The sequence below is a fragment of the [Borrelia] turdi genome (genome assembly GCF_008828755.2).
GTDB classification, from domain to species: domain Bacteria; phylum Spirochaetota; class Spirochaetia; order Borreliales; family Borreliaceae; genus Borreliella; species Borreliella turdi.
Window position 1 is genome coordinate 634,387 of the sequence record NZ_QBLM01000001.1, and the last position, 88,953, is coordinate 723,339.

The following is an 88,953-nucleotide window of genomic DNA, read 5'->3' on the forward strand; positions in this document are numbered from 1 at the left end:
GCTTCCTAATGTTAATTTAGTTGAAGAAATGGTAGATATGATTTCAGCTTCTCGTGCTTATGAGGCAAATTCTACTGTTATCAATAGCAGTAAGTCTATGTTTAGAAGTGCGTTGGCTATACTTCAAAGCTAAAGGAGAGATCATTTGGTGAGAATAGATGCTTTTTTTACAGAGAATAATATTAATTTGGTTAAAAAAAATCCTTTGCATTTTGATGTAAATCTTTCTAGTTCTAAAGGCAGTACTAAAAACAATAATATTAAAACATTTAAGGATGTTTTAATAAATACGATTACTGATGTCAACAAAAGCCAATTAAATGTTTCTAAAGTCATAGAACAGGCTATTCTTAGGCCAGATAGCATTGATGTTCATGATCTTGTAATAGCGATGTCTAAGGCTAATATGAATTTAAGCATTTTAAAGGCCGTTGTTGAGAGAGGTGTGAAGGCTTATCAAGATATAATCAATATTCGTTAAGGAGCTATAAGATTTTGAGCAAATTTTTTACTAATTTTTTTGTTTCAGCAAAAGGAATCTTCAAAAAAGCTAGTACGGTTCAGAAAATAGCCTTGGGATTGATTATTTTTTTTGTGATTCTCGCGCTTGTTTTTTTGGTAGGGTTTTCTACTAAAAGTCAAAGTATTGCTCTTTTTGGAGTTGAAATCAAAGATCAATATCTCTTAGATAGAATATCTCAAAGACTTGATAGAGAAAATGTTAAATATTTTTTGAGTTTTGATGGAAGAATTTATTTAGATGATGAAAAGCTTGCAAAAAAAATGAGAGCAATTCTTGTCAGAGAAGAACTTGTGCCTGTCCATATGGATCCATGGGCTTTGTTTGATATTGATAGATGGACTATTACTGATTTTGAAAGAAGCATTAATCTTAGAAGGTCTATTACAAGAGCGGTTGAACAGCATATTGTAGCTTTAGATGATGTTGATGCTGTTAGTGTAAATCTTGTTATGCCAGAGAAAGCTCTTTTTAAAGAAGCACAAGAGCCTGTTAAGGCATCTGTTAGGATTACTCCAAGGCCAGGTTCTGATATTATTACAAATAGAAAAAAAGTTGAAGGACTTGTTAAGCTTATTCAGTATGCCATTGAAGGTCTTGAATCTGATAATATTGCTATTGTTGATAATAGCGGAACGATTTTAAATGATTTTTCTAATTTAGATGGAATAGATAGAATCGACTTAGCAGAAAAAGAGCGCAAATTAAAGCTTAAGTATGAAGCTATGCTTAGAGGAGAAATCGACTCTGCATTAAGTAAGGTTTTATCTGTTGATAGATTTATGATAGCAAGAATAAATGTCAAACTTGACACTTCAAAAGAAACTACAGAATCTAAAGAGTATGCTCCTATTGAGCTTCAATCTCAAGACCCAAAAGCTTCTTATAACACTAGAAAAGTAAGTGATTCAACTATTATATCTTCTCAAACTCAAAAAAAAGAATATCAGGGTCAAGGATATAGTCCATGGGGACCTCCTGGACAAGAAGGCAACACTCCTCCTGAATACCAGGATTTAAGCGATATTACTGGTAAATATAATGAGTCTCAAGAGATCAAAAATGTTGCTTTAAATGAAAAAAAATCTACAAGCGAAAAGGAGCCTGCTAGGATCGTAGGTGTTTCTCTTGGTATTTTCGTAGATGGTATTTGGAATTTTGTGTATGATGAGAAGGGAGATTTCGTAATAGAAAATGGAATGAGAAAAAGAGAATATAAGCCTATGGCATTAGAAGAAATAAAAAATATTGAAGATGTTTTGCAAAGTTCTTTTGAATATAAGCCAGAAAGAGGCGATTCAATAACGGTTAGAAATATATCTTTTGATCGTATGAATGAATTTAGAGAAATAGATGAAAATTATTTCTCAAGCGAAAGGTTTAAATATTTTTTATTTATTGCAAGTATAATATTTTCACTATTAATTATAGCATTTACAATATTTTTTGCTATTTCTAGAGAACTTGAAAGACGAAGGCGTCTTAGAGAAGAGGAATTGGCAAAGCAAGCACATTTAAGACGTCAACAAGCCTTAATGGATGGTGGCGACGACATTGGCGTTGATGATGTTGTTGGTGGGATTAGAGAAGGTGATGAGCTTCAAAATAATGCTGAGCTTTTAGCCAGAGAAAAGCCAGAAGATGTTGCTAAGCTTATAAGAACATGGCTTTTGAAAAACGCGTAGAAGGTAGTAATTGATATGGAAGAAAAAAAAGAAAAGGAGATTCTTGATGTTTCTGCTTTAACGGGTAAGCAAAAGGCTGCTATTTTATTGGTTTCAATAGGTTCTGAAATCTCTTCTAAAGTGTTTAAGTATCTTTCTCAAGAAGAGATAGAGTCTTTGACATTTGAGATAGCAAAGCTTGAGACAATTACTTCTGAGCTTAAAGACAATGTTCTTTTAGAGTTTAAAGAATTAATGATGGCTCAAGAATTTATTCAAAAGGGTGGAATTGATTATGCAAGAGAGCTTCTTGAGAAATCTCTTGGGACTCAAAAAGCAGTTGACATTATTAATAATTTGGGGTCCGCCTTACAGTCTAGGCCTTTTGAATTTGTAAGAAGAGCAGATCCTGCAAATATTTTAAACTTTATTCAACAAGAACATCCCCAGACTATTGCTTTAATTCTTTCATATCTTGATCCCCAAAAGGCTTCTTTTATTCTTTCTAGCTTACCTACAGAAGTGCAGACCAATGTTGCAAGGAGAATCGCATTAATGGATAGAACTTCTCCTGAGGTTGTAAGAGAGGTTGAGAGGGTTCTTGAGAAAAAGTTAGCTTCTCTTTCTTCAGAAGATTATACATCAGCAGGAGGAGTTGACAATGTCGTTGAGATAATTAATATGGCCGATAGAAAGACCGAGAAGTTTATTATTGAATCTCTTGAAGAAGAAGATCCAGAGCTTGCAGAAGAGATTAAGAAGAAAATGTTTGTATTTGAGGATATAGTTTTGCTTGATGACAGATCTATACAAAGGGTTTTAAGAGAGATAGATGGTCAAGAGTTAGCAAAAGCTTTAAAATCCGTAGACATTCCTGTCCAAGAAAAAATTTTCAAAAATATGTCAAAAAGAGCAGCTTCAATGCTTAAGGAGGATATGGAATTTTTGGGACCTACTAGGCGAAAAGATGTTGAGGAATCCCAGCAAAAAATTGTTTCTCTTATTAGAAAATTAGAAGAACAAGGAGAAATAGTTATTTCAAGAGGTGGTGAAGAAGATGTGCTTGTCTGATAAAGGAGTTTTGTTTGCCTAAGGTTTTATATAAATCATCAGAAGTTGATAATTCAGTAAAGTTTGAATTTGTTGAGATAGCAAAGCCTGTTTTTGAATCTTTGGAAATTAAGGAAAAGGAAGGCAAGGTTTACGACATAGAAAGTAAAATTGCCGATCTTAAAGAAGAATTGCAATTTTTAAGAGATGAAAAATTACGACTTGAAGAGGAGCTTGCTAAAAGGCAAGAACTTGCTAAAGAAGAGATCCAAATTGAATCTAAAAGGCTTATTGAAGAGGCTAAGGTAAAAGCCAATGAAGTATTAGAGGCAGCCAAGCAGGAGGCAGATCTTTTACAAAGAGAAGCCATTTATAAGAAGGAGTCTATTGAGGCTGAATCTAATGCTGAGATTGAAAGGTTGGCAAGAGAGTATGAAGGAAAATTAAAAACGGATCTTGAGATAGCAACAGCTAAAGGCAGAGAAGAAGGATATAGTAAGGGCTATGAAAGTGGTTTTGAGGATTTTGACAAAGTTATGAGAAAGTTGAATAGCATAGTAGCATCTTTGATAGTCGAGAGGAAAAGTATTCTTGAATCCTCGGGCGGTCAAATAGTAAGTCTTGTTATGCAAATTGCAATTAAGGTTATTAAGAGAATTACGGATTCTCAAAAAGATATTGTCTTAGAAAATGTTAATGAGGTGTTAAAAAGGGTAAAAGATAAAACACAGATTACTATTCGTGTAAATCTTGATGATTTAGATATTGTTAGACATAAAAAAAGCGATTTTATTTCTAGATTTGATGTTATAGAAAATTTAGAAATAATAGAAGATCCCAACATAGGTAAAGGTGGCTGTATAATTGAAACTAATTTTGGAGAAATTGATGCGCGCATTTCTTCTCAACTTGATAAAATAGAAGAAAAGTTTAAAAATTTTTCTTTATTAAGTTAAGTATCTAAAGGAATTTTAGTGAGCAATTTTTTTGAAAATTATTTAAGACAACTAGATGATATTGAAGCTGTTTCTTTTGTTGGTAGGGTGCAAAAAATAAAGGGTCTTTTAGTTGAAAGTTTGGGACCTCAGTGTGCTGTTGGAGATTTGTGTTTAATTGATCAAAGAAATAATAAAAAGGTATGTGCTGAGGTTTTAGGCTTTAATGGTCCTTATGTTAGTCTTATGGCTTATGAAGGATTTAGTGGGATTGAAGTTGGAAATAAAGTCTATTCTTTAAATAAAGGGCTAGAAATAAATCTTAGTGATGAGCTTTTAGGAAGAGTTATTGATTCTCTTGGTAGGCCTATTGATAATAAAGGGGCATTTTTAAACAATAGATATAAAGAGTTAATTTTTGAAAAAATTAACCCAATCAATAGAAGTATTTTTGAAGAGCAAATATTAACAGGAGTTAAAGTTCTTGATGGATTTTTGCCAGTTGCAAAAGGACAAAGAGTTGGTATTTTTTCTGGGGCTGGCGTTGGCAAATCTACTTTGCTTGGTATGATTGCAAAAAATTCAAATGCAGATGTAAATGTTATTGCTTTTATCGGAGAGAGAGGTCGAGAGCTTAATGAGTTTATTGAACATGAACTTGGTGAAGAGCGTTTAAAAAAAAGTGTTTTAGTTGTTTCAACTTCTGATGAATCGCCCATATCAAGGTATAAGGGAGCTTATGTTGCTACCATGATAGCAGAATACTTTAGGGAGCAAGGTAAAGATGTGGTTTTGCTTTTTGATTCTATTACTAGGTTTGCAAATGCTAAAAGGGAGATGTCTCTTTCTTTAGGAGAGCCCCCAGTGGCTAAAGGTTATCCGCCTTCTGTTTTTGTTGAAATTCCAATTTTACTTGAGAGATCAGGTTTTAATGGTAATGGAGGAAGCGTTACTGGATTTTATACTGTTCTTGTTGAGGGAGATGATTTTGCAGAACCCGTGGCTGATAATATTAAAGCTGTTTTGGATGGTCATATTATATTAGACAGAGATTTGTTTGATAGAGGAATTTATCCTTCAATAAATATTCTTAGTTCAACTTCAAGATCTATTCATAGAATAATAAGTTTAGAAAAACAAAAATTAATAATGAAAGCTAGAAATTTATTATCTGTTTATAAAGATTATGAAGATCTTGTTAGAACAGGAATTTATCTCAAAGGATCTAATAAGGATGTTGATTTTGCAATTTCTAGGTATCCCAAGATTATTGATTTTATTTCTCAAGGAATAAATGAAACATTTGATTTTGAAAATTTAGAAGATGAAATAAGGGAAATATTATCTTGAATGATTTAAACTTTAGAAAACAAAAGCTTAATAAAATATTGACCATTAGAATTTATTATCGAAAGTTAAGTGAGAGAGACTTAATGAATGTAAATAAGGAAATTTCAAAAATAAATCAATTTTCAGATGGGATTCCGAATCTTTTAAAAAGTTTGAATAGCTTTGATAATCTTTCCATAAGAGGTTATATAGACTGTTTGAATTATAAAAAAAAACAAAATTTTAAAATTCTTGAAAAACTTAAAAAGTATCATAATGAGTGTTATGATGTTTATGTGGATAAATATAGGGATGAAAAAAAGATTAAGATATTAATAAAAACCTTAAATGATTCTATAATTAAAGATAGAGAAAAGAAGGAAAGCTTACTGCTAGATGAGCATATAAATTATAAAGTTTGTCAAAATCTGAGGATTGAAAGTGAATAATTTTTTATCGTTCTTTTTTAGGGCATTTTTTTTGTTATTTTTAATTGTTATTTTATTTTTCTTTATATTATTCTTTGTTGATTTTCTTGGGATGTATAATACTAAGAGATATTTCCCTGACTTTGTAAGAACTAAGTTTTTAGGAGAAACTTCTCTAGCTTTTAATCATAATTCTAATATAATTCTTGATGAAGCTAGACTTATTAAGGAAAGAGAGGCTATTGATATTAAGAATCAGCAAATTGAAAAGCTAAGAGAAGATCTAAAGTTAAAAGAAGACAGTTTAAATAAGCTTGAATTTGAGCTTAAGCAAAAGCAGAAAGATTTGGATTTGAAACAAAAGGTAATAGATGACATTATAAATAAATATAATGACGAGGAAGCAAATATTTTACAAACAGCTGTATATTTAATGAATATGCCGCCAGAAGATGCTGTTAAGCGACTTGAGGATTTAAATCCTGAGCTTGCTATATCTTATATGCGGAAAATTGAAGAGGTTTCTAAAAAAGAAGGTCGGCTATCAATTGTTCCTTATTGGCTGTCTCTTATGGATTCTAAAAAAGCTGCTATATTGATTAGAAAAATGTCTGTTAGTTCATTGGAGTAGTGCTTATATGAGTAATTTATTAAATTTAAGTAAAGCTTATAACAATAAATTTAATCTTTTGAATACAGTTAAAGGGTTAAGTTTAAATGTATCTAAAATAGAATCTAGAGGGAATGCAAATTCTTTTTTAAATATTATTTCTTCTGAATCTAAAAAATTATCAAAGCTAAAATTAATGATATTTGATTTTTTAAATTTTTTTAAAGATAATGGGCTTATTTCTAAAAATTTAAAAAAATCGACCTTAAACAAATCCTTTTTTTTAAAAAAACTTGAAAATGAGGCTTTTGTTTCTGACCTGGAATCCTTGATTTCTAAAATGAATGTTTTTTTAGATTTTGAAGGGTTAAATAGCATTAAAGAAAATCTATCATTCAATTTTGATAATTTTGATTTTTTAAATAAAGAAAAATTTTTTGAAAAAATTGAAAGACTTTGTTTGGCGTTTGATGATTTAAGTTCTTTTTTGGGTTTTAATTTTTCAACTTCCTTGATTAATGATTATTATAATCAGATAAGCTTGAATGATAAAAAGGAAGAAAAAAATGTTATTAACATTGATGTGAAAAATTTTAAGAAGAATAATAGTGATCATAATGATTTTGTTTTTTTAAAGTTTAGTTTAAATTCAATTGATAGTCAAAATTTTGTTGGCAAGTATAAGGTTAAAGAAATATCGGACGACTCTTTAAAAGGTTTTGTTGAAGAATTTGTCAATTATAACATAAAAAACTCTAAAGAGGTTGATAATTTTGATTTTGTTAGCAGTTTAAAGCCAGAGTGGAACCTTAAGATTAATAAAAATATTGTGGATAAAGCTAAAGTTGTGTTAAAATCGAATAATACAGGAGAGATCAAGTTGGTTTTAAAGCCCAAAGAGCTTGGTAGCATACGAATTAATTTAAACCTTGATTCTAATAATAATTTATTGGGAAAGATTGTGGTGGACAATCAAAATGTTAAAATGCTTTTTGACCAAAATATGCATTCATTAAATAAAATGCTTGGTGAGAGTGGTTTTAATGCTAGCTTGAATCTTTTTCTTGCAGGTGAGAATTTAAATTCTTTTTCTAAAAATTTTAAAGATGACCCTAAAGATCAAAATTTCCATTTTGGTTATAATAAATTTTTTCAAATTGAAGAAGAAGTTGAATTTTCTTTCGATTTGGATAAAAATGTTAATTTAATTGTTTAGAGGATGGAGCTAAATGAGTAAAATGAATAGCGTTGAAAATGTTTCTAATTTGACTATTAGTAGTAAAATTAAAAAAGAATCAGATTTTAAGGTTAACAATGTAGCCAATAAAGTTAATCTTGGCAAGGATGATTTTTTAAAGTTACTCGTTACTCAACTTAGGTATCAAGATCCTACAAATCCAATGAAGGATAAAGAGTTTATTGCTCAAATGGCGCAATTTTCGGCTCTTGAGCAAATGACCAATATGAGCAAATCATTTGAAAAATTGTCTTCTTCTTTAGAAGGAAGAAGAGATTTGGATTTATTGGGTAAAGTAATTAAATTTCAGCGTGTTGATGGGGGGGGGATCGTTGAAGGTCGTGTCACAAGCATTAAGACCGGAGCAATACCCCAAGTTATGGTTAATGGTAATTATTATGTATATAAAAATATATTGTCGGTAGGTTTGGAGGACTAATTATATGATGAGATCTTTATATTCTGGTGTTTCTGGTCTCCAGAATCATCAAACAAGAATGGATGTTGTTGGAAATAACATCGCTAATGTAAATACAATTGGATTTAAAAAGGGAAGAGTAAATTTTCAGGATATGATATCTCAGTCTATTTCTGGAGCTTCTCGTCCTACTGATTCTCGTGGTGGGACTAATCCTAAGCAAGTTGGATTAGGTATGAATGTTGCCTCAATTGACACTATTCACACTCAAGGAGCTTTTCAAAGTACCCAAAAAGCATCTGATCTTGGGGTTAGTGGTAATGGATTTTTTATTTTAAAAGACGGTGAGAATTGGTTTTATACAAGAGCTGGTGCTTTTGATGTAGATTCTGATCGACATCTTGTAAATCCTGCAAATGGAATGCGAATTCAAGGTTGGATGGCAAGAGATTTAGAAGGTGAAAAGGTTATCAATACAGCTTCTGATGTTGAAGATCTAATTATTCCTATTGGAGATAAAGAGGGGGCAAAATCTACCAAAAACATTACTTTTGCCTGCAATCTTGATAAGAGATTACCTGTAATTCAAGAAGGTGCAAGTTCAGCGGATATTGCACGTGGAACTTGGGTTGTCAATAAGTCATTGTATGATAGCTTTGGAAATGTTAGTGTTCTTGAACTTAGAATTGTAAAAGATCTAAATACTCCTAATTTATGGAATGCAACAGTGTTAATAAATGGTGAGCAAAATTCAAATTTTACACTTGGGTTTGATAATGAAGGAGCATTGGCATCTTTAAATGGGCAACCAAGTCAAAAAGGAGATATTCTCCAAATCCCCATAACATTTAATGTTTTAGGCGCAAATGTAGGAGAAGTTGGCGAGCAGCAAACTGTAAATTTGAAATTAGGAACAGTTGGAAGTTACACCGATTCAATCACTCAGTTTGCTGATTCTAGTACTACAAAGGCTATTATTCAAGATGGATATGGCATGGGATATATGGAAAATTACGAAATTGATCAAAATGGTGTTATAGTTGGTGTTTATTCAAATGGTATAAGGCGAGATCTTGGCAAGATTGCTCTTGCTTCTTTTATGAATCCCGGAGGACTTGCAAAATCAGGCGATACTAATTTTGTAGAAACAAGTAATTCAGGTCAGGTTAGAATAGGTGAAACTGGACTTGCTGGGCTTGGCGATATTAGATCTGGTGTTTTAGAAATGGCTAATGTTGATCTTGCAGAACAGTTTACAGATATGATAGTGACTCAAAGGGGGTTTCAGGCAAATGCCAAAACTATTACTACTTCTGATCAATTATTGCAAGAACTTGTAAGATTAAAAAATTAAGCTAAGATTATTTTTTAATATATGATTTTTGTAACTAAGCTTAATGGTTATGGATATTATTTAAATCCTTGTCATATTGAAAGTATTGAGGCTAATCCTGATACTACAATTCTTCTTATGAATGGTAAGAAGTTAATTGTAAAAGAAAAAGTTGAAGAGGTGGTCAATAGAATTAAGCTATATAGGAAAGAGGTTGCTTCTTTTGAAAAAATCGTAGGAGAAGGAAATGGGGGAGTTGAATTATGAATTTAGCTAGTATAATTGGGTGGGGAGTTGGATTTGGAGCTATTTTAATTTCCATGGCATTTACTCCTACAGGACTTGGTGTTTTTTGGGATTTAAGTTCTGTTTTTATTACTGTTGTTGGATCTTTTTCTGCTCTTATGGCTTCTTCAGAAGTTATTGCTGTAAAAAAAATTCCAACGTATTTGGGATTTTTCTTTAGAAGGAATTCTTATGCTAAGATTTCTATTATAAAAATATTAGTAGAACTTTCAGAAAAGGCTAGAAAAGAAGGTCTTTTATCTCTTGATGATGAGCTTGAACAAATTAATGATCCATTTTTTAAGTCAGGAATGAGGCTTGTTGTTGATGGTGCAGATCCTGAGGTAATTAGGACTATGCTTTATTTAGAGCTTGATCAAATGCAAGAAAGGCATAAAGTTGGTTCAGAACTTTTTAAGACTTGGGCAAAGCTTGCCCCGGCTTTTGGTATGACGGGGACTCTTATTGGACTTGTAGCTCTTCTTGGTAATTTAGAGGACAAGTCTGCGCTTGGTTCTTCTATGGCTGTTGCTCTTATTACAACTCTTTATGGAACTATAATGGCAAATTTAATGTTTATTCCTGTTCAACTTAAGTTGGAGAAAATTGATTCTGAGGAAGCTGCAGTAAAGACAATGATAATTGAGGGGGTTTTGTCAATTCAGTCCGGAGATAATCCTAGGATTTTAGAGCAAAAATTAATGACTTTTTTAACTCCCAAAGATCGTAGTCATCTTGGCAGTAGCATTGGGGGTGAATAATGGCCTTGCGAACTAAAAAGCCTTTAAAATGTGATGAAGGATCACCAGATTATATGTTGACCTATGGAGATATGGTTACTTTGCTACTTGTATTTTTTGTTACAATGTTTTCATTAAATGATATTATTTTTCAAGAAAATGTAATAAGGATAATGTCTGCTTCTTTCACTGGTGCAGGATTTTTTAAAGGCGGTAAAACTTTAGATTTTAATAAATTATCTTATCTGAGCAATAGTTTTATGTCTTTACCTTCTACTGTACGCAATAAGCAAGCATCTCAGACTGCTAAAAATAAATCTATGATTGAATTTATTGAAAAAATCCAGTCTAAAAATATTATGGTTAGACAGGAAGAGAGAGGCATTGTGATATCTCTTGCAGCAGACGCATTTTTTGATTCTGCTAGTGCAGATGTTAAGCTTGAAGACAATAGAGATTCTATTCAAAAAATAGCATCTTTTATTGGGGTTTTAAGCTCTAGAGGATATAATTTTAAAATAGAAGGGCATACAGATAATATTAATACTGATGTAAATGGGCCTTGGAAAAGCAATTGGGATCTTTCGGTTGCAAGATCTGTTAATATGCTAGAACATATTTTGAACTATTTAGATGAATCTAATGTTAAAAGCATTGAAAATAAATTTGAAGTGTCTGGTTTTGGCGGAAGCAGACCTATTGCAACAGATGATACTCCTGAGGGCAGAGCTTATAATAGAAGAATTGATATATTGATTACTACGGATGCATCTTTAAGTTTTCCTAAGGAGATTAAGCAGTAATAATTCTTTTTAACTATAAATAAGAAATTAATAGGAGGGATTTTATTATGCCGAATAAGGATGATGAAAATTTAGACATAGGGGATTCTAATGTTAGTAGAAAAGGCGGTTTATTGCCTGATATTATAATAAAAATTTTACAGATACTTGCGATAGGAATATTTACTGTTGCGATAATGATAATTGTTTCTTACTTTGTATCTAAAATGGTTGTAAGCCAAAGTGGAGCTCCTAGCGATTTTCCGGTTTTTTCTAATGAATACTTGGGAAAGCCGCCTATGCTTATATGGTATGAAAGTATAGACGAGATTAGAGGTAATACTTTAGATGTTCCTCCAAAAACTTTTGTTGTAAAGCTTGCTTTAGGATATGCAGAAAATAATGTTAATATTCTCAATGAGCTTGGAAGACAAAAAGTGCGCTTGAAAGATATTATTAGAGAATATTTTAGCCAAAGAACTGGTCAAGAAATAAAAAATGAAAGTCAAATAAAAGCAGAAATTAAGGCAAGAATTAATAGTATTCTTAGAAATGGAGAAATAAAAGAAATAGCATTAACTCAAATTGATATTTTTGATATGTAATAAATTTAAAGGAATTTTAAATGGCAAACAATCCAGGAGCTTTATCTCAAGATGATATAGATAGTCTTTTAGAGTCTATTAACTCATCTGAGAGTTTATCGTTAGACGAATCCCTTTCTAATGTTATATCTAGCCCTACAGGCAAAAAGCAAAAAGTTAAAATTTATGACTTTAAAAGGCCAGATAAATTTTCAAAAGAGCAGGTCAGAACGGTTTCGAGTTTTCATGAAGCATTTGCTAGGTACACTACTACCTCACTTTCTGCTCTTTTGAGAAAAATGGTTCATGTTCATGTGGCTTCAGTTGATCAATTAACCTATGAAGAGTTTATTAGGTCAATACCCAATCCTACAACTTTAGCAATAATAAATATGGATCCCCTTAAAGGATCTGCTATTTTCGAGGTTGATCCAACCATAGCATTTGCTATAGTAGATAGGCTTTTTGGGGGAGATGGAGATACGATTAAAGATAAAAGTAGAGATTTAACAGAAATTGAGCAGTCTGTCATGGAAAGCGTTATTATTCGTATACTTGCTAATATGAGAGAGGCTTGGTCTCAAGTAGTTGATCTAAGGCCAAGATTTGGGCATATTGAGGTCAATCCACAGTTTGCTCAAATAGTCCCCCCTACAGAAATGATTATTTTAGTAACTCTTGAGGTTAAAATAGGAAAAGTGGAAGGGCTTATGAATTTTTGTTTGCCTTATATTACTATAGAACCTATTGTTTCAAAATTGTCAACAAGATATTGGCATTCTTTGATTGGGGTTGGCACTACTAGTGAGAATCTTGATGCTTTGCGCGAAAAGCTGGAAAATACAGCTATGCCTTTGATAGCAGAAATAGGAGAAGTTAAACTTAAAGTAAGAGAAATTTTATCGCTTGACAAAGGGGATGTTTTAAATCTTGAATCTTCTCTAATAAATAAAGATTTAACTTTAAAAGTTGGAACTAAAGAAAAGTTTAAATGCAGAATGGGTTTAATGGGAAATAAAGTTTCAGTACAAATTACAGAAAAAATTGGAGATATAAAAGGTTTTGATTTGTTAAAAGAGCTTACAGAAGAGGTTGAGTGATAGTTATTTTTTTTATTATAGTTTAAATTATTAAGAGGTTAAATTATGAGTGTAGATGAAAAAAGTGATAGTGTAGAAAAGCCAGAAATAAAAGGGGTTAAACTTCCCGATTTAATTGATACTTTGCCAGAAGGAGTTGATCCTAGTAATTTTGGGCTTTTAATGGATGTTTCTATGCAGCTTACTGTAGAGCTTGGAAGAACAGAGCGCAAAATAAAGGATATACTTGGTATGTCTGAGGGTACGATTATTACTCTTGATAAACTTGCTGGTGAGCCTGTAGATATTTTAGTAAACGGTAAAATAGTTGCCAGGGGAGAAGTAGTTGTAATTGATGAGAATTTTGGAGTTAGAATTACTGAGATAATTAAAACTAAAAATGAATAATAAATTTTTATTTTTAGTTTTTTTAGCGTTTTCTAATTTTTTTACATATGCTAATTCACAAGAGCAAGTAAATTCAATATCTACTGATTTAGAAAATGAATCTAGCTTACCAATCTTTGAAGAGGATAAAACAAATCTTGCTAACAATAATAGAGTTCAGCCCGTTTCTCTTTTTAATGTTTTTGATTTGGTTAAGATAGTTTTATTTTTGCTTATTGCTTTTTTTATATTTTTCTTATTTAAGAAGTTGATTTTTTATTCAAAAAAAAGCAAATACGAACAAAATTCTGATTTAATTAAGGAGCTTGTTTTTTACGAGATAGATGTCAAAAATTCAATAAGAATTATAAATATATTAGACAATGTTTACATATTTTTAGTTTCTAGCAATTCTTCTATTTTGCTTAAAGAAGTTAAATCTGAAGAAGAGCTAGAAGATTTAAAATTTAGACTTAGCAAAAGTAATAATTCTATTAAGAAAGATTCTTTTAAATCAATCTTTAAGAAAATGTTGCTCAAAAAAGAAGAGATTCCTTTTTCTAGGAATGATTATGTTAAACTTGAGAAGAAAATTGAGACTTCGCTTAAGGATAAACAAGATAGATTAAAAAAATTTTAGAGGGTTTATTTTGAGAAAGTGTTTTAATTTTTTTTTATTTTTTAGTGTAACAAGTTTGTCTTTTGCCCAAACAAAATCTTTGCAAGCTACTAAAGGTCTTAGTTTCCCGTTTTTAAATTTTGAAAATATTAGCAATTCAGAGATAGCTTTTTCTTTGCAACTTTTGATTCTGTTAACCATTATTACTCTTTCTCCAGCATTTTTAGTTTTAATGACTTCGTTTTTGCGAATATCTATAGTTTTGGATTTTATTAGGCGTGCTTTATCTCTTCAACAATCTCCTCCTACTCAGATAGTAATGGGATTGGCTTTATTTTTAACTATTTTTACTATGTGGCCAACTTTTAATGTTATATATAAGCAAGCTTATTTGCCCTTTAAAGAGTCAAAAATAAATTTTGATGAATTTTATAATAAAGGAATTGCTCCTCTTAGAATTTTTATGTACAAACAGATGTCTGATGGGCGTCATGAAGAGATTAGATTATTTATGAGTATTAGCAGTTATGATCGACCAAAAAATTTTAGCGAAGTGCCAACACACGTGTTAATTGCAGCTTTTATTTTGCATGAGCTTAAAGTAGCTTTTAAGATGGGAATTTTAATATTTTTACCTTTTATAGTTTTAGACATCATTGTTGCTTCTGTTTTAATGGCTATGGGCATGATAATGTTACCCCCTGTAATGATATCTTTACCTTTTAAGTTGATTCTTTTTGTAATGGTAGATGGCTGGACTTTAATTACTAGTGGTCTTATTAAAAGTTTTATGTAAGGGGATGTAATGACTGCAGGACACATTCTTTACTTAATTAGAATTTCTATTGAAAACATTATTATTTTATCAGCTCCAATGTTGATTATAGCTCTTATAGTTGGTCTTTTGATTTCAATTTTTCAAGCCATTACTTCAATTCAAGATCAAACTTTAAGTTTTATTCCAAAAATTATTGTTATACTTTTAACTATTGTGATTTTTGGTCCTTGGATTTTGAATAAGCTTATGCAGTTTACCTATATGATTTTTAATCAATTGCAAAATGTTTAATTTATGACTTAAAATGTATTATTTGGATGAAATTTTGAATTTGAATTTTTTAGTTTTAAAATCTTTTACAATTTTACCAGTGTTGGTTAGAATTTTTATGTTTTTAAAATTTTCTCCATTTTTTTCAACAATAAAAATTGGATATTTTAATTTTTTCTTTTCCTTAATTCTTTCTATAATTGTTGTTGAAAAGATTAAAATTATTTATCCTTTAGACAATATGTTTTCTTTTTCCCTAATTTTATTAGGAGAGGCTATTTTGGGCCTTATTCAGGCATTTTTTGTTAGTATAATTTTCAATGTTTTTCATTTAGTTGGATTTTTCTTTTCTAATCAAATTGGGCTTGCTTATGCAAATATTTTTGATGTTTTCTCAGAAGAAGATAGCATGATTATTTCTCAAATTTTTGCTTATTTATTTTTGCTTTTGTTCTTATCAAGCGATTTTTTACTTCGTTTTTTTGTGATTGGTATATATGATTCTGTTTTGAATATTAGGGTTGAGCATTTGGTTAATATTAGAAATTCAGAATTTATCAAGCTTTTACTTATGTCTTTTGGATTTCTTTTTGAAAAAGCTTTATTAATTTCGTTTCCAATATTGGCGTTGCTTTTACTTTTTTATCTGGTATTAGGAATACTCTCAAAATCATCACCCCAGATTAATTTATTAATAATTAGCTTTTCAACTTCGCTATTTTTAGGGTTGTTAATTTTATATATTGGATTTTCAAGTTTAGCAATATCTTCAAAAAAAGTGATTGAACTTTCCTTAGATTCTCTTGCTGGTTTTTTAAAATTGTTTTCTAGAGTTTTAAAATAATGATAAAAGATGAGCTTTTAATTAAAAGTTGGTATATTCCCCTTGATTTTTTTTCTGCAGATGATGAGGGAAGAACCGAATTACCTACTGATCAGAAAAAACAAAAAGCAAGAGAAGAAGGACGGGTATTAAAGTCCACTGAAATTAATACTGCTGTTAGTCTTTTGTTATTATTGTCATTGTTTTTTTTTATGCTTTCTTATTTTGCTTTAGATTTAGTAGCTGTTTTTAAAGAGCAGGCTAGCAAGCTTCCTGAAGTTATGAGTATTAGTGTTTATGCTATGGGTTTTGCATATATTAGATCCATTATGGGGTATGTCGTTTTATTTTTTTTTGCATCCTTAGCTGTTAATTTTTTTGTTAATATTATTCAAGTAGGCTTTTTTATTACTTTTAAATCTTTGGAGCCAAGGTGGGATAAAATTAGTTTTAATTTTTCCAGATGGGCAAAAAATTCTTTTTTTTCCTCAGGAGCTTTTTTCAATTTGTTTAAAAGTTTGTTAAAAGTTGTTATAATATGCTTGATATATTATTTTATTATAGAAAACAATATAGGCAAAATTTCTAAGCTTTCAGAGTATACTCTCCAGTCTGGGATTTCTATTGTGTTGGTGCTTGCCTATAAGATATGTTTTTTCTCAGTAATGTTTTTGGCAATTGTTGGAGTGTTTGATTATTTGTTTCAAAGGTCTCAGTATATCGAGAGCCTGAAAATGACAAAAGAAGAGGTAAAGCAGGAAAGAAAGGAAATGGAAGGTGATCCTTTACTTCGATCTAGAATAAAAGAGAGAATGAGGGTTGTTTTAAGCACTAATTTAAGAGTAGCCATTCCTCAAGCAGATGTGGTAATTACAAATCCAGAACATTTTGCAGTTGCTATTAAGTGGGATAGCGAAACGATGCTAGCTCCAAAGGTGCTTGCAAAAGGTCAAGATGAAATAGCTCTTACAATTAAAAAAATTGCAAGAGAAAATAATATTCCTTTAATGGAAAATAAGCTGCTTGCAAGAGCGCTTTATGCTAATGTTAATGTTAACGAAGAGATTCCAAGAGAATATTGGGAGGTTGTTTCAAAAATTCTTGTGAGAGTATATTCTATTACTAAAAAGTTTAATTAGAGGTTCTATTTTTGGATGCTACAAAAAATTCTATATTAGGATATTTAGGACTTAATAATAAGTCTGATTTAATAATTTCGATTGGGTTAATATTTATTGTTGCTGGATTTATCTTACCCCTTCCGGCGGTTATTTTAGATGTTTTGATTACGATTAATTTAGTAATAAGTCTTTTAATTATTTTAATTGTTCTTTATTCTAAGAGATCTCTAGATTTTTCTGTTTTTCCCACATTATTGCTTGTGATGACTATTTTTGGGCTTGTTCTTAATATTTCTTCTACGAGATTAATTTTAACTAAAGGTATAAATTTTGATGGGCAAATGATAAGAACATTTGGTACATTTGTTGTAGGTAGTTCTGGAACTCAAGGACTTGTTGTTGGATTTATAATATTTATAATAATTATTGCTGTTCAATTTATTGTAATTACCAAAGGAGCGACAAGGGTAGCTGAAGTTGCAGCTCGATTTGCTCTTGATGCGCTTCCCGGAAAGCAAATGGCTATTGATTCTGCTTATAGTTCTGGAAATTTGACAGAAGAAGAGGCTACAAGGCAAAAAAACGATTTACAATCTGAAGTCAATTTTTATGGCGCAATGGATGGAGCTTCTAAATTTGTATCAGGAAACGTTAAGGTTGGATTTTTAATAACTCTTATAAATATTCTTGGTGGTTTATTGGTAGGAATAACTTTACAAGGTCTTAACTTTAATGAAGCTCTTAATAATTATGTTTCATTAACAGTTGGCGATGGTCTTGTGTCTCAATTGCCGGCTCTTTTAATTTCAACGGCTACAGGCTTGATTGTTACCAGGTCAATTTCAAAAAATAGTTTTGGTGGCGAGATTTTTGAGCAATTCACAAATCATTTAGGAATTTATTGGATTGTTTCTGGGTTTTTGTTTTTTTTAGCTTTTCTTCCTGGATTTCCAACCTTAATTCTTATTTTTTTAAGTTTGCTGATTGCATTTTTAGCTTATTCTCTTTCAGGAATGAGGCGTAAAGAAGAAATTGCTGAAAAAATAAAACTAGAAGAAGAGCAAGCAGCAATTTATTCAGATAAAGATGTTGCGCCTGTTGTTCCTCTTGATCCATTGGCTCTTGAGATTGGGTATAATCTTGTTCCAATAGTTGATGATACAAAAACCTCTGAACTACTTGATCGTATTGTTAAGATAAGGCGCGAGATTGCATTTGAATTTGGAATAGTTGTTCCTAAGATTAGGATAGTTGACAATATGCGACTTCAGCCTAATACTTATTCTTTTAAACTAAGAGGAGTTGAAGTTGGGCGGGGTGAGATTAAGCTTGGTAAATTTTTAGTGATAAATGTTGGAATTGATTCTGGAATAGATGGGGATCTTGTTAAAGATCCTTCATTTGGACTTCCTTCTCTTTGGGTAAATGATGATGGGCGAGAAACCGCTGAAAAATTGGGATATACTGTTGTAGATCCCCCCTCGATTATTGCTACCCATATGACAGAGCTTATTAAAAGACATTCTTACGAAATTTTGACTCGTCAAGATGTTCAAAATACTCTTGATGTTTTTAAAAAAGATTATGGAGCTATTGTTGAAGAGGTTCTTAAGAATTTTTCAGTTGGCGAGATTCAAAGGGTTTTACAGGGACTTTTAAAAGAGCAGGTTTCAATTCGAAATTTGGTTACAATTTTTGAAACAATTGCAGATTTTACAAGTATCACTAAGGATATATTTTTCTTAATTGAAAAATGTAGACAATCAGTTGGAAGGCAAATAACTAGCGGGTATTTAGACTTAAATTCTGAGCTTAATGTAATAACTTTAAACCCTAGTTTTGAACAAATAATAATTGATTCTCGTGTAGAATCTAATCACGATCTTATAAGTTCAATTGATCCTAATTTAAAAGCTAAATTTATTTATGAACTTTTCAAAATTGTAAACGAGGTTCAAGCAGAAGGATTTTATCCAGTTGTTCTCTCAAGCGAATCGTCAAGACCTATAATAAAGGTGATAACAAGCAGGGAGATTCCAGAGCTTGTTGTTATGTCTGTTTTAGAGGTTCCCCAAAATATTAAAGTTAATGTTCTTAAAACAGTAGAGGTTGAAGAGTAGGATTATGGTTCAATATTTTACAGAGAAAGGTCCAACTTATAATGAAGTTATAGAAATAATTAAGAAAAAATATGGTAAGAATGCTAGGGTTATGACCTATAAAACTATTCCTCATGGAGGGATTTTAGGTTTATTTAGCAAAGATTGGGTTGAAGTTTCAGGTTATGTTAGATATGACATTGGTAATCAACAGATTAATGTTGAAGATGAAAAGCGAAAGATCCTTCAAAGCATTAAAAGAGAAGAAAATTCTTCAATTGAAGATGTTTTAAAAGAAGTTAAATCTCTTAAAACAGAACTTGCTAATAAAAAAGAAAATATTAATCATCCAACAATTACAAAAATTGAAGATATTTTAAGAGAAAATGATTTTTCTGAAAACTATATTAAAGACATTAATGAGTTTATTAAGAGAGAATTCAGCTTGTCAGATCTTGATGATTATGAGAGAGTTAGAGAGGACGTTGTTTTATATATTGCAAAAACAATTAAATGTTCTGGATCTATTATTGATGATCTTAAAAAAAGGGTTTTTATTTTGGTTGGTCCAACAGGTGTTGGAAAAACTACCACAATTGCAAAACTTGCAGCAATTTATGGTATTAATGGAGAATCTAAGAGTTTGAATATTAAGATTATTACTATTGATAATTATCGTATTGGGGCTAAAAAACAAATTCAAACGTATGGTGATATTATGGGGATTCCAGTTAGAGCAATTGAGTCTTTTAAGGATTTAAAAGATGAAATTACCGATTCAAAGGATTTCGATCTTATACTTGTTGATACAATTGGTAAAAGTCCTAAAGATTTTATGAAGCTTGCTGAGATGAAAGAGCTTCTTAATGCTTGTGGAAGAGATGCTGAATTTCATTTGGCTGTGAGCTCTACTACAAAAACATCAGATGTTAAAGAAATATTTCATCAATTCTCTCCTTTTAATTATAAAACTGTGATTTTTACCAAAGTGGATGAAACCACTTGTGTTGGAAATTTGATAAGTTTGATTTATGAAACTAAGAAAGTAGTTTCTTATGTTACAGATGGGCAAATTGTTCCTCATAATATTAGCGTTGCAGAACCACTTACTTTTATTAGAAGAATAAATGGTTACAGAATAAGCGATGATGCAGAGTTTATTAAGAAGATAAAAAGTAAATCTTATTATTAAGGAAAGTTATAATGGAAGATCAAGCTCAAAGTTTAAGAGATATGATGAGATTAAATGGTAAATTTAATTTCTCAGTTGATGAGAAAGTTCAAAACAGTAAAACAAGATTTATTGCTGTTAGTAGCGGTAAAGGCGGTGTTGGAAAAAGCAATATTGCAATTGGACTTGCTCTTAAATATTCTGAGCTTGGCAAAAAGGTATTAATACTTGATGCTGACATTGGAATGGCCAATGTTAATATTTTACTTGGAGTTATTCCTAAGTATAGTATATATCATATGATTGCTCAAAGTCGTGACATTAGAGAAGTTATAACAAAGACAGAGTACAATATTGATCTTTTAGCTGGCGCTTCTGGTACGATGGAGCTTTTAGATCTTTCTGATGTTGATGTTAATAAATTTATAAAAGAATTATTAAAAATATATGAATATGATATAGTTGTAATAGACACTAGTGCTGGGATTTCAAGGCAAGTTATTTCATTTTTGCTTTCTAGTGATGATGTTGTTATTGTTACTACTCCAGAGCCCACTTCTATTACCGATGCTTATGGAATAATAAAGGTTTTGTCTTATAAAATGGAAAATTTAAAAAATTTAAGACTTATTGTCAATAGAGTATCCAATGTTAGCGAGGCTAAGGGGGTTGCCAAAAAGGTTATAGATATTTCAGGACAATTTTTAAATTTAAATATTGATTATTTGGGGTATATTTACGAGGATCAAAACATTAGAAGCTCTGTTTTTAAGCAAAAGCCTTTTGTTTTAGTAAACCCAAACAGTAAAGCTAGTTATTGTCTTGATTCTATTGTTGCCACTCTTGAGGAGGTTTCTCTAGATGGTAGAAAAAGAAGGGGTGTTATAGGCTTTATATTAAGATTTTTTGGTGTGGAATAGGGCGGCATTATGTTTGTAAATAGGGAATTAAAGTATATTTTATTGGCTAGTGTTTTAGCATTTTTTATTTCAGTAGTTTTGGGTTTATTTTGTAGCTTACCATTTTTTACAATCTTGGTGAGATCTTTTTTTCAGTTTGCATTTTTTTTTGTTATTGGACTTTTAATTGAGTTTATCTATAAAAAATATTTATCGAATCTTTTTTATACAGAATTGTCTAGTGATATGGAAAATAAATCTCAAGATGATAAGAGGGTTTATAATAATTTTAACGAAAATCTTGATTTTCAAAATAAAAATTCTTTTTATGAGAACTCTCAAAATAACAGTAGTAGTGTGGATTTTATAGAAGAGGTCAAAAAGTATAAATTTGAGATTGAAGACATGAGCGAGAATAGTGGTAAAAAAATGTCATTTATTGAAGATAATGATCCAAAAGTTGTTGCAGATGCTATTAAAACTTTAATGAGCAAGAAGGAATGAATATGGAGGACAGGGCTATAAATTTTTCTGAACTTTGTGATAAGATGCGATCTTATTTGGAAAGAGAAAGTTATGTTGATTTGATGGAAATAGAAGCAGATACTCTTGAAGAAGCTTTAAATAATGCTTCTTTAGAGCTTTCAGTGCCTTATAAAGAATTAGACTATGAGATTTTATTAAAAGGTAGCAATGGCATATTGGGATATGGAAGAAAAAAATGGAAAATAGTTGCCTATAGGAATTCTTCTAGCAAGCCGAAAGTCTCTTTTGATTCGAAAAATGATTTAGGAGAAGAAAAAACGATTTCATCTGATGGTGAATTTTTTATAAGAAAATCTTCTAAAGGCGTATTTCTAAAGGTTATACCATCCAAGGGACAAGGAATTCCTATTAAGTATCAAGATGTTTTTTCTAAATTAGAATTACATGGCAATATTGAAAAGTTCAATAAAGACATTGTAAAAGGTATAGTTGAGAATGCTAGTGGATATTATGAAAAAATTGCTGATTTTGAATCAGACCCTTCTGAAAATGTCACTATGATGGTTCAAATATCAGAAAATTCAATGTCAGTTACTATTGAATTTACCGCGCCTGGAATTAATGGTGCTGAAATTTTTGCACAAGATATTTTCAATATCCTTAAAAAATATGGAGTAATAGATATTGCAATACTTAAGGATAAAGTGGCAAAATTTGTGGATTATCCTGTATATGGTGAGCCTATTGAACTTGCAAGGGGGCTAGAGCCAGTAAAGGGCAGGGATTCTTATATTGATTTTATTGTTGATGAAAACAATAGATTTGGTGAATATGAAGTTTCAAGCATAGGATTTAGGAATGTTGTTGAAGGTGAGGAGTTGGCTAGAATTATCCCTTTTGGGAAAGGTATAGATGGTTATACCGTTTTTGGTAAAGTGTTAAAATCAGAGAGCGGACAGGACATTAATTTTATTTTAGGTGAAAATACTTTTAGAGATGGTTATAAAATTCGTGCAAAATGCAATGGGTATATGTCTGTTTCAGATGGTGTGATATCTGTTCATAATATTTATTTAGTAAAGGGCGATGTTGGGCCTGCTACTGGAGATATAGTAAATAATGGAATGGTTCTTGTTCAAGGTAGTGTTTTAGATGGATACAATATTATGGCCAAAAGTGGAATAGAAGTGAAAGGATTAGTAGGTCGGTGCAATTTAAAAACAGATGGATCTATTATTTTACATAGCGGTGTGAATGGTAAGGGTGATTCTAAGATTTATGCACGGGGCAATATTAGGGCTAAGTTTTTAGAAAATGTTACTTTAAATTGTGGTGGGGAAGTTGAGGTTTTAAGAGGCATTGTAAATTCTTCAGTTTTTTCTAAAAAGAGAGTTCTTTGCATCGGCAAAAAATCAAAAATAGTTGGGTCTAATGTTTATGCTAAAGAAGAGGTTAGAGCTTATTCTATAGGTTCTGATAGAAGTTGTGAAACTTGCATTGATGTTGGTTATGATCCTGAAATTAAAAATTTACTAACCAGGTTTACTAGTCATCTTGAAAAGATTGAAAAGCGATTAGAGGTTTTAACCAAAGATATTGTTGCTTTAAAAAAGAGCATTGTGCTCATTACAGATAAGTCAGAGAAATCCTTAAAGATTGATAATTACAATGAATTTGTTAATGAGAGTAAAATTCTTAGAATGGAAATAAAAATGATAGAGGCTAAGCGAATTGATTTGCAAAATGAGCTTGAAAATACTAAGATAGAGGGGAAAGTTTCTGTTGAAAATATAGCTTGCTCAGGTGTTAAGCTTTATATTAAGAATGCTTTTTATGAGCTTTCAAAAGATTACAGCAATGTTACTTTTGTAGAAGATGATAATTATATTAAAGTTATGACCTATATTCCTTTTAAGTCTAGGTGAATGGTCTTTAATATAAGGATTTGAATATGGATACATTTGAAGTTTTTAAAATGTCTGTTGTTAGTTCTTTTAAGGCTAATCAACTTTTAAGCGAAGATAAAAAGCGCAAAAGATTACAAATTAATCAAAATGCTAGATTTAAATTTTTAAGAGATTATCATACTGATTCTGAGGTTAGTAATGTATGTTCAGTTAGTAAAGTTGAGGATAATTTTTTGCTTTCATTTCCAGTTAAAAAAAACAAGAATGAAGAGCAGGTAATGCTTGGTTTATATTCTGGTAAATTTGAAGATCCTAAAATTGGTAAAAATGTTAATATTAAGAGATAAAATTTTTTAGGACTTTTATATGTTTATTGTTTTTTATCTTATTTTAATTATATTTATTTTTATATATTTTCATGTGTATATTAATTTGAAAATAAAATCTAATATCATACTTAAGAAGTTTAAAAGTGAAGTGGATAAAACAATTATTGAAATTAATCAAGCTACGGATAGAAATATAAATATTATTGAAATAAAAATTGAAAGTTTAAATAGAATTATTAAAGAGGTTGATGAGCGAATTGAAATTCTTGATCAGAGATTATTAGGGTTTAACAGCAGTTCTATTCCTGGGAGTAGTTCTTCTAATTTTGGATCTAAGAATGATGGAATTTATAAAAGCAATTTGGATTATTCTATGCCTACTATTGAAAAGAATATAATAAAAGAAAGTTATAATGTTCGCAATCAGATTATTTTGCTCCATGAACAAGGTATGTCTTTTGAAGCTATTGCTAAAAAGTTTAAGTTAGATCTAGGTGAGGTTGAGTTAATTATTTCAATACATAGGGGAGGCATTCATGAAAAAATGGATAGGTATTGATCTTGGAACCACGAATACTGTAGCATCATATTTTGATGTTAGTTCTAAGATAATATTAAATGAAAGGGGTGAGCGAATGACCCCTTCTATTGTTTCTTTCTTAGATAAGGATGTTCTTGTTGGAAGTTCTGCTAAAAATCAAATATTAGTTAATCCTCAAAAAACATTCTATAATTTTAAGACCAATATAGGTTCTAATACTTTTTATAAAGTAGACGGTGAATTTTATAGAGCAGAATATATTTCAGCACATTTGCTTTCTAGTGTTAAAAAGAATGCTGAAAAATTTTTAGATGAAGAGATTGAAAATGCTGTAATAACAGTTCCTGCATATTTTTCTGAGATTCAAAGAAGAGGTGTTGTTGAAGCTGCAAATGTTGCTGGTTTGAATTGCAAAGCTATACTTAATGAACCAACTGCAGCTGCTATTGCTTATGCTTTTGAAAGACAGATTGATGGAATTTTTCTTATTTATGATCTTGGAGGCGGGACTTTTGATGTAACTCTTATGGAAAAACAAGGCGATACTTATACTGTTCTTTCAGTTAAAGGACAAAGCCGACTTGGAGGTAATGATTTTAATAAAGTCATCGAAAGTCATATTTTAAATAGCTTTAAAAATGAATATCCTGATTTTAATTTAGAAGATATTTTTCTTCTTGAACAGCTAAGAGAACGAATTGAAGAGGGTAAAAAAAATTTATCTGTTATGGAAGAGGTTGACATTGCTTTGCTTTTCATTGATGGTAATCATTTAAATTATAAACTTAAAAGGAATGAATTTAATTTAATGATAAGAGAATATGTTGATAAAACTATTCAATTGTCTATGGAATGTATTGCTGATTCTGGAGTTGATATTAATAGTGTTTCGAAGATCATACTTTCTGGCGGTTCAACAAGAATTCCTCTGATTCAAAAAGTTTTAAAGGAATCCTTTCCTTCTGTTTCGATTTTAGATGCCTTAAATCAAGATGAAGTTGTAGCTATTGGTGCGGGTATTCATGCTTTTAGCCTTTCTAGAAATGCTTCTGTTATTAAGTTTAAAGATGTGACTCCTTATTCTCTTGGACTTGAGATAAGGGATAATGAATTTTTTACTTTAATAGAGAGAAATACTCCATTACCGATTTCTAGGAGTAAGCTATTTACAACTACCAATGATTATCAAGATGAAATTGAGATTCATATACTTCAAGGTGAATATAAAAAAGCTTCTTTGAATTACTCTATAGGTAGGTTTTCCTTTGGCAATATTCAAAAAGCTTTAAAAGGAATTCCTAAAATAGAGGTACTCTTTACTTTAAATGAAAGTGGTATTTTGAGTGTTAATGCTAAAGATTTGGAGACAAATTCTTCTAATTTTATTGAAATAAAAATTACAAGCTCATCTGACGATGTAGCAAAAGAAAGCCTTTCAAATACTTTTACAAGCATTATTGATTAAGGGTTTAAGGGGATAATTTTTTAAAAGTAATAAATTATTTTCCCCAATATGTTGTCAATTTTTATGAATCCGTAATCTCTTGAGTCTAATGAAGTCTTTTTATTTTCTCCTATAACTAAATAGTGATTATCAGGAATTTTTTCAGTATTTTTTTTTAAAATGTTTTCATCTATTTTAAAGTTTAAGGAATTTATGCATATTTTATTTTTTTCTATTTGTTTAAATTTATCTCCTGGAATTGCAAAAATTTTTTTGATAGCAATTTTGTTAGTTATGGGATCTTTAATGAGTACCATTTCATTTTTTTTAGGGTTTTTCCATAATAAAAGGTATTTTTGGTGATTTTGGATTCTAAGTCCATATGCAAATTTATGACTTACAATCCAATTTTTTTCAAATATTGTTGGGACCATTGATTCTCCTTTTACTATATAAAATGACAAGAACAACTTTACTAAGCTTATTAAAAATAAAGAAGCGGCTAAAATTGATGCTAATTCGCACTTGTAAGCTTTAAATATTCTCATAACTTTTAAACTATGCTTGCATTAAAATGCAATTTTTTATTGTATAATGAAATAGCATATTATGATTATACCAAAAAAAAAACAAAGGGTAGGAAAACGTAAAAAAAATTTTTTATTCAATAGTAAAAAAAATGTTAATTTTGAATTAAAAGATTTTGCCAATATTAGAAATATTGGCAAAAGAAAAAAAAAAGTTTTTAAACTTGAAAATTTTTTTAAAAAAGTTTCTTTCTTTTTCCATAAGCTTAAAATACAAAATATTAATCATTATGAATATAAATATTATTATCATAGCTTGAGAGGGAAAGTTTTTGACATTTTTAGCGTAAAATTTGATTATAAGCTTGCTTTTAAGCTTAATGCAATAATCTTTATTTTTATATTAATATTTTATATTAATATTTTTTCTTACTACGGTTCATATATTTTTTTAAATAGACTCACTTTTCCCAAGGATTATTTTATTGATACATTTTTATATTATGGTGATCAAGATATAGCTCAAATTAGCAGTTATTTACTTGAATCTAATGTTTCTGCAAATACTCCTGAATTTAAAAAAAATTTTGTATTAAAGGTATTTGAACATAAAATTAAGCCTGGAGAAACGCTTTCTCATGTTGCAGCTAGATATCAAATAACTAGTGAAACTTTAATTTCTTTTAATGAAATTAAAGATGTAAGAAGTATTAAGCCAAATTCAGTTATTAAAGTTCCTAATATGAAAGGAATTGTTTATGTTGTTAAAAAAAATGACTCTATTTCGTCTATAGCTAGTGCTTATAACGTTCCCAAGGTGGATATTTTAGATTCTAATAATCTTGATAATGAAGTTTTGTTTTTAGGACAAAAATTGTTTATTCCTGGAGGAAGATTGCCTAAAGATTTTTTAAAAGAGGTATTAGGAGAAACTTTTATTTATCCTGTACAAGGCGTTATTACTTCAGGGTATGGTTATCGACCAGATCCGTTTACAAGAGTTATTAGTTTTCACAATGGAATAGATATTGCAAATTTAGCCAATACTCCCATTAAAGCCTCAAGAGAAGGCATTGTAGTAACTGTTGGATTTAATGCGGGAGGGTATGGGAAATATGTTGTTATTTCTCATAGTAATGGATTCCAAACTTTATATGCGCATTTAAATTCTTTTGCTGTTAAAGTTGGGGAAAAAGTTTCAAGGGGAGCGGTAATAGGCTATATGGGAAGTACTGGCTATAGTACAGGCAATCACTTGCATTTTACCATTTTTAAAAATGGTAAAACTGAAAATCCTATGAAATATTTAAGGTAAGTTTTTCATGTGTATTTAGATATGTTAATTTTTTTAAGTATTTGAGTTAGTTTTTTGCCTTCTACTAGATCAATAAGCCTTCCTTCAATCATTTGTTTAGCTTTTAAAGAGAATTTTGATGGAGCAATGCATAGTCCTTTTATTTTATTTTCTTTTATTTTTGAAATGAAATCTTTTAAGAATAATTCACCAAAAGTATCTTGTTCAGTTCTTACAAAGCGTACTATTAAATTTTCTTCCCATTGATTGTTAGCTAAGTGAAAGTTCATATCAATAAATTGCGATGTTATTTCGTTTATTTTAGAATCTCTTATTTGAAATTTATTTAAATATAGTTTTAAAATAATTTCATTTGCTATTTTTACAAAATTTTCTTTTGAACTGCGCAAATATATTCTTAGTGCTATGTTTTCATTTAATCTTTTACTAAATTCTAATTTTTCTTTAATTTTTTTGTAATTTGGATCAATATCTTCAACCTTGGTAAAAGCTTCTGTAGCTTTTTGATAATTTTCAACAGAGATTTGGAGTTCTCCAAGATTATAAAATAATTCAAGGAAAATCTTTTTAGGCAAGTCAGGTTTTACTTTTATTATTTCTTTAATATTTTGTTCTAATTTTTCTAAGTCTTTATTTTTTGAATGAATCTCAGATGTAATTAATAAAGCCTCATAAATCATTCCGTCTTTTTGTTTTATTTTGTTTGCAATCTCTAGTGCTAGATGATCTTGATTCATTTTTGACAAAGACTTAGCATATGCTAAAAGAGCGTCAGTGTCACCTTGTATGTGTTTTTTTATATTATTAAATATTCCAATAGCTTTTCTATAGCTTTCTAGTTTAAATAAAGTTATTCCTATGTGTTTTAGGATGTCTTTATTATTTTTATTAAATTTGTATACTTTTGTAAGATAGTATAGAGCTTCTTTGTACATTTCGTTTTTTAAGAATGCTATACCAAGATAATAATTTGCATCCTCATCTGTTTTTTTAATAAGGTAAGCTTTTTTTAAAAATTCTAAGGCTTCTCTGTTAAAATTTCTTTTAAGATTATAAAACCCATAGCTTAAAAAAGCTTTAAATGTATTTATTTCTTGGCTTATTGGGTTGTCCTCTATTAATTGGCATAATTTTTTTGCATATTTTATACCATTCTCATAGTCTTCATTTTTATAGTAGTAATTATTTAAAATTTCAAGGGCACCTATTTCGTTTGGATTTGTTTTTAATAGAGAAATTGCTCTTTCTATTAATTTTCGTGTTCTCTCGCCATCTTTTTTGATTTTTCCCTTAGTTTTGTCTATTGTAAGCTTTAATGCTATTTTAAAAAATAAAAATACTAAAATAAACACTATCAATGAAGAAATTACTATAAATAGCGACAACACTCGTATTGCTCCTAAATTCAAAATATCTCATTAATTTGCATTATCATATCTACTTTTAATAAAAGTTATTTACTTAAAATAAAAGTAATTTGTAAGTTGAACATCACATTATTTATATTATATTATAGTTATAATAATAATGATAACTATAATTATTATATAAGCTTGGTTTCAATAAAATAAAGCAAAGAGGTTGTAATTTTTGAAAGGGTTTTTAGCAATAAAATTATCCAATAATGAGTATTATTCGGTTTTAAGTTTAGATGATAGTTCTGTTAAGAGAATAATATTAGGCAAGATTGCAGGCGATACTAGTATTAAGTTGAATTTTTATGTTAGTGAATATGAAGATTTTTCAGATTCTTTTTTATTAGGTTCTTTTTTCTTGGATAATTTAAAAAAAGAAAGCTTGAGTGTAAATGTTTATTTTAAAGTTATGGATGACATACTCTATGTATATAGTGAATCTGATGGGATTCAAGATAAATCGAAGTTTGATTTAAGTCTTTTAGATTTTAACCGAACAACTTTTAAAAGATCTAATGGGGGTAGTCTTTTAAATGATTTTAAAAGCGGAATTGGTAATGATTTGTCTGTTGAAAATTTGGGTTCTGAATTTGATTTGAATTTTGAAGAAAGAGATAATTTTGTCAAAAAAGATGTTTCTGATTCGAATACGCCCGCTATTAATTCTTTAGATCTTAAAATTGGAGAAGATCAAAAAATTGATTCAAACGATTTAGATGAGTCAGATTTTGAAGGTTTTGATGATAATAATGATAACTATTTTGATTCTAAAGAGCTTAGTTTAGAAAATAAAAAAGTTGAATATATTGATGAGGAGTCTTTAAATCTTGATGATAATTTTAGGTTTCAAAAATTAGAAGAATCTTCTTCAGAAGAAGATTTGCATGATTTAAGTGTTGAAGACATTATTGCAGATATTGACAAAGATTTAATAGATACTTCAGATGAAGACGTTGAGCTAGATCTTAGAGAAGATTTTGAGAATGATGTTGTGAAAAATAATTTTAAATTAAATTCAAGTGAGGGAATAGTTCATTCTCCTATGCTGTATTTGAGTCTTATTTCTCTTTTTCTTTTAATATTTTTTTCTTTGTTTTTAGTTTTTTCAAAAATTTTAAAGCCTAGAGATTTTGTCTCATATTACTTTGAATTTGGCAAAAAGAGAATTGAGAGATATGGAAAAGATCAAGATGTTTAATAGAAATTCTTTTGTATTTCAAAATTTTATTTTTCTTTTTTTATTTTTAAGTTTATTTTCTTGCTTTGTAAAAAAGGAAATTTCAGGTAGTGATTTTATTAAGATGCATTCAAAAGAGTTTGATTTAAATAATTTGAATTGGTTATGGAATTTTGATTATTCAAAAAAAAATTTTGATAAGTATTTCAATATAGATCCAAGTTCTTATATATATATTGCTTATTTGTTTAAAAAAATAGGATTTGAAGAGAAGTTTGTAGAATATATGAAAAAGGCTATAGCTAATGGGGATAATATTGCATCTCAGTTTGCTGGAATTAAACTTATTGAATATTTTAATTCAATAAAAGATTATTTTTCTTCTGAATTGATTGGAGAGAAACTTTATAAAAAATACGAAAATAATAAATTCATTATACTAGGATATTTCAAAAGTCTTTATTGGCAAAAGAAAAACGATAAGGCACTTAGTCTTTTAAATAAGCTCGATAAGATGAAATTTTCTGATTATCAGGAAAATGAAAATATTTTGTTAAAAGCAGCTCTTTATCTTAATCTTTCTAATGTAAGTGAGTCAAAAATTTATTTTAATAAACTTTTTGAGAACTTGCCTGCAAATTATTTACATGTAAGAGCTTATGATTACTTTATTATTGAAAATAAGTCTAAGTACTTTGGTGCAAATTTTTTAAATCTTGTTAAGTTTAAGTATGAAGTGGCAAATGGCAATTTTAATAGCGCAATAAATATATTAAATAAAAATGGTTTAAATAATTATTATGACAATATCATTGTTTTAGGAGATGTTTATAAGGCTTTTATTAATTCTGGCAAAATTTCAGATGCTTTAACATTTTTTAGTAAAATAAGGAGCAAATATAAGAATTATTATTTAGGTATTTTAAATCTTAGGCTAAAAAATAATTTAGGACTTCTTCTTTTAAAAGAATCTCTTGAAGGTTTGAATCTTAATAATGAGATTAACAGGCTTGCTTTGCTTAATACGGCTTTTAGTAATTTAATTTTTACTAAAAATGCAAGAGATTATTTTGCTGAAAGTGTAGCCAAGTTTTATACTGAGGGCGATAAAAAAAATTCTACTTTTATTAAGATTTTAGAAGAGTATATTTTAGAATCAATTCAGCTTGAAGACTATTATAACCTTTACAAGCTTTATTCTAATGCTCAAAAAGTTATTTCTGATTCTATTTTGTCTAAGCTTGCCTTTATTAATGCAAGGCTTATATATCATAAATTAATTAAACCTAATGTAAGCGGAGAATATAAGATTCTTTTGCATTCTGCTGTTAATTATGACAAATGGTCATATTCTTCATTTATGAGTAGATACTTATTAGATCAAAATATTGATGAATTTTTTACAAGTGGACATGATGTTAAATATGAGCAATCTGATTATGAGATTTTTTTGGAGGGGTTTTTAAAATTTAATCTTTGTCATTATGTTAGGGAGTTTATTTCTGAGGATTTTAGGAATGGATACAAATTTTCACTCGATTTTTATCGAAGAGTATACGATGAACTTTTAAAGAGTGAAAATTATTATGATGCAACTCTTGTGATTAATTATCTTGTAAATCAAGATGAATCTGCTTTAATGGAAAATGATTATAAAAGGCTTTATCCTTATTTGTATGGATCTTTGGTAGAATATTGGGCTAAAAGGCGTGGGCTTGAAGCTAGTATTGTATTTTCTTTAATAAAAGCGGAGAGTAGTTTTGAGAAAAATGCTGTTTCAAAACCCGGCGCTGTTGGTCTTATGCAGGTTATGCCGTCAACAGCAAATGATATTTCTAAAGAACTTAAGTATTTTGATTATGATTTAAAGATTCCAAAAGATAATATAATAATTGGGACATATTATTTAAAAAAAAGAATATCTACAACTGGTAGCCTTTATAAGGCTCTTGCATCTTACAATGGGGGTATTGGTAATGTTAGAAAGTGGGAAAAAAGCTATGGACATTTATCAAAAGAGCTTTTTATTGAGGCAATTCCTTTTAGTCAGACTAGAAATTATATTAAAAAAATATTAGTTTATTCGGTGTTTTATGATGCTTTGTATGAAAAGAAGGGAATAGATTCAGTAATAGTTAAAATTATGGGTGAATTTCCTAAAAATTAGTATTGGAACGGTTAATGATAAATATTTTAAGAGCAATCATTTTAGGTATTGTTCAAGGCATTTCAGAGTTTTTACCAATATCTAGCTCGGGACATTTATTGCTTTTTAGGCATTTTATGCATTTAAAGCTCCCAATAGTATTTGATATTTATTTACACCTTGCAACAGTTTTAGTAATTATTATTTACTATCGTCAAAGGATTTTAGAGCTTTTTTTAACTTTTATTAGATTTTCTTTAAGAAAAACTGATAAATCTGATTTAACAAATTTAAAATTAATATTGCTATTATTAATAATAACTATTGTTACCGGAGTTGTTGGAACTTTTATTTCAAAATACGAGAGAATGTTTACATTACCTTTTATTTTAATTAATTTTATTATAACAGGGATTTTAATCTTGATGCTGGAATTTAATTTTTTCAAAATTGATTTTAAAGGCAATATTTTGTTAGTAGGAATTTTTATGGGGCTAATGCAAGGTTTAGGTGCGCTTCCAGGAATATCTCGTTCTGGAGTTACAATATTTTCTGCGGTAGCTCTTGGGTTTAATAGAAAAAGTGCATTTGAAATTTCATTTTTGTCTTTAATTCCAATAGTTTTTGGAGCGATTTTGCTAAAACATAAAGAATTTTATGATATTTTTATGGTTTTAAATTTTTTTGAAATAAACTTAGGAGCATTGGTTGCTTTTGTTGTTGGCATTTTTTCAATAAATTTATTTTTTAAAATGCTTAATAACAAAAAACTATATTGTTTTTCAATATATTTGTTTGTACTTTCAATTACAGTTTGTTATTTTTTATAGAATATGAAAGATTTTTACCAGTATTTTCAATTTTTGTTTTTTTTTATGCTGTCTGTTATTTCTTTTTCTCTTTTTGTAGCATTGACCCCTTTGAATAATATATTTATATTTTTTGCTTTCAATCTAATAGGACAAATACTTCTTAATGTTTTTTCATTCTTGTCATTTTATTTAATAATTTATCCACTTGTTAATTGGTACGCGTATAAAAAACATATTTTTACTAAAAGGTTTATATTTAATTGGAATTATACTGTAATATTGTTTTTTACTTTAATATTTTTAATAAAAATTAATTCTAATGTTGAAAAATCTTATTTTATTAAGATTTTTCTTATTAATTTTGGTACGATACTTGGAAATTTTTTTATTTTTATTCTTTTAATTTTAGAATTTGTTGTTTGGATTTACTTGAATTATGTTTTTTTCAAAAATGTTAATTTTATTTTAGATACTTTTAAATTTTTAGAGTTTAAGATTAAAATTTTGTTTGAAAACATATTAAGTTATTTCCCCTTTTCAAATTCATTAGATGTAAAAAAAGATATTAAAGTTTATGGGGATTGTATAGAGGATTTAAAAGATTCTCAAGTTCTTGATGAGAAAAAGAATATTATTAATGATGAGGAATATCAAGCTTTATGGTCATTTAGTGCTTTTTTAAGAAATAATAAAAAACCTTCTGATGTTAATTTAGATAAAACTGTTTTTGAAAGCTTAGATTCCGAAGAAGCAAGTTTTGAAAATGAAGAGACTTTAAATGATAATGCTTTAAATGCAGATAAAATTGATGAGTCTTGTGAGTATAAATATTTTGATAATCTTGAAGATAATAAGCTAATTATTAGTGGAAAGGTTAAGGCTAGTGAGATAAGGACTAAAGGTATAATTAGTCAGGTTGCAATTCCTCATGTTTATAATGAAAATGTAGTTTTGAATAAAAAAAGTGATTCTTATGTTATTAATATTTCAGTGTTTGACCAGAAAGAAATTAAAAATGATGTAGAAGATATTGAATATGATAAAGAAATTCAAAAGCAATCAATTATTCTCCAGGAGACATTAAAAGAGTTTAATATTAATGCTAAATTAATTGATATTATTAAAGGCCCTGTTGTGACAATGTATGCTATTCGTCCAGATAAGGGAATTAAGCTTTCTAAGATTACTTCTATTTCTGATAATATTGCTTTAAGGCTTGCAGCTATTAGGGTTAGGATTATTGCTCCAATTCCAGGCAGAGAAGCTGTAGGAATTGAAATTCCTAATAAAAGACGTGAGTTTATTTTAATTTCAGAGATAATAGACAGCAAGGAATTCAGAGGTGATTTTAAAATTCCTTTTGCTCTTGGAAAGGAGATTAGTGGTGAAAATATTGTTTTTGACCTTGTTAATTCTCCACATCTATTAATAGCTGGTGCAACTGGGGCAGGTAAATCAGTTTGTGTGAATTCTTTAATTGCTTCAATTATTTTTTCGAAATCTCCAGATGAAGTGAAATTAATTATGATAGATCCCAAAATAGTTGAGCTTAAGCTTTTCAATGATATTCCTCATTTATTAACTCCAGTTATTACAGATGTAAAAAGAGCTTTAGAAGCTCTTAGATGGTGTCTTGATGAAATGGAGAGAAGGTATGTGCTTCTTGATAATTTATTGGTAAGAGATATTTCTTCTTATAATAAAAAAATAAAAGATGAGAATTTGAATTTAATGACCTTGCCATATCTTGTAATAATTATTGATGAATTTGCAGATCTTATTCTTTCTGCAAGAAAAGATTTGGAAAATTTAATTTCTAGACTTGCTGCAATGGCTAGAGCTGTTGGAATTCATTTGGTTCTTGCGACCCAAAGACCTTCAGTTGACGTTATTACGGGGGTAATAAAAGCCAATTTTCCTTCAAGGATTTCTTTTATGGTAGCCAGCTCTATGGATTCAAGAATAATTCTTGGATCTTCTGGTGCTGAAAAGCTTTTAGGAAAGGGAGATATGCTTTATATTAGTTCTTTAAATCCTTTTCCTCAAAGAATTCAAGGTGGATTTTTAAAGGAAAAAGAAGTTTACAGGCTTGTTGAAGAGGTTAAAAAATTTGGTTTTCCAAATTATATTGATGATGAAATATTTATTGATAGTACAAAAGAGCCAGATTTAGTTGCTCTTGGACCTTCTGATGAGCCAATGTTTGATGAAGCTCTTGAGATTGTTAAATCCACAAAAAAGGCATCGGCATCTTATCTTCAAAGAAGGTTAAAGATAGGCTACAATAGAGCAGCTCGAATTATTGAAATTATGGAAGATATGGGGTATGTAGGCCCTGTTAATGGATCAAAGCCAAGAGAGGTATTAATTTAATTTAAAAGTAAAGAGATATCCATTTGAACATCTCTTGCTATCTATCTACTATTAGTTTTTTGTTTTAATTTTCTTACTTTTTTTGCTTGTTTTCTTTTAAAAGCTTTTTCCTTTTTTACTCGTATTGTGGATGGTTTTTCATAATATTCTCTTCTTTTCCATTCGCGAATAATTGCCTCTTTTTCAATCATTCTTTTAAAACGTTTTAATGCTTTTTCAAGATTTTCATTTTTGTCCACAGTGACTGTTACCAAAAAATTACCTCCTTTTACTCTATTCTTTTAATATTATTGATTATTTTATTTTTGTCAATAAGCATGCCATTTAAAAGAAAATCTGGGTTTATTGCTATGCCATTCATTCTTACTTCGAAATGTAAATGAGGCCCTGTTGAGAGGCCTGTATTTCCAGTATGTCCAATATATTCCCCAGCACTAACTATTTTATTTTCACTTATTCCCAATTTTGAAAGGTGAAGATAAATTGTAAATATACCCGGCAGATGTTGTATTATAAGGGTATTGCCCGTTAGTTCTCTATTTTGTGCAAATACAACTTTTCCTTTCCCAGCAGCAAAAATTGGAGTATTTTCTCTTTTAAATGGCGCATAATCAATTCCATTGTGCATTGTATAATTTGAAATTTTTTTGTTACCTTGCATATAAAGCCTTAAATCTCCATATTGACTTGTTATGATGTATTGATCTTTTATTGGTTTAACTAAAGCGTCGTAGTGGTATATTGTTGTGTCTCCAATATTTCCAATAATATTCCATAATACCAAGGCTTGTTCTTGTTGTTTTATTGATTTTTTTTGGGTAATAAGTCTGGCTTTTTCTTTGTTAAAACTAATTTTTGTTCTTTTGAAGTTAAATTTTTTTATTTCTATTTCTTTGACATAGCTTTTATTTTGGAATTCTATTTGAATTTTTCTTTTTCCTTCTTTTATCATTGGTGTAATTCCTATAAATGCTATGTAGTAAGTTTTGCTTCCTACTGTAAATTTGAATGGAGAAGAACTTATTATTGGAGTTTTATTTATGCTTAAAAGTGATAACTTTTTAAAGTTATTATTACTTGCAAAGTATATGTAATCTCCTTGAAATGCCTCTTTTTTATATTGGACTTTAGGAATAGTATTTGTTATTTCTGAATTTATATTTTCTATTCCCAGAATGAAAAATATAAGTAATGTTTTTTGTATTTTATACATTGGCTTGAGCACTCTTTTTTATGTCTATGATTTTTAAAATTTTTTCTCTCGGGCAGTAGAAATCTTCAGCAACTGTAAAAATGATGTCTAAATATTGATCTTCTTTTATATTCAATTCTTCTATTTTTTTTGTTCCGTTAAAAAAAATAGCTTTATAGTAATCTTTTTGTGATTTAATGCGCATATTTATATGTTTTGAGCTATGATTTTTGTCAATTATTTTTAGTTCTTCAAGGTAAACATTTTCCATCATTAATATTGGCTCTCTAAATTCATATCCATAAGGTTCAAGTATTTCTATTGTTTTAAAAAGAGAATCTTTTGTTAAATTCTTTGGAAGAATAGCATCTATTAATATTGATTCGTTTTTATCAGTATTTTCATATTCAACTTTTGTAGTTGCATGTTCTAATTCTTTAATAAAGTCTTCGAGTAAATTTTCATGCAATGTAAATCCAGCGGCAGCTTTATGTCCCCCTGAATTTATTACTAAATGAGAAGGTACTATTGATATTAGTTCTTTTGAATTGATTTTATTGTTTGACCTAATTGATCCTTTAATAATATTATCTTGCTTTGTTAAAAAAATAGCAACTTTTTGGTAGTAAGCAGAAAGTCTGGTTGCAATTCTGGAACTTATTCCTTTTGGGGTATTTTGATCATAGCAAACTATGAATTTATCGTTTTTTAAAATAATATTTTTATTATGCGAATTCCAAGCTTTTTCTTCTTTATATTTTCTTAGCTCGTTGATTTCTTTTATTTCTTGGAATTTATTTTCTATTTGGTTAATGTCGTTAGTTAGTAAAAAATTTATTGCAATATCTGCTTTTTCAAGTCTGCCTGTTGAGTTTAGTATTGGTGCAATTTTATATGCGATATCTATTGAAGTTATATTTGTTTTTGTTAATATGTTTGCATCTTTTAATAAATAATTAATAGACATTCTTTCTCTTAGTGCAATTTCTTTAAGACCTGCTTTTAGGATTATTCTGTTTTCATTAATAATAGGCATATTGTCTGCAATTGTTCCTATTGCAACAAAGCTAAGTTTTTTTAGACATTTTTGGAGTAAATTTTTGTTACTTTCGAAAATTATATTGTAAAATATGTAGTAAAGTTTGTCTTTAATCTCAACTTTTTTATATTTAAAATATTTAGTTACTTGGATTAAGTCTTTTAATGTTTTTTTTCTAAAATTTGGGTATTTTTTTATAAAATTTTCACTAATATCAATTGTGTTTATATTTATACTTCTTCCAAAGTATTTATTAAATAATTGTTCCTGATCTTCTTTGTTAAAGATTACTATGTATTTGTTTTTTACAAATTTTTCTAGTTTGTTTAAGTTAATTAAAGGGTCATTCTTATTATTTAATCTTAGATATTGTTTTAAAATATAGTTATTTATTTCTATTGCATGAATAATAATTTCATCTTTTGTTTTTTCTAAAAATAAAAATACAAGGTTTTTAGAATAAAGATCCGTAAAGGACATGCTAAGAGCAAGACAAGTTTTAAAACTAACACAACATCCTGCTATTTCTTTGAATGGATATTTGTCCCCTTTTAGATGAGGATTTATAACTATGCTTTCAGTTTTAAAATCTTCACTTGGAAGATGGTGGTCTGTGATTATTATTTCTATTCCTTTTGAATTTGCATAATCTATTTCTTCAATACTAGAGATGCCATTATCAACGGTTATTATTAAAGATATTTTTTGTTTTATGCTTTCGTTGATTAATTCGTTTGAAAGTCCATAAAATTCTCCATTTGAAGGTATTTTATAACTCACATTAAGTCCAAAATCTTTAAGAGTTTCATACATTATTATTGTTGCTGTGATTCCATCAGCATCTTTATCTCCAAAGATTAATATGTTTTCATTTTCTTTGATTGCTTTATTAATTCTTTTTATGAATTTATCTATATTCTTTAATAAGAATGGGTTGTGTAATAAATTTACGCTGTCTTCAAGGAAAAACATGAAATCTTCTTCTTTGATTTCTCGTTTTATAAGCAAAGTCGCTTCAAAAAGATTGATATTATATTTCTTAGCAATGTGAGTTAATTCTTGGTTTTGTATATTAGTTTCTTTTTGTTTCCAAATTTTCATTTGTTTCTCTAGGATTGATTTTTTAATCGATTTTTCAAGGCTTCTTCTTTACTAGCTTCACCATAGATTAATTAATTTTAACTAACAGACATTGTGTTTGTTATTGAATGGCACAGCTTTAGTGGATTATAATTTTCACTATAATTCAAATTCATGTTTATAATTTTAACTTTACAAGTTCTCATTTCATTATTTTATAATAAAAAAAAATATTATTAAATGAATTTTCATAAAATATTTGTTTTGTTATAATTAGCCTAGGAGATTTCGAATTTTATGGATGAATTTAAAAAAGCTAAGTCAGGGGATAAAAAGAAGGAAAAAACTGTAGCTGGTATTTTACCCCATTCTAATAAACCCGCAAGAGTGCCTTTAATAGCGGTTCCTTCCCATCCAGTTTTTCCAGGGATGTTTATTCCGATTGTTATAATCTCTGATTCTGATATGAAAGCAATCGATTATGCCATGAAAGGTAATGGAATCATTGCTTTGTTTGTTTTGAATGATAAATTTTTAGAAAAAAACAATAATAATGATCAACATAAATTAATTGTTGATTATAGTAAAGATATTTATTCTGTTGGAGTTACTGGGAAGATAATAAAAAAAATTAATCTTCCAGATGGTGGTTATAACATATTTGTTTCAACTTTTGATAGGATTAAATTTGTTAAAGTTGTTCTTAATGACAAGTTTCCTATAATTGAGATTGACTATTTAAAGCAAATTCCAGTTAGAAAAGACGATATTCAATCAAAGGCAGTTTACAGTAGTATTTTGCTTAGAACTAAAGAGATATTCTCCCATAGAAAAATGCCAGAAGTTCAATTAAATATGGTTAATATTGAAGATAAAGGGAAATTATGTGATATTGTGGCTAGTACTATTTCATCTTCAAAAAGTGATCATCAAATAGTTCTTGAAACTTTAAGTGTAAAAGATAGGCTTAAAAAAGTTTTAGAGCTAATTTATGAAGAGCTTAATTTAATTGAAATTCAAAATAAAATTGCTAAAGGTATTCAGGAGAGATTAGAGAAACAACAAAAAGAGTTCTTTTTAAAAGAACAGCTTAAAGCTATTAAAGCTGAACTTGGTATAGGTGATAAAAAAAACAGTGATTTAGAAAAGCTTAAAACTAAGCTAAAGGCTTTAGATTTAAAAGGAGAATCTTTAGAGGTAGTTGAAAAAGAATTGGAAAAATTTTCACTTCTTGAGACAAGTTCGCCTGAATATATTGTTATTAGAAATTATCTTGAACTTATTACTGAGCTTCCTTGGCGAGATTTGAAAATTAATTTTGATAAATTAGATTTGCAAAAATCTAAAAAAATTTTAGATAAAACTCATTATGGGATGACCGAAGTTAAGGATAGAATTATTGAATATATTTCAATTCTTAAGTTAAGAAAGACCCAAAAAGGGGCTATTATTCTTTTGGTTGGACCCCCTGGTGTTGGTAAAACTTCTATTGGGGCAGCTATTGCAAAGGTTTTGCGAACCAAGTTTTTTAGATTTTCTGTTGGTGGAATGCGCGATGAATCAGAGATTAAGGGGCATAGAAGAACTTATGTTGGTGCTTTGCCTGGCAAAATTATTCAAGGATTAAGAATTACTAAGACAAATTCTCCTGTTTTTTTAATTGATGAGGTGGATAAAATTTCTGCTTCAAATTATGGGGATCCTTTTTCAGTTCTTCTTGAAGTTTTAGATCCCGAACAGAATGTTAAATTTAGAGATCATTATCTTGACCTTCCTTTTGATATTTCAAATGTATTTTTTATTTTAACCGCGAATTCTGTTGAAACAATACCAAGACCTTTGTTAAATAGAATGGAGGTTATTGAAATTTCTGGATATGTTGATAACGAAAAAATAGAGATTGCAAGAAAGTATTTAATTCCTAAAGTTTTAAGTGAAAACGGAGTTGATAAAGATTCTTTAAAATTTCAAAGTTCAGCTCTTGTTCAAATTGCTCAAGAGTATGCAAGAGATAATGGAGTGAGAAATTTTGAAAAATATTTAAACAAAATTGTACGAAAGGTTGCAAGAAAGCTTGTTGAAAACACTGAGGTTAAATCCTATCAAATTTCTAATGACAATCTAGAAGAATATGTTGGTGTACCTGTTTTTAGAAAGGAAAGTATGCCAAATGCTATGTATTCTGGGATGGTAATGGGTCTTGCTTGGACAAATTATGGGGGTTCGACCTTAATGATTGAAACTGTAAAGACAGAGTCCAAGGTGGGTGGAATTAAATTAACAGGCAGGCTTGGGGATATTATGAAGGAATCCGCTAATATTGCTTATACTTATGTTAATAGTATTAAAGAAGATTTAAATATTAGCAAATCTTTTTTTGAAAAAAATATTATCCATTTACATATTCCAGAAGGAGCTACCCCAAAAGATGGGCCTTCTGCAGGAATTACAATAGCTAGTGCTTTTATTTCTCTTGCTCTTAATAAGGTTGTGAGACCCCATTTGGCTATGACAGGAGAACTTTCTCTTACTGGAAATGTGATGATGATAGGGGGGCTTAGAGAAAAAATAATTGCAGCAAAGCGTAGCGGCGTGGAGCACATCATTATGCCTCAAGCAAATAGGGTCGACTTAGAAGAGATTCCTATTAACATTAAGAGTGGTATTAATTTTTATCTTGTAGATAATATGCGCGAGGTCATTAAATTATTGTTTTAATTTTTTTAAATTGCTATTTGAGGCTAGTTTTACTCTAGGTTTAAATAAATAAGTTAATAATGGAAGAAGAGTTAGCGATGCAAGAGATGTTGTTAGCATTGTAAAAGCAATTATTGCTCCAAGAGTTGATATTATTTTATAGGATGAAAATGTTAAGGTTAAAAATCCTATTCCTACAGAAATAGAATTTGCAAATATTCCATTAAATACGCTGGGTATTGATTCAAGTAGTGCATTTTTGTAGATTTGACTTTTTCGGTATTTTAAAATAAACGTATTGAAAAAATGAATTGAATAATCTACTCCGACTCCCATGCTTACAGATGCAATTGTTGCTGTTGCGGGGTTTAAGGTTATTCCAAATAATCTCATTACGGCAAAGTTTAAAAACACGGACCATGCCACTGGGATTGCAATAATTATTCCGGTTTTTATAGATTTAAAGAAAAACATAAGCAACAGTGTTATTGATCCAAGAGTTGTTATAATGTTCGTAACCTGTTCTTTTACCATTGTTTTAGCTATTAGCACCTTATCATATACTCCTGAGAAATGATATTTATTATTTCTCATATGTTCATTAATTGTTTTAATAGCATATTTTTCAAATTTTTTTATTCCTTCGGTTGAGTTGTCTTCAATTCTTACCATGATAGATATTAATGACCAATCATCATTAATGTACATTTTTTTATTGTCTTTAGCCCAATCGCTTTTATCTACTAAATTTATTAGTTTGTTTAGTATGGTTTTATTTTCAGGCAGTTTGTACTCTAGCGGGGATTCTTTTTTAATTTTGAAATTTGTAAATTTTAAAATTCCATTAATAGAGCTGGATTGAGTTTTTGCAGAAAATGCATCAAGTTTATCTGTAATCAAATCTAAGATTTGCATTGCTTTAGCATTTTTAAATTCACCAGGATTGCCTTCAAGCTCTATTTTGAAAATCGATATTCCGCCCATTTCTTTTTGCATTAGGTTTAATGTTTTTTTTACACTTGTGCTTTCTTTAAAGTAATCTTTTTCATCAAAATTGATTTCTATTTTTAAAAGACCCGCAATCGAAATTCCCAGTATGATGACTACTATTATAGAGGATGTATATTTTCTTTTTAATATAGACTTTGTTATTTGTGTATTTATTTTGGCAAGCTTTTCAAGGAAAAGTATTTTATGCGGTTTATTTTCTTTTTGTTTCTCAAGAGACTTTTTTTTTGCAAATGGGATTAATGTTATTATTCCAGGTAAAACGGTTAATGAGATTGCCATTGAGATAATTACTCCAATTGACATGAAAATACCCATTGTTTTGTAAGCATTAATTGAAGAGGTTGTAAGAGATAAGAATCCAAATGCAGTTGTAAGAGATGTTAGTAGTATGGGTGTTTTAAGCTTTTTAATAGTTGTTTTTATTGATTCTTTTGAAAGCTGTTCTTTTTTTATTAATTTAAATATTCCATTTATTATGTGCACAGCATTAGCGCATCCGATTGAAATAAGTAAAACAATCATTGAAGTTTCTGGTACTGTAATGGGGGATTGTACAAGTCCTTTAATTCCAAAAGTCCAAATCAATGATAATAATGCAATAAAAATGGGAATTAATGCACCGATTAGATTTTTTATAATAAGATAAAGTGAAATTATTACCACAAAAGTAGCAAGAGGGCCTAAGATCTTGAAGTCTTCGACCATGTAGTTTAAAATTTTTTCTCTTACTATTAAATCTCCTGTAAGATACAATTTTAGATCTTTTGTTTCATATTTTTTAATTGTTTTTTCCATCGCATCAAGTTCAGTTTTTAAATTTCTACTGAAATTAATTTTGTCACTCTCTGATGGAATTATTATGAAGTATATTAAATTTTCTGAGTTGCCTAAGAATGTATTTTTTACAAATGGAGTTGACTTTATTTTATTTTTTATTTCTTCTATGTCTTTATCTGTGTAGATTTCTTTTTTAAATTGTGGAAAATAAGAGAATATGCTTGTTACGGCATTTGGAGATACTTTTAAAATTTTGGTTATTTCATTGATTACACTGTTTATTGTTTCAAAATTTTTTTTATTGAAAATATTTTTTTTATCTTGAAAAATTACTATTGTAGATAAAAGTGAATTGCTTTTATCAATGTCTATCAAGCTTTCAGTTTCTTTAGTTTTGGGAATAAGTTTTAAGATGTTTGCATCGAATTTAAGATTTTTTAAAAAAAATCCTAAAAAAATAGTAATTAATATAAATATTGTGAATATAATTCCTTTATATTTAATGCTTAGACTTGCAAAGTCCATATAATGCCTCTTTTTTATTTTATCACTATGTTGACAAGTTTGTTTTTAATTGCAATTATTTTGACAATTTTTTTATTTAATAAGTTTGATTTTATTTTGCTATTTTTCATTGCTATTTCTTTTAGCTCTTTTTCATCTATTTCTTTGTTTAGTAAGATTTTATCTTTTATTTTTCCATTTATTTGCAAGACAATTTCTTTTCTGTCTTTAATAATAAGATTTTCATCGAATTTTGGCCATTTTGAATTTTTGAATAAACTGGGTGTTTCTCCAAGATATTCCCATAGCTCTTCTGCTAAATGGGGTGCATACGGGGATAAAATAATGACAAATGGTTTAAATATATTCAAATAATTTTTTTCATACTTGAGAAGCTCATTGACAAATATCATCATAGCAGAGATTGCTGTGTTGAAGTTTAGTTTTTCTGTGTCTTCTGTGACCTTTTTTATTACTTTATGTAGTTGAGATATTATTTCTTTTGGAGGGTTGTCTTTTGATAGTTCTTTTTCTCTCAAATTCCAAATTTTGTTTAAAAATCGAAAAACACCAATAATGCCTTTAGTGTTCCAAGGTTTAGAATCTGTTAGTGGCCCCATAAACATTTCATAAATTCTTATTGAATCTGCTCCAAATTCTTTAATAATATCGTCTGGATTTATTACGTTCTTTAAAGATTTTGACATTTTGGCAATTACTTGGGTTACTTCTTTATTATCTTTTTTGTCAAAAAATTTATTATCTTTTTCTATAACCTGGTCATTGGGTATTAAAATCCCATTTTCTTTTTGATAAGAAAATGCGGTTATTATGCCTTGATTTATAAGTTTTTTAAAAGGTTCTTTGGTATTTACATATCCTAGATCATAAAGAACCTTGTGCCAAAACCTTGAGTAAAGTAGGTGTAATACTGTATGTTCAGCCCCACCTATATATAGATCAACCGGCATCCAATATTCAATTTTTTTTTTATTTGCAAACTCTTTTGGGTTTTTAGGGTCAAGGTATCTCAAATAATACCAACAAGAACCTGCCCATTGAGGCATTGTGTTTGTTTCTCTTGTAAAGCCTGTATCTTTTACGTTTACCCAATCTTTAATCCTTGATAAAGGAGATTCTCCTGTTTTAGAAGGCTTATAGTTTGCAATTTCTGGAAGCTTTAAGGGAAGGTCATGTTTTTCTAAAGGTATTGCATTCCCAAGCTTATCAAACAAAATGGGTATAGGTTCTCCCCAGTATCTTTGTCTTGAAAAAATCCAATCTCTAAGCTTGTAGGTAACTTTTTCTTCCCCTTTTTTATTTTTAGTAAGCCATTCTATTACTTTATCTTTTACTTCAGAATTTTTAAGATTATTAAACCCATTAGGAGAATTTATTGAAATTCCATCATTAATAAATGCTTTTTCTAATACTTCATTTTTCCCCGATTTTGATATTACGGGCAAAATTTTTAATTTATACTTTTTAGCAAATTGAAAGTCTCTCTCATCATGTGCTGGAACACCCATTACAGCTCCAGTGCCATAAGTTCCTAATACATAGCTTCCAACCCAAATTGGAATTTTTTCATTTGTTATTGGATGAAGTGCATAAGATCCTGTAAAAACCCCCGATTTATCTTTTTCAAGAGAGGTTCTCTTAAGATCACTTTTGAGTTCTTCTTGTTTTACATATTTTAAGACATTTTTTTTGAAGTTGTTTTTTGTTATTTTTTCTATTAGTTTGTTTTCTGGTGCGATTACTAAATATGTGATACCAAATATTGTGTCTGGCCTTGTTGTAAAGACTTTGATTTTATCATTGTAGCCTTCAATTTCAAAGTCGATTTCAATCCCTGTTGATTTGCCAATCCAATTTCGTTGCATTTCTTTTACAGATTCAGGCCATTCTAATTCTTCAAGGTCGTTTAACAATCTTTCAGCATACTTTGTAATTTTTAAAACCCATTGTCTTAAATATTTTTTTTCGACGTTGTAAAATCCTCTCTCAGATTTTGGTCCATTTGGAGTTTGAATAATCTCTTCATTTGATAATACTGTTCCAAGTTCAGAACAGTACCATACAGGCATTTCTTTTTCATAAGCTAGGCCTTTTTTATATAATTGCAGGAAAATCCACTGTGTCCATTTATAGTAATTTTCGTCATGTGTTCTAATTTCTCGATCCCAATCATAGGCAAATCCCAAAGCTTTTATTTGTTTTTTAAACTTATTAATATTTTCTTCTGTACTTTTTTTAGGATGAGTTCCTGTTTGTATTGCATAATTTTCAGCAGGAAGTCCAAAGCTATCAAATCCTATTGGGTGAAGTACGTGAAATCCATTCAAAAGCTTGTATCTTCCAAATATGTCAGTAGCTGTGTATCCTTCTGGATGGCCAACATGAAGTCCGTTGGCAGAAGGATAGGGGAACATGTCAAGTATATATAATCTTTTTTCTTTAGGAATGCTTGGATCTTCTGTTACTTTGTACGTTTTGTTATTATCCCAAAATTCTTGCCATTTTTTTTCAATTTTTATGAATTCGTATTTAGACATTTGTCCTCTTAAAAATTAATCTGTAATTTATTCTCTAACATTCCTCTAGAGTGCATTTTAGTTAATTTTTTTAATAAGCTACTAACAATTTAATGCTGTGAACTGGACTTGAACCAGCATGGGTTTACGCCCACTAGCCCCTCAAGCTAGCGTGTCTACCACTTCCACCACCACAGCGCTATTAACCATTATATTTTTTATTTTAAATTTTTGTCAACTTTTTTATTTTTTTTAATTACGCATATTATTATTGCTGTTGATATTATGGCAATAAATATTGCAAAGATAATTACTTTTATTTTTGCAAATATTATTTCAAATGATTGTCCTAGTTTAAAGCTGAGAGTAAAATAAACCAGTATTGAGAGTAAAGTTGCAAAAAAGTCAGAAACAATAAATAGATTGGATTTCATATTTCCCATTCCCGCTGATATAAATATTGCGTTTCTAACTCCAAAGGGTATAAACCTTCCTATAAATAAAGTTAATACTCCATATTGACCATAGTAGTAATTTATTTTGTCAAGCAGGTTATTGTCTTTTTTATTTTTAAACAATTTATTTCCCATTAATTTCCCAATGTAAAAAGATATTATGTCTCCAAGATAGGCTCCCCAAAAAATTCCTAAAAATATTAATACAGTATATCCATTTTTTCGACTAGATAGAATTCCACCCATTAATACTATTGCATCTTCAGAAATAGGAATATTAAGCCCTGCTAAGATTAACAAAGAAAAAAATACTATTGGAGAATAGGCTATGTTTGAATCAATAGATTCTATTATTGTGTTTATATACATTGTTATCATCTATTTCTTGTTTTATAGGTTAAATATATGCTTGCTAAAGTTAAATATACAAAGTAAAGGATAAGAACTGTTTTTGCTATTTTTAACGCTGTTGTAGATAATTCTGAAAATATTGATACAACAAATATTAGGCAGCTTATTATTGTTATTGGTATGGTAATTTTCCTTAATTCTTTAGTTTTTGACGGGTAAATAAATTTTATTGGTATAAAGCTTATAATAATGCATATTGATATCATAATAAGATTTGTTATTGGCTCTATTTTAAAGATTATGTTTGATATTACAAAGAGATTCCATAGAGAAGGAAATCCTCTAAAGTAGTTATCACTTGTTTTTGCGTCTGTTCTTGAGAATTGGTATGCTGATGAGAGTAAAATCCCAATGCAAATGGCGACTTTATATTTTTCTGAAATGAATTCTCCTAAATAAAAAAATATAACAGGTATGAAGGTATAGTTTATGTAGTCTGTAATGTTATCAAGTAGAGCACCATCAATTTCAGGTATTAACTCTTTGACTTTAAGCTTTCTTGCCATAGTTCCATCAATTCCATCTATTATAAGTCCTATTACTATTAACTTTAAAAGAAGAGAATAATCACCATTTACAATTGAAATTATTGAGTAAAGTCCTACAATCAAACCAGATGCTGTAAAAATATGTACAAGCCAAGCTAAAATCAAATTGATATTTTTCACAGTAAATCTCCTTTTATTGGAATATTTGCTTTATCTCTTCAAGTCTACATTTGAAAATGTTAATAGTGTTTGTTATTGTTGCTTTTTTTGTTAAATCTACTCCAGTAATATTTAAGGAATCTAATGGATATTTAGAACCACCTGTTTTTAAAAATTTTATATAATTTGCTACTGCATCTTTTTTATTCTCTTTAATGTCTTTGTATATTGATAGAGCAGCTGCAATGCCTGTAGCATACTGATATACGTAAAAAGGTGAATAAAAGTGGGGAATCCTGAGGCATTCAAGGGGGCTTAATTTATCAAATTTTAGACTAGGTCCGAAGTATTTTTTTAGCAAATTCATATAAGTTTCTGTTAGTGTTTCTTTTACTAGAGGTTCTTCATTGCTAATCATTTCATGAATGATGTACTCAAATTCAGCAAACATTGTTTGTCGAAAAAATGTTGAAATCATGTCGTCAATTTGTGTGAGTTTTATATATTTTATTTTTTTAATATCGGCTTCGTTTTTAAGCAAATATTCTGCTAATATTTGTTCGTTAATTATTGATGCTATTTCTGCTTCAAAAATTGAATAATTATAATGCGGGAATGGATTGTTTTTTATACTAAAGTAAGAGTGCATTGAATGTCCTGCTTCGTGCGCAAGCGTAAACATATCTCTTATTGATTCGTCTTTGTAATTAAGAAGTATATAAGGCTTTCCATTGTATGATCCAGCGCTAAAAGCTCCCGATCTTTTCCCAGTATTTTCGTATTTATCAACCCATCTTTCTTTTAAAAGGCCATTTCTTAAGATTTCTGTATATTCATTTCCTAATATCTTTAAAGATTTTAATATTTTCTCACAAGCTTCTTCAAACGAATTTTTAAATGTTATTCCTTTTGTTAATGGTACGTAAACATCGTAATGATTTAGATATTCTTGGTTTAAAACTTTTTTTCTAAAATCATAATAGTCATGAAGCGCAGATAAATTTTCGTTGACAGTTTCAATTAAATTTGTATAAACTTTTTTGTTAATATTATTTGAAAAGAGTTGCATTGAAAAAGTATTTTGGAACTTTCTTGTCTTTGCAATGAAGTGATTTTTTTTAAGGTCTGAAATAATAAGATTTGCAAGTGTATTTTCATTGTTTTTGTATTTTTGATAAAATTTCAAAAAAGCTTCTTTTCTTATTTTTTGGTCTTCGTTTTGTAAAAACAGTGTGTAGGTGGAATTGGTTAAAGGGTGTCCATTAATTTCTCCAAATTCCATATCAGCATTTGTTAATGCTGAGAATATCTTTTGATAAGATGAGTAAAGAGGGGTGTAGTTAGCAAGTATTTCTTCTTCTTGTTCGCTTAAAATATGATTCTTTTCTCTTAGTATTTTTTCAATTGCAATTTTTTTATCCTTAAGCTCAGGTTCATTTATCCAAGTTTGAATTTTTTTTACATCTTCTTTTAGTATTTTGGGTATGAAGAACGAGGTGGTATTAGATACTTTTGTAGTTAAATTAAGGGACATAGAATATATTTTATTTGAATCCTTATTGGTTACATCGGTTTCTAATTGAAGCATTGCATAGTAAGAGGTCTTCTCTAGATCTTCCATAATTTCATAGTATTTGTTTAAAGTTTCTTTAAACAAATCAAAATTTAATTCCAATTTTTCATATTTTTTAAATTCTTTGATTTTAATTTCAATAGCATTGATTGCCTTTTTATATTCTTCTTCACTTGCAAATAGAAAAGATAAATCCCATTTATCATTCTCATTGATTTCATTTCTATTTATCATTAAACTCCCTCCTTCCTTTTTCCATTGTTTTTAGAAATAAATAATACATTGAAATTGTATAAACGTTGTGTTTTTATTTTACAATAAAGTCTAAACTTTATATATAAAAAGCCTTTAAGTTCAACTTTTGAATAAAGATTTTAATAAAAATTTTTTAAATTTTAAAAATGCTATTCCTCGATGGGATATTTTATTTTTTTCTTCAAGTGTTAGGTCGCTAAGCTTTTTATTATTCTTAGTTAAAAATATTGAATCATAACCAAATCCATGGTTTTTATCATTATTTAAACTTAAGGCAATTTTCCCCTTAATAATTCCTTCAAAATTTGATATTTGGCTATTTTTTGATATATAGCTTATGTTGCATATAAAATATGCTTGTCTATTTTTTTCATTTTTCATTAAATCTAAAATAAGCTGATTTTTTTCATTAGTGCTTAATTTTTTACTTAGCTTGTAAGTATCATATCTTTTAGAGTAAATTCCAGGCTCCAAGTTTAGTGCATTAATGCACAATCCAGAATCTTCTCCAAAAACATTTTGATTTTTATTTAAAATTTCAAATAGTGCTTTTGCTTTAAGCAAAGAGTTCTCTTTAAATGTTTTTCCTGTTTCTTTTATGTTAAAATTTTTAGGAACTATTAATTCTAAGTTGGGTATATCTAATATATTTTTTACTTCATTTATTTTATTTTCATTTGTTGTTGCAAAAAATAGTGTTTTCATTTATATAATAATAAAGTATTTGCGAGTTTAATTGTATAACTATATTGGTTTTTAAGTATTATTCTCTTTAATTATGTGTATTTGTTCAATATTTTTGTACCAGGTTTTATCGAAAAATTTGGATTTTTGTCTAAAGTATTAAAATAAATTTTTAATTTTTTTGTTTGAGCGTGGTAATTTTTGGTAAGGTTTGTTATGAAGAAAAGAATTAAATTTAAAATTATTTCAGGCTTTAAAGGAATTCTTAAGTTTTTTTTGGTTATTTATAATTCTTTATTTATAACCCTAAAAGTTATACATTCTTTTTTTAAGCAAAATATTAGTTTTATGATTATTCCTCATGTTAAAGGAAATGTAAAAAATATTAAAATTTCTTTTTTGACTTTATTTTTCTTTTCTACTTTTTTTTTAGGCGGGTTTATAGGATTTGTTTTGCTTGCTGTCAACTATGTCACTCTCTCTTCAATTGTGAAATCTACAGAGAAAAATTATTCTTTAGCAGAATCTGAGATTGAAGATTTTAGAAATACAGTTGTAGAAATCAATTCTGTTGCTAAAAATTTTTCCAAAATTTTAGATGAACTTAAAACCTCTTTAAAAATTAATTCTAATAGTATTGATTTAAATAAAAATAAACAAGATGGAGATCTTTCTGATTTTATTGATTTGCAAATTTTAGAAGCTAATTCAATAAAAGAGCTTAGTGATCTTAAAAATATTAAAAGTAAAATAGAAAGTTCAATTCCCCCTCTTAAAAGCATAGTTAAGGTTTTACACGCTCAGGATAAGCTTTTAAATGATATTCCTTCTCTTTGGCCTCTTGCGGGTGGATCTGGAATTATTACTTTGCATTTTGGCCCTGCTATTGAACCTTTTACTAGGCAGTGGTATATTCACAAAGGCATAGATCTTGGGGGGGTTAGAATTGGAACTCCTATTGTTGCAACTGCTGATGGGGAGGTTGTTAGGGCAAGTTATCAATCAGCAGGCTATGGCAATTTTGTTCAAATTAAGCATAAGTATGGACTTACGACTCTTTATGCACATATGTCACGTCTTAATACTTCTAAAGGGTCTTATGTTAAAAAGGGGCAAATAATTGGATTTATGGGGCAGACAGGCTATGCAACAGGTCCGCATGTTCATTATGAGGTTCGTGTAGGTTCTCAAGTTATTAATCCTGATATGTATTTAAATTTAGCAACAGGAGCTTCGAAATAGATGTTAAATTTTTTGACTGTTAAAAAAGAAAAAAAAGAATCATCTTTGTTTATTTTTGATGAAATAAAAACAATAGTGGGTGTTGGTGATTTTTTTAAAGGAGATTTGGTTTCAAATAATTTTATTCGACTTGATGGCGATTTTATGGGTACTATTAGTTCTACGAAAAGAGTAATTATTGGAGAGAGTGGGAGGGTTAAGTCTAGTATTGATGCTAATGAGCTTGTTATTTCTGGAATGGTTGTGGGCAATATTTATGCTAAAAGCAAGATTAAAATATTTGCGTCAGGGTGTGTTATTGGCAATATTTCTTGCAAGTCAATTGAGGTTGAAGAAGGCGCTATTATTGATGGATATATGGATATTGGTGCTGAGTATCTTAGAGCTCCCGAAAGAAATACATTTTTTTATACTGGTTCTTATAAAGTTAATGAAGATCTTTTAATTGAAATCAATAAGGAGTATCAAGAAGAAAAAAAATCTTCTCAGCCTTTAGAAGATGAAGATAATAAATATTTTTCAAGTGTTATGAGCAAAATAGATGAAAGTAAATAATTTGATTGCCAGGGCATTAAATCTTAATTCAAAAGATTACAAAAAAGGTGGAAAAAAAGTATCTTTTGATAAGAGCAATGCTTTTTCTTCGGTATTTCAGATTGAAAGTGTTAAAGAGGATCAGAATTTTATTTTACTTGAAAATGGCGAATTTAATCTTGATTTGATTAAGAATATGTTAGATGGAATTAACGAGATTGGTGAGAGACTTTTGAGTGAGCCTTCCAGGCAAAATGTAATTTTTTACAAAAAAGTTATTTCAGAATTTATATCTATGATTATATCATCTTCTGTTTGTTTGAAAGAACAAAAAGGGGGTAGCTTAGGAGATCCTAAGCGTCCCAAGTATAGAATTATTAAGATTATTAACGACAAGTTGGATAGACTTGCCTATTCTGTTTTACAAAATCAAATGACCCAGATTAAACTTTTAGATAGCATTGAAGAGATTCAAGGTTTGCTTGTGAATTTGCTAATGTGAATTAGATTTTAACCATTGTAAATTAAAAAGGGATTGTTTGACAATCCCTTTGTTTAATGGTAAAAATTAATTTAATTTTTAATTAAATATTTTTTACTTATTTCTAAAAAGTCTTTTATTTGTTCATTTTTCCACTCTTCAGATTTATTTAATTTTTTCATCATTATTTAAGCAACTCTTGGAGCAGCTTCAATTGTGGCTTGAGGATTTAAGGGCAACGATCTTGTTCTTCTTGCTAGAACATCGTCAATAGTTTTGGCTTGCTCAAATTCAATTGAAAAAGTTATTTGAGCTTCATTTAAATCCAAGTTTTCGTGTATCTTTTTATCAAACCCTTCCATATTTTTTAGAATTTCAAAGTCACTACCATAAGCTTTAAAAGGTTCAGGAATTTTTATTACCTCTTCTTTTTTAAGGTAGCCATGTAGCTTTAAATCTTCTGTAGTTGGTGGGTAATTTGGTATTAAATTTTTTTCTATGGCCTTGAGCAAGGTTTTTTCTGCCATTTTTCTATATGTAGTATATTTTCCCCCTGCTATTGTAATAAGATTTGAATCCGAAATAAATATTTTTTCATTTCTTGAAATTTTTGAAGTGTTTCCTTCAGCTTTTGGATCCATTATTAATGGCCTTATTCCAGTATATACGCTTTTTATATCTGATTTTTCTATTTTAATATTTAAATAGTTGTTTAAATTATTTATTATAAAGTCAATCTCCTCATCAAATCTTTTAGGCTCTTCTTCTATCTCTTGTATTGGAATGTCGGTGCTTCCACAAACAACCCCATCATACCAAGGAACAGCAAATAAAATTCTATTATCACTAGTTTTGGGTATTAATATTGCATGATTTGGAGGGAATTTGTCTTTTTTGATTACTAAATGGCTACCTTGGGAAGGCTTGATAATGTTTAAAGCTTTTTCATCATCTAGTCTTCTTATTTCATCTGAAAATATTCCTGTTGCGTTTATTATACATTTGCTTTTTAATGAAATTTGTTCTTTTGATAATTTATTTTGTATTAAAATTCCTGAAAGTTTTCCATTTTCCTTATTAAATTTTTTAAGCTCTGTGTAGTTAAGGGCAATGCCCCCCTTTTCGGTAAAGGTTCTTAATAATGTTATTGCCATTCTAGCATCATCGAATGAATCATCATAATATAAAACAGAGCATTTAAGGCCTTCTGTTTTAATATTAGGGGCTTTTTCAATGGTAGATTTTTTTGATAGTAATTTAGTTTTGTATTTAGTAGATTTTTCTTTACCCATGAGATTGTGATAATAAGTTAATCCAAAATAATAATAGGGTATTTCTAAAATATTATAAATAGGAGTAATAAATGCACATTCGTTAATTAAATGAGGTGCATTCTTTTCAAGAACGGCTTTTTCGTGTAAAGCTTCTTTAACCAAAGAAATATTCCATTGAGCTAAATATCTTACCCCACCGTGAATTAATTTACTTGATCTAGAGGAAGTTCCTTTTGCGTAATCAAATTTTTCTATAAGTATTGCTTTATATCCTCTTGTGATTGCATCTACTGCGATTCCAAGACCTGTTGCGCCTCCCCCAATGATTATAAGATCAAATTCTTGATTTTCCAAATCTTTTAATTTTGTTTCTTTGTTATTATTCATGAAATTTAAATATTCCTCCATTTTAGTTAATTTCTCTTCTTTTTTTAATCAAATGCTAGATTTGAGAAATTCGCAAAGACCATTTGTTTTAATTTTATTGAATAGCATTATAAACCAATTGCATTAGTAAACTTTTTAATTTTTTGTGATTTTTATTTAATATTTTATTAAACATTTTTTGTATTTTCTCCAATGAATTGTGCCCTTTTTGCAAAGTATAGATAGGGTATTTCTTAGATCCATATATGTACAGCGGATATAGATGAAAAAATTTAATTAATAGTTGTTCGTATAATAGATTTATTTGCCTACCATACATTTTTATTATATGTTGTTTTAGTTTTGAAAAATCAAATAAATTATGCATAATTTTGTCTCCAATATATTTTTGTTATAATTTTCAAAGTCTTGTTTTGAAAATTTATATACTATGAGAATTCTGTATCCAGGATTTTGATCTTTTAATTGCTCTATTCCAATTCTCAAGAAGTTTTTCTTTTTGATTTTTTGGCATTGAAGGTTCAAATATCTTATCTACTTGCCAAAGACTTATTATTTCTTCAGCGCTTTGCCAATAACCTGATGCAAGTCCTGCAAGATAAGCAGCCCCAAGAGCGGTTGTTTCTGTTATTTTTGGTCTTACAACTTTACATCCTAAAAGATCAGCTTGAAATTGCATTAATAGATCGTTTTGACTTGCTCCCCCGTCTACTCTTAATTCTTGAATTTCAAAATTTGGAATAGATTTTTTTATAGTATCTAGTATATCAAAACTTTGAAATGCGATACTCTCAAGAGCAGCTCTTGCAATGTGAGCTTTTGTTGATCCTCTTGTTATTCCAATGATTGTTCCTCTTGCATAAGAATCCCAATGAGGTGCACCAAGTCCAACAAATGCTGGTACAAAATAAACTCCCCCATTATCTGAGACAGAGCTTGCTAATAGTTCTGCGTCTGAGCTTTTTCTAAAAAATTCAAGACCATCTCTTAGCCACTGGATTACGGCTCCACCAATAAAGACACTTCCTTCAAGAACATAAGTTACAGTTTTTTTTCTTCCCCATGCAATTGAAGTTAAAAGCTTGCTATCATAGTTAATAATCGGCTCTTTACCTATATTTACCGTTAAAAAGCAACCAGTTCCATATGTGTTTTTAGCCATGCCTTTTTTAAGGCATGCTTGTCCAAATGTTGCTGCAAATTGATCTCCGGAAATTCCTGCAATAGGAATTTCTGATCCAAATAGCGATTTGTCTGTTTTGCCATATATTGTAGAACTTTCTTTAAGTTCGGGCAAAATTGCTTTTGGAATATTTAATATTTTTAAAAGTTCATCATCCCATTCTAATGTTTTAATATTTAACAATAATGTTCTTGAAGCATTAGAGTAATCAGTTGCATGTACTTTTTTTTGAGTCAGATTCCACAATAGCCATGTATCTATTGTTCCAAAGCATAATTCACCATTTTCAGCTTTTTGTCTTGCCCCCTCTACATTATCCAAGATCCACATTATTTTTGTTCCACTAAAATAAGAATCTAGCACTAAGCCTGTTTTTTCTAAAATGATTTTATCTTTTCCTTCTTTCGTTAATTGGTCACAAATTTTTGAAGTTCTTCTGTCTTGCCATACTATTGCGTTGTAAATAGGTTTTCCTGTATTTTTTTCCCATATAACCGTAGTTTCTCTTTGATTAGTTATTCCAATAGCATCAACTTCATTTGGTAAAATTCTTGAATTTGCAAGAGCTTCTATTATAACCCCAAGTTGGGATCCCCATATTTCGGCAGGATCATGCTCTACCCAGCTTGGTTGTGGATAAATTTGAGTAAATTCTTTTTGAGCAAGCCCTTTTATGTTTGCATTTTTATCAAATACTATTGCTCTTGAGCTAGTAGTACCCTGATCAATAGATAAAATATATTTCATAATTCTTCCTTTTTATTTTAACAAAGATAAATATCTTTTAACCTTTGTTGTTTTTTAGTGTAAATTCATAAATTGTAGCGCCCAAAATTGCTCCAATTATTGGGCCAATTATTGGTACAATAAATACACTTAGGTTGTTAAAGCCATGATTTTTAAATCCAGCAAATAAGAGTAAAATTCTTGGTCCCAGATCTCTTGCAGGGTTAATAGCATAGCCATTCATTCCCCCAAAACTTATTCCTATTGCCAAAACCACTGCTCCTGTAATGAATGGGAGGAATGGATTGTCGTTGTGTTTTTTTACAAAATCTCCAATAACAGAAATTAAAAACATTAGCAAAAAGGTTCCAAAAACTTGATCAATAAATCCAGGCAAAAATCCAGGAACAGCGGGGAAAGTTGCTAATATGCCTTGAGTATTTTCTAGAACAGGATCTATTTCTATCCATTTAGGATAAAATACGACTAGTGTCATTAATGCGCCTGTAAATGCTCCCAATATTTGTGCTAAAATGTAGTGTAAAAGTTTTGAAGCGGGAAATTTTCCAATACTTGCTAATCCTATGCTAACAGCTGGGTTGAGGTGTGCTCCACTAATTCTTGCTGATGTATAAATACCAAATGTTACACCCATTCCCCATCCAAATACTATATTTGTATATCCCCCTTTGATTATTTCTCCCGCTATTTCAGGGCTTGAGGGGAACAATACCGTCATTGCAACAGATCCAGTTCCTAAAGCTAATAGGATAAATGTTCCCAAAAATTCCGATATAAATTCTTGAAATTTTGTATAATTCATGTTTTATCTCCTTATTTTTATAATAATTTTATTTTTTCTTAAAAGGTTTTAATTTTTGATTTTTAAATTCAAATATGTTAAATTTTTCAATCGAATATTAGTGTTTTTTACAAAATGGTTAGTATTTTTATACTTTAGTCTCTTTTTATTTCAAAAAAATCAATATTTTTAATTATATCTTTGTAATATTTATATTTAATATATTATTTCTAATTAAGATTAATGTCAATAATTTAAAAATTTTAATTATTAAATTATTGATTTCTTTTCCAAAATTTGTTTAAGGATTTTTTATTTTATATTAAAATTTTTACATTAGATTTTGTGTTTAATTAAGATTTTGTGTTTTAGTAATTCTTTTTTTAGCTTATATGTTAAGTATTTAAGTTATTTTTGGAGGTAGACTTGGTGATTGTAATAGAAGGTTTGATTGGGGTAGGAAAAACTACGCTTGGAAATATTTTAGCAAAGGAATTGAAAGTTCCTTTTTACAGTGAACTGAATAATGATTTTACTTTGGCTGTATTAGATAAATTTTATAGGGATAAATCCAGATGGGCATTCCCAGTTCAAATTAATTTTCTTAATGAGAGATTTAAGCTAATAAAAGGCGTATTTAGAACAAAAGGAGGCATACTTGACAGATCTATTTATGGTGACTGTGTGTTTGCGTCTCTTTTAAATTGTGATGGTCATATCTCCGATGAGGAATATAAAATATATATTGATCTTCTTGATAATATGCTTGAACATTCTCAAAAACCAAGTTTGCTTATTTATCTGGATTGTAGTATTGATGAGGTTGAGCGCAGAATTAAAAATAGAAATAGAAGCTTTGAAATGAATATTCCTAGAGATTATCTTGAGGGTCTTAATAGAAAATATTTGAAGTGGTATGATGAATACAGCTTGTCTTCAAAGATAAAATTTTCTTACGATGATATAAATATTTTTAACGAAGAAGATAAGAATAAAGTGATTTCTTTAATTAGAGATAAACTTGTATTATAATTACTTGTAGTAGATTGACATTCTTTTGTTTTATTTTAAAAGTTGAGTGTTAATGGAGGTTCTTATGAGAAGATTGTTTCTTCTGTGTTTTTTATGTTCTTTTGTTTTTTTGAATTTGTTTGCTCAAGATAGTTCTTCTTATGTTGATAAGCAAAAAGAGCTTGCTATTTTGTATTATGAGGTTGGTCAAAGGTATATAAATGTTGGTAAAATTAAAAAGGGAAAGCTTTTCCAATCAAGAGCTTTAAAGATTTATCCAGATTTGAAAAAGGAGGTTGATATTAAGCTTGCAGTTAAGGAGCTTGATGCTAAGATTAAGGATGACAATTCCAAGGTTGTTATGCTTGAGGATGTTAAGCTTGAGGAGATACCTGGAATAGTGCACGAAAAAATAGAAATCAATGATTTTACAAATGCTCCTAAAATAGAATATATTGCTCAAAGAGAGAGAAGCAAAAATCAAGATAAAATTATTAAGTTTCAATTTGGAAAGTTTGCAAGAGCTTTAATTTCTCAGAACTTTGATTTATTTGCCTCTGTTATTGCAGATAAAGTGAATGTTATGGGCCAATTTGAATCAAAAGATGATTTTGTATCGGCTGTGTCAAGGGCTTCGTCTAAGGTTGATGCAGATGAGTTAGAATATTTATCAGTTGATGATTATTACGATTTAAAATCTTTGAAAATTTCAAAATCCAACGATACTTCCTTTTCTATTAATGTGAATACCAAAAAAAATGATGTTACTAAAAATTTTCCATTTTGGAAAGAATATCAGACTTTAATTTTTACTAAAGAGAATGATAATAATTGGTTTTTGTCTTCCATAAAGTAAAATTTTAGTGTTGTAATTAAAAACATTATCATTAGTAGATTTATAAACGAGTCTCCAATTTTTTCATAAATAGTTGTAAATGTTGGGGACAGTTTTACGGTTGACAATAAGTAGCCTTTTTTAAAAGTTTCTAGTTTTTCAATGACTTCTCCGTATTCATTGATGGTCGCAGTAATTCCTGAGTTTGTAGCTCTAATGGTTTTGATTCCATTTTCAATACTTCTAAATTTAGCTACAACAAAGTGTTGCCATTCTGCTGAATTTGTTTTTGACCAAGAGTCGTTTGAAAAATTTAACAATGTGTTAGCGCCTTGGATTTTATAAAACCTTGAAAGTTCTGGAAATGCATCATCATAACATATTAAGGGAGCAAATTTAAATTTTTTCAATTTCAATATTTCAATTTTATTTCCTTCAATTTGTCCTAAAATTCTAAAATTTTTTAAAAAAAATTTTCTTACAAATTCATATTCATAAAATGGAATTTTTTCTGCAAAAGGGACTAAGAATATTTTAGAGTATATGTTTGCAATATTAAGATTTGGTTCTACCATGTAAATAGAATTTTGCTGAATCCCTATGGTTTTATCGACATTTGAGGGAGCTCCGATTGCAAATGGGATTTTTCGTTCTTTTATAAAATTTCTCAACTCATTATGTAGGTCATAGTTTTTAAAGTACTGGTCTTCTTCGTTAAAAGGATAGGTTAGTACTCCTTCGCTCCAAATTACAAATTCTATTTTCGGATTTTCTTTTAAGGCTTGTTCTGTTATTGCAATAGAATCCATTATTCCTTTTTTGTCATTTCCAGGCAACCATGGGTCAGTGTTAAGCTGAATAGCTGCAATGTTTAGACTATCTATTTCTTTTGCAAATAAGCTTTTTAATTCTGTTTTTTTAAGCATTCCATAAATAAAAGATGTTGTTACTAGTAATATTGAAAATACCGTGTTTAGTAAATTTGTTTTGTTTTTATTGATTAAAAAGTCCGCAATTCCTGAGTTTAAAAAGTAGACTACAAATGATACAAAAAATACACCAAAAATGTCTGCCACTTGAATTAAATCGTTGAAGTTGCTTATGGTGAAAGCTGCAAGCCCCCAGGGATATGCTAAAAATCCAATTGATCTTGAGTAATCATAAAATGTAAAAAGCATTGTTATTGTCATTGTCTTATTTTTAAAGCTTTTTAAAGAGTAATAAAGAAAATAACCCAAAGTTAATGAATATGGGATGTATCCTATTATTACTCCTAGGAATGTAATCCATCCAAATGCATGAAAAAAACCAAGCCAAAAATTTTGCAAGCTATTAGCTATTATGAAATAAAATACTGTTAATCCTATTACTGTTTTTTTTTCTTCTAGCCTTCTTAAGGCTATAAAAAGTGGCACATAAGCAACAAACCCCAGGATTGAATATCCGGTTTCTTTAATTTCATTTGGAATTGCAAGTGTTGTAAGAATTCCTGAAAATGCGGCTAGGCAAAAGCATTTAGTTTTCATTTTTCCTCTTTTTTACTATTATTATTAGTGACATAATGATGTAATATATTTAACATTATCATTAATAATTTTATATGATAGCATTAAATTTTTTGTATTATTTTTTTGGAAAATTTATGCTTAAAATAGTTCTTTAAAAAAGAGTAAAGGAAATTATGTTGATTTTTGGTTTTATTGGCTTGTTTTTTTTAAGTCTTTTTGGTTTACATGCTCAAGGAATAGTTACCAATAAAGATGCTCAAGAAGAGTTTAAATGGGCTCTTAATTCCTATAATAATGGAATTTATGATGATGCTCTTTTGTCTTTTAAAAAAATTTTAAGCTTTGATCCTAATAACCTTGATTATCATTTTTGGACTGGCAATGTTTATTATAGACTGGGATATGTCGAAGAAGCTTTAATGGAATGGAGAAATTTAAAAGATCAAGGGTATAAGGTGCCCTATCTGAGACATTTGATTTCCACTATTGAGCAAAGGAGAGGTGTTTTTTCAAATTATGAACTTAATTTAAAAAAACTTGTAAAAGTTGCTTCTCTTGATAATTCTATTTATAAAAGGCCACATGGGTATCAAATTACATCTTTGAGGGCTGATAAGTATGGCGGATATTATGCTGCTAACTTTTTAGGTAATGAAATATTGTATTTTGATGTTAATAATAATGTTAATGCTTTAGTTAAAGATGGATTTAGTTATTTAAAATCACCTTATGATGTTATTGAAGCTAATAATTTGCTTTATGTTACTCTTTATTCAAGTGACGAAATTGGTGTTTACGACAAAGCTCTTGGAGTTAAAAAGAGATCTATTGGGAAAAAAGGCACAAAAGATGGTGAATTACTTGCTCCTCAGTATATGACTATTGATAAGAGAAACTATATTTATGTAAGCGAATGGGGAAATAAAAGGGTGAGTAAATTTGGACTTGGGGGTGATTTTATTCTGCACTTTGGTTATAGAACTTTAGGTTACAAGGGGCTTTTAGGTCCCACTGGTATTACTTATTTGAATGAAAATATTTATGTTGCAGATTCTCTAAGGAATACTATTGAAGTTTTTGATACTAGTGGTAATCATTTGTATTCAGTTTTTACTTCTATTGAAGAAATAGAAGGGCTTAGTAGTGATTCTGCTGGCAACAATGTTATAATATCTTCAAAATATGGTGTTTATAAGTACAATATTGCTAAAAAGACAATTACAAAAATTTTAAAAGCAGATAAAGTTAATTCTAAAATTTCTTCATCTATTTTAGATGCTAATAATCAAATGATTGTCTCAGATTTTAATAATGCTAAGGTTTCGGTTTACAAAACCGATTCAAGTCTTTATGATAGTTTAAATGTTGATGTTAGAAGAATAGTTAGGCCTGGAGGGTCTAAAATTTATGTTGAGGTTAATGTTAGCAGTAAAAGTGGTTTGCCGGTTGTTGGGCTTAAAAGTGAAAATTTTTCAATTGCAAATGAAAATTATTACATTATCAATCCTAGGGTAGCTTACAATGTAAATGCTTCAAAAGACATTAATATAGCACTTGTTTTTGATAAATCTTCTTATATGAAAAATTATGATCTAGATCAAATTGTAGGTCTAAATGCTTTAATAGAATCGTCAAAAAATAAAAATTTTAGCTTTATAAATGCAACAAGTGTTCCCATTATAGATAATATTGAAAGCTTGAAAAATAGCATTAAAAATACAAGTTCTCTTGGTCCTTATAGCACAGATATTGTAAAAACAGATGTTAGTTTAAAGTTAGCAGGTTCTGGGCTTATGTCAAAAAGCTCAAGAAGAGCAGTAGTTTATTTTAGTGGTGGTGTTTTAAATCGTAAAGCTTTTGAAAAGTATTCTTTAGATACAATAGTAAGTTATTATAAAAATAATGATATAAGGTTTTACTTAATATTGTTTGGCAACGATCCTGTTAATAGTAAGCTTCAGTATTTAGTTAATGAAACAGGTGGTGCTATAATTCCTTTTTCATCTTATGAAGGAGTATCTAAAGTTTATGATTTAATTTTAGAACAAAAAACAGGTACTTATTTGTTAGAATATTATTATCCAGGTCCTCAAGAGCCTAATAAGTATTTTAATTTATCTGTTGAAGCAAATGTAAATCAACAAACAGGAAGAGGAGAGTTTGCATATTTTATTAATTAGATTGCTTTTTGATTTTATTAGGAGGGGATAGGCTATGAGACTTAATGCAGGAATTGTGGGGCTTCCCAATGTGGGTAAATCTACTTTATTTTCATCTTTGACATCATCTAAGGTTGAGATTGCTAATTATCCTTTTTGTACTATTGAGCCAAATATAGGAATAGTAGAGATTCCTGATGAAAGGCTTTTAAAAATTGCAAAGTGTATTGCTTCGAAGAAAATTATTCCTGCTGTTATGGAATTTGTAGATATTGCAGGCCTTGTCAAAGGAGCATCATCAGGCGAAGGGCTTGGTAATAAATTTTTAGCTAATATTCGCGAAGTTTCTCTTATTGTTCATGTTGTAAGATGTTTTGAAGAAAAAGAGGTTATTCATATTAATGATGATATTAATCCTGAGAAAGATATAACCACAATTAATGTTGAACTTTGTTTATCAGATCTTGAAACTGTTCAAAAAAGTATTCAAAAACAAGAAAAAAATGTTAAAAGCGCTGATAAAAAAATTAGTAAATCTTCTAAAGCAATTGTTTTAATGTTAAAAAGACTTGAAGATCATTTAAGTAATATGAATCCTGTTATTGAGTTTGAATTTGATGATTTTGAATACAACTTTATTAGATCGTTAAATCTTTTGACTTTTAAAAAAGTTTTGTATGTTTGTAATGTTGATGAAAATTCACTTAGTGGTAATAAATATACAGATATTGTAAAAAATATTGCCTTGAAAGAAGGGAATGATTTTTTAATCTTATGCGCCAAAATTGAAGCTGAGCTTGCTGAAATAAAGGATGTGTCTTATAAAAATGAAATGTTAAAATTATTTGGAATTAATGATAGTGGCCTTAGCAATTTAATTAAAAAAGCCTATTATACTTTGGGGCTTAGAACTTATTTTACAGCAGGTTTGCAAGAAGTTAGAGCCTGGACATTTAAAAAGGGCATGAAGGCTCCAAAAGCTGCCGGAATAATTCATAGTGATTTTGAGAGAGGTTTTATTAAAGCAGAAGTTTATTCTTGTGAGGATTTGTTTGAATTTCAAAGTGTTCAAAAACTAAAAGAGAAAGGACTCATTAGAATTGAAGGTAAAGAATATTTGGTAAGAGATGGAGATGTGATTTTTTTTAAATTTAATGTTTAGATTTATTTTATATTATGGGTAATTTATTTTTCAACAATATAAATCTAGCTTGTTTGTTTATTTTTAATATTGTAATTTGCTTGCTTTATTTGGTTTTACATGATACAAGTTTCTTTTACTTTGTTATAGCACTTCTTTTTGTAAATTTTTTTATAATTCTTTTTTATTTAAGATATTTTTGCTCCATTTCTTTTAAGGGATCTGGAATTTATTATAAGGGCATTTTTTTAAGTTATAATTTTGATTTTGATGACATTATTGCGTTTGAAAAAAGATTATCAGACAATGTTTTGATTTTGAAATTAAAAAATAAAAAAAAGATTAAGATTTGTTTTTTGATAGGCAATGGTTCGAGTGAATTGTTAAAAGAGCTTAGATTTAAAAGAAAAGATTTGTTTGTCTCAAAATTAGAAGATTTTCCAATAAGATATTATTTGTCTTATTCCTATCTTTTCATGTTTTTAGCTCGCATTATGATTAGTTTATTTGTTTATTATATTTCGTTAAGCAATATATTTATTTTTTTATTTATTTGCTTTATTGATATTAAAGTTTTGTTAGGTGACTTTTTAGTTATTAGTAATGTAGTGTTGTTTTACGAATTTAGAAAAGATTCTATTTATGAAAGGAAAATCTTTAAAAGTAAAATTTATTTTTATGAATTTTTTGAAAAAATTTTTATTGCCAGAGAATTTGAATTTAATAATAAAAATTATTTATGCTTTTCTTATAAAGGAGATCATCCAACAAAAAAAGTATATATTTTGAATAAAAAAATTTCTTATTCTATGCAAAAGGTTTTTGAGTATATTAATCAGAACTATTATGTTGAATTAATTTAAGCTTTGATTGACTATATTTAAATTAGTTGATATATTAAAATTATTGTTTAATAATATTAAGGAGTACCACTTGAGAAAAAATGCATCTGCATTGAAGCGCTCTCGGCAAAATTTAAAAAGAAAGATTAGAAATGTAAGTGTAAAAAGTGAATTAAAAACAATAGAAAAGCGCTGTATCAACATGATTAAAGCGGGCAAGAAAGACGAAGCTATTGAATTTTTTAAGTTTGTTGCAAAAAAACTAGATACTGCTGCTAGAAAGCGAATAATTCATAAAAATAAAGCTGCTAGAAAAAAATCTCGTTTAAATGTTTTGCTTTTAAAGTAAGGAAATTAGTTTATGTCTTTTTCAAGAAGACCAAAGGTTACCAAGTCAGATATTGTTGATCAAATATCTTTGAGCATTAGAAATAATAATATAAAATTAGAAAAAAAATACATAAGGATTGTAATAGATGCTTTTTTTAAAGAGCTTAAAAGCAATCTTTGTTCGAATAATGTTATTGAGTTTAGATCTTTTGGTACATTTGAAGTTAGAAAAAGAAAGGGGCGTTTAAATGCTCGCAATCCTCAAACAGGAGAATATGTTAAGGTTTTAGATCATCATGTTGCTTATTTTCGTCCAGGCAAAGATTTAAAAGAGAGAGTGTGGGGTATTAAAGGTTAAATGCCGGTTAATATGGTAGATTCTTATAAATGGGATTGTAAGCTGGATTCTAGTTTAACTTTTAGAGGAAAATTAAAATTTGAAGGAACTTTGTATCTTGATTCTTCTTTTGAGGGTGAAATATCTTCGAAAGAGGGTGTGCTTTTTATTGGTAAGAACAGTAAAGTTATTACCAATGTAGTAATTTGTGATACATTAATAGTAGAAGGAATTTTGAAGGGCAATGTAAATGCTGCTAGTAAAGTTTATTTAAACAGCGGTTGTAAAATATATGGGGATGTAAAGACAAAAAAAATATTTATTAATGATAATATAATTTTTGATGGTAAGTGTGAAATGATAAAGTCTAATGAGATTGTAGATTTATTTTCTTTCACCGTTTCACAAATAAAAGATACTTTGCAATAAGATAGGTGTTTTTTATTAATTAATAATAAGTAGATTTTTATAAAATCCTTTCTCAAAAATTTAATTCGTAGAGGAAATTATGGATAAAAAGAATGGTGAATTTGCTTTAGAAAGCAGCGAAATAAGGCGGTTGGATGTTTCTAAAGAGCTTAAGATTGAAGACAATTTGAAAAAAAAAGTGATTAAAGTTGTTGCTAAAAAGGATTCTGCGTCTAGTATGGCAAAATCTTCAGATTTATTAAGTAGCGCAAAGGATTCAAATGGCTTAGTATTTTCTGAATTTGATTATGATATTCCTGCTTCAGGTTTAGAAAATAACATTAAAACTTTAGAACAAAGTAATATCATCAAGTTTTTTAATGACAAAGATCATGTAGAGATTGAAAAACTTTATGATAAGCCAATTACAGAGGTTAGAAAAATTGTTGAAGGTCTTGGGACCAATCATACTATTGCTGTAACAATGAAAAAAACCGAATTAATATTTTTATTGGTAAAAATATTAAGCGAGAATAATATTAATGTTTTATTTACAGGTGTGCTTGACGTGCTTAGTGATGGTTATGGGTTTTTAAGAACCGCATCAAATTCTTATCTTTCAGGAGGCAATGATGTTTACGTTTCTCCTTCTCAGATTAGACTTTTTAATTTAAGAACAGGCGATATTTTACATGGTCAAATTAGATCGCCTAGAGATGGTGAGAGATTTTTTGCCATGGTTAAAATTAAATCTATTAATAATCAAGATCCTACTTTTGCTCAAAACAGAATACCTTTTGATAATTTAACTCCTCTTTATCCCAACATTAAATTGGATCTTGAATATGAAAATTGCAATATTTCTACAAGGCTTATTAATCTTTTTTCACCTATAGGTAAGGGGCAAAGAGCTTTGATAGTTTCCCCTCCAAAAGCGGGAAAGACTACTTTACTTCAAAAAATAGCTAATGCAATAACTACTAATTATTCAGACGTTATTTTGATGATATTACTTATTGATGAAAGACCAGAAGAAGTTACAGATATGATTCGTAGTGTTAAAGGTGAGGTTATTGCATCTAATTTTGATGAGCAGGCTAGTAGGCATGTTCAGGTAGCAGAGATGGTTATTGAAAAGGCAAAAAGGCTTGTTGAAAATAAAAAAGATGTTGTCATTTTGCTTGATTCTATCACAAGACTTGCAAGGGCATATAATCAAACTATGCCAACTTCTGGTAAAATTTTATCGGGCGGGGTAGATTCTAATGCTCTTCATAAACCAAAGAGGTTTTTTGGATCTGCTAGAAATATTGAAGAAGGTGGAAGCTTGACTATTATAGCTACCGCTTTAGTTGATACTGGCAGCAAAATGGATGAAGTTATTTTTGAAGAATTTAAAAGTACCGGTAATATGGAATTAATTCTTGATAGAAGTTTGGCAGACAGAAGACTTTTCCCCGCTATTAATATTAAAAAGTCAGGTACCAGGAAAGAGGAGTTATTGCTCAGCGAGGAGGAGCGTTCTAAGATTTTACTTATTAGAAGAATACTAGGAGGCGTTGATGATTATGAGGGAGTTGAGGTTCTGATAGAAAAGATGAAAAAAAGCAAAAATAATGAGATCTTTTTAAAGACAATGAGCAATGGTAATTAAATAAATTGACATTATTTTTAATGTCAATTAAACTTTAGTGAAGGTTAAGAGGAAGGTTTTATGAGAAAAGGTATACATCCTAAAAATAATTTAGTGGTATTTAAAGACGGATCAAATGGGGCGATGTTTTTAACCAGATCTACTTTGAATTCAAAAGAAACTATTAAATATATTGATGGAAAGGAATATCCATTGATTACTGTGGAGATTACAAGCAAATCACATCCTTTTTATACTGGTCAACAGAAGTTTGTTGATGCAGCAGGGAGAATTGATAAATTTAATAAAAGGTATAAAAAATCTTAAAAGTTAGTTTTTTCTAAAAGTTAGTTTTTTATATGAAATTTTGAGAGAATATCAATAAATTTTTTTTACATTAAATTCTTTTCCTATTAATTTTTCCAGATTATCTTTTTCTTTTTCGTATGTTTGGTTATTTACTAAAGATGTAATGCTATTTTGTTGTCTTATTTGTGTTAGAATCTTTCCAGATATTTCTTTAATATCTTGAGGTGTAATTGCAAAGTAGGCATTTCGAATAGATTGTCTTAAACTATCGCTAATATTTAATATTTTCCTTCTATAGCTTTGTAAAGCCTCTGTAGCTTTAGTTTTTACATAGATGTTGGTTCCTATTAATCCTATTAAATAGGTATGAATCTCTTCATTTGTCATTTTATTATTAGCCAATTCTTCTAAAGAGTTTTCGAAAGCTTGGTACGTTTTAATGAAATTGGGGTCTCTGTAGGATGCAAAAGAGAAAATTCCGTTAGCGATTGATGCGCTTGCTCCATATGCACCGCCTATTACCCTTATTTTTTCCCAAAAAATTCCACTTCTTAATATATGCTCTAAAAAACTTGCTTTTGGATAATTTTCATCGTTGATTTTGTAGCTAGGAAAACATATGGCATTGAAAGCCACTTTTGATTGGATAATTATTATTTCTTTTAATGTTTTGTTGTTTGTCTCAATATTGAGTAATCCATCGTAATAATTATTCTCTTTTAAGCTTTCTTTTAGATTAGACAATTCATTTTTCAAGTTTTTAAGAATGTCATCAGTGTTTCCCATTATTAGTGCAGATAGATTGTTTTTTAAAATTATTTTACTTTTTAAATTGTCCAATTTATTTGCGATTTCTTTTAAAGACTCTTTATCGGTTTTTACTTTTTGCCAAAATTCTCTACCTGTTATTCCATTTTGTAATTCTTTTAAATACTCATTTAATTTTAGCTTTGATTTGGATCTTAATATTGCCAAAAGATGTCCTTTGGGGATTAATAAGGATTTAAAATCGTTTTTTAAGCTTAGCGTTATTTCTTTTAATCTCTCATAATCATGAAAGTTAATATTAATTAAAATTTCTTTAATCAGTTCAAATGATTCTTTAACTTTATGGTTAAAAGATTTAAAGCTAATATTAAACGAATTTAAAATGTTTCCATTAATATCCTCGTCGTAGCTTTCAGATATATTTATTTGTCCTAAAGTATTTTGGATTTTATTGTTAATATCTATGTAAGAATGGTTTTTTGTAGATAAATCTTGGAGAGCTCTTTTGAATAAAGATAGGTATATATAATCTTCTTTTTCTAAAAAATTTAGTTTAAAAAATAGGTTTACATTAAAAATATTATTATTTTTAAATTTAAAAGAATGTAAATTCAGTTCTTTTATTTCATTAAGATCGAAACTTTTTTCTATTTGTTTTGGCAAATCTTCTATTTTTAGTAAAGGAAGTTTTGCTATATCTGCTTTAGAGTCTTTTTTATTTTGGTATTTTTTAAACTGATTATAGTCTTTTTTAAATTGTAAAAATTCTTCTGGATTTTGTTTAATTTCAATTTCTTTGGTCATTAATTTTTTTTCAATTTCTTCTTCCATTTCTTTTTCTGTATCATGTGATGGAATAAAGCTTATTAATGTATAATGATTATTAAATATTAGATATTTTTCGATTAAATTTTCAAAGTAATAAATTCCTTTTTCCAATTTATTTGTAATTTCATTTATATAGTAGCTTGTTTGTAATGTTTTGATTGGATGCATGCCATTTAGCCATCCTTTGAAACTTTTTATCATTAAAGCAATGGGAAAATTTTGTCCTTTTTCTTCCTTTAAAGCGAATTCGTAGCCAAAAAGAATTCCTTTTATTAGTTCTTTTGGAATTTTATTTTTTACTAAATTTTTAAGTTCACTAAAAATTAAATTTTTAAATTCTTTTTCTTTTTTTTCAACAACATTTTGAAGTCCAAATGAAAAAACGGATTCTTTTAAATCTGTATTGATTCCGCTAATGTGAGCTATATCTTCGCCAATCCCGCTTTTTAAGATATTGATTATAAATGAACAAGAATCATCTAAGAGTATTTCTGAGAGAATTTCAAGACCAATACTGTCTTCAATATTGTTAATTTCTGTGCAAAGCCAATTTATTGTGTATACCCCAAGAGTATTATCGTTTTCTTTAGGAATTTTGTATATTAACTTTTTCCCTTTTTCCCATCTTTTAACTTTTTCTATATCAATATTAACATTGCTTTTTTCTTTTTTATAAGGTCTTATTATATATTTTTCAATGAAATTTAGATTTTTTTCAGTCTGAATGTTGCCACATAAAAATATTTTACAGTTTTCAAGTGTATAATATTTTTTATAGAAATCTAAAAAACTCTCATAGGTGAGATCAATAATATTTGTTGGGATTCCACCCGAATCATATTTATATGTTCCCTCTTCAAAAAGAGAGCTAATTGCTATTTCGTTGATTAGAGAATTTTTATTTGAGTAGCTACCCTTCATTTCATTAAATACAATTCCAGATACTTTAAAATCTTTTGGATTTATATTGTATCCTTCTTGCATAAATGACTCTTTTTTAAGTAATGGGTGAAATATGGAATCGGCATAGATATTAAATAAATTAAAATAGTCTTTTTCAATTGTAGATGCTGCTGGGTAGATGGTTTTGTCTGGGAATGTCATTGCATTTAAAAATGTATTTAGACTTCCCTTTAATAGATAAAGAAATGGATCTTTTATTTTATACTTATTAGAACCACAAAAGATTGTATGTTCTAAAACATGTGCAACCCCAGTATTGTTTGAAGGTATTGTCTTGAAAGCTATGCAAAATGCATGTTCTTTAAAAGAATCACTTTTTAATTGAAATACTTCAAGGCCGCTGGAGTGTTTAAAATAAGATCCTTCTGCATCATATTCTTCTAAATAAGTTTTTGAAATTAGTTTGAAAATTTTTTTCTTTTTCATTTATGGTTTTAATCCTTATTTTACAAATTGTGCTATTTCACTTTCATTAAATTCAAATATGTTTTGGAGCTCTTCTGTATCGTCTAGTTTAAATGTGTATTCAGGGAATTTAATAATAATTTTTTTGTTTTCAAAGTAAATTACTGCTTGCTGTAAATCGAATAATAATTCGTTAGGTAAAATTTTTTCTTTAATTTTTTTTATAAAAAATGGGAATGCTTCATCTGTTTTAATTATGTCGTCAATATTATGAATATAATTTCCTTTATCTTGAATGTAATAGCTTCTATAATTTGTAATAGGACTATCATGGATTTTTTGAGTTGCAATAACTATTATTGTATAAGTATTGTATCCATGGTAAATTTCATAGTCTATTTTTAAGCTGAATTTTTTATCCTCAGGTTTAAGCTCTTTGCTAACAATGTCAAGTCTTTCTACAATTTGGCTTACATATTCATTAAGCTCAGTATTCAATTCTTCAAGATTTCCTTTTTCTTTTCCTTCAATTATTAATTTAGGTATTCTAATATTGTATTCATAAAATTTTGATTCTTCTTTTGAACTTATTGAAGTTATTATTAAAGAATTCATTTTGTTGCTATTTGATCTAATATCTTTAAAATTTATTTTGGTTAATTTTTTTGTACATCCGTTAAAAATCATTAATGTAGATATTAACACAAAAGTTAATTTTATTTTTATTGGATTTAGCATACGATTGTTTCTCCCTGCAATATTTATTCTAATCCTGCTATAAGATATTATATAATAACCTTGATATGAATTAATATTATTTGTAATTTTGTTTAAAAATTTTACTTAAGACATATCTTAGGAGATAGGATGCTTGATCTGAAATTTATTAAAGATAATCTTGATCTTGTTAAGAAAAGTATTAAAGCAAGAGGGCTTGTTTTAGATATTGATAAGTTAATTTATCTTGACGATAAGAGAAAAAAAATAATTACCAAAATTGGTGAGCTTAATGCAAAAAGAAATGAAAATTCCTTCAAAATGCGAGAGAATCTTGATAAGGGGTTGAAAAACTCTTTAATAGAAACTGGAAAGATTTTAAAAAAACAGCTTTTTAATCTAGAAGAAGAGCTTGAAGGACTATCTTTTGATTTTGACCTTGAAAATAAACGAGTACCCAATATTTTGTCGCCTGATGTGCCCATTGGCAATAGCGAGGAAGATAATTTTGAGATAAAAAAAGTAGGGGTTGTTCCAAAGTTTAACTTTAAGCCAAAAGATCATTTAGAGCTTGGTAGAGATTTGGATCTTCTAGATTTTGACAGAGCGCGTGAGGTTAGCGGTAGTAAATTTTATTATCTTAAAAACGAAGCAGTTTTTTTAGAAATTGCTCTGATTAATTTCTCTTTAAATAAGTTAAGAGAAAAAGGTTTTGATGTTTTTATTACCCCTGATGTTGCAAGAGAGTTTATAGTTGATGGGATTGGTTTTAATCCTCGTGGCGATGAAAGCAATATTTACAAGATTGAAAGTACAGATAAATACCTTGTAGGCACTTCTGAAATTACTCTTGGCGGTTACTATTATAATAAAATAATAGATCTCACTTTGCCAATAAGAATGGCAGGATTTTCACATTGTTTTCGAAAAGAAGCTGGAGCTTATGGGCAGCTTTCGAAAGGTCTTTATAGGGTTCATCAGTTTAGCAAGGTGGAGATGTTTTGTTTTTGTAAAGCAGAAGAATCTCGGGTTATTCATGACGAATTTTTGAGCATTCAAGAGCAAATTTTTACTGAGCTTGAGATTCCTTATAGGGTTTTAAATGTTTGCTCTTTTGATCTTGGCTCTCCAGCTTATAAAAAATATGATATTGAAGCATGGATGCCTGGAAGAGATGCTGGGGGTAGTTATGGAGAGGTTACTTCAACGTCAAATTGTACAGATTATCAGTCAAGAAGGCTTAAGATTAGATATAAAGATCAAGATGGGCAAAATAAATTTGTACACATGGTAAATGGAACAGCAATAGCTACAACTAGAGTTATTATTTCCATACTTGAAAACTTTCAGGATGAAAGGGGCGGAGTTAGAATTCCAAAAAGTTTAGTTAAGTATACGGGTTTTGATTACATTCCTTTTAAGAATTAGAATTTAGTATTTTTTCTGGCAATGTTTCTATAGCTTTTAGCAATATTTCATGTTTTCTCAAGTTTTTTGGAAATGGTGCTGTTAAGTTTTGTCTAAATTTTTTAGCTCCTTCTTTGGAAAAGGTTATTCCCATAAGATGTTTAAATAATATATTTATTGACAAGTAATTTTCGCATTCTTTAATATATTCTACCATTTGCATCAATATGTCTTTTCTTGTGGGAATTTTATCAGTTTCGTTTAGAAATTCTCTTGAGGCGTTTGCAATAAAGTATGGATTTTCAAACGCACTTCTTCCAATCATGACAGAATCAACAACAGATAAGTGTTTTTTAATTTGTTCTGAGTTGCTGATTCCTCCGTTTGTCTCAATAAACAAATTTTTATTTTCTTTTTTTAGATTATATACAAATTCATGTCTTAATTTAGGGATATTTCTATTATTTTTAGGAGAAAATCCTTTTAATATTGCAACCCTTGCATGTACAATAAAATTTTTGATACCAAAATCCGAAATTATTTTGACAAATCTTTTTAGCTCAGAGTAACTTTCATTTCTGTAATCACTAGATAAAAGCCTTATACCCAGTCTATGTTTGATTGAAATAGGCTTATTTGTATTTTCTTTCATTGTTTTTAAAATTTCACCTACTTGATTGGCATTGCCCATTAGACAAGCTCCACAATTTGCATTTTGGATTTTTAGAGATGGACATCCAACATTAAGGTTATATTCATCAAAATTGAAGTGTTTTTCAAGAATTTGAATGGCTTTAAGAGCATCATTTTTAGAGTTTGTTGCTATTTGAATTGCAATTGGAGATTCTAGGGGAGTTTGCTTTACAATTTTTTTTACATCTCCCATAATTATTGACTTTGCAGAAATCATTGGGGTGTATAATGCAACTTTTTTTGATAAAAGTCTTATTAAATATCTGAAATGCTCGTCTGTAATGTTTACCATTGGAGCTATTGATATTTTTCGATTCATTAACATTACATAATATGTTAGAATAAACGAGCTAATTTAACAATCATTTGTTCTTATATTTAGGAGGAATTGTTATTTGGTTGGAATAAAAGATTTATTTTTTTTACTACTTTTTCTAGCATTGTCAATGATAATTTCTTATAGAATAAAAAACATTAGCACTAAGAATGGTAATTCTATTGAATTTAAGAGTATAGGCGGAATAGAAATCCTTTTAATATTTTTGATTTGGAATTTACAATATGATTTTAATAGTGATACGGCTAATGGCAGCATTAACATGAATAATTTAAATTTATATAAGACTAAAATTGCATAAAAAATTGCATAAGATTAAAAACTTTTTTTATTAAATATGGATTTGATGAAGATCATATAAAATAGGATTTATGAATTTAATGAGTGGCGTTATAAAAATGCTTCATAGATACAGCGTGTATATTTCTTTGATTGTCAATACAATTGATTTTGAGAAAATGAAAGCAGTAGGGAAAAATATTGTTATTAAGCTTTATAATCAACAGTTGTTAATTAGTAATAATGTAGGCTTAAGATATTTTTTTGATAAAATTAATGATATAAAGTCCGAAATGTTAAAAATTAAAAATGCAAATCAAGAATACTTTAAATTTTTTTCAGTTGATATAAGCTTTGACAACCAAAAGCTTTATCCTCAAAAAATTATTAAGGATTGTTGCAATTATTTTTTATTATTTAGATTAATATGTATTAAGGAAAATTAAATGGAGTTTTTATATTCTGATGAAGAGAATTATTTAAAAAATAGATTTTTTGATTTTTTTGATATGAATATAGATAAAGATAAATATACAAGCATTGGAATTTGTGGTGGTCGAAGCATAGTTACTTTTTTAAGTGTTTTTCTTAAACAAAATTTTTCTTTTAAAAGATCACATTTTTTTTTAGTTGATGAACGGTGTGTTCCATTAAATAACAAAAATAGTAATTATAATCTTTTAAATAAAAATTTTTTTTCCAAAATGGTTGATAAAAATTTAATAAGCATTTCTAAATTTCATGCTTTTATTTATAACGAAATAGATGAAACCACAGCTATTCATGACTATAATATTGAATTTAATTCAAGGTTTAATATTTTTGATTTTATTTTAGTTTCTGCTGGTGAAGATGGCCACATCGCATCGCTTTTCCCTTCAAGAAAACTGTTGTTTTCAGATGTAGAAGGTTATCAGTACGAGTACAATTCTCCCAAATTTCCCAGTAAAAGAATAAGTTTAACGCCAAAATCTTTATTTAATGCAAAAGCTATTGTTTTGTTATTTATGGGTGTTGATAAAAAGCGAGCTTTAGAAAATTTTTTAGGTTTTAATAGTTCTATCAATGAATGTCCAGCTAGACTTCTTAAAGAGCATCCCAATTTATTGGTTCTTACAAACATTAAAAGAGATGAAGGTTATGCAGGATCCTAGGCTTTCTAAGTATAAAAATACTAAAAATTTAAGCAAAAAAACTGTTGAAGAAATTGATACTTTGAGTTTAAATAAAAACTTTTCTGATTCAGAAATTCAAGGTTCTATGCTTAGATCTTGGATAAGCCTTATTAAGGGTAATAAAAACAAAGCATCTATTGAGTCTAAATCCAATAATATTAATGATTTAAAGCCAGGATTTATTCGCAAAGAGAGTAAGGTTACAAAGATTGCAAAATATTTTTTGGCTATTGGGCTTGAAAAATCTGCAAAGATTATGTCTGAGCTTGATGATTCGGATATAATCTTAATTACCAGAGAAATTTCAAAGATTAGCTATATTTCTCCAGAAGAAAAAGATCATATTATTAAAGAATTTGAAGAGTTGCTAAGAAATGAAAAAAGGTATGTTAAGGTTGATGATAACTTTGCTTATGAATTATTGAATAAAACGTTAGGAAAATCTAAAGCAAAATCAATTTATAAAAAAGTTACTGGTAATGATATTTTTATTCCTTTTGATTATTTATCTCAAATCGAACATGAACAACTTTGGGCATTAATTAAAGATGAGAATATTAAAACGCTTGTCATATTATATAATTATTTAAATAAAGATCAAAAAAAGTATGTTTTTTCAATGCTAGAAGAAGAAGATAGAAGAGAATTTATAAAAGATCTTGCCAAACCAAGGCAATTGAGTATGGAGACAATAGAGGCAATTTCAAATAAACTTAAGGATAGATTTAGAATGCAAGGGACTCTTAAGACAGATAAACTTGATGGATCTAAAATACTTGTTGATATTTTAAGCTATATGGATTCTAATGAAGAGAAAAATTTGCTTAATAAAATTAATATGAAGGATTTAAATCCTGTTGTGGACAGTGAAATTCGAGAAAAAATATTCGATATTAATGTAATATTGAGAATCATGGATAATGACTTGCATAATATTTTAAGAGAGTTTACAGATAAAGAGATTGCAATTATTATTAAAGATAAAACTGATGAGGTTAGAGATAAAATGCTTTCAAATGTTTCAAAAAGGCGTAAAGAAATTATTTTAGATGAAGAAGCTTTTTTGGGGAAAATAAGTAAAAAAAATTTAAAAGCCATGACACTATTTTTTATTAATTATATTAAAAATTTAACTTTAAAAGGCGATTTAGTAATATATAGAAAAAATGAGGAATTTATTTAATGACACTTAATAAGTTGCGTAAAAAATATATTGATTTTTTTAAATCAAAAAAACATTTTGAAATAATGGGTAAATCATTGGTTCCTGAAAATGATCCTACAGTTCTTTTCAATACAGCTGGCATGCAGCCCCTTATTCCTTATCTTCTTGGAGAAGCACATCCATCAGGAGACATGCTTGTTAATGTGCAAAAATGTTTAAGAACAGGAGACATTGATGAGGTTGGAGATTTAAGTCATTTAACTTTTTTTGAAATGCTTGGAAATTGGTCTCTTGGAGCTTATTTTAAAGAATATTCTGTAAAATGTAGTTTTGAATTTTTGACTTCTTCTGATTATTTAAATATTCCAAAAGATAGTCTTTATGTGAGTGTCTTTGAAGGCGATCAAGAAATTCCTCGTGATACAGAGACGGCTAGGGTTTGGGAAAGCTTAGGCATTCCCAAAGATAGAATATATTATCTTTCTAGAGAGCATAATTTTTGGGGGCCTGTTGGATCTAAAGGACCTTGTGGACCAGATACTGAAATATATGTAGATACTGGAAAGGTTAAGTGCTCTTTTGATTGCAATATTACGTGTTCTTGTGGCAAGTATTTTGAAATTTGGAATAATGTTTTTATGCAATACAATAAAGATGAAAATGGTAATTACATAGAATTGGATCGAAAATGTGTCGATACGGGAATGGGGCTTGAGAGAACAATTGCTTTTTTGCAGGGTAAATCTTCAGTTTATGAGACAGATGCATTTATACCTATAATAAAGAGAATAGAATTTATTTCTGGTAAAGTTTATGGACAAAAAGAAGACGATGATAGATACATTAGAATAATTTCTGATCATGTTAAAGCTGCTTGCTTTATTCTTGCTGATAGTTCTGTTGTTTTTCCCTCCAATTTGGGTCAAGGGTATGTTCTAAGAAGACTAATAAGGCGGTCGGTTAGATATGCAAAGAAGCTTGGAATAAAATCCCATTTTTTAGCTGATCTTGTTGATTCTGTAGAGACTATTTATAAATCTTTTTATAATGAGTTAACAGAAAAGAAAAATTTTATCAAAAAAGAATTGAGCACAGAAGAAAAAAAGTTTTTTAAAACTTTATTTCAAGGTGAGCAAGAATTTATTAAAATAACACGAAATTTACCCTATAAAACTATTCCTGGTGATATTGCTTTTAAACTTTATGATACTTATGGTTTTCCATATGAATTAACAGAAGAGCTTGCTTTTGAATATGGCTTTAATATTGATAAGTTGGGTTTTGATGAATTTTTTAAAAAGCATCAAAAGATTTCAAAGAAAGGGGGTGACAAAGTTTTTAAAGGAGGGCTTGCTGATTATACTTATGAGACCACCAAGCTGCATACAGCAACTCATTTGCTTCATAAGGCACTTCAATTAGTACTAGGTGATCATGTTAGGCAAAAAGGAAGTAATATTACTGCTGAGCGATTAAGGTTTGATTTTGTTCATTCTAAAAAGATGACAGATGATGAGATAAAAAAAGTTGAAGAGATTGTTAATTCACAGATAAAGAATTCTTTATCTGTGAAAAAATCTATAATGGAATTAAGTGAGGCTCAAGAAAAAGGAGCCATGGCTCTTTTTGGAGAAAAATATGATAATTTGGTTAGTGTTTACGAGATAGATGGATTTTCACTTGAAGTTTGTGGAGGCCCTCATGTTGAGAATACCAATGAACTTGGTACTTTTAAAATACAAAAAGAACAATCCTCATCTTCGGGTGTAAGAAGAATAAAAGCTATTTTGGTTGATGAGTAAATTTTTTTATTATTTATTGATTTTATTTTAATAGGAGGTTTTATGACAAAATCAATTTTGGATTATTTATTGACTTTACATCCTGTATTATTAGGACTTTTAGGCTCTACTTTTACTTGGTTTACCACAGCTTTTGGAGCAGCAGCGGTTTTTTTCTTTAGAAAGGTAGATAATAAAATAATGGACGCTATGCTTGGTTTCTCAGCAGGTATTATGATAGCGGCTAGTTTTTTTTCACTTATTCAGCCTGCTATAGAAAGAGCTGAGGAGCTTGGATACATTACTTGGGTACCGGCTGTTTTTGGATTTCTTGTTGGAGCATTTTTTATATATATTGTAGATGTATTTGTTCCAGATCTTGATAAACTTACTTTTATTGATGAAGATTTAACTAAACACGGGAAAAAAGATTTTTTACTCTTTACCGCTGTTACTTTACACAATTTCCCAGAAGGATTGGCTGTTGGAGTTGCTTTTGGAGCCTTGGCTTCTAATCCGGATATTCAAACTTTAGTTGGAGCTATGCTTCTTACGCTTGGTATTGGCATTCAAAATATTCCTGAAGGAGCAGCTATTTCTTTACCCTTAAGAAGAGGTGATGTTGCTTTGGCAAAATGCTTTAATTATGGCCAAATGTCAGGATTAGTAGAAATTGTAGGTGGTCTTATGGGGGCTTATGCAGTTTATTCTTTTACTCGAATTTTACCTTTTGCTTTAGCTTTCTCAGCAGGAGCTATGATTTATGTGTCTATTGAACAATTAATACCTGAAGCTAAGAGAAAAGACATTGATAATAAAGTGCCAAGTATATTTGGTGTTATTGGTTTTACATTAATGATGTTTCTTGATGTTTCATTAGGTTAAAGTTAGCCAAATTTTCCACTGATATATTCTTCAGTTTTAGGATTTTTAGGATTAAAGAATAGTTCATCAGTTGGGCTTTCTTCTTCAATGCATCCATTAAGGAAAAATGCGGTTCTATCAGATATTCTTCCGGCTTGTTGCATGTTATGAGTTACAATAATTATTGTGTAACTTTCTTTTAAGTTTATTATTAGTTCTTCAATTTTGCCTGTTGATATTGGATCGAGTGCAGAGGTAGGTTCATCCATTAGTATTACATTTGGTTCTATTGCAAGAGTTCTTGCAATGCAGAGTCTTTGTTGTTGCCCTCCTGACAAACTTAAGGCATTTGTATTAAGTTTGTCTTTGACCTCGTCCCAGAGTGCAGATTTTTTTAGTGATTGTTCTACTATTTCATCTAGTTTTTTTTTGTCTTTTGTCCCGTGAATTTTTGGGCCATAGCTTATATTGTCGTAGATAGACATTAAAAATGGGTTAGGAGTTTGGAACACCATTCCTATTTTTCTTCTAAGTTCTAGGATATCAAAATTATTTGAATAAATGTTTTTCCCTTCATATATTACATTGCCTTCTATTTTAATGCCTTCTACAAGGTCATTCATTCTGTTGAGAGTTCTTAAGAATGTTGATTTGCCGCAGCCAGATGGACCTATTAAAGCAGTAATACTATTTTTTAGTATTTTAATATTTATTTCGTTTAAAGCCTTAAATTCTGTATAAAATAGATTTAGGTTTTCTGTTTTTATTATAATTTCATTTTTAGGGTTATCTTTTTCTTTTACCACTTATTTAATCCTATATAGTTTGTTTATTAAAAATTTAGATGTTAAATTTATTATGAGTATCATTATTACAAGTATTGAAGCTGTTCCAAATCCTTTGTCCAGGTGTCCTTCTTGAAATAACATTAATAGGTGTACAGTTAATGTTCTTGATGGTTCATTTAAATTTGTTGCAAGTCCCAAGTTTGTTCCCATTGTAAAAAGCAATACAGCTGTTTCTCCTAAAGCTCTTCCTATTGCAAGAACTATTCCTGTTAGTATTCCAGGAATAGCTGTTGGAACCATAATTTTAATTATAGTTTCTGTTTTGTTTGCTCCTAAGGCGAATGATGCATACTTGTATGATTTTGGTATTGTTTTAAATGTTTCTTCGGTTGTTTTAACAATCATTGGTAATATCATTAGGGAGCTTGTTATTGCTCCTGAGAGTATTCCCATTCCAAAAATTGGTACAAAAAATATCAGTCCGAAAAGTCCAAAAATTATTGCAGGAATTGAAGACAGGATGTCAACACTCATAGATAGTATTTTGTAAAATATCTTGTTAGAAGTATATTCGGCAAGCATTATGCCAGTTCCTATTCCAATGCATATTGAAATAGCAGTTGTTAATAATATTACATAAAAAGTATTTAAGATTAAGTAAGAAATTCCACCATATGCACCAGAATCTCTTGGAATAGATAATATGAAATTTAAATTTAAAGGGCTGCTTTTATCAAAGTAATGCATTTTGATAAAGGGTGCTTTAGTATTTTGAAAATAATGCCAAGGTACAATTGCTAGTGCTCCTTCTGTTTGTTCTATAGTTTGTATTATTTTTTCTTCTTGATCAAGATATTTTATTATTTTTAATTTAATATCCTTTGCTATTAAATTAATCCATTTTTCTTTACCCTTAATAAGTTTTTCAACCTCATCAACACCTAGCGTATTGATTATTTCATTTTCATTTTTTGTTAAAGTTTTTTTACTTATTAAGATAGACATAGTTTTTATTTTTAAAGCTTTAATATTGGGATATAACTTAAAATCTAGGGATTCGAATTCTTCTTTTGTTAAATAACTTATAGAGCCTATTGTGCTGTTTATGGTTTGAAGTATTTTTTTAGTAGATGATTCGATTTTTACGTATCTTTTATTAAATATATTGTTTTTGATTAGTGTTCTTAGAATAGCTTTGCTAGATATGCTATCAAGTGAATTGGCAATAGGTATAATATCAATTCCTTGATCTGAAATGCTTCCCCAGTGCGAAATTTTATTATTATATATGTTATAAATGTCTTCTATTGAGATTTTATTTATATTGATATTTTTATTAACAATAAAAGCAATTTGCATTTCTTTGTTTTCTTCTGTTTTGAATGGTACAAAGTGTTGAGCTTTGCTTAAAAATAAAGTTTGTTTTTTTTTAAAATAAAACAAAGAGTTATACAATATATATGCGATGATAAAAATCAATAGAGCTGTTAAAAAATATGCAATAGAATTGATTATAAAGAAATAAAACTTGTTGATTAGTTTGTTTATTTGAGTTTTGGTCACTTTTTCTTTAACCCTTTATTTGAAGATAGTATAAAATTTTTGAGTAAATTTGTAATTATTGAAAATAGCAACAATACTAGAGCTGTAGAAAAGAGAGCTTCTCTGTGGGTGCCTGAAGCGTATCCCATGTCCATAGCAATATTTACGGTTAGCGTTCTAATAGGAGAAAATATATTTTTTATAAAAAGAGGAGAGCCTCCTCCAACCATTAATACTGCTACTGTTTCCCCAATAGCTCTTCCTATTGCCAATATTGTTCCTGCTAAAATGCCTCGACTAGCTGATGGTATTATTATTTTATATATTGTTTGCCAGTCTGTTGCTGCTAATGCAAGAGATGCAAATTTATATGATTTAGGAACAGCTTTAAGTGATGAATAGCAAACGCTAATTATTGTGGGAATTATCATTATGCTTAATATGAGTGATGAGCTTATTAAATTGTATCCCAAATTGTCTTCTCTTTGAAAAATGTTTTTTATTAAAGCAGCAATAAATGTGCTTCCAAAAAATCCGTAAACTACACTAGGGATTCCCGCCAAAAGCTCTATTATTGTTTGTAAAAATTGTTGATAAAATCCTTTTGCTTTTTCAAGTAAATATATTGCAAATCCTAATCCAATTGGTAAAGCGATTAAAATAGAAAAAAGTGTAGTTAAAAAGGAGTTAATAATGAATGATAAGATACCATAAGATTTTTGTAGATTATTAGTAGGATCCCAATTTGTGCTAAATAAAAAGTTTAAAATTTTAATTTTATTATTAATAAATGGTGTTATTCCGGTTTTTAATATAAATGCACCTAAAAACATTATTGATAGGGAGCTTATTATTGCGGATATAAGAATAAAAGATTTGAAAATAATTCCAATTATCTTTCTTTTTGTCTTTAAGCTTAGATGCATTTTTTAAAAGAATCCCTTAAAGCTCATTTCAATGCTCAATTGTATTACTTGACTTAATATTAAGTCAAGTAATCTTTTATTTAATTTAATTATGTTTTTATCCCTAAAAAGCCTTGTTCTTCAACGATATCTTGTCCGTTTGAGCTTGTCATAAAATCAATAAATTGAGTTACGCTTTTATCTTCGTATTTACTATTTGTAACTATTGTTAAATTTCTTTTAATGGTATATTTATTGCTATTTATTGTTTCTTTTGTAGGATATGTGCTGTTTACAGAAAGTATATTTAAACCCTTTTCTATTGAAGTTTTTGCGTATCCAAGACCTATATATCCTATTGAGTGTGGAGTAAGGCTTGTTTTTTCAATTACCTCTCCATTAGATTTTACTACTATTCCGTCTTGTCTAAATTGAGATTCTTCATGAGTTTTAAAAATTTTATTAAGAAGTAAATCTTTTATAGAAGAATAAGAACCAGAAGAGGAGTCTCGATTAATAAAGTTGATTTTAGCATCAGGGCCTCCCACTTGTTTCCAATTTTGAATTTTACCATTTAGTATTTTAGCTAGATTTTCTTCTGTAATATTTGTAATTTTTATTTCAGGGCTTGTTATGAAAATTATAGCATCATAAGCAAATACAGTTTCTTTTGCTCCTTGTTCAATTTCTTCTTTTGTTAAATCTCTTGATGATATAGCTATTTTATATATTTTGTTAAATAGCCCGTTTATGCCAACACTACTTCCTTGTGCATCGTATGTTACTTTAGTATTATTGTTTATCTTACTATATTTTAAAATCATTTCATCTAGTATTGGACTTACAGTTGTAGAGCCCCCAATTGATACAATTTTTTCATTGTCTTGATTTTTACAGTTGTATAATAAACTTGTTGATAGCATAAAAATTAAGATAATAATTTTTTTCATCAAGTAAACTCCTTCGTTTAAGTATATAATAGCATTACTTTAAAATAAGTCAATTATAAATTAGCTTTATTGGTCAAGTTATAATTGGGGAATAATAGTAAATATTTTAATTTTTTGGTATAAATTACTACTAGATTTGTATATTAAGTTTTGCGAGGTATTTAAATGGCGGTAGTTAAATCTAGTGAGATTGAAAAAGGTTCTTTTTTGCTTATCAAAGGGACCCCCCATATTGTTCTTGAAAGAGAATTTTCAAAAACAGGTAGAGGAGGGGCAATAGTAAGATTAAAGCTTAAGAACTTAAAAAACAAATTTGTCATTAGAGAAACTTTAAAAGGGGCAGATACTGCAGAGGCAATTGAAATTTACGAGGTTAGCGCCCAGTATTTATACAAAGATAAAGACGTTTTGGTTTTTATGGATTTAGAAACTTATGATCAGGTTAGTTTGGACTTAAAGGAAAGTGCCAATTTTCAAGATAAGGTTCCTTTTTTGCAGGAGTCAGAAATCTATTCTCTTATAATGTTTGATAATGTGGTTATTGATATTAAGTTGGCTCCAAAGATTGCTTTTGAAGTTGTAGAGGTTGAAGCAGCTGTTAAAGGTGATACTGTAACAAATGCAATGAAAAATATTACTCTTAATACGGGGCTTGTAGTTAAAGCTCCGCTTTTTATTAACGTTGGAGATAAAGTTTTAGTTAATTCTGAAACCAAAGAGTATGCAGAGCGAGTTAAAAGTTAAATTAATATTGGTTTTTTGTTATATTGTTTGTTCTTGCGAAATAAATTATCCTGAGATAAAAGAACTTGATTATAAGGTAAATTATTATTTTACTGAGAATCGTTTAGACTATTTTATGAGTTTTGATTTTGCAATTAAGGTTCTAAAGTCAAAGGATGTTTTTAAATTGTCAATAGAGAATAAGGACACTAGTGAGTTTATTCAAGTGGTTAATGATAATTATAGATCTTTTTTTATAGATTCTATTCTTGGCAAGGATATTTTATATTGTAGGGATTTGAGATTTAATTTTTTTGATGAAACTTTTTCTGATTTTACTTCATGTGTTCGTCTTTTTGATAAGGGTATGAGAGTTTACAATAGAGAGCTTGTTATTTCTTTAGGTATGTCAAAGTATGATTTAGATGACGTTCATAATTATGTATATAAGTCTAAGGATATGGCAATGTTAAATAAGTTAAGCAATTCTAAAGTATTTTTTGTTAAAACTTTTAAAGACAAATTATATCCTATTTCTTCAGTTGCTAGGATTGATTCAATAGATAACTTAGAGGTTGATAAAACATTGGATAATTACATAAGTTTTTATTATGTTGAAAAAAATTCAAATCTTTTTTTTAAGGTTAACTAAAAAAAAGATTTGAATTGGGCCCACCAGGACTTGAACCTGGGACCTACCGATTATGAGTCGGGTGCTCTAACCAACTGAGCTATGGGCCCTCCTTAGCTTTAATTTATTATATTTATTTTTTATTCATTGTCAAGTTCATTTTGAATAACTTCTATTTTAGAAGTTAATGCATCTAATTTGTTATTAATTTTGTCTTTTTCTTTTGTTAGGATTTGCATTTTTTGTTGAATGGTTTTTATTTCTTCCTGTTTTGTTATTTTTGTTAAATCATTACTTAAGTTTAATATTTTTTGGTTTGTTTTTTCGATTGTTTGGATTGCTGCGCTGATTGTATTGGTTTTAGTTGTGATTTTATCTTTTTTTGTGGTTTCAATAAATTCTTCAGCAATTTTTTTTAAAATATTTTCTTTGGTTTTTACAATAACATTGATTTTGTTTTTTATTAGATTCTTTTTGTATATTTTTTCTTTTTTGCTTTTATATATTATTTGTTTTATTTCTTCTTTTATGCTTTTTATATTTGTTTTGATTTCATTTATTGTTTTAAATTCTTTAATAATTATATTGTTTAATTTTTTATTTAATGAAAATTCATTTATTATGCTTTCAAAGTTTTCAGAAAGGTAATATTTTGTTAATATTTTTTTTTCAAATTCTTTTGATATTTTACATACATTTACCATATTTATAATATTGTTTATTGCTGAGTTGACTTTAAGTATTATCCTTTGTAAAGGATTTTTTGTTTTATAATCACTTGCTAATTCTATTTTTTTATATTTTTCAAGTTTTAATTTAGAAAAATTCATGTTGTATTTTGATATTAATTCTAGATTTTGAGGATAAATTTCAATTATTGCTTTAGCAATTTCTTTAAGTTTTTTTTTGTATGATTTACTAACAGATTTATGTTCTGTTTTAAGAATATAAATTTTTTTGTTTAAATTTTTTAATATGTTTTCATTTTCTTCTGATTTGCTTAAATTGCTTTTCATTTGGTACAATTCTTTTTCTGCTAATTTTAGATTAGGATAGTGGTTTAAATTTTTTAATTCTACTATATTATTATTTTTTAATATTTTTCCAAGTTCAATTAAACTTTTTTCTTTTTCTATCTTTAATGAGCTGATTTCGGATTTGATTTTCTTTATCATGGGAACTCTGATTTCATTTTATGCTCTGTCAACTTTTTTTTCAAGCTCAAATTTAGATATTTTGTAATAAATTTTTCGTCCATGAGGACAGTGTTTTATTTCTAGTTTGAAAAATTCATTTATTAAAAATTTGCTAAATTCAAGGCTTAATATGTCATTTGTTTTAACAGCTTTTCTACAGGCAATAGTTGCATATAAATCAGATTCAAGAGAATTTATTGTTCTACTTTTTCTTGATTGAAAAAAGTGAATAAGAGTATTTTCATATTGATTGCAAATATTAGGAATAGATTCAAGTTGATATTTTTTAGGGCCTATTTTAGAGATTATAATGTCCATTTTTTTGTATTCCTCGATTTCACTATCTATAATTTCTTCTATGTTTTTATCAATTATTGTGAATTCAATTGGTATTAGAAGTTTTTGAATAGTTTTTTTTGAATTTCTAAGTTTTTCATATATTATTTTTTCATGAACTGCGTGTTGGTCTATGAAGTAAATTTCATTTATTTTTTCAACGATCAAAAATTCAGAAAATATTTGCCCTATGTAGTTAAATTTTATTTCTTCTTTTTCATCTTTGTTTATTGGTTCTTCAAATTCTAAAAAGTTGTCAGAGAAAATGTTTGTAATATTTTCCTTAAATGATGGTCTGTTTTGTATAATTGAATTATATTTTTTAAGGCCAATATCGTTTTGTATTATGTTTTTGTTTAGTTCGTTTGCATTATTTTCTGTTTCTAAATTTTTATTTTGGGGTATGTAATATGTGCTAGTTTTATTAAAGTTTTCTGGTTGGTTTATCATTTCTATTAAATTATCATCATCTGTTAATTGTCTTTTTATTATTATGTCGTTGTAGCTGTTTGTGTCTTTATCGAAAAAATTATTAATGTTATCAGAAATTAGCTTAAATAAAAATGGAAGATTGAAAAATCTTACTTCTTTTTTTTGAGGATGGACATTAAAGTCAATATATTCAGGGTTTATTTCTAAAAATAAATAGCATATTGGGAAGTTGCCAGGAGAAAGTATTCTACTGTGCCCATTAGTTATTGCTTCTAAGAGATCTTTTTGATCGATAGGTCTTCTGTTTACAAATGTTTTAATATGTCTTTTACTTTTTTTAGAAAAATTAGCTGGTGCTAGAAATATTTCTATTTTTATATTTTCATGTTCTTTTTTTAAGACCTTAAATTTATTATTTTCTATTACACTTCCATATACATTTTGCACTCTATCAATTAACGATTCTTTAAAGTAAATTTTTCTTAGTTTTTGATTTAAATTAATTTCGAAATTGATTTCAGGATGGGTTATTATTTTTTCTTCTAAAACTTTGAGACACATTTTTGTTTCAATGGGTTCTTGCTTTAAAAATCTTTTTCTTGCTGGAAAGTTGTGAAATATTTTTGTAACATCTACTATTGTTCCGTTTATGGCGGGTTGTTTTTTAAAGCATTTTTCAATTCCATTTTCTATTTCTATTTGATAGCTTTCATTTTTAGTTGTTGAGCTTGTTATTGAAATGTTAGAGCAAATTGCAATACTGGAGAGAGCCTCGCCTCTAAATCCTAGAGTTTCTATTTTTCTTAAATCTTCTTCTGAGGATATTTTTGAAGTGGTGTGTGGTAAATAGCAGATTTTTAAGTCTTCTTTACTTATTCCGCTTCCATTATCTATTATTAAGATTTTGTGAATTCCCCCTTCTTCAAGAAAGACCTCAATTTTAGTAGCCCCAGAATCTATTGAATTGTCTAGTAATTCCCTTAATATTGAACATGGTCTGTCTATTGATTCTCCTGCTGCTATTTTTTGAACCAAGTATTTATCTAAGAATCTTATTTTATTCATTACAATTTATATTCCTATTATTTTTTTAATATTTTCATTTTTTTTGTAATTTGGAAATTTTTTGACAAGCTCTCTTAATGTTTGATCATTATTATTCTCATTATATTCTATTATTCCTAGCGCATGTAAGGCTTCTGGATTGTTTGGCTTTAATTTTGTATATTCTTTTAGAAGGTCTTTAGCTCTTGTGTTGTCATTAATTTCAATTAGAGTGGTTGCAAGATTGTATTTTGCTTCAATATCGGAATTGCTTATTGCTTTTTCAAAAATTTCAATTGCTTTTTGATAATTTTTTTGATTTTTATAAAGTATTCCAAGATTGTTTAAAGCTAATTTATTGTTTTTGTTTATTATCTTTTCAAGAGTTGAGATTGCTTGAGTTTTATTTCCTGATTTTTCGTATGCTTTTGCTAGATTTATGTAGGCTGAAGTATTTTCAGGGTTTTTTTCAATTACTAAGCTGTAAAGCGATATGGCATTTTGGTAATTTTCGTTTTTAAGATTTATAGATGCTTTTAAATATAAATATTCACTTTTTTCTGGATTTAAATTGATAGCCTTGTTTATTATTTCAAGAGATTCTTTAAGTTTATTGTTTTCAAATTTTGCTATTGATAGGTTATAAATAGCAATTTCGTTGGGGGTTTTTGTATTATCATAAAAAAAACCCAAATATTCTTCACTTTTTTTGAAGTTACCCAAGTTGTTTGATACGATTCCAGCTTTTAATGCATAATTTAGCTTTTTGTTGAGATTGTAGGCATTTTTAAAACTTTCAAATGCTTGCTGCATATTGCCATTTTTTTCTTCAGCTATTCCTTTTTGGTAGTAGGCGGTGTCATAATTTTTATCAATTTGTATTGCTTTCTCAAAAGATTCTATTGCTTTTTTGTTTTTATTTAACATCATTAAAGCTATTCCTTTGTTATTATGTGCTTTTTTATGTTTTGGATTGAGCCTTATTGTTTGATCAAATGAGGCTATTGAATGTTCATACTTTTTAAGCTTGAATCTAATAATTCCAAGTTTATAGTAATCTTCTTGGGTGTTTGTGAGCTTAGTAATTTTTTCATATACATTTTCTGCTTTTAGTAAATCTCCATTGTTTTCATAAGCTTGAGCTAAAGTTTTAGAGGCATAGCTGTCATTAGGATTTATTGTTAAGAATTCGTTTAGATCTTTAATGGCTTGTTGACGAGTTTTTGGATTTTCAAGATCAGTAGGCTTTATTGAATAAACCTTAGATTTAAGATTTTCCAATTGTTGAATTTTATTAGCTTGGGCTAAAGTGTTAGAGGCATAGCTGTCATTAGGATTTATTGTTAAGAATTCGTTTAGATCTTTAATGGCTTGTTGACGAGTTTTT

General features: G+C 28.5%; 82 protein-coding genes, 2 tRNA genes and 1 pseudogene (1 of these 85 only partly in view). 58 read left to right on the forward strand and 27 right to left on the reverse strand.

Annotated features, from left to right (window positions below; genetic code table 11):
- The 30 genes in view from flgC to DB318_RS03100 are tightly spaced (at most 47 nt apart) and all read left to right on the forward strand, a layout consistent with a single transcriptional unit that may run on beyond the window.
- Positions 1-133 carry the end of a flagellar basal body rod protein FlgC gene (gene flgC / locus DB318_RS02955; protein ID WP_151059961.1) on the forward strand. Its footprint begins 326 nt before the window's first position, so 133 of the gene's 459 nt are visible here — the last part of the coding sequence; the start codon falls outside the window, past its left edge; the stop codon is at positions 131-133.
- Between the two features lie 12 nt (positions 134-145).
- Complete coding sequence (gene fliE / locus DB318_RS02960; protein WP_151074274.1) at positions 146-481, forward strand: flagellar hook-basal body complex protein FliE; 336 nt, start codon at positions 146-148, stop codon at positions 479-481.
- A 14-nt stretch (positions 482-495) separates the two neighbouring features.
- The gene (fliF, locus tag DB318_RS02965) at positions 496-2,205 is read left to right on the forward strand and encodes a flagellar basal-body MS-ring/collar protein FliF (RefSeq protein ID WP_151074275.1); all 1,710 of its coding nucleotides are present in this window, start codon (positions 496-498) and stop codon (positions 2,203-2,205) included.
- 15 nt (positions 2,206-2,220) lie between these two features.
- Positions 2,221-3,255, forward strand: a complete 1,035-nt coding sequence (fliG, locus tag DB318_RS02970; RefSeq protein ID WP_002556889.1) for a flagellar motor switch protein FliG — start codon at positions 2,221-2,223, stop codon at positions 3,253-3,255.
- Between the two features lie 14 nt (positions 3,256-3,269).
- Positions 3,270-4,190 (forward strand): flagellar assembly protein FliH, encoded by a 921-nt coding sequence (gene fliH, locus DB318_RS02975; protein WP_151074276.1) that lies wholly within the window; start codon positions 3,270-3,272, stop codon positions 4,188-4,190.
- Positions 4,191-4,208: 18 nt separating this feature from the next.
- Positions 4,209-5,519, forward strand: a complete 1,311-nt coding sequence (locus DB318_RS02980) for a FliI/YscN family ATPase (RefSeq protein WP_151073462.1) — start codon at positions 4,209-4,211, stop codon at positions 5,517-5,519.
- On the forward strand, positions 5,516-5,947 hold the full coding sequence (locus tag DB318_RS02985; protein WP_151059956.1) for a flagellar protein FlbA: 432 nt from the start codon (positions 5,516-5,518) through the stop codon (positions 5,945-5,947). Before DB318_RS02980 ends, DB318_RS02985 begins: the two co-directional genes overlap by 4 nt.
- Positions 5,940-6,557 carry a periplasmic-type flagellar collar protein FlbB gene (locus DB318_RS02990; RefSeq protein WP_151059955.1) on the forward strand — a complete coding sequence of 206 codons (618 nt, stop codon included), beginning with the start codon at positions 5,940-5,942 and terminating at the stop codon, positions 6,555-6,557. The genes DB318_RS02985 and DB318_RS02990 overlap by 8 nt, the downstream gene beginning before the upstream one ends.
- A 7-nt stretch (positions 6,558-6,564) precedes the next feature.
- Complete coding sequence (locus tag DB318_RS02995) at positions 6,565-7,752, forward strand: flagellar hook-length control protein FliK (RefSeq protein ID WP_151059954.1); 1,188 nt, start codon at positions 6,565-6,567, stop codon at positions 7,750-7,752.
- Positions 7,753-7,765: 13 nt separating this feature from the next.
- On the forward strand, positions 7,766-8,212 hold the full coding sequence (flgD, locus tag DB318_RS03000; RefSeq protein WP_151059953.1) for a flagellar hook assembly protein FlgD: 447 nt from the start codon (positions 7,766-7,768) through the stop codon (positions 8,210-8,212).
- Positions 8,213-8,216: 4 nt separating this feature from the next.
- Positions 8,217-9,545 carry a flagellar hook protein FlgE gene (gene flgE / locus DB318_RS03005; RefSeq protein ID WP_151074277.1) on the forward strand — a complete coding sequence of 443 codons (1,329 nt, stop codon included), beginning with the start codon at positions 8,217-8,219 and terminating at the stop codon, positions 9,543-9,545.
- Between the two features lie 21 nt (positions 9,546-9,566).
- Positions 9,567-9,791 (forward strand): flagellar FlbD family protein, encoded by a 225-nt coding sequence (locus tag DB318_RS03010; protein WP_151059951.1) that lies wholly within the window; start codon positions 9,567-9,569, stop codon positions 9,789-9,791.
- A complete protein-coding gene (locus DB318_RS03015; RefSeq protein ID WP_151059950.1) occupies positions 9,788-10,570 on the forward strand; it encodes a motility protein A in 783 nt (260 codons plus the stop codon). The genes DB318_RS03010 and DB318_RS03015 overlap by 4 nt, the downstream gene beginning before the upstream one ends.
- Positions 10,570-11,352, forward strand: a complete 783-nt coding sequence (gene motB, locus DB318_RS03020; RefSeq protein WP_151074278.1) for a flagellar motor protein MotB — start codon at positions 10,570-10,572, stop codon at positions 11,350-11,352. Before DB318_RS03015 ends, motB begins: the two co-directional genes overlap by 1 nt.
- A gap of 47 nt (positions 11,353-11,399) precedes the next feature.
- The gene (gene fliL, locus DB318_RS03025; protein WP_151059948.1) at positions 11,400-11,936 is read left to right on the forward strand and encodes a flagellar basal body-associated protein FliL; all 537 of its coding nucleotides are present in this window, start codon (positions 11,400-11,402) and stop codon (positions 11,934-11,936) included.
- 20 nt (positions 11,937-11,956) lie between these two features.
- Positions 11,957-13,015, forward strand: a complete 1,059-nt coding sequence (gene fliM / locus DB318_RS03030) for a flagellar motor switch protein FliM (protein WP_151059947.1) — start codon at positions 11,957-11,959, stop codon at positions 13,013-13,015.
- A gap of 45 nt (positions 13,016-13,060) precedes the next feature.
- Positions 13,061-13,402, forward strand: a complete 342-nt coding sequence (fliN, locus tag DB318_RS03035; protein WP_151073456.1) for a flagellar motor switch protein FliN — start codon at positions 13,061-13,063, stop codon at positions 13,400-13,402.
- The gene (locus tag DB318_RS03040; RefSeq protein WP_151073455.1) at positions 13,395-14,021 is read left to right on the forward strand and encodes a flagella biosynthesis regulatory protein FliZ; all 627 of its coding nucleotides are present in this window, start codon (positions 13,395-13,397) and stop codon (positions 14,019-14,021) included. Before fliN ends, DB318_RS03040 begins: the two co-directional genes overlap by 8 nt.
- 10 nt (positions 14,022-14,031) lie before the next feature.
- Positions 14,032-14,796 (forward strand): flagellar type III secretion system pore protein FliP, encoded by a 765-nt coding sequence (gene fliP, locus DB318_RS03045; protein WP_151059944.1) that lies wholly within the window; start codon positions 14,032-14,034, stop codon positions 14,794-14,796.
- A gap of 9 nt (positions 14,797-14,805) precedes the next feature.
- Positions 14,806-15,069 (forward strand): flagellar biosynthesis protein FliQ, encoded by a 264-nt coding sequence (fliQ, locus tag DB318_RS03050; RefSeq protein ID WP_038628195.1) that lies wholly within the window; start codon positions 14,806-14,808, stop codon positions 15,067-15,069.
- A gap of 34 nt (positions 15,070-15,103) precedes the next feature.
- Positions 15,104-15,892, forward strand: coding sequence for a flagellar biosynthetic protein FliR (fliR, locus tag DB318_RS03055; RefSeq protein WP_151059943.1), 789 nt, complete (start codon positions 15,104-15,106; stop codon positions 15,890-15,892).
- The gene (flhB, locus tag DB318_RS03060; RefSeq protein WP_151059942.1) at positions 15,892-17,010 is read left to right on the forward strand and encodes a flagellar biosynthesis protein FlhB; all 1,119 of its coding nucleotides are present in this window, start codon (positions 15,892-15,894) and stop codon (positions 17,008-17,010) included. The genes fliR and flhB overlap by 1 nt, the downstream gene beginning before the upstream one ends.
- An 11-nt stretch (positions 17,011-17,021) precedes the next feature.
- Positions 17,022-19,112, forward strand: a complete 2,091-nt coding sequence (gene flhA, locus DB318_RS03065; protein ID WP_151059941.1) for a flagellar biosynthesis protein FlhA — start codon at positions 17,022-17,024, stop codon at positions 19,110-19,112.
- Between the two features lie 4 nt (positions 19,113-19,116).
- Complete coding sequence (flhF, locus tag DB318_RS03070; protein ID WP_151059940.1) at positions 19,117-20,283, forward strand: flagellar biosynthesis GTPase FlhF; 1,167 nt, start codon at positions 19,117-19,119, stop codon at positions 20,281-20,283.
- 11 nt (positions 20,284-20,294) lie between these two features.
- Complete coding sequence (locus tag DB318_RS03075; RefSeq protein ID WP_151059939.1) at positions 20,295-21,182, forward strand: MinD/ParA family protein; 888 nt, start codon at positions 20,295-20,297, stop codon at positions 21,180-21,182.
- A gap of 9 nt (positions 21,183-21,191) precedes the next feature.
- Positions 21,192-21,665 (forward strand): hypothetical protein, encoded by a 474-nt coding sequence (locus tag DB318_RS03080; RefSeq protein ID WP_151074279.1) that lies wholly within the window; start codon positions 21,192-21,194, stop codon positions 21,663-21,665.
- A gap of 2 nt (positions 21,666-21,667) precedes the next feature.
- Positions 21,668-23,572 carry a FapA family protein gene (locus DB318_RS03085; RefSeq protein WP_151074280.1) on the forward strand — a complete coding sequence of 635 codons (1,905 nt, stop codon included), beginning with the start codon at positions 21,668-21,670 and terminating at the stop codon, positions 23,570-23,572.
- 26 nt (positions 23,573-23,598) lie between these two features.
- Entirely contained in the window at positions 23,599-23,901 is a 303-nt protein-coding gene (locus tag DB318_RS03090; RefSeq protein WP_151059936.1) for a hypothetical protein, read from the forward strand.
- 19 nt (positions 23,902-23,920) lie between these two features.
- A complete protein-coding gene (locus DB318_RS03095; RefSeq protein ID WP_151059935.1) occupies positions 23,921-24,442 on the forward strand; it encodes a DUF6115 domain-containing protein in 522 nt (173 codons plus the stop codon).
- Positions 24,420-25,889: an Hsp70 family protein gene (locus tag DB318_RS03100; RefSeq protein WP_151059934.1), complete on the forward strand. Its 1,470-nt coding sequence runs from the start codon at positions 24,420-24,422 to the stop codon at positions 25,887-25,889. Before DB318_RS03095 ends, DB318_RS03100 begins: the two co-directional genes overlap by 23 nt.
- A gap of 20 nt (positions 25,890-25,909) precedes the next feature.
- On the opposite strand, the gene lepB is transcribed toward DB318_RS03100, so the two are convergent.
- Positions 25,910-26,416, reverse strand: coding sequence for a signal peptidase I (gene lepB, locus DB318_RS03105; RefSeq protein WP_151073449.1), 507 nt, complete (start codon positions 26,414-26,416; stop codon positions 25,910-25,912).
- 61 nt (positions 26,417-26,477) lie between these two features.
- On the opposite strand from lepB, the gene DB318_RS03110 reads away from it, so the two are divergent.
- On the forward strand, positions 26,478-27,710 hold the full coding sequence (locus DB318_RS03110) for a M23 family metallopeptidase (RefSeq protein ID WP_151059932.1): 1,233 nt from the start codon (positions 26,478-26,480) through the stop codon (positions 27,708-27,710).
- Positions 27,711-27,715: 5 nt separating this feature from the next.
- Here the strand turns inward: DB318_RS03110 and DB318_RS03115 are convergent, their stop codons facing one another.
- Entirely contained in the window at positions 27,716-29,098 is a 1,383-nt protein-coding gene (locus DB318_RS03115) for a tetratricopeptide repeat protein (RefSeq protein WP_172964363.1), read from the reverse strand.
- A 202-nt stretch (positions 29,099-29,300) separates the two neighbouring features.
- Between DB318_RS03115 and DB318_RS03120 the strand changes: the two genes are divergently transcribed.
- From DB318_RS03120 to DB318_RS03135, 4 genes are read left to right on the forward strand one after another with little or no spacing between them, the layout of a single operon-like run.
- Complete coding sequence (locus DB318_RS03120) at positions 29,301-30,323, forward strand: hypothetical protein (RefSeq protein ID WP_151073448.1); 1,023 nt, start codon at positions 29,301-29,303, stop codon at positions 30,321-30,323.
- Positions 30,316-32,469 (forward strand): flagellar assembly lytic transglycosylase, encoded by a 2,154-nt coding sequence (locus tag DB318_RS03125; protein WP_151060484.1) that lies wholly within the window; start codon positions 30,316-30,318, stop codon positions 32,467-32,469. The genes DB318_RS03120 and DB318_RS03125 overlap by 8 nt, the downstream gene beginning before the upstream one ends.
- Before the next feature lie 14 nt (positions 32,470-32,483).
- Positions 32,484-33,278, forward strand: coding sequence for an undecaprenyl-diphosphate phosphatase (locus DB318_RS03130; protein WP_151074281.1), 795 nt, complete (start codon positions 32,484-32,486; stop codon positions 33,276-33,278).
- A 3-nt stretch (positions 33,279-33,281) separates the two neighbouring features.
- Positions 33,282-35,633 (forward strand): DNA translocase FtsK, encoded by a 2,352-nt coding sequence (locus DB318_RS03135; RefSeq protein WP_151074282.1) that lies wholly within the window; start codon positions 33,282-33,284, stop codon positions 35,631-35,633.
- A gap of 41 nt (positions 35,634-35,674) precedes the next feature.
- Here the strand turns inward: DB318_RS03135 and rpsU are convergent, their stop codons facing one another.
- The 3 genes from rpsU to recJ are packed head-to-tail and all read right to left on the reverse strand — an operon-like array spanning position 35,675 to position 38,965.
- Positions 35,675-35,887 (reverse strand): 30S ribosomal protein S21, encoded by a 213-nt coding sequence (gene rpsU, locus DB318_RS03140; RefSeq protein WP_151059928.1) that lies wholly within the window; start codon positions 35,885-35,887, stop codon positions 35,675-35,677.
- Positions 35,888-35,901: 14 nt separating this feature from the next.
- Positions 35,902-36,846 carry a M23 family metallopeptidase gene (locus DB318_RS03145; RefSeq protein WP_151059927.1) on the reverse strand — a complete coding sequence of 315 codons (945 nt, stop codon included), beginning with the start codon at positions 36,844-36,846 and terminating at the stop codon, positions 35,902-35,904.
- Complete coding sequence (gene recJ, locus DB318_RS03150; RefSeq protein WP_151059926.1) at positions 36,839-38,965, reverse strand: single-stranded-DNA-specific exonuclease RecJ; 2,127 nt, start codon at positions 38,963-38,965, stop codon at positions 36,839-36,841. The genes DB318_RS03145 and recJ overlap by 8 nt, the downstream gene beginning before the upstream one ends.
- 276 nt (positions 38,966-39,241) lie before the next feature.
- Between recJ and lon the strand changes: the two genes are divergently transcribed.
- The gene (gene lon, locus DB318_RS03155; protein ID WP_151059925.1) at positions 39,242-41,662 is read left to right on the forward strand and encodes an endopeptidase La; all 2,421 of its coding nucleotides are present in this window, start codon (positions 39,242-39,244) and stop codon (positions 41,660-41,662) included.
- Here lon and DB318_RS03160 read toward each other — a convergent pair.
- The 7 genes from DB318_RS03160 to rdgB form a co-directional block, all read right to left on the reverse strand.
- Entirely contained in the window at positions 41,651-43,954 is a 2,304-nt protein-coding gene (locus tag DB318_RS03160) for an efflux RND transporter permease subunit (RefSeq protein ID WP_151059924.1), read from the reverse strand. The two genes, lon and DB318_RS03160, sit on opposite strands and share 12 nt — an antisense overlap.
- Before the next feature lie 14 nt (positions 43,955-43,968).
- The gene (leuS, locus tag DB318_RS03165; protein WP_151074283.1) at positions 43,969-46,491 is read right to left on the reverse strand and encodes a leucine--tRNA ligase; all 2,523 of its coding nucleotides are present in this window, start codon (positions 46,489-46,491) and stop codon (positions 43,969-43,971) included.
- A 93-nt stretch (positions 46,492-46,584) separates the two neighbouring features.
- Positions 46,585-46,668 (reverse strand) — tRNA-Leu (locus DB318_RS03170).
- Between the two features lie 20 nt (positions 46,669-46,688).
- Positions 46,689-47,303: a DedA family protein gene (locus DB318_RS03175; RefSeq protein ID WP_151059922.1), complete on the reverse strand. Its 615-nt coding sequence runs from the start codon at positions 47,301-47,303 to the stop codon at positions 46,689-46,691.
- Positions 47,300-48,004, reverse strand: coding sequence for a phosphatidylcholine synthase (pcsA, locus tag DB318_RS03180; protein ID WP_151059921.1), 705 nt, complete (start codon positions 48,002-48,004; stop codon positions 47,300-47,302). The genes DB318_RS03175 and pcsA overlap by 4 nt, the downstream gene beginning before the upstream one ends.
- A gap of 13 nt (positions 48,005-48,017) precedes the next feature.
- On the reverse strand, positions 48,018-49,790 hold the full coding sequence (gene pepF / locus DB318_RS03185; protein ID WP_151059920.1) for an oligoendopeptidase F: 1,773 nt from the start codon (positions 49,788-49,790) through the stop codon (positions 48,018-48,020).
- A 120-nt stretch (positions 49,791-49,910) separates the two neighbouring features.
- On the reverse strand, positions 49,911-50,516 hold the full coding sequence (gene rdgB, locus DB318_RS03190) for an RdgB/HAM1 family non-canonical purine NTP pyrophosphatase (protein WP_151059919.1): 606 nt from the start codon (positions 50,514-50,516) through the stop codon (positions 49,911-49,913).
- A gap of 195 nt (positions 50,517-50,711) precedes the next feature.
- On the opposite strand from rdgB, the gene DB318_RS03195 reads away from it, so the two are divergent.
- The 3 genes from DB318_RS03195 to DB318_RS03205 are packed head-to-tail and all read left to right on the forward strand — an operon-like array spanning position 50,712 to position 52,773.
- A complete protein-coding gene (locus DB318_RS03195) occupies positions 50,712-51,737 on the forward strand; it encodes a M23 family metallopeptidase (protein ID WP_151059918.1) in 1,026 nt (341 codons plus the stop codon).
- Positions 51,738-52,292, forward strand: coding sequence for a bactofilin family protein (locus DB318_RS03200; protein ID WP_151059917.1), 555 nt, complete (start codon positions 51,738-51,740; stop codon positions 52,290-52,292). It begins immediately after the preceding gene.
- Positions 52,279-52,773: a YaaR family protein gene (locus tag DB318_RS03205; RefSeq protein ID WP_151059916.1), complete on the forward strand. Its 495-nt coding sequence runs from the start codon at positions 52,279-52,281 to the stop codon at positions 52,771-52,773. The genes DB318_RS03200 and DB318_RS03205 overlap by 14 nt, the downstream gene beginning before the upstream one ends.
- A gap of 71 nt (positions 52,774-52,844) precedes the next feature.
- Here DB318_RS03205 and DB318_RS03210 read toward each other — a convergent pair.
- The 3 genes and pseudogenes from DB318_RS03210 to DB318_RS03220 all read right to left on the reverse strand — a co-directional run bounded on the left by DB318_RS03210 (position 52,845) and on the right by DB318_RS03220 (position 57,145).
- A pseudogene (locus DB318_RS03210) lies at positions 52,845-54,434 on the reverse strand (glycerol-3-phosphate dehydrogenase/oxidase).
- 400 nt (positions 54,435-54,834) lie between these two features.
- Positions 54,835-56,343, reverse strand: a complete 1,509-nt coding sequence (gene glpK / locus DB318_RS03215; RefSeq protein ID WP_151059913.1) for a glycerol kinase GlpK — start codon at positions 56,341-56,343, stop codon at positions 54,835-54,837.
- Between the two features lie 37 nt (positions 56,344-56,380).
- Positions 56,381-57,145, reverse strand: a complete 765-nt coding sequence (locus DB318_RS03220; RefSeq protein ID WP_151059912.1) for an MIP/aquaporin family protein — start codon at positions 57,143-57,145, stop codon at positions 56,381-56,383.
- Positions 57,146-57,553: 408 nt separating this feature from the next.
- Between DB318_RS03220 and DB318_RS03225 the strand changes: the two genes are divergently transcribed.
- Both DB318_RS03225 and DB318_RS03230 read left to right on the forward strand, forming a co-directional pair.
- A complete protein-coding gene (locus DB318_RS03225) occupies positions 57,554-58,156 on the forward strand; it encodes a deoxynucleoside kinase (RefSeq protein WP_172964362.1) in 603 nt (200 codons plus the stop codon).
- Positions 58,157-58,220: 64 nt separating this feature from the next.
- The gene (locus DB318_RS03230; RefSeq protein ID WP_151074284.1) at positions 58,221-58,991 is read left to right on the forward strand and encodes a hypothetical protein; all 771 of its coding nucleotides are present in this window, start codon (positions 58,221-58,223) and stop codon (positions 58,989-58,991) included.
- Here the strand turns inward: DB318_RS03230 and lnt are convergent.
- Positions 58,931-60,496, reverse strand: coding sequence for an apolipoprotein N-acyltransferase (gene lnt, locus DB318_RS03235; RefSeq protein ID WP_151074285.1), 1,566 nt, complete (start codon positions 60,494-60,496; stop codon positions 58,931-58,933). The two genes, DB318_RS03230 and lnt, sit on opposite strands and share 61 nt — an antisense overlap.
- 155 nt (positions 60,497-60,651) lie before the next feature.
- Between lnt and DB318_RS03240 the strand changes: the two genes are divergently transcribed.
- From DB318_RS03240 to DB318_RS03275, 8 genes are all read left to right on the forward strand, one after another.
- Positions 60,652-62,658 (forward strand): hypothetical protein, encoded by a 2,007-nt coding sequence (locus DB318_RS03240; RefSeq protein WP_151074286.1) that lies wholly within the window; start codon positions 60,652-60,654, stop codon positions 62,656-62,658.
- Positions 62,659-62,692: 34 nt separating this feature from the next.
- Positions 62,693-63,799: a redox-regulated ATPase YchF gene (gene ychF, locus DB318_RS03245; RefSeq protein WP_151074287.1), complete on the forward strand. Its 1,107-nt coding sequence runs from the start codon at positions 62,693-62,695 to the stop codon at positions 63,797-63,799.
- 14 nt (positions 63,800-63,813) lie between these two features.
- Entirely contained in the window at positions 63,814-64,641 is an 828-nt protein-coding gene (locus DB318_RS03250; protein ID WP_151074288.1) for a hypothetical protein, read from the forward strand.
- 70 nt (positions 64,642-64,711) lie between these two features.
- Positions 64,712-64,969 (forward strand): 30S ribosomal protein S20, encoded by a 258-nt coding sequence (gene rpsT, locus DB318_RS03255; protein WP_002556832.1) that lies wholly within the window; start codon positions 64,712-64,714, stop codon positions 64,967-64,969.
- A gap of 12 nt (positions 64,970-64,981) precedes the next feature.
- Positions 64,982-65,308, forward strand: coding sequence for an HU family DNA-binding protein (locus DB318_RS03260; protein WP_151074289.1), 327 nt, complete (start codon positions 64,982-64,984; stop codon positions 65,306-65,308).
- Entirely contained in the window at positions 65,309-65,716 is a 408-nt protein-coding gene (locus DB318_RS03265) for a bactofilin family protein (RefSeq protein ID WP_151059904.1), read from the forward strand. It abuts the gene before it with no gap.
- A 79-nt stretch (positions 65,717-65,795) separates the two neighbouring features.
- Positions 65,796-67,349: a transcription termination factor Rho gene (rho, locus tag DB318_RS03270; RefSeq protein ID WP_151059903.1), complete on the forward strand. Its 1,554-nt coding sequence runs from the start codon at positions 65,796-65,798 to the stop codon at positions 67,347-67,349.
- A gap of 60 nt (positions 67,350-67,409) precedes the next feature.
- Complete coding sequence (locus DB318_RS03275) at positions 67,410-67,655, forward strand: type B 50S ribosomal protein L31 (RefSeq protein WP_006433477.1); 246 nt, start codon at positions 67,410-67,412, stop codon at positions 67,653-67,655.
- Positions 67,656-67,706: 51 nt separating this feature from the next.
- Here DB318_RS03275 and DB318_RS03280 read toward each other — a convergent pair whose 3' ends face one another.
- On the reverse strand, positions 67,707-70,622 hold the full coding sequence (locus DB318_RS03280) for an insulinase family protein (protein WP_151074290.1): 2,916 nt from the start codon (positions 70,620-70,622) through the stop codon (positions 67,707-67,709).
- A 15-nt stretch (positions 70,623-70,637) separates the two neighbouring features.
- A complete protein-coding gene (locus DB318_RS03285; RefSeq protein WP_151059901.1) occupies positions 70,638-71,339 on the reverse strand; it encodes a hypothetical protein in 702 nt (233 codons plus the stop codon).
- A 129-nt stretch (positions 71,340-71,468) separates the two neighbouring features.
- Here DB318_RS03285 and serS point away from each other — a divergent pair, with 129 nt between their 5' ends.
- On the forward strand, positions 71,469-72,746 hold the full coding sequence (gene serS, locus DB318_RS03290) for a serine--tRNA ligase (protein ID WP_151074291.1): 1,278 nt from the start codon (positions 71,469-71,471) through the stop codon (positions 72,744-72,746).
- Here serS and dusA read toward each other — a convergent pair.
- Positions 72,736-73,743, reverse strand: a complete 1,008-nt coding sequence (gene dusA, locus DB318_RS03295) for a tRNA dihydrouridine(20/20a) synthase DusA (protein WP_151059899.1) — start codon at positions 73,741-73,743, stop codon at positions 72,736-72,738. The genes serS and dusA overlap by 11 nt on opposite strands.
- A gap of 70 nt (positions 73,744-73,813) precedes the next feature.
- Between dusA and DB318_RS03300 the strand changes: the two genes are divergently transcribed.
- From DB318_RS03300 to DB318_RS03325, 6 genes are all read left to right on the forward strand, one after another.
- Positions 73,814-74,056 (forward strand): SIMPL domain-containing protein, encoded by a 243-nt coding sequence (locus DB318_RS03300; RefSeq protein ID WP_151074292.1) that lies wholly within the window; start codon positions 73,814-73,816, stop codon positions 74,054-74,056.
- Positions 74,057-74,126: 70 nt separating this feature from the next.
- Positions 74,127-74,480 (forward strand): SIMPL domain-containing protein, encoded by a 354-nt coding sequence (locus DB318_RS03305; protein WP_236840929.1) that lies wholly within the window; start codon positions 74,127-74,129, stop codon positions 74,478-74,480.
- Entirely contained in the window at positions 74,481-75,188 is a 708-nt protein-coding gene (locus DB318_RS03310; RefSeq protein ID WP_151059897.1) for a 6-phosphogluconolactonase, read from the forward strand.
- The gene (locus tag DB318_RS03315; RefSeq protein ID WP_151073433.1) at positions 75,175-76,392 is read left to right on the forward strand and encodes a flagellar motor switch protein FliG; all 1,218 of its coding nucleotides are present in this window, start codon (positions 75,175-75,177) and stop codon (positions 76,390-76,392) included. Before DB318_RS03310 ends, DB318_RS03315 begins: the two co-directional genes overlap by 14 nt.
- Positions 76,392-78,176, forward strand: a complete 1,785-nt coding sequence (locus DB318_RS03320) for an alanine--tRNA ligase (protein ID WP_151074293.1) — start codon at positions 76,392-76,394, stop codon at positions 78,174-78,176. The genes DB318_RS03315 and DB318_RS03320 overlap by 1 nt, the downstream gene beginning before the upstream one ends.
- A 42-nt stretch (positions 78,177-78,218) precedes the next feature.
- The gene (locus DB318_RS03325; RefSeq protein WP_151059894.1) at positions 78,219-79,040 is read left to right on the forward strand and encodes a ZIP family metal transporter; all 822 of its coding nucleotides are present in this window, start codon (positions 78,219-78,221) and stop codon (positions 79,038-79,040) included.
- A gap of 2 nt (positions 79,041-79,042) precedes the next feature.
- Here the strand turns inward: DB318_RS03325 and pstB are convergent, their stop codons facing one another.
- The 4 genes from pstB to DB318_RS03345 form a co-directional block, all read right to left on the reverse strand.
- Complete coding sequence (gene pstB, locus DB318_RS03330; RefSeq protein WP_151059893.1) at positions 79,043-79,825, reverse strand: phosphate ABC transporter ATP-binding protein PstB; 783 nt, start codon at positions 79,823-79,825, stop codon at positions 79,043-79,045.
- Complete coding sequence (gene pstA, locus DB318_RS03335; RefSeq protein WP_151073709.1) at positions 79,826-81,262, reverse strand: phosphate ABC transporter permease PstA; 1,437 nt, start codon at positions 81,260-81,262, stop codon at positions 79,826-79,828.
- A 104-nt stretch (positions 81,263-81,366) separates the two neighbouring features.
- A complete protein-coding gene (gene pstC, locus DB318_RS03340; RefSeq protein WP_151074294.1) occupies positions 81,367-82,275 on the reverse strand; it encodes a phosphate ABC transporter permease subunit PstC in 909 nt (302 codons plus the stop codon).
- 89 nt (positions 82,276-82,364) lie between these two features.
- Positions 82,365-83,204 (reverse strand): PstS family phosphate ABC transporter substrate-binding protein, encoded by an 840-nt coding sequence (locus tag DB318_RS03345; protein WP_151074295.1) that lies wholly within the window; start codon positions 83,202-83,204, stop codon positions 82,365-82,367.
- Between the two features lie 165 nt (positions 83,205-83,369).
- Here DB318_RS03345 and efp point away from each other — a divergent pair, with 165 nt between their 5' ends.
- Positions 83,370-83,948, forward strand: a complete 579-nt coding sequence (gene efp / locus DB318_RS03350; RefSeq protein WP_151059890.1) for an elongation factor P — start codon at positions 83,370-83,372, stop codon at positions 83,946-83,948.
- Positions 83,926-84,579, forward strand: coding sequence for a hypothetical protein (locus tag DB318_RS03355; RefSeq protein WP_151074296.1), 654 nt, complete (start codon positions 83,926-83,928; stop codon positions 84,577-84,579). The genes efp and DB318_RS03355 overlap by 23 nt, the downstream gene beginning before the upstream one ends.
- A gap of 15 nt (positions 84,580-84,594) precedes the next feature.
- On the opposite strand, the gene DB318_RS03360 is transcribed toward DB318_RS03355, so the two are convergent.
- From DB318_RS03360 to DB318_RS03375, 4 genes are all read right to left on the reverse strand, one after another.
- Positions 84,595-84,668: transfer RNA gene (locus DB318_RS03360), tRNA-Ile, on the reverse strand.
- Positions 84,669-84,698: 30 nt separating this feature from the next.
- Positions 84,699-85,733, reverse strand: a complete 1,035-nt coding sequence (locus DB318_RS03365; RefSeq protein ID WP_151074297.1) for a hypothetical protein — start codon at positions 85,731-85,733, stop codon at positions 84,699-84,701.
- Between the two features lie 18 nt (positions 85,734-85,751).
- Positions 85,752-87,587: a DNA mismatch repair endonuclease MutL gene (mutL, locus tag DB318_RS03370; RefSeq protein WP_151074298.1), complete on the reverse strand. Its 1,836-nt coding sequence runs from the start codon at positions 87,585-87,587 to the stop codon at positions 85,752-85,754.
- A 6-nt stretch (positions 87,588-87,593) separates the two neighbouring features.
- On the reverse strand, positions 87,594-88,953 hold a 1,360-nt coding region (locus DB318_RS03375), incomplete at its 5' end, for a tetratricopeptide repeat protein (RefSeq protein WP_151074299.1).

Excerpts from the sequence above, each read along its gene's own strand:
- fliG (WP_002556889.1), top strand. The coding sequence starts at position 2,221 with ATGGAAGAAAAAAAAGAAAAGGAGATTCTTGATGTTTCTGCTTTAACG.
- DB318_RS02995 (WP_151059954.1), top strand. The coding sequence starts at position 6,565 with ATGAGTAATTTATTAAATTTAAGTAAAGCTTATAACAATAAATTTAAT.
- flgD (WP_151059953.1), top strand. The coding sequence starts at position 7,766 with ATGAGTAAAATGAATAGCGTTGAAAATGTTTCTAATTTGACTATTAGT.
- flgE (WP_151074277.1), top strand. The coding sequence starts at position 8,217 with ATGATGAGATCTTTATATTCTGGTGTTTCTGGTCTCCAGAATCATCAA.
- DB318_RS03010 (WP_151059951.1), top strand. The coding sequence starts at position 9,567 with ATGATTTTTGTAACTAAGCTTAATGGTTATGGATATTATTTAAATCCT.
- DB318_RS03015 (WP_151059950.1), top strand. The coding sequence starts at position 9,788 with ATGAATTTAGCTAGTATAATTGGGTGGGGAGTTGGATTTGGAGCTATT.
- motB (WP_151074278.1), top strand. The coding sequence starts at position 10,570 with ATGGCCTTGCGAACTAAAAAGCCTTTAAAATGTGATGAAGGATCACCA.
- fliL (WP_151059948.1), top strand. The coding sequence starts at position 11,400 with ATGCCGAATAAGGATGATGAAAATTTAGACATAGGGGATTCTAATGTT.
- fliM (WP_151059947.1), top strand. The coding sequence starts at position 11,957 with ATGGCAAACAATCCAGGAGCTTTATCTCAAGATGATATAGATAGTCTT.
- fliN (WP_151073456.1), top strand. The coding sequence starts at position 13,061 with ATGAGTGTAGATGAAAAAAGTGATAGTGTAGAAAAGCCAGAAATAAAA.
- DB318_RS03040 (WP_151073455.1), top strand. The coding sequence starts at position 13,395 with ATGAATAATAAATTTTTATTTTTAGTTTTTTTAGCGTTTTCTAATTTT.
- fliQ (WP_038628195.1), top strand. The coding sequence starts at position 14,806 with ATGACTGCAGGACACATTCTTTACTTAATTAGAATTTCTATTGAAAAC.
- flhB (WP_151059942.1), top strand. The coding sequence starts at position 15,892 with ATGATAAAAGATGAGCTTTTAATTAAAAGTTGGTATATTCCCCTTGAT.
- flhF (WP_151059940.1), top strand. The coding sequence starts at position 19,117 with ATGGTTCAATATTTTACAGAGAAAGGTCCAACTTATAATGAAGTTATA.
- DB318_RS03075 (WP_151059939.1), top strand. The coding sequence starts at position 20,295 with ATGGAAGATCAAGCTCAAAGTTTAAGAGATATGATGAGATTAAATGGT.
- DB318_RS03080 (WP_151074279.1), top strand. The coding sequence starts at position 21,192 with ATGTTTGTAAATAGGGAATTAAAGTATATTTTATTGGCTAGTGTTTTA.
- DB318_RS03085 (WP_151074280.1), top strand. The coding sequence starts at position 21,668 with ATGGAGGACAGGGCTATAAATTTTTCTGAACTTTGTGATAAGATGCGA.
- DB318_RS03090 (WP_151059936.1), top strand. The coding sequence starts at position 23,599 with ATGGATACATTTGAAGTTTTTAAAATGTCTGTTGTTAGTTCTTTTAAG.
- DB318_RS03095 (WP_151059935.1), top strand. The coding sequence starts at position 23,921 with ATGTTTATTGTTTTTTATCTTATTTTAATTATATTTATTTTTATATAT.
- DB318_RS03100 (WP_151059934.1), top strand. The coding sequence starts at position 24,420 with ATGAAAAAATGGATAGGTATTGATCTTGGAACCACGAATACTGTAGCA.
- lepB (WP_151073449.1), bottom strand. The coding sequence starts at position 26,416 with ATGAGAATATTTAAAGCTTACAAGTGCGAATTAGCATCAATTTTAGCC.
- DB318_RS03110 (WP_151059932.1), top strand. The coding sequence starts at position 26,478 with ATGATTATACCAAAAAAAAAACAAAGGGTAGGAAAACGTAAAAAAAAT.
- DB318_RS03125 (WP_151060484.1), top strand. The coding sequence starts at position 30,316 with ATGTTTAATAGAAATTCTTTTGTATTTCAAAATTTTATTTTTCTTTTT.
- DB318_RS03130 (WP_151074281.1), top strand. The coding sequence starts at position 32,484 with ATGATAAATATTTTAAGAGCAATCATTTTAGGTATTGTTCAAGGCATT.
- DB318_RS03135 (WP_151074282.1), top strand. The coding sequence starts at position 33,282 with ATGAAAGATTTTTACCAGTATTTTCAATTTTTGTTTTTTTTTATGCTG.
- DB318_RS03145 (WP_151059927.1), bottom strand. The coding sequence starts at position 36,846 with ATGTATAAAATACAAAAAACATTACTTATATTTTTCATTCTGGGAATA.
- recJ (WP_151059926.1), bottom strand. The coding sequence starts at position 38,965 with ATGAAAATTTGGAAACAAAAAGAAACTAATATACAAAACCAAGAATTA.
- lon (WP_151059925.1), top strand. The coding sequence starts at position 39,242 with ATGGATGAATTTAAAAAAGCTAAGTCAGGGGATAAAAAGAAGGAAAAA.
- DB318_RS03160 (WP_151059924.1), bottom strand. The coding sequence starts at position 43,954 with ATGGACTTTGCAAGTCTAAGCATTAAATATAAAGGAATTATATTCACA.
- leuS (WP_151074283.1), bottom strand. The coding sequence starts at position 46,491 with ATGTCTAAATACGAATTCATAAAAATTGAAAAAAAATGGCAAGAATTT.
- DB318_RS03175 (WP_151059922.1), bottom strand. The coding sequence starts at position 47,303 with ATGATAACAATGTATATAAACACAATAATAGAATCTATTGATTCAAAC.
- pepF (WP_151059920.1), bottom strand. The coding sequence starts at position 49,790 with ATGATAAATAGAAATGAAATCAATGAGAATGATAAATGGGATTTATCT.
- rdgB (WP_151059919.1), bottom strand. The coding sequence starts at position 50,516 with ATGAAAACACTATTTTTTGCAACAACAAATGAAAATAAAATAAATGAA.
- DB318_RS03195 (WP_151059918.1), top strand. The coding sequence starts at position 50,712 with ATGAAGAAAAGAATTAAATTTAAAATTATTTCAGGCTTTAAAGGAATT.
- DB318_RS03200 (WP_151059917.1), top strand. The coding sequence starts at position 51,738 with ATGTTAAATTTTTTGACTGTTAAAAAAGAAAAAAAAGAATCATCTTTG.
- DB318_RS03205 (WP_151059916.1), top strand. The coding sequence starts at position 52,279 with ATGAAAGTAAATAATTTGATTGCCAGGGCATTAAATCTTAATTCAAAA.
- glpK (WP_151059913.1), bottom strand. The coding sequence starts at position 56,343 with ATGAAATATATTTTATCTATTGATCAGGGTACTACTAGCTCAAGAGCA.
- DB318_RS03220 (WP_151059912.1), bottom strand. The coding sequence starts at position 57,145 with ATGAATTATACAAAATTTCAAGAATTTATATCGGAATTTTTGGGAACA.
- DB318_RS03230 (WP_151074284.1), top strand. The coding sequence starts at position 58,221 with ATGAGAAGATTGTTTCTTCTGTGTTTTTTATGTTCTTTTGTTTTTTTG.
- lnt (WP_151074285.1), bottom strand. The coding sequence starts at position 60,496 with ATGAAAACTAAATGCTTTTGCCTAGCCGCATTTTCAGGAATTCTTACA.
- DB318_RS03240 (WP_151074286.1), top strand. The coding sequence starts at position 60,652 with ATGTTGATTTTTGGTTTTATTGGCTTGTTTTTTTTAAGTCTTTTTGGT.
- ychF (WP_151074287.1), top strand. The coding sequence starts at position 62,693 with ATGAGACTTAATGCAGGAATTGTGGGGCTTCCCAATGTGGGTAAATCT.
- DB318_RS03250 (WP_151074288.1), top strand. The coding sequence starts at position 63,814 with ATGGGTAATTTATTTTTCAACAATATAAATCTAGCTTGTTTGTTTATT.
- DB318_RS03260 (WP_151074289.1), top strand. The coding sequence starts at position 64,982 with ATGTCTTTTTCAAGAAGACCAAAGGTTACCAAGTCAGATATTGTTGAT.
- DB318_RS03265 (WP_151059904.1), top strand. The coding sequence starts at position 65,309 with ATGCCGGTTAATATGGTAGATTCTTATAAATGGGATTGTAAGCTGGAT.
- rho (WP_151059903.1), top strand. The coding sequence starts at position 65,796 with ATGGATAAAAAGAATGGTGAATTTGCTTTAGAAAGCAGCGAAATAAGG.
- DB318_RS03275 (WP_006433477.1), top strand. The coding sequence starts at position 67,410 with ATGAGAAAAGGTATACATCCTAAAAATAATTTAGTGGTATTTAAAGAC.
- DB318_RS03280 (WP_151074290.1), bottom strand. The coding sequence starts at position 70,622 with ATGAAAAAGAAAAAAATTTTCAAACTAATTTCAAAAACTTATTTAGAA.
- DB318_RS03285 (WP_151059901.1), bottom strand. The coding sequence starts at position 71,339 with ATGCTAAATCCAATAAAAATAAAATTAACTTTTGTGTTAATATCTACA.
- serS (WP_151074291.1), top strand. The coding sequence starts at position 71,469 with ATGCTTGATCTGAAATTTATTAAAGATAATCTTGATCTTGTTAAGAAA.
- dusA (WP_151059899.1), bottom strand. The coding sequence starts at position 73,743 with ATGTTAATGAATCGAAAAATATCAATAGCTCCAATGGTAAACATTACA.
- DB318_RS03305 (WP_236840929.1), top strand. The coding sequence starts at position 74,127 with ATGAATTTAATGAGTGGCGTTATAAAAATGCTTCATAGATACAGCGTG.
- DB318_RS03310 (WP_151059897.1), top strand. The coding sequence starts at position 74,481 with ATGGAGTTTTTATATTCTGATGAAGAGAATTATTTAAAAAATAGATTT.
- DB318_RS03315 (WP_151073433.1), top strand. The coding sequence starts at position 75,175 with ATGCAGGATCCTAGGCTTTCTAAGTATAAAAATACTAAAAATTTAAGC.
- DB318_RS03320 (WP_151074293.1), top strand. The coding sequence starts at position 76,392 with ATGACACTTAATAAGTTGCGTAAAAAATATATTGATTTTTTTAAATCA.
- DB318_RS03325 (WP_151059894.1), top strand. The coding sequence starts at position 78,219 with ATGACAAAATCAATTTTGGATTATTTATTGACTTTACATCCTGTATTA.
- pstC (WP_151074294.1), bottom strand. The coding sequence starts at position 82,275 with ATGCATCTAAGCTTAAAGACAAAAAGAAAGATAATTGGAATTATTTTC.
- DB318_RS03345 (WP_151074295.1), bottom strand. The coding sequence starts at position 83,204 with ATGAAAAAAATTATTATCTTAATTTTTATGCTATCAACAAGTTTATTA.
- efp (WP_151059890.1), top strand. The coding sequence starts at position 83,370 with ATGGCGGTAGTTAAATCTAGTGAGATTGAAAAAGGTTCTTTTTTGCTT.
- DB318_RS03355 (WP_151074296.1), top strand. The coding sequence starts at position 83,926 with ATGCAGAGCGAGTTAAAAGTTAAATTAATATTGGTTTTTTGTTATATT.
- DB318_RS03365 (WP_151074297.1), bottom strand. The coding sequence starts at position 85,733 with ATGATAAAGAAAATCAAATCCGAAATCAGCTCATTAAAGATAGAAAAA.
- mutL (WP_151074298.1), bottom strand. The coding sequence starts at position 87,587 with ATGAATAAAATAAGATTCTTAGATAAATACTTGGTTCAAAAAATAGCA.